General features: G+C 48.9%; 81 protein-coding genes, 2 pseudogenes and 1 riboswitch. Of the genes and pseudogenes, 56 read left to right on the top strand and 27 right to left on the bottom strand.

The window, feature by feature from the left end:
* Window positions 1-681: pseudogene (locus tag B5E53_RS11375) on the bottom strand (nucleoside recognition domain-containing protein); the annotation flags it as partial.
* An 8-nt stretch (window positions 682-689) separates the two neighbouring features.
* Entirely contained in the window at window positions 690-1,940 is a 1,251-nt protein-coding gene (locus B5E53_RS11370) for a recombinase family protein (RefSeq protein ID WP_242963647.1), read from the bottom strand.
* Between the two features lie 104 nt (window positions 1,941-2,044).
* Between B5E53_RS11370 and B5E53_RS11365 the strand changes: the two genes are divergently transcribed.
* From B5E53_RS11365 to B5E53_RS11355, 3 genes are all read left to right on the top strand, one after another.
* Window positions 2,045-2,275 carry a hypothetical protein gene (locus B5E53_RS11365; protein ID WP_087315092.1) on the top strand — a complete coding sequence of 77 codons (231 nt, stop codon included), beginning with the start codon at window positions 2,045-2,047 and terminating at the stop codon, window positions 2,273-2,275.
* 136 nt (window positions 2,276-2,411) lie between these two features.
* Window positions 2,412-2,630: a holin gene (locus B5E53_RS11360; protein ID WP_087315090.1), complete on the top strand. Its 219-nt coding sequence runs from the start codon at window positions 2,412-2,414 to the stop codon at window positions 2,628-2,630.
* The gene (locus B5E53_RS11355) at window positions 2,623-3,537 is read left to right on the top strand and encodes a GH25 family lysozyme (protein WP_087315088.1); all 915 of its coding nucleotides are present in this window, start codon (window positions 2,623-2,625) and stop codon (window positions 3,535-3,537) included. The genes B5E53_RS11360 and B5E53_RS11355 overlap by 8 nt, the downstream gene beginning before the upstream one ends.
* On the opposite strand, the gene B5E53_RS11350 is transcribed toward B5E53_RS11355, so the two are convergent.
* Window positions 3,491-4,888 (bottom strand): ferrous iron transporter B, encoded by a 1,398-nt coding sequence (locus B5E53_RS11350; RefSeq protein WP_087315086.1) that lies wholly within the window; start codon window positions 4,886-4,888, stop codon window positions 3,491-3,493. The genes B5E53_RS11355 and B5E53_RS11350 overlap by 47 nt on opposite strands.
* A gap of 3 nt (window positions 4,889-4,891) precedes the next feature.
* Window positions 4,892-5,233: a FeoA family protein gene (locus B5E53_RS11345; RefSeq protein WP_087315118.1), complete on the bottom strand. Its 342-nt coding sequence runs from the start codon at window positions 5,231-5,233 to the stop codon at window positions 4,892-4,894.
* A 337-nt stretch (window positions 5,234-5,570) separates the two neighbouring features.
* Here B5E53_RS11345 and B5E53_RS11340 point away from each other — a divergent pair, with 337 nt between their 5' ends.
* A complete protein-coding gene (locus B5E53_RS11340) occupies window positions 5,571-6,041 on the top strand; it encodes a methylglyoxal synthase (protein ID WP_087315116.1) in 471 nt (156 codons plus the stop codon).
* A gap of 101 nt (window positions 6,042-6,142) precedes the next feature.
* Here B5E53_RS11340 and B5E53_RS11335 read toward each other — a convergent pair whose 3' ends face one another.
* The 4 genes from B5E53_RS11335 to B5E53_RS11320 form a co-directional block, all read right to left on the bottom strand.
* On the bottom strand, window positions 6,143-7,153 hold the full coding sequence (locus B5E53_RS11335; RefSeq protein WP_087315084.1) for a DUF4097 family beta strand repeat-containing protein: 1,011 nt from the start codon (window positions 7,151-7,153) through the stop codon (window positions 6,143-6,145).
* The gene (locus B5E53_RS11330; protein WP_087315082.1) at window positions 7,146-7,811 is read right to left on the bottom strand and encodes a DUF1700 domain-containing protein; all 666 of its coding nucleotides are present in this window, start codon (window positions 7,809-7,811) and stop codon (window positions 7,146-7,148) included. Before B5E53_RS11330 ends, B5E53_RS11335 begins: the two co-directional genes overlap by 8 nt.
* Window positions 7,808-8,125 carry a PadR family transcriptional regulator gene (locus B5E53_RS11325; protein WP_087315080.1) on the bottom strand — a complete coding sequence of 106 codons (318 nt, stop codon included), beginning with the start codon at window positions 8,123-8,125 and terminating at the stop codon, window positions 7,808-7,810. The genes B5E53_RS11330 and B5E53_RS11325 overlap by 4 nt, the downstream gene beginning before the upstream one ends.
* 268 nt (window positions 8,126-8,393) lie before the next feature.
* Window positions 8,394-9,110, bottom strand: a complete 717-nt coding sequence (locus B5E53_RS11320) for a PepSY domain-containing protein (protein ID WP_087315078.1) — start codon at window positions 9,108-9,110, stop codon at window positions 8,394-8,396.
* Window positions 9,111-9,434: 324 nt separating this feature from the next.
* Here B5E53_RS11320 and B5E53_RS11315 point away from each other — a divergent pair, with 324 nt between their 5' ends.
* From B5E53_RS11315 to B5E53_RS11290, 6 genes are all read left to right on the top strand, one after another.
* The gene (locus B5E53_RS11315; RefSeq protein WP_087315114.1) at window positions 9,435-10,151 is read left to right on the top strand and encodes a DNA alkylation repair protein; all 717 of its coding nucleotides are present in this window, start codon (window positions 9,435-9,437) and stop codon (window positions 10,149-10,151) included.
* Window positions 10,152-10,242: 91 nt separating this feature from the next.
* Window positions 10,243-10,623, top strand: coding sequence for a GntR family transcriptional regulator (locus tag B5E53_RS11310; protein ID WP_087315077.1), 381 nt, complete (start codon window positions 10,243-10,245; stop codon window positions 10,621-10,623).
* Window positions 10,610-11,509 (top strand): ABC transporter ATP-binding protein, encoded by a 900-nt coding sequence (locus B5E53_RS11305; RefSeq protein WP_087315075.1) that lies wholly within the window; start codon window positions 10,610-10,612, stop codon window positions 11,507-11,509. The genes B5E53_RS11310 and B5E53_RS11305 overlap by 14 nt, the downstream gene beginning before the upstream one ends.
* Window positions 11,484-13,544, top strand: a complete 2,061-nt coding sequence (locus B5E53_RS11300; RefSeq protein WP_087315073.1) for a DUF6449 domain-containing protein — start codon at window positions 11,484-11,486, stop codon at window positions 13,542-13,544. Before B5E53_RS11305 ends, B5E53_RS11300 begins: the two co-directional genes overlap by 26 nt.
* Window positions 13,545-13,686: 142 nt before the next feature.
* Window positions 13,687-14,127, top strand: a complete 441-nt coding sequence (locus tag B5E53_RS11295) for a DUF4869 domain-containing protein (RefSeq protein ID WP_087315071.1) — start codon at window positions 13,687-13,689, stop codon at window positions 14,125-14,127.
* Between the two features lie 175 nt (window positions 14,128-14,302).
* Entirely contained in the window at window positions 14,303-15,100 is a 798-nt protein-coding gene (locus B5E53_RS11290; protein WP_343215641.1) for a translation initiation factor 2, read from the top strand.
* A 77-nt stretch (window positions 15,101-15,177) separates the two neighbouring features.
* Here B5E53_RS11290 and B5E53_RS11285 read toward each other — a convergent pair whose 3' ends face one another.
* Entirely contained in the window at window positions 15,178-15,792 is a 615-nt protein-coding gene (locus B5E53_RS11285; protein WP_087315067.1) for a DUF1349 domain-containing protein, read from the bottom strand.
* A gap of 38 nt (window positions 15,793-15,830) precedes the next feature.
* Entirely contained in the window at window positions 15,831-16,856 is a 1,026-nt protein-coding gene (locus B5E53_RS11280) for an ROK family protein (RefSeq protein ID WP_087315065.1), read from the bottom strand.
* Window positions 16,857-17,112: 256 nt separating this feature from the next.
* On the opposite strand from B5E53_RS11280, the gene B5E53_RS11275 reads away from it, so the two are divergent.
* On the top strand, window positions 17,113-17,682 hold the full coding sequence (locus B5E53_RS11275; RefSeq protein WP_087315063.1) for a hypothetical protein: 570 nt from the start codon (window positions 17,113-17,115) through the stop codon (window positions 17,680-17,682).
* Window positions 17,683-17,721: 39 nt separating this feature from the next.
* On the opposite strand, the gene B5E53_RS11270 is transcribed toward B5E53_RS11275, so the two are convergent.
* The 5 genes from B5E53_RS11270 to B5E53_RS11250 form a co-directional block, all read right to left on the bottom strand.
* Complete coding sequence (locus B5E53_RS11270; RefSeq protein WP_087315060.1) at window positions 17,722-18,096, bottom strand: DUF3592 domain-containing protein; 375 nt, start codon at window positions 18,094-18,096, stop codon at window positions 17,722-17,724.
* A gap of 197 nt (window positions 18,097-18,293) precedes the next feature.
* Window positions 18,294-18,674 (bottom strand): DUF3592 domain-containing protein, encoded by a 381-nt coding sequence (locus B5E53_RS11265; protein ID WP_087315058.1) that lies wholly within the window; start codon window positions 18,672-18,674, stop codon window positions 18,294-18,296.
* Window positions 18,675-18,792: 118 nt separating this feature from the next.
* A complete protein-coding gene (locus tag B5E53_RS11260; RefSeq protein WP_087315056.1) occupies window positions 18,793-19,437 on the bottom strand; it encodes an ABC-2 transporter permease in 645 nt (214 codons plus the stop codon).
* A 14-nt stretch (window positions 19,438-19,451) separates the two neighbouring features.
* Window positions 19,452-20,081 carry an ATP-binding cassette domain-containing protein gene (locus tag B5E53_RS11255; RefSeq protein WP_343215640.1) on the bottom strand — a complete coding sequence of 210 codons (630 nt, stop codon included), beginning with the start codon at window positions 20,079-20,081 and terminating at the stop codon, window positions 19,452-19,454.
* Complete coding sequence (locus B5E53_RS11250; RefSeq protein ID WP_087315054.1) at window positions 20,068-20,442, bottom strand: GntR family transcriptional regulator; 375 nt, start codon at window positions 20,440-20,442, stop codon at window positions 20,068-20,070. Before B5E53_RS11250 ends, B5E53_RS11255 begins: the two co-directional genes overlap by 14 nt.
* Before the next feature lie 245 nt (window positions 20,443-20,687).
* On the opposite strand from B5E53_RS11250, the gene yaaA reads away from it, so the two are divergent.
* From yaaA to B5E53_RS11210, 7 genes are all read left to right on the top strand, one after another.
* Complete coding sequence (gene yaaA, locus B5E53_RS11245; protein ID WP_087315052.1) at window positions 20,688-21,431, top strand: peroxide stress protein YaaA; 744 nt, start codon at window positions 20,688-20,690, stop codon at window positions 21,429-21,431.
* A gap of 112 nt (window positions 21,432-21,543) precedes the next feature.
* Window positions 21,544-22,194, top strand: coding sequence for a DUF1003 domain-containing protein (locus B5E53_RS11240; RefSeq protein ID WP_242963645.1), 651 nt, complete (start codon window positions 21,544-21,546; stop codon window positions 22,192-22,194).
* Window positions 22,195-22,299: 105 nt separating this feature from the next.
* Window positions 22,300-23,262 (top strand): DMT family transporter, encoded by a 963-nt coding sequence (locus B5E53_RS11235; protein ID WP_087315050.1) that lies wholly within the window; start codon window positions 22,300-22,302, stop codon window positions 23,260-23,262.
* A 96-nt stretch (window positions 23,263-23,358) separates the two neighbouring features.
* Complete coding sequence (gene nth / locus B5E53_RS11230; protein ID WP_087315048.1) at window positions 23,359-24,033, top strand: endonuclease III; 675 nt, start codon at window positions 23,359-23,361, stop codon at window positions 24,031-24,033.
* A gap of 215 nt (window positions 24,034-24,248) precedes the next feature.
* Window positions 24,249-25,124: a phosphoribosylaminoimidazolesuccinocarboxamide synthase gene (locus B5E53_RS11225; RefSeq protein ID WP_087315108.1), complete on the top strand. Its 876-nt coding sequence runs from the start codon at window positions 24,249-24,251 to the stop codon at window positions 25,122-25,124.
* A gap of 482 nt (window positions 25,125-25,606) precedes the next feature.
* Window positions 25,607-27,508 carry a C69 family dipeptidase gene (locus B5E53_RS11215; RefSeq protein WP_087315044.1) on the top strand — a complete coding sequence of 634 codons (1,902 nt, stop codon included), beginning with the start codon at window positions 25,607-25,609 and terminating at the stop codon, window positions 27,506-27,508.
* A gap of 237 nt (window positions 27,509-27,745) precedes the next feature.
* Window positions 27,746-28,165, top strand: a complete 420-nt coding sequence (locus B5E53_RS11210) for a GtrA family protein (RefSeq protein ID WP_087315042.1) — start codon at window positions 27,746-27,748, stop codon at window positions 28,163-28,165.
* A 647-nt stretch (window positions 28,166-28,812) separates the two neighbouring features.
* On the opposite strand, the gene tsaA is transcribed toward B5E53_RS11210, so the two are convergent.
* Window positions 28,813-29,532 (bottom strand): tRNA (N6-threonylcarbamoyladenosine(37)-N6)-methyltransferase TrmO, encoded by a 720-nt coding sequence (gene tsaA, locus B5E53_RS11205; protein WP_087315040.1) that lies wholly within the window; start codon window positions 29,530-29,532, stop codon window positions 28,813-28,815.
* Between the two features lie 166 nt (window positions 29,533-29,698).
* On the opposite strand from tsaA, the gene B5E53_RS11200 reads away from it, so the two are divergent.
* From B5E53_RS11200 to spoVAC, 15 genes are all read left to right on the top strand, one after another.
* Complete coding sequence (locus tag B5E53_RS11200; protein WP_087315106.1) at window positions 29,699-30,634, top strand: tRNA-dihydrouridine synthase family protein; 936 nt, start codon at window positions 29,699-29,701, stop codon at window positions 30,632-30,634.
* A gap of 48 nt (window positions 30,635-30,682) precedes the next feature.
* Window positions 30,683-32,875: a S8 family serine peptidase gene (locus B5E53_RS11195; RefSeq protein WP_087315038.1), complete on the top strand. Its 2,193-nt coding sequence runs from the start codon at window positions 30,683-30,685 to the stop codon at window positions 32,873-32,875.
* A 52-nt stretch (window positions 32,876-32,927) separates the two neighbouring features.
* Entirely contained in the window at window positions 32,928-36,428 is a 3,501-nt protein-coding gene (locus B5E53_RS11190; RefSeq protein WP_087315036.1) for a DUF5717 family protein, read from the top strand.
* Window positions 36,429-36,479: 51 nt separating this feature from the next.
* Window positions 36,480-37,583 (top strand): DUF5716 family protein, encoded by a 1,104-nt coding sequence (locus B5E53_RS11185; RefSeq protein ID WP_087315034.1) that lies wholly within the window; start codon window positions 36,480-36,482, stop codon window positions 37,581-37,583.
* A 15-nt stretch (window positions 37,584-37,598) separates the two neighbouring features.
* Window positions 37,599-38,471, top strand: a complete 873-nt coding sequence (locus B5E53_RS11180; protein ID WP_087315032.1) for a hypothetical protein — start codon at window positions 37,599-37,601, stop codon at window positions 38,469-38,471.
* Between the two features lie 232 nt (window positions 38,472-38,703).
* The gene (locus tag B5E53_RS11175; protein ID WP_087315030.1) at window positions 38,704-41,346 is read left to right on the top strand and encodes a valine--tRNA ligase; all 2,643 of its coding nucleotides are present in this window, start codon (window positions 38,704-38,706) and stop codon (window positions 41,344-41,346) included.
* 71 nt (window positions 41,347-41,417) lie between these two features.
* The gene (locus B5E53_RS11170; RefSeq protein WP_087315028.1) at window positions 41,418-42,788 is read left to right on the top strand and encodes a folylpolyglutamate synthase/dihydrofolate synthase family protein; all 1,371 of its coding nucleotides are present in this window, start codon (window positions 41,418-41,420) and stop codon (window positions 42,786-42,788) included.
* Window positions 42,781-42,933 carry a hypothetical protein gene (locus B5E53_RS19295; protein ID WP_162611901.1) on the top strand — a complete coding sequence of 51 codons (153 nt, stop codon included), beginning with the start codon at window positions 42,781-42,783 and terminating at the stop codon, window positions 42,931-42,933. Before B5E53_RS11170 ends, B5E53_RS19295 begins: the two co-directional genes overlap by 8 nt.
* Before the next feature lie 47 nt (window positions 42,934-42,980).
* A complete protein-coding gene (locus tag B5E53_RS11165; protein WP_087315026.1) occupies window positions 42,981-44,621 on the top strand; it encodes a tetratricopeptide repeat protein in 1,641 nt (546 codons plus the stop codon).
* Window positions 44,622-44,805: 184 nt separating this feature from the next.
* Complete coding sequence (locus B5E53_RS11160) at window positions 44,806-45,141, top strand: anti-sigma factor antagonist (RefSeq protein ID WP_162611900.1); 336 nt, start codon at window positions 44,806-44,808, stop codon at window positions 45,139-45,141.
* The gene (spoIIAB, locus tag B5E53_RS11155; protein WP_087315022.1) at window positions 45,138-45,599 is read left to right on the top strand and encodes an anti-sigma F factor; all 462 of its coding nucleotides are present in this window, start codon (window positions 45,138-45,140) and stop codon (window positions 45,597-45,599) included. Before B5E53_RS11160 ends, spoIIAB begins: the two co-directional genes overlap by 4 nt.
* Window positions 45,578-46,288, top strand: coding sequence for a SigB/SigF/SigG family RNA polymerase sigma factor (locus B5E53_RS11150; protein ID WP_087315020.1), 711 nt, complete (start codon window positions 45,578-45,580; stop codon window positions 46,286-46,288). The genes spoIIAB and B5E53_RS11150 overlap by 22 nt, the downstream gene beginning before the upstream one ends.
* 154 nt (window positions 46,289-46,442) lie before the next feature.
* A complete protein-coding gene (locus B5E53_RS11145; RefSeq protein WP_087315018.1) occupies window positions 46,443-47,084 on the top strand; it encodes a stage V sporulation protein AA in 642 nt (213 codons plus the stop codon).
* Window positions 47,065-47,499, top strand: a complete 435-nt coding sequence (locus B5E53_RS11140) for a stage V sporulation protein AB (protein WP_087315016.1) — start codon at window positions 47,065-47,067, stop codon at window positions 47,497-47,499. Before B5E53_RS11145 ends, B5E53_RS11140 begins: the two co-directional genes overlap by 20 nt.
* Before the next feature lie 13 nt (window positions 47,500-47,512).
* Window positions 47,513-47,974 carry a stage V sporulation protein AC gene (gene spoVAC / locus B5E53_RS11135; protein WP_087315014.1) on the top strand — a complete coding sequence of 154 codons (462 nt, stop codon included), beginning with the start codon at window positions 47,513-47,515 and terminating at the stop codon, window positions 47,972-47,974.
* On the opposite strand, the gene B5E53_RS19290 is transcribed toward spoVAC, so the two are convergent.
* Window positions 47,941-48,303 (bottom strand): hypothetical protein, encoded by a 363-nt coding sequence (locus B5E53_RS19290; protein ID WP_162611899.1) that lies wholly within the window; start codon window positions 48,301-48,303, stop codon window positions 47,941-47,943. The genes spoVAC and B5E53_RS19290 overlap by 34 nt on opposite strands.
* 108 nt (window positions 48,304-48,411) lie before the next feature.
* On the opposite strand from B5E53_RS19290, the gene B5E53_RS11130 reads away from it, so the two are divergent.
* The 5 genes from B5E53_RS11130 (at window position 48,412) to nagA (ending at window position 52,512) form a co-directional block, all read left to right on the top strand.
* Complete coding sequence (locus B5E53_RS11130; RefSeq protein WP_087315013.1) at window positions 48,412-48,834, top strand: hypothetical protein; 423 nt, start codon at window positions 48,412-48,414, stop codon at window positions 48,832-48,834.
* Window positions 48,835-48,852: 18 nt separating this feature from the next.
* Entirely contained in the window at window positions 48,853-49,356 is a 504-nt protein-coding gene (locus B5E53_RS11125; RefSeq protein ID WP_087315011.1) for a sigma-70 family RNA polymerase sigma factor, read from the top strand.
* Entirely contained in the window at window positions 49,328-50,323 is a 996-nt protein-coding gene (locus B5E53_RS11120) for a hypothetical protein (protein WP_087315009.1), read from the top strand. The genes B5E53_RS11125 and B5E53_RS11120 overlap by 29 nt, the downstream gene beginning before the upstream one ends.
* Before the next feature lie 141 nt (window positions 50,324-50,464).
* The gene (gene nagB, locus B5E53_RS11115) at window positions 50,465-51,193 is read left to right on the top strand and encodes a glucosamine-6-phosphate deaminase (protein ID WP_087315104.1); all 729 of its coding nucleotides are present in this window, start codon (window positions 50,465-50,467) and stop codon (window positions 51,191-51,193) included.
* Window positions 51,194-51,261: 68 nt separating this feature from the next.
* Entirely contained in the window at window positions 51,262-52,512 is a 1,251-nt protein-coding gene (gene nagA, locus B5E53_RS11110; protein ID WP_343215639.1) for an N-acetylglucosamine-6-phosphate deacetylase, read from the top strand.
* A 154-nt stretch (window positions 52,513-52,666) separates the two neighbouring features.
* On the opposite strand, the gene B5E53_RS11105 is transcribed toward nagA, so the two are convergent.
* Window positions 52,667-53,569 (bottom strand): hypothetical protein, encoded by a 903-nt coding sequence (locus B5E53_RS11105; protein WP_087315005.1) that lies wholly within the window; start codon window positions 53,567-53,569, stop codon window positions 52,667-52,669.
* 406 nt (window positions 53,570-53,975) lie between these two features.
* Here B5E53_RS11105 and truA point away from each other — a divergent pair, with 406 nt between their 5' ends.
* From truA to spoVAE, 4 genes are all read left to right on the top strand, one after another.
* The gene (gene truA, locus B5E53_RS11100) at window positions 53,976-54,713 is read left to right on the top strand and encodes a tRNA pseudouridine(38-40) synthase TruA (RefSeq protein ID WP_087315003.1); all 738 of its coding nucleotides are present in this window, start codon (window positions 53,976-53,978) and stop codon (window positions 54,711-54,713) included.
* 383 nt (window positions 54,714-55,096) lie between these two features.
* Window positions 55,097-57,715, top strand: coding sequence for a cation-translocating P-type ATPase (locus B5E53_RS11095; RefSeq protein ID WP_087315002.1), 2,619 nt, complete (start codon window positions 55,097-55,099; stop codon window positions 57,713-57,715).
* A gap of 260 nt (window positions 57,716-57,975) precedes the next feature.
* Window positions 57,976-59,001 (top strand): stage V sporulation protein AD, encoded by a 1,026-nt coding sequence (locus B5E53_RS11090; RefSeq protein ID WP_087315102.1) that lies wholly within the window; start codon window positions 57,976-57,978, stop codon window positions 58,999-59,001.
* A gap of 20 nt (window positions 59,002-59,021) precedes the next feature.
* Window positions 59,022-59,378, top strand: a complete 357-nt coding sequence (spoVAE, locus tag B5E53_RS11085) for a stage V sporulation protein AE (RefSeq protein ID WP_087315000.1) — start codon at window positions 59,022-59,024, stop codon at window positions 59,376-59,378.
* Between the two features lie 87 nt (window positions 59,379-59,465).
* Here spoVAE and B5E53_RS11080 read toward each other — a convergent pair whose 3' ends face one another.
* The 3 genes from B5E53_RS11080 to B5E53_RS19975 form a co-directional block, all read right to left on the bottom strand.
* Complete coding sequence (locus B5E53_RS11080) at window positions 59,466-62,180, bottom strand: PBP1A family penicillin-binding protein (RefSeq protein ID WP_087314998.1); 2,715 nt, start codon at window positions 62,178-62,180, stop codon at window positions 59,466-59,468.
* A gap of 36 nt (window positions 62,181-62,216) precedes the next feature.
* The gene (locus tag B5E53_RS11075) at window positions 62,217-62,582 is read right to left on the bottom strand and encodes a VOC family protein (protein ID WP_087314996.1); all 366 of its coding nucleotides are present in this window, start codon (window positions 62,580-62,582) and stop codon (window positions 62,217-62,219) included.
* Window positions 62,583-62,715: 133 nt separating this feature from the next.
* Window positions 62,716-62,844 carry a hypothetical protein gene (locus tag B5E53_RS19975; protein ID WP_275532679.1) on the bottom strand — a complete coding sequence of 43 codons (129 nt, stop codon included), beginning with the start codon at window positions 62,842-62,844 and terminating at the stop codon, window positions 62,716-62,718.
* 149 nt (window positions 62,845-62,993) lie between these two features.
* On the opposite strand from B5E53_RS19975, the gene B5E53_RS11070 reads away from it, so the two are divergent.
* The 5 genes from B5E53_RS11070 (at window position 62,994) to B5E53_RS11050 (ending at window position 68,973) form a co-directional block, all read left to right on the top strand.
* Complete coding sequence (locus B5E53_RS11070; protein ID WP_140401487.1) at window positions 62,994-63,833, top strand: L,D-transpeptidase family protein; 840 nt, start codon at window positions 62,994-62,996, stop codon at window positions 63,831-63,833.
* Between the two features lie 68 nt (window positions 63,834-63,901).
* Complete coding sequence (gene leuS, locus B5E53_RS11065; protein WP_087314992.1) at window positions 63,902-66,313, top strand: leucine--tRNA ligase; 2,412 nt, start codon at window positions 63,902-63,904, stop codon at window positions 66,311-66,313.
* A 158-nt stretch (window positions 66,314-66,471) separates the two neighbouring features.
* On the top strand, window positions 66,472-67,776 hold the full coding sequence (locus B5E53_RS11060; RefSeq protein ID WP_140401486.1) for an AAA family ATPase: 1,305 nt from the start codon (window positions 66,472-66,474) through the stop codon (window positions 67,774-67,776).
* Between the two features lie 4 nt (window positions 67,777-67,780).
* On the top strand, window positions 67,781-68,440 hold the full coding sequence (locus B5E53_RS11055) for a hypothetical protein (RefSeq protein ID WP_087314989.1): 660 nt from the start codon (window positions 67,781-67,783) through the stop codon (window positions 68,438-68,440).
* Window positions 68,437-68,973 carry a hypothetical protein gene (locus B5E53_RS11050; protein WP_087314987.1) on the top strand — a complete coding sequence of 179 codons (537 nt, stop codon included), beginning with the start codon at window positions 68,437-68,439 and terminating at the stop codon, window positions 68,971-68,973. Before B5E53_RS11055 ends, B5E53_RS11050 begins: the two co-directional genes overlap by 4 nt.
* A 574-nt stretch (window positions 68,974-69,547) precedes the next feature.
* On the opposite strand, the gene B5E53_RS11045 is transcribed toward B5E53_RS11050, so the two are convergent.
* Genes B5E53_RS11045 through B5E53_RS11030 form a run of 4 tightly spaced genes read right to left on the bottom strand, consistent with a single transcriptional unit; the run spans window position 69,548 to window position 72,549 of the window.
* Complete coding sequence (locus tag B5E53_RS11045; protein WP_087314985.1) at window positions 69,548-70,477, bottom strand: thiamine pyrophosphate-dependent enzyme; 930 nt, start codon at window positions 70,475-70,477, stop codon at window positions 69,548-69,550.
* A gap of 11 nt (window positions 70,478-70,488) precedes the next feature.
* Window positions 70,489-71,670: a pyruvate ferredoxin oxidoreductase gene (gene porA, locus B5E53_RS11040; protein WP_087314983.1), complete on the bottom strand. Its 1,182-nt coding sequence runs from the start codon at window positions 71,668-71,670 to the stop codon at window positions 70,489-70,491.
* Window position 71,671: 1 nt separating this feature from the next.
* On the bottom strand, window positions 71,672-71,977 hold the full coding sequence (locus B5E53_RS11035; protein ID WP_087314981.1) for a 4Fe-4S binding protein: 306 nt from the start codon (window positions 71,975-71,977) through the stop codon (window positions 71,672-71,674).
* Window positions 71,977-72,549: a 2-oxoacid:acceptor oxidoreductase family protein gene (locus B5E53_RS11030; RefSeq protein WP_087314979.1), complete on the bottom strand. Its 573-nt coding sequence runs from the start codon at window positions 72,547-72,549 to the stop codon at window positions 71,977-71,979. Before B5E53_RS11030 ends, B5E53_RS11035 begins: the two co-directional genes overlap by 1 nt.
* Window positions 72,550-72,854: 305 nt before the next feature.
* Window positions 72,855-72,940, top strand: a riboswitch (cyclic di-GMP riboswitch).
* A 360-nt stretch (window positions 72,941-73,300) separates the two neighbouring features.
* On the opposite strand from B5E53_RS11030, the gene B5E53_RS19760 reads away from it, so the two are divergent.
* From B5E53_RS19760 to B5E53_RS11000, 5 genes and pseudogenes are all read left to right on the top strand, one after another.
* On the top strand, window positions 73,301-74,293 hold the full coding sequence (locus B5E53_RS19760; protein WP_242963643.1) for a hypothetical protein: 993 nt from the start codon (window positions 73,301-73,303) through the stop codon (window positions 74,291-74,293).
* A gap of 232 nt (window positions 74,294-74,525) precedes the next feature.
* Window positions 74,526-75,380 (top strand): annotated as a pseudogene (gene aroE / locus B5E53_RS19755) (shikimate dehydrogenase); the annotation flags it as partial.
* Window positions 75,381-75,503: 123 nt separating this feature from the next.
* The gene (locus B5E53_RS19750; protein WP_087315098.1) at window positions 75,504-75,968 is read left to right on the top strand and encodes an HD domain-containing protein; all 465 of its coding nucleotides are present in this window, start codon (window positions 75,504-75,506) and stop codon (window positions 75,966-75,968) included.
* 77 nt (window positions 75,969-76,045) lie between these two features.
* Entirely contained in the window at window positions 76,046-76,750 is a 705-nt protein-coding gene (locus B5E53_RS11005) for a 2-C-methyl-D-erythritol 4-phosphate cytidylyltransferase (RefSeq protein WP_087314977.1), read from the top strand.
* Window positions 76,751-76,752: 2 nt separating this feature from the next.
* A complete protein-coding gene (locus B5E53_RS11000) occupies window positions 76,753-77,778 on the top strand; it encodes a ribitol-5-phosphate dehydrogenase (protein ID WP_087314975.1) in 1,026 nt (341 codons plus the stop codon).
* 438 nt (window positions 77,779-78,216) lie between these two features.
* On the opposite strand, the gene B5E53_RS19285 is transcribed toward B5E53_RS11000, so the two are convergent.
* On the bottom strand, window positions 78,217-78,423 hold the full coding sequence (locus B5E53_RS19285; RefSeq protein WP_087314973.1) for a hypothetical protein: 207 nt from the start codon (window positions 78,421-78,423) through the stop codon (window positions 78,217-78,219).
* 64 nt (window positions 78,424-78,487) lie between these two features.
* Between B5E53_RS19285 and B5E53_RS10990 the strand changes: the two genes are divergently transcribed.
* Window positions 78,488-79,921: a sodium:alanine symporter family protein gene (locus B5E53_RS10990; protein ID WP_087314971.1), complete on the top strand. Its 1,434-nt coding sequence runs from the start codon at window positions 78,488-78,490 to the stop codon at window positions 79,919-79,921.
* Between the two features lie 262 nt (window positions 79,922-80,183).
* On the opposite strand, the gene B5E53_RS10985 is transcribed toward B5E53_RS10990, so the two are convergent.
* Entirely contained in the window at window positions 80,184-81,092 is a 909-nt protein-coding gene (locus B5E53_RS10985) for a S1 RNA-binding domain-containing protein (RefSeq protein ID WP_087314969.1), read from the bottom strand.
* Window positions 81,093-81,364: 272 nt separating this feature from the next.
* Here B5E53_RS10985 and B5E53_RS10980 point away from each other — a divergent pair, with 272 nt between their 5' ends.
* The 3 genes from B5E53_RS10980 to ligA all read left to right on the top strand — a co-directional run.
* Window positions 81,365-81,757 (top strand): thioesterase family protein, encoded by a 393-nt coding sequence (locus tag B5E53_RS10980; RefSeq protein ID WP_087314967.1) that lies wholly within the window; start codon window positions 81,365-81,367, stop codon window positions 81,755-81,757.
* A gap of 45 nt (window positions 81,758-81,802) precedes the next feature.
* A complete protein-coding gene (locus tag B5E53_RS10975) occupies window positions 81,803-82,633 on the top strand; it encodes a pseudouridine synthase (RefSeq protein ID WP_087314965.1) in 831 nt (276 codons plus the stop codon).
* Window positions 82,594-84,191: NAD-dependent DNA ligase LigA (gene ligA / locus B5E53_RS10970; protein ID WP_087315096.1), on the top strand; the 1,598-nt coding region annotated here is incomplete at its 3' end. The genes B5E53_RS10975 and ligA, both read left to right, overlap by 40 nt.

The raw sequence follows: 84,191 nt of genomic DNA, 5'->3' as shown, positions 1-84,191 counted from the left end.
GCAGAGGGCGGTGGTCGCTGTCCATCCATGGGCGGTGAAGAGTGCTTTCATCTCCATGAGGCTGCCTGTGTCGGCGATGCTTCCTTCCGCCAGATAGGCCATGACGATGATCGGAAGAACGATCTCATTGGCCGGAAATCCCAGCACAAAGGCCAGCAGGATCACTCCGTCAAGGCCCATCAGCCGGGCAAAAGGATCGAGAAATCCGGAGCAGATGGCCAGGAGGCTGGTTCCGCCGACGGTGACGTTTGCCATGATCCAGAGGAGCATGCCGGCCGGCGCCGCTACCGCCGCCGCTCTGCCGAGGACAAAGAGTGTTCGTTCCATGACAGAGCGGATGATGACTTTTCCAATCTGCGGACGCCGGTACGGCGGCAGCTCCAGAGTAAAAGAAGAAGGAACGCCCTTTAAGATAGTAGCGGATAAAAAGCGGGTGGTCAGGAAGGTGACCGCGACGCCAAGCACGATCACTCCGGTTAACAGGACGGCCGACAGTACCGAGTCGAAAAAAGTTCCTCCTGTCCCCACAAAAAACATGGTGATCAGAGCGATCAGAGTCGGAAAACGCCCGTTGCACGGAACAAAACTATTGGTCAGAACTGCCAGCAGACGCTCCCGGGGCGAATCAATGATCCGGCAGCCAACTACTCCGGCGGCATTGCAGCCGAAGCCCATGCACATGGGCTTTTTCAGAATACATTTTTGAGGATGATGGTGATCTCTTCCCCGTCCAGATATATTTTTTCTATGAGTTTGGTCAGACAGGCCCGGCGGCGGGGAAGAGACCGGGGATTGGTGCCGCTTAGCAGATGAAAGAGCAGCTCGCCGGAAGAAGGATCAGGGGTTTCCCGGGCGTCTGCAGGAGAAGTGTCCGGCGGCTGATGGCCCGGCAGAGGCTCCAGCTGCAGGCGGCAGACCGCGTTGATGATGAGAATATCCAGTTCGGCGATTTTCCATTTGCGGTTCCGGCAGGCCGGATCTTTGATATATTTTCTGGAACCTTTGGTGCGGCTGTAGCAGGAATAATTGCCGTGCTCGCCGTGAAACCGGGCACCGCAGCGGCCGCAGTAAAGGAGACCTGAGAGCAGGGTTCTGGGAGTGAAGGGAGCTTTCCGGGAACTGCTGCCGGAAGAAAAATCTTTCTGGCTGCGGTCCTGAAGAAGTTTTTGGACCTCCCGGAACAGCTCTTCTCTGATGATGGGCCTGTGATTTCCGGGATAAGACTGCTGGTTAAATTTTACTTTTCCGATGTATACCTCGTTGCGCAGTACATTTCTCACCAGAGTTTCACTGTTCCATCCGCCGTATTTTGTGTGATAGCGGGACTTCATATACTGCCAGCAGTCATGGATGGAATGTCCCTGACGGAAGCGCTCATAGAGCTCCTGTACCTGACGGGCTTCCTCTTCATTGATCACCAGGCGGCCGTCCACGTAATCATAGCCGGTGGGCGCCGTGGAGCCGCCGTGATAATAGCCGTTTTTGGCCCGGGCGATGCGGCCCATGGTGAATCGCTCTGTGATCTGGTCCTTTTCCAGCTGGGCGAAGACCGACAGCATGCCGATCATGGCGCGGCCAAGAGGTGTTGAGGTGTCAAAATTCTCACAGACAGAGATGAAATCCACCTTGCTGGCAAGGAAATAATCTTCGATCAGCAGGAGCGTATCTTTCTGGCTGCGGGACAGACGGTCCAGTTTATAGACGATCACCACATCATACTCTTTCAAATGTGATAACATTTCCCGGAGGGCCGGGCGGTTTAAGTTGCCGCCGGAATATCCTCCGTCCGTATATATTTTTCCAATGGTAATATCTTTGGCCTGACAGAATGCCTGCAGGCGGGACGTCTGTTCGCTGATGCTGTAATTTTCCCTCTGATGGTCTGTGGAGACTCTCACGTAACAGGCGGCGGTGGGCATGGCGGATTCCCCCTTTTTCAAGGCAGCTGTTTGTCATAAATTATGATTTTTTCTGTAAGAAGATGCCTGTTTTTCGGAAACAGGGACATCTCCTTTCGCATAAATATACAGGAAGGAGGAGTTTTATGGTCAGGATCATCATGAAGAATCCGGATGGCGTCTGCTGCGGCCGGCCGGAGGACATTTTCATAAAAAGAAATGGACAAAGCGAATCCTTTTACAGAATGCTGGAGGAAGAAGGTAAATTGTGTGCAGCAGCAAAGACAGAGCCTTCCGGCCGGGAGCGGCAAAACGCAGGAATGCCTTCGCCGGGAAAGAAGGAATTTTGTCGGAAAATGAGGAACCAAAACGGATGATCGCAATATTATGATAGTACAGAGACCGCCGGGCACAGGGCGTGATGTAAGAGACGATCCCGCGCCACGGGACATGGTGCGGAAAACAGCCAGCAGCCGGCGCGGTGGTCTTCTGTGAATATGGAGGAGGATCAATATGAAAATAAGCAGTAAAACAAAAAAATGGCTGAAATGTGCCGGAATCCGCGCGGCCCGGACTGTAGCGCAGACGGCGGTGGCAGCCATAGGGACGGCGACGGTATTTGCTCAGGTGGATACCGTTATGACCATATCGACGGCACTGCTGGCCGGAGTTGTATCACTGCTGACATCCATTGCGGGACTTCCGGAGTGTAAGGAGGAGTCAGATGAGTAAATATTATCCGGATATTTCCCACCACCATACGGTGGCGGACTGGAATAAAGTGGCAAAGAACTGCCCGTTTTTGATCACGAAGGCGACGCAGGGGACCTCTTTTGTAGACAGCGCCATGGCAGGCGTTGTGAAACAGTGTGAAAAGAGAGGAATCCCCTATTGGCTGTACGTGTACCTGAATAAGGGAGACGAATTGGCACAGGCGAAATTCCTGGTGAAAACCTGCAAAGATAAAATCGGAGAATATTTCATGGGATATGTTCTGGATGTGGAAGCGGGCAATCCTGCATCCGGCGTGCAGAAGGCCATGGATTATCTGAAAACGCTGGATTACAAGATGATGGTTTACACCATGTACGCGCAATATGACAAATATAAGAATATACTGGCTGCCCGTCCGGGAAAATGTGCCTGGTGGGAAGCCAGATATGGATTAAACAACGGAAAATATGATGCGGCGTATCCCTGCCATGCGGGGGCGGACCTCCATCAGTATACGTCAGAAGGCACCTGCCCGGGCTTTGACGAGAAGATTGATCTGAACCGGATCACCGGTCAGGGAAAAAAAGAAAAATGGTTTGTGACGCCAAAGCAGAAGGACGGGGATTCCGGAGCAGAAACAGAAACCAAACCGGAAGGCGGCACGGGAGACGATCAGGGAAATACAGGGCAGGAAGGAGAGAGCAGTGTGAAATATTTCAGCACTATAAAAAATAAGACGGTCAGCAATATCACGGAGTTTTTGCACAACCGGGGGCTGGGTGCCGGCGAGAAAAATATGTCAAAGATCGCGGCGGCCAACTGTCAGTCCAGGGAAGTGCGGAAAGCGCTGTTTTCCCTGGCGGAACAGGGAAAACTCATCAAGCCGTCCGGATTGAACAAGTGGGAGGAATCCAATAAAGACTAAAAAACAGATCAAATCCATACGGAGGATATGCAGACAAAAAGCCCATGCACATGGTCAGTGCCTGTTTGCCGCAGGCACGGCAGCACTGGAAGGGTTTATCCAGATTGTAGGCGATGCGGGGCAGGTATCCGGCGTCTTCCAGCAGCGTAAAGAGCGGGAAAAAGATGGCCATGGGCGGAAGCATCACCGATACGACCCAGGCCAGCACCCGGTAAAGTCCCAGCACCAGCAGGCCGTGGAGCCAGGAGGGGGCGTGGAGCCAGTGAAAAAGGCCGGTCAGCCGGTCCTGAATAAAGAACAGTCCGTCAGAGAGCAGGGCAGAAGGATAGTTGGCGCCGTAAATGGTGATCCAGAATATGACGGCCAGCAGCAGGAGCATCAGCGGAAATCCTGTCAGACGGCTGGTGAACAGCCGGTCGATGGCAAAATCCAGTTTACGGTATGAGGAATTTTCATAAGAGACCACGTCCCGGCACAACTTTTCTGCTGTGGATACAATGGCGCCGGCGACGGCGTCGTTCCACTGTTCCGGACTGGAAATCTCTCTTTTCAGCTGCTTCCTTGCCAGGGTAATGCCCCGGAGCAGCTCCGGGTCCCGCAGGAAATCTTCTCCCAGATGGCCCGATAGTTCCCGAAGCAGGGAGCAGTCCTGGTGGAGAAGACGGAGACTGAGCCAGCGGCTGTTTAAACGGCCGCCGGTTTTTTCTTCTATGAGCGGCTCGATCATGCGGATGGCGTGTTCGATGCAGTCCGGATAGCGGACTTTCGCGGGAAAAGCGGTGAAGGTGGGGGCGGTCACCTGGTCAAGGGCGTGAAGGAGCGGTTCCAGAGTACTTTTTTTCCGGGCGGAAGTGCCAACCACAGGGACGCCCAGACGGCGGGACAGCAGCGGCAGATTCAGATGAATCTTTTTGCGTCCGGCCTCGTCCATCAGATTGACGCAGACGATCACCCGGGAAGAGATTTCCATGGTCTGCAGAACCAGATTCAGATTCCGTTCAAGACAGGTGGCGTCGCAGACCACCACCACGGCGTCCGGTTCTCCGAAACAGATAAAATTCCGGGCAATTTCCTCCTCAGCGGAATGCGCCATCAGCGAATAAGTGCCGGGAATATCCACAAGTACATAAGAATTTTTCTCAGACTGGCAGAAGCCCTGAGCGTTGGATACAGTTTTTCCCGGCCAGTTTCCGGTATGTTGGTTCATGCCCGTAAGAGCATTGAAAATGGTGCTCTTTCCCACATTGGGGTTGCCGGCCAGCGCGATTACTTTATCTTCGGGAGTGCGTCTGGTGATGGTGAGAGCGGAGTCCAGTGCGTTGATTCCCACAGAATGATTGGTCAGACCCATGATTTATTCCTCCCGTGCCTCGTTTTGTATCAGAACTTCTGTGCCGGCAGCCGGCAGATGCTCCTGTCGGGGTTCCTCGATCAGGATATCCCGGCAGTCCCCCTTTCGCAGAGCGATGACCGCGCCCCGGATGAGAAAGGCGGACGGGTCGCCCAGAGGGCTTTTCCCCAGACATTCCACCCGTGTACCGGGCGTCAGACCTATATCCAGAAGACGGCGGCGCATGCCGCCGGAGGCAAGAAGCGCGGAGACGATGGCATGACAGCCGGGAGCAAGGTCACCGAGGGTCCGGCTTTTGGAACCGGTGCGGCCCGTGAGATCCGAATCGGCACAGTCCGCTGCCATGGAATCAAATATTTTGATGCAGCTCATTGTATGCAAACAGGCCCTGCCTGTGTCACAGTTTCTGTCATTGCGGCAGAAAGAAAGATACATATTGATACCTCCCCATAGGAGTTTCCTATTCTATGGTATTCAAAAGCAGGGAGGGAAGTGCGGGAAAACACAGATTTCTCCCGGAATGTTGACAATTTCCTCACAAAAAACGGATAAACTGCTGCCAGGACAGCTTACATTTCCGGTTTTTTCAGGTATAATGATTTTATACGGGCATGGTGGAACCTGCCGCAGTGCAGCGGGAGAGAGGCTTTGCCGGAAACAGCACAGGAAAGGGGTTTTATGTATGGCACAGGAAACGATCACTTTGACCATCGAGAAACAGAAGAATATCGCGCTGATCGCGCACGATAACAAGAAGGAAGAATTGATTCAGTGGTGTGACAAAAATCAGGACATTTTAAAGAAGCATTTTCTATGTGGGACCGGAACCACAGCGCGGCTGATCACGGAGAGAACCTCTCTGCCGGTGAAGGGATATAACAGCGGTCCTCTGGGCGGCGACCAGCAGATTGGAGCCAAGATTGTGGAAGGAAAAGTGGATTTCCTCATTTTCTTTTCTGACCCGCTGACGGCGCAGCCGCATGATCCGGATGTGAAGGCTTTGCTGCGGATTGCTCAGGTCTATGATATACCGATCGCCAACAACAAGGCGACAGCAGATTTTATGATCCATTCCACGCTCATGGACCAGACCTACGATCATGAAGTTATGAATTTTAAGAAAAATGTGGAGAAGAGAGCCAGCGAATTTTAGAAAGAAAACCAAAAATAACGCCGTGCCGGGCATAGACGCCTGGCGCGGCGTTTATCGTTCTTCTCCCGCGCCGTTTTCCGGCGGAGAGAAGGAAGAAAGGGTTATCTGATGGAAATGTCACCGTCGGCGCAATAAACCGATACTTTTCCGGCATCTGCGCTTCCGGTTTTCCGGTAGCTTTTGGTATCCTCGTCCTCATACTGGGTATAGGAGCTGTTCGGAAGGTCCTCCGCAACGGAAATATCTCCGTAATCCGTTTTGAGGTCCATGGACAGAGTCTCTTTCTGGCTGTCATCAAGCCGGAAGCTGACGCTGCCGTAAGAAAGATCAAAGGAGCAGTTCCCGGTATAGGCAGTGTTTTCGCTGGTGAAGTCCCCGTCGCTGGACTGGAAGGTAACGGTTCCCAGAGAACAATGATTGACGGAAACATCCCCGTAGGAAGTATCAAAATCCATTTGTCTGGTGGTAACGGTATCCATCTGTGCGTCACCGTCTCCCAGGGATAGACTGCCGGATTTGGCGTTGACGTCAGACATGATAAGATCGCCGTAGGAGGATTCCAGAGTGAGCTGTTCTGTCTGAAGTCCACGCAAAATGATATCGCCGTCGCCTCCGGAGATGGCAGCGTAATCCAGATATTTGTCTTTCGGCAGATACAGTGTCAGGTTGTCAGAGACATTATCCGGGGCATCTGTGACGACGCGGCCGGTAAACAGCCGGGCCAGAAAACTGTAATCAATACCCACAAAGAACTGGGATTCAGCGGAAAGATCTTCCTTCAAAGTCAGAGTGCCGTCTTGAATCGTATATTGAAATGGGTTCTCTGCGCCGCTGCCGGTGATCTGGTAAGAGAGGTAACAGGAATCATCCTCGGAAGGAAGGATGGAGATATCCATGTAAGTGATATCTGCTTCCAGGCGGGAGAAATCATCCAGTTTGGTCTTATCCATCTCATAAAGTTTTCTGGAAGAATTCGGCGAGCCTATGGTGCTTAAATCAGCGGTAGCCAGAAAACGCATACCTCCGAGCCCTGTGCCGACGGCAAAAAGGATACCTCCGGCGATGCAGAGTCCCGCGGCTGCCAATAATGTACGTCTTGCAAGTTTATTCATCTTTTTTCACCCTCCTTTTATGAAGCATTCGCTGAATCAGCCGTGCCAGCGCCAGTACCAGCCATTTGCAGAAGAAGATACCGGCGATGAAAAGGAGAACGCCCAGGCCGACGGAAAGCAGGCTGCCGCCGAATATCACGAGAAATCCGGGAACGGAGGCTGCGGCAAAGGCAGCTCCTTTGATCAGCGAAAAGACACCGATGATGACAAAGGATACGCTGCATACAAAAACACAAAAAACAGCAAATAATATGAGGATAACGCCCACCAGCAACAGCACAAACGCTGTCAGAGCCAGCGGCGCTGCGATGGGAGCAGCCAGGATGGACAGGCAGACAATGAGCAGGATGGAAAGAGGAGAACCCTTGCTGTCCGGCTCCGGAACAGAGTCGCCCCTGCGGTATCTTCTGCCTCTCTGGCCGGTTTCTCCGCTGGAAAATGTGGTGACTGACAGGGAATCTCCGGTCTTTTTATCCAGCAGCGCGGTTAAAAGTTCTGAAGCGGCCTCCCGGGGGTTCCCCAGTTCCCGGATGGCTTCCTCGTCATTTCCGGCGTCATCGAAATATTCTGTAAAATATTCCATGGCATTTTCATAATCATCTTTTGGCAGACGCTTTAAATATTTGCGCAGCTCTTTTAAATATTGTTCACGGTTCATTTCTTCAACCTCCCTTCAATGATCCCGTCGATGGTCTCCTTGTAAATCTTCCATTCTTCTTTCAGATAAAGCAGCTGTTCCTTTCCTTTTTCTGTGATGGAATAGTATTTCCGGTTTCTTCCCTGAAACTCCTGATTATAGGTGGAAAGGTAGCCGTTCTGTTCCAGCTTCCGGAGAATCGGATAGAGAGAAGACTCCTTGATGCTGGCGGCCAGCTTGACTGTCTGACTGATTTCGTAGCCATAGGAATCGCTGCTGGCCACAATGGAAAGGATCAGACATTCAATCAGAACCGATGAAACAGGATAGTACATATGGACACTCCTTTCTTTGTTTTTTTGTATATATAAAATTTTTATATATCAAATATTACAGCATATATATATTTTTGTCAATACATTTTCCGATGATTTTTTGGAATTGTAACAGGTCAGCGATGCTGTCCTGGAAACTCTCTGTGGCGCATTCCCGGCCAGTTACCCGGATTCCTGTGGGAAACAGACAAAAAAATCTCCCGGATTCCCAAAGGGAAATCCGGGAGACTGGTTAAAGATATGAAAATGTATGAAAAGGAAAGAGAGATCAATCGTAAATGGACTCGCTGCTCCATTCAATGATATCGCCGGTCTGGGCGTCGATTTCGAATTCATATTCCATCTCGTTGTAGAAGATGGATCCTTCATAAATATCTCTGCCGTCGTCGTTATCTCTGTGGATGCGCAGATCGGATTCTGTGGCGCCTTCTACCTGACCTAAAGCGATGTTTTTGGCTTTTTTCTCAGAAATCAGATTGCCGTTACCGCTGTTCTGGGTGTTGTTCCAGTTATCATCATCTCTTTCGCTGCTCCAGTCAATGATAGCACCGGTCTGAGCGTCAATCTCGAAATCATATTCGGTGTTATCGTGATAGATGGAACCTTCGTAAATGTTTCTGCCGTCATCGGTATCCTTGTAGATCCGTAACTCATCTGCGGTGGCTCCGTCTACTTCCGCCAGAGCGATGGAAGAAGCTTCTTCCTCGGTGATGTAACCGCCGCTGGCATCGGCAGTCTGTGTGGATGCCGCCGTTGTGCCGGCATTGTCACCGGTATTATCGGTGATCCCGGAACCAACCACAGTGTTTACGCTGCTGCCGGCCGCGTCGTCGGCGCTGTTATCGGATACATTCTGGGTATCCGCCTGGGATACGGCGTTATTGCCGTTGTCAGACTGTGTATTTCCGGAATTGCCGGAACATCCGGTCATGATTCCCAGAGAGAGAATAGATGCGGTTAATAAAAACATGATTTTCTTTGTCATATGAATACCTCCTTGTTTTTAAGCGATTATTTTTATTTTTTCTCTTGTGTTGTCTATGGCTATATACTAACAGCTATTTTTAAATTTAAAATAAACAGAATTTATGTTTTTTGAAAATTTTTTCTCTATAAATTTTATGATACCCGGTATTTCAAAAAGAATTCTTTTGAAAAAAGAAGACAGAGTCCATATAATAGTGGGTACAGTACAGGAGAAAACCTGTTCCCCGGGCAAGGCAGGATGATCTCCGGAAAAAGCAGGAAAGTATTCGGGAGGACAAGAAACATGAAAAGCGATGAAAGAACTGAGGAAAGAAACAAAAAGATGGAAGGAGAGCACACCGGCTGCGGCCAAGAGACGGAAAAAATGGTAAGAGAAGCGCTGTTTTCCATGCAGGATACCGGCTACAAAACATTTCATGAGAAATTGATACCGACGGTGGAACCAGACAGGATCATCGGTGTCCGGACGCCGGAGCTTCGGAAATATGCCAGGAAGTTTGCAAAGACGCCGGAGGCGGAGGAATATCTGCACATACTTCCTCATTATTATTATGAAGAAAATAATCTTCACGCCTTTGTCATTGAAACCATAAAAGATTATGAGAAAGCCATGGAGGAGACCGAACGCTTCTTTCCTTACGTGGATAACTGGGCTACCTGTGACAGTTTTTCACCGAAGATATTTAAGCGGTATCCGGAGCAGGTCTATGAAAAGGCAAAACGAATGATTGCCAGCGGGCAGACCTACACGATCCGGTATGGTGTCGGGTTATTGATGACCAATTTCCTCGATGAGGAATTCCGGCCGGAGATGCCGCAGCTGGTGGCGGATATCGTCTCGGAAGAATATTATGTCAACATGATGTGCGCCTGGTATATGGCCACGGCGCTGGCCAAACAGGAAGAGAGCATCCTGCCGTATCTCACGGAAAACCGGCTTCCTGTCTGGGTACATAATAAGACCATTCAGAAAGCGGTGGAGAGCCGCCGCATTTCCCCGGAAATGAAAAAATATCTCCGGACCCTCAGAAGAAAATAAAAAAGCATTGACAGAGCACGGGATGCTGTGTATACTAAGTGTACTAATAGTATTAGTACACTTAGTTATTTTTTTATAAGGAGGCGAACATGTGATCATCCTCGATTATAATGATAAACGGCCGATTTATGAGCAGATTGTGGATAAGATGCAGACACTCATTGCGGGCGGTGCGCTGGAACCGGACGAGAAGCTTCCTTCGGTGCGCTCGCTGGCGGTGGAACTGTCCATCAATCCCAATACCATACAGCGGGCGTACAGTGAACTGGAGAGAAGCGGATTCATTTATTCCGTAAAGGGCCGCGGCAATTTTGTCCGGGCCGATGAACATTTGAAGGAAAAGCAGCAGAGGAAGCTGCTGTCTGCGCTGGAGAAACAGTTGATATCCTGCAAAGAGCAGGGGATAACCAGAGAAAATATCCTGGCCAGTGTGGATAAGGTCTATGAGGAGGTGTCAAATGATCGAGATTAAGAACGTCAGCAAGAGCTTTGGAGATATTGAGGCGGTTTCCGGGGTCAGCCTGACATGGAAAGAGGAGAATGTTTTCGGTCTGCTGGGAACCAACGGTGCGGGAAAGAGTACTCTGCTCCGGATGATAGCGGGCGTGCTGAAGCCGGACGAAGGAGAGATTCTCATTGACGGAGACAATGTTTGGGATAATCCCCGGGCTAAGAGTAAGATTTTTTACATTTCCGATGAACAGTTTTTCTATCCCAACACCACGGCGGAAAAGATGGCAGAGATTTATAAAGTGTACTATCCGGATTTTGACCAGAGGCGGTTCCGGAAGTTTCTGCTGCGGTTCGGCCTCGAGGGAGAGCGGAAGGTTCAGACCTATTCCAAGGGCATGAAGAAACAGCTTTCGCTGCTTTTGGGACTTTGTTCCAATGTATCTTATCTGCTCTGTGATGAGACTTTCGACGGGCTGGACCCGGTGATGCGCCAGGGAATCAAAGGAATCTTTGCCAGAGAGATTGATGAGAAGGGACTGACGCCGGTGATCGCTTCCCATAATCTGCGGGAGCTGGAAGATATCTGCGATCATATTGGACTTCTTCATAAAGGCGGTGTGCTGTTGTCCAGGGATCTGGGAGATCTGAAATTAAATCTTCATAAAATCCAGTGTGTGCTGCCGGAAGAGGCGGAGGAACATTTGAGAGAGTCTCTGGAGATCCTGACCATGAACCGAAGGGGAAAACTTCTCACTCTCACGGTGCGGGGCAGCGAGGAAGACATATTGAAGAGAATCGGGGAGCTGAAGCCGGTATTTATGGAAGTACTCCCGCTTTCTCTGGAAGAAATCTTTATCAGCGAAACGGAGGTAGTCGGCTATGACATCAAGAATATCATTTTCTAAATTAATGAAAGAAAATATGCGGCATCGTCTGGCCATGAATGTGGTGACACTGATTTATTTTCTGTTTACGCTGCTGTATTTCGTGATTGAAATTCAGAATGCCATGGTCTGGGACGAAAATGTATATGAAACGATATTGTCTGCCACGGGACCGAGCAGCCTCGTGATTTTGTGCGCAGCGCTGGGAGCGGTGACCGCGCTTTGTGGATTTGCCTATTTACATTCCAGAACGAAGACAGATTTTTATCACTCTCTGCCGGTGAGAAAAAAGAGCATTTTCTGGTCAATAACAGCCAATAGTTTTCTGGTGTTTGCGGTGCTGCTCATCGCCGCATCGGTGATAGACGCCGTGATCACCCTCGTCCTGGGTTATTTTACCCTGGAAGTGCTGGCGCATCTGCTGCTGGGGATGCTCTGCAGTCTGCTGGCCTTTGGAGCGGCGTTTTTTACGGCGGCTCTGGCCATGATCATGACCGGCCATATCGTGGTGGGAATCCTCGGAACGGCAGTGTTTATCACCTGGGCGCCGGTGCTCATAAAATTTATGTTTATCGAATTACAGCAGAACTTTTTTGCGGCTTATGTGGAACCGTCAAAGGTCTTTCAGCTTTTTGATTACGGCTCTCCCGTCTATCTGGCGGTTCGCCTGCGGCCGCTGGCGGAAGGTTGGAAGTGGTCTCAAAAAGCGCCGCTGATGCTGGCTGTCTGTGTCTGGATCGTGATTCTGGCTTTGCTTTGCCAGTTCCTGTTTGACCGCCGGCCGTCGGAGACTGCCGGCAGGTCCATGGCGTTTCCAAAGATCAATCCGGTCATCCGGGTGCTTCTGGTCATCCCGGCGGCGGTATTTACCGGTTCTTATCTTTACAGTATGACACTGGGTACTTCAAGAATCTGGGTGTTCATCGGCGTGATCATCGGAACCGTGCTTTTCCACGGGATCATCGAATGCATTTATCAGTTCGATATCCGCGGCATGTGGAGCCATAAAAAACAGATGGTGCTGACTCTTGCAGCGGTGCTCTGTCTCACGGCGTCCTTTTATCTGGATCTGTACGGTTATGACCGTTTTGTTCCTGCAGCAGGTGCAGTGGAAAGTGTGATGCTTAAAGATGATGTGGTAAGCGTCAGGGAGAGTTATTTCTGGGGAAAAGAGAAGAACGAAATCACTGGAAGTGAGAAGGAAGAGATTCTTTCCATGTTAAAGACGGCGGTACAGAAAGAAGGCAGCGATGCTGACGGCGCCGCGGAGAAAGGATCCGGCGATTATACCGGTTTTTATGACAGTGTGACCGGACGCAGGCTTTCGGAGGAAGGAAAGAAAGGCATCCAGGTAATTTATCATATGAAGAACGGAAGCGAAATAAAGAGGAATTTCGATCTGCCGGAAGATACGGCCAATGAAATTATGGAGACCGCTTACGGTATGGAAAGTTTCCGTGAGAGCATATACTCCCTTTATACCGCCGACTGGAATCAGATTACGGATATATCCTGCAATAATAAGATGGATGAACAGACCCTGCGGCTGACAGAAGACGAACAAAAGGAATTCCTCACCACCTATCTGGAGGAACTCAGTACCCTGACCAACGAGGAAATGCGGACGGTGATTCCAGTGGCAGAACTTTCTGTCGAGCACAAAACAGACGGAGGCGATGATTATTCGACAGATTTTTATTACGTTTACCCGTCCTTCACAAAGACCCTTGCCTTCCTCAGCAGCAAAGGATACGATATCAATAAGACTCTTGCTGATGTCGACATATCTGACATCGAGATCAGCCGGTACAGCGACGAGGATGGAGAAAATTACTGGAAGGTGACAGAACCGGCAGTGATCCAGTCCGTGAAAGAGAAACTGATTCTTGACTGCAATAACTTTGCTTTCTATGCGACAGGGTATGAGGGAGAGAGTACGCCGCTGAACTGCGATGTGGTTGTACATTTCAACGACGGTTACGGAGAGAAAACTGTCTATGTGTGGACCGATGAAGCAACATTAAAAACACTCATGGGCGGCGAATCGGGGCAATAAGCAATAATGCGTCGTCAAAAACATTCTGGCAGATATCGAATGGATATCTGCCAGAAAATTTTTTCGCAGATATCCATGGCGAAGTGCCGCCCATTGTGCTACACTGTAAGGCAGTACACAAAAAAGAGGAGGGGGTGTGCCTGTGCTGAGTATATATTTGGGAAAAATGGAAGAAGCCATTTATTATCCTCCGGTTTATTTTGACAATCAGTATGAAGATCAGTGGATTATAGAAGAACTGTCTGTTGCGATGATACGCGATGTGGATAAATCAGAAGTGATCGGCCCGCATTTAATTGAGAGTCCGGTTCTCGGACCAATATCTGTAAAGGAAATATCAGGCGGAGTAAAAACGTTGATTTTGATGGCATTTGACCGCTCGGGTGAAGTGTTCAACGCCTCCGCTTGTGGAGATAACTGTGCAAAATGGATTTTAAAAATCGGACAGGAAAAAGATTTGACGATCAATCTTCGGCATATTATGGATTTTGGGGAAGAAGAATTTGAAGCGAAAATTTTAAATACGGGGGAAATGGTTCATAATATGCTGGAATTTGTCCGTATTGCAGGAAAATATGTATAGGTGAGGATATATGAAAGGGAAGCATAAAGTTATAATCCAGAATAACCGATTACATTATGAATTTGAAATAAAAAGAAATATTACGATTATTCAGGGAGACAGCGCGACGGGCAAAACTACACTGATCAACATGCTTCGCCAGGCAGAAAATATGGGAAGATCAAGCGGTATTGATGTGCAGTGTGATGTGCCATGCAGAGTTTTGGAAGGCGCTAACTGGAAATTAATCGTAGAAAATGTGTCGGGGAGTATCTTTTTTACAGATGAAGAAAATACATTTATTAATACAGAAGAGTTTGCAGCGGCCGTCCGCGGTTCAGATAATTACTTTGTATTGATCACAAGAGAAAATCTTTATAATCTTCCCTACAGTGTGGAAGAAATATACGGTTTGTATGCCTCCGGAAAATATCAGAATACAAAGAAAGTGTATCAGCAATTGTATAGAATCTACACGAATACCCATAACCTGCCTGTGAAGCCTGAAAAAATGATTGTGGAAGATTCCAATGCGGGATATGATTTTTTTGACGCAGTCGGAAAAGAATCCGGGGTATTATGTGAAAGTGCTGGTGGAAAATCCAATATTTTTTCAAAATTAGAGAGTGTTAAAAATGAAGAAATCTGTGTGATTGCTGATGGAGCGGCAATTGGCCCTGAGATGAGCCGTTTGTTTCAGATAGCGGAAAGAATGGAGAATATTAATTTATATTTACCAGAGTCCTTTGAATGGATTATTTTGTCCTCCGGATTAATCGGCGGAAAACAGATAGATGAGATATTAAAAAAGCCGGAAGAATATATTGATGGAAAGGAATTTTTTAGCTGGGAAAGATATTTCACCAGATTGTTGATACAAGAGACAAAAGATACTTATCTTAGTTACACGAAATCCAGACTAAATAAAACTTATTTACATCCAAGAAACAAGGAAATCATTTTAAAAAGCATAAGAGGAATCATTTTTAAATAGAACATACCATGTAAGCTGCCGCAGACCCGCGGCAGCTTTTATCATAGAGGTTTGTTTTTGTTGGCTGCTTTGGCAGCTTAGATTTCTTCATCTGGCTGCTGGCCGTCATGCGCCAGCCACTTGCATTCCGTCAGTTCCATGTTTGTGAAAACGGCGCGGAAGGAAGAATCCTCCGGGCTGCAGGCATAGATACCGAAACGGACGGTGCCCGCTGCCTCGTGCATATGGCAGACACGCATCTGATGGAACACGGAGCCGTCCTCGGAACATTCGATACAGAAATCATCCTCCCGGCGGCTCAGGCGATACCACATGGATTTGACATTGGCAGGAATCTCTGTGGTTGCCCAGTCGGAATAACCATGATTGGTGACCACGCTGCCCAGATGCTGAAATTGTTCGTTTTCATATTCGATGGAGCCTTTGAGCCAGTTTTCACTGTCCAGATACAGAACCACGCCGCACTGATCAAAGCGGTGGTGACTTTCGGAAAATTCTGTTTTTACCACAAAGGAGAAGAACTTCTCATCTGAAGACATCTGGAGAACCGGGGCATTGTCATTGCGGAAATGATAATAGGTCCTCTGCCACAGGTCGGTATGGGGTTTGGTCACGATCTCAATGCGGTCCTGGGAGATCGTGTAGTCTTCCGGTTGTCTTGTCCATTGTAAATTGTTCACATCAAATTTCATTCTTTCTTCCTCCAATATTTTTTATTATTTTCTGATGTTCACAGTTTCCCCGCTGCATTTTTGGGGCTGTATGATGCTGTCTCATCTTTTATGTCCATGGCTTTCCAATACATTCCCATAAGATAATACTGGTCTGTGCTGGGGATAAACGCAAAGTCCGGCATGTATTCTTCCGGGATACAGGTCCGGCAGGCCGCGCGGATCCGTTCCAGATCGCTTTCCAGCAAAAGATCGCCGGTAAAAAGCAGAAGATGAGGATTCAGGATGGAGATTAATGCGATGGAAGCCTGAATGATCAGAGGTTCCGCCGCAGGACGGTGCAGCATTTGTATCTGCTGTTCAAGACTCATCCCGTAATCCAGAAAGCCAACCATGCCGGCGAACAGATTCCGTCCGGTCAGTAACGTACCTTTATGTACTGTGGCTGTCCCCGGCAGCACGCCGGAGGGATAGTTGACCAGCGTGACGATCTTGTCGGAAATTTGTTCCTGGCGATAATAACCGTACACCTTATAGTGCATATCATTGGCGAGGAAGACCGGGCGCCGGAATTTAGTTTCCAGCATTGTTTTCAGCGGAACATTTTCCAGTTCCGGAATATCGCTGTGGCGAATCACGCCGTTTTCTGCAATGCTGGGAGTCCCCACGATGACCTGGCTGATATTGGGAAAAAGACGGAAAGCAGCGGCAGATTCCTGCTCAATGGCAGCGGCATCCAGGGGATCAAATCGGCGCACCTGTTGGTGAAGGATCCGGCCGGTTGGAGACAAAACGGCGGCCGTCACAGATTTGACACCCTGGATCAACGCAAAATAGAGACAGAGGATGCTTTCAAAATCTTCATTCAGCGTATAAACCATGGCATTGCGCCCCACTTCATGGAGTTTTTGCTTTTCTCCTGTTACCTCACCCGTTGTCTCCATCTCATTTAGATAGGTGTTGCAGCTGGCCACGCTCAGCCCGGTCTGCAGGGCGATCTGCTGTTTGGTGTAAGACTTCCCGCTGCGAAGCAGCCTGCGGATCTGGATTTTATTTTCTCTTTTCAAGGCAGCAGAATCTTTCATGATAAGCTCCTCCCACTATTTTTATTTTAATTATTATAACTATTATAATAATTGAAGTCAAGAAAAATCAGAGCCGATATTCAGGAAAGGAACAAGCAGCCGATAATCTTTTGTCAGGAAATTTTTCGAAGATACCCATGGCGAAATGTATGTCATTGTGCTACACTGTAAGGCAGCGTACATCTGTAAAACAGCATGTACTATGCATATATCTGTAAAATGGCATGTATTATATGGAAAGGGAGGCATTTGTACTATGGATAGATTAGATGATTTTATTCGTATTCTGACCGGTCATTTTGATAACCGGGAGCAATTTGAAGAATTGAAAAAGGAGAACGAGAAGTTCCCGTATGCCGAGCATGTCAATACCATCTGTAATGATAAGATCCGCAGTCTTCCGGAAGACTTTGCCGGATATTTCATGGTGGAAGAGAGCTATTATACCATCGGCGGAAATACCCACGGTTCCCCGCATCTGTTTTTATTTACGGAGGAGGAAGAGGGAGTCAGGCTGACTTCTTATGATATGCCGGAAGGGTATGATAAGTCGTCCTTTACTTATGAGAGTATCACGGAGCTTGACTATCATGTATTGAAACCGTCGGAAAAGTTTGTTCCGGCCCTTTATGTGGAAAAAGATGGCGTCTGGGAGGGCGGCAGTGTGAGCATGTTCTCCCCGGTATTAAAATTTACCTTGTTTGAGCGCTTTTCTGAGGACTGCCTGGAGGTGACAGAAACCATGGAAGTCAATGGAAAGAGAACCTTTGGATATGATGTGCCGATCCTCTATCGCAGAGTGCAGGGGGCGCCGGAACGATCATAAAAAGCAAAAGCTGCCGTTTATGTGACGGCAGCTTTTCGTTTATAACACTGTTCCCGCCACGGCGCACACCACGGCCACGGCCAGAGCTATGGTGATCTGAAGCCAGGAAAATTTATAAATTTTATCCGGGAATTCCGTATCATAGCGGACGGTGACTTTTGTGCCGATCTCCGCAGTGTCAGGAATCTGCACCAGATCCTGGGAAATGTATTTTTTTCCTTTTACTTTATACTGGACTTTGCCCCATTTCGAGTGCGGCCGGGCTCTTTTGGTGCTGTTTAAAGAGATGGAATATACTGTGCCTTCGGTGGCGGCCAGACGGCCGTGTTTGATGAAAAAACCGAAAAGATGTCCGGCGGTATAAGCCAGAGCCAGAAGTGCGGCAATGTAAAATAAAACTGAAATACTGTTCATATCTTTCGTACCTCCTGTGCAAAATACCGGGACAAAAGAGATTCCTCTGTCTTATGCCAGATAGTTCTTTTGTCCCGCCTTATTTTTATAAGTTAGCACCGGAAGGGCCAGAAGTCAATGAAATGTTATCTCTGTGATATCATTACAATTCTTTCGTCAGTACAGCATAATATCTTACTATGCTGCGCTGCACATTATCAGTATACCAGCAGCCCGGCGGCCAGGCTGACCGCTGCGACTGCCAGGGCAATCCCGATTTTTTTCCAGGAAAAGCTGTAGAGCATATCCGGATGAAGAGCGTCGTAGCGGACGGTGACCTTTGTGCCGGCTTCTGCACTCATAGGAACCTGAATGCGGTTATAGGAAATGTATTGTTTTCCACCGGCTTTGTAGGCGATCTTTGCCCATTTGGAATTGCGGAACCGTGTGTTTTCAGGCCCCGGCATCCAGATGGAGTACACTGTGCCTTCCGTGAGGGTGCTTCTGGTGCGTTTCAGAAAGAAGCCATAGGCGCTGCCCATGGCATAGACCAGAGCCAGCACGGCGATAACAAAGAGAAAAATTCTGTCGTTGTTCATATGAAAACCTCCCAATATAGTATTGATTTTGAAATGACCATGGCGAAACTGACGTAAATCTGCGGAGGAATCTGTCGTAAACCTGCCAGAGAGCCATGAGGGATCTGCCAACGGCAGATCAAACTAAATCTTTCCGGTCATAAATCCGGACAGAAACCAGCGCTGACAGGGCAAAAATCAAGATCCCTGCGAGAAAGATTCCTGCTCCGGCAAGATTTGGAGAAGTGCCCATAAACAGCCGGGATATTGAGTTCGTGATATTGAACTTCATCATAGACGGCAGCAGATATGATAGTCCCAGCACGATGATCACATAGACAAACTTCGTTTTGTCATATCCGAAATAATAGCAAATGGGCAGATATATTCCGCAAAGCAGAGCAATGAGCAAAAATGCTCCTCCTGCCAGTGGCAGCGACAATCCGCCAAGCTGAGGCAGAAACAATGTCTCCAACCGGAACATAAGAGCGCAGAAGAGATAGACAATGAGGCAGAAAAAATATTTGGACAGCACCAGATACTTCCGTGGATAAGGCGTGGTACACAGATAGGCAGACGCCTTTTCACACTGATATTCTGCCAGACAGATATAAGATAACATGATAAATGTCCCATAAATTACAGAAAAGACAAAACCCAGATAATTGGCATACTGTGGGAGCCTCCAAAGTATAAAAAGTGGTATGAGTATGACCAGTCCGATCATCCAGAGGGTCTGTTTTTGTATGACGACAAATTCTTTCTTAATTAAATGCAGTAACATAGAGTTCCCTCCTTTTAAAATGTATCATGCGGGCCTGTCACAGCGGCGGTTTTGCACCGCTTCGCTGCCGGTGCATTTTTTCCGATGGCGTCCAGCATGATATCTTCGATCAGCGGGCGTTCCATGACAGCGTCCGGCATGAGCGCGCGTACCTGATCCGGCTGTCCGGTGAGACCGGTAAAACCAAAAGCTGTCTCTGTGATGCTGGAAAAAAGAGACCGGGCTTTTTCGGTAAGCCACCGGGCGCTGCCTTTCACCATTCGGTGAGAATCCAGCAGAATGTCCTTCTCTTCTTCAAAGAGAATGGAACCGTGGTCAATGAGCACAAGAACATCGGCGATCTTGTCCAGATCCGAAGTGATGTGCGTGGAAAAGAAAACGCCTTTTCCGCTGCTGTCCATACCGGCCAGTCCTAAAATAGTATTGATCGTTGTGGTCTTTCCGGCGCCGTTGGCGCCGATAAACCCGGTGATGCATCCTTCCGGCAGGGAAAAGGAAACATTTTGCAGAGAAAAATCCTTGTAAGATTTATTGAGATTACGCACTTCCAAAATCGGGTTGAAAACTGTATCCATAGAAACCTCCGTTCTGTATCGGTTCTTGATATATTGTCCGGCAGAGTGTCCGGCGCTATTCTTCTTCATATAAAATGTCCATCATTGCCATCAGTTCTTCTTTTGTGATGGAAAGGGACTTCGCTGTGTGAATCATGTCCTGCATCTTTTCTTCCACCAGCCGCCTCCGGGAATCCCGCAGCAAGTCCAGGTTCCCTGCGGAGACAAAGGTGCCGATACCCACCTGGCTGGTGACAAACCCTTCCTTCTCCAGCTCTTCATAAACCCGTCGGATGGTAAGGACGCTCACCTTCAGGTCGTTGGCAAAACTGCGGATGGAAGGGAGCATATCGCCTTCTTTCAGTTCTTCCCGGAGTATGGCGTCCTTGATCTGATCCTTGATCTGCTGATAAAGTGGAAGGTCTGATGCGTTGGATATCAGGATATTCAAATCCTCGCCTCCTTCAATGTGATGTTGATATATATACACTATACACTATAAGCACGGTGGCGTCAAGAGAGTTCCATCTCTTTATTGACTCCTCCTGTTCGATTGTTTAGAATTACAGTACATATTCTGCCGGGAGTGAATAGCTGGGGCGGCAGAATGTGCCTGTCGGGAGAAGGGCGGTGACAAAATGGCGGGAACGCCTGGCATCGGCATACAGGATTATGAGAAGGAGAGGAAGAAAATATATGTTAAAAATTATTATTTCTCCGGCAAAGAAGATGAACGAACAGGACATTCTGCCTCCGGAGAACCTGCCGGTTTTCCTGGAAAAGACAGAATTTCTGCTGGAGCAGATGAGGGAAATGTCCCTGTCCGGACTGCGGGATATGTGGAAATGTAATGATAAAATTGCCATGGAAAATTATGAGCGGATCGCATCCATGAATCTTCGGGAACGGCTGACGCCGGCGATTCTCGCCTACGAGGGCATCCAGTATAAATATATGGCTCCGGCAGTTTTTGACGAGAGCGCTTATGCCTATCTGCAAGATCATCTGTACATCTTATCGGGTTTTTACGGGGCGCTGCGGCCCTTTGACGGCGTCACGCCCTACCGTCTGGAAATGCAGGCCCGTTTTCATCAGGAGAAGCTGGATTCCCTGTATGATTTCTGGGGCGGGGCCATCGCAGGAAAGGTGTTAGAAGACTGCAGCCTTCTGGTCAATCTGGCATCCAGAGAATACAGCCGGGCGGTGCTTAAATATCTGCCTGGGAATCTTCCCTGCGTCACCTGTGTGTTTGGGGAGCTTATCTGTGGCAAAGTAAAAGAAAAGGGAACCTATGCTAAGATGGCCAGAGGAGAGATGGTTCGCTTTATGGCCGAGCAAAAGGCGGAAGACGCGGCAGGACTGAAAGCCTTTGACCGTCTGGGATACCATTTCGCGGAAATGTACTCCGACGAACAAAATCTGGTGTTCTTAAAGGAGTGACCGGGGCGCCGGACATAATTGGGACGTCAGGAAAGCGCCGGGCAGAACGAAAATTGATTGAAAATAAATAAACCGGGCATACTATCTCAAAACCGTGCAGGAGGATGACAGTATGTCAAAAGGAAAAAATACAAAAAAAGCAGGCAGACAGGGAACGCGTGATGCCGCGCCGGACAATGCGGCGATGACACCATCGAAAAGTTCCGGCGCGCCGGACAATCCGGTGGAGACACTTCCGAAAAGTTCCGGCGCCCCGGCGGAGAAGTCCCTCACTACCGATGAGAAGCTGGATTTGGTCCGGGTGCTGGTGGATAATGTGGCGGAGGATTTCAATGAGGAGGATATTCTCCATATGATGCTGGAAAAGAAAGTGTCGGTGGATCTGGAGCGAAGTCTCCATGCGGCCAGCACATTCGGGCAGCGGACGGCGGATAAAATTGCAAAGTTTGCCGGAAGCTGGGGATTTATTTTTTCTTTCACAGCTCTGCTCCTGTTCTGGATGTTCGGCAATAATATGATGAAAGACCATGCCTTTGACGCCTATCCGTACATTTTGTTGAATCTGGTTTTATCCTGTGTGGCAGCCGTCCAGGCGCCGCTCATCATGATGAGCCAGAACCGCCGGGAAGAAAGAGACCGGGAACAGGCGGAAAACGCCTACAAAGTGAATCTGAAGTCAGAATTTATTCTGGAAGACCTTCATAAGAAAATGGATCGGATTCTTGAAAATCAGGCGAAACTGCTGGAGAAGGAGCCGCATTAAAGAGCGGCTTTTCCCGTTTTTCGGGTACATTTTCTCTGAAATATATTAAAAAATCCCGCGGGTTGTGTTATACTATCCCACAGATTAAAAAAAGAGGAGAAAAATATGACACAGAAGAAGAGACAGATCAGGGGAGTCATCCTCACATTGACTGGCGGCACTGCCTGGGGATTTTCCGGTACCTGCGGCCAGTATATTTTTGCCAACAGCCAGATGGAATCCGGGATGCTGGCGGCCATCCGGATGCTGGGCGCCGGCGTTATTCTGCTGTTATTTACGCTTCTGACCAAAAAGAAAGAGACCTTTGGCGTCTGGAAGAATCCGGCGGAGGCAGTGCGTCTGGTAGTTTTCGCCATCGGCGGTCTGATGTTTTCACAATTTGCATATCTCACGGCCATCAGTTATTCCAATTCAGGAACGGCCACTGTCTTTCAGAATACCGGTATCATTATGGTAATGATCGTATCCTGTATCTTTGCCCGGCGTCTGCCAAAAGGGAAAGAGGTGACGGCGGCTGTTCTGACATTGATCGGCGTGGTGCTTCTTGCCACCCACGGTCGTCTGGACGGTCTGGTGATTTCCGGAGACGCCCTTCTCTGGGGCGGTCTGGCAGCGGTGGCGCTGACCACCTATACGCTGCTGCCCGGCAATCTTCTTAAAAAATGGGGAACTCCGCTGATCAGCGGTTTTGCCATGCTCATCGGAGGAGTGGTCATGGCCGTGGCTTTCCGTATCTGGGAAAAGTCCTGGAATTTCGAGATACATATCGTGCTGGCGCTGCTGGTCATGGTGGTGTTCGGCACTGTGATTTCTTTTTCCTTTTATCTGCAGGGCGTGTCCGATATCGGCCCGGTCAAGGCCAGTATGCTTGCATGCATAGAGCCGGTGGTAGCCACGATCGTGTCAGCTCTTTGGCTGGGAACGGAATTTGCGCCCCTGGATTTGCTGGGTTTTGCCCTCGTGATCGGCGCATGTCTTTTGGTATCATTGAGCGGAAATGACCCTGAGACGCAGGAAAAGACAGAAATGATGCCGCATCGGAATGCGGGCCAGGGTGAAGGCTTGTGAGACAGGAACCGAAAATCTTTACAGAAGAAAATGAAGCAATATAAAATGGCCCGGGAAAAACGGGGCAGCCAATTTGCACCATTGGGAGGTATACATATGACAAAGAAAGAAAGAGCCGCCATCGCCATCGAGCGGCTGAAAAAAGAATATCCGGATGCAGGATGCACTCTGGATTATAATGAAGCGTGGAAGCTTCTGGTCAGCGTCCGGCTGGCCGCTCAGTGTACGGACGAGAGAGTCAATGTGATCGTAAAAGATTTATTTGCCAAATATCCGGGAGTGGAGGCGCTGGCGGCAGCGGAACCGGAGGACATTGAGGCCATTGTTCGTCCCTGCGGTCTTGGAAAAAGCAAAGCCAGGGATATCAGCAAATGTATGCGGATGCTCCGGGATGAGTTTGGCGGCCGGGTGCCGGATAATTTTGATGATTTGATGAAGCTTCCCGGCGTGGGAAGAAAAAGCGCTAATCTCATCATGGGCGATGTGTTCGGCAAGCCTGCCATCGTTACAGATACCCATTGCATCCGGCTGTGCAACCGCATCGGCCTGGTGGACGATATCAAAGAGCCGAAGAAGGTGGAGATGGCTCTCTGGAAGATCATTCCGCCGGAAGAAGGCAGCGATTTCTGCCACCGGCTGGTGTTCCACGGAAGAGATGTCTGTACCGCCCGCACAACGCCTCACTGTGAGCGCTGCTGCTTAAAAGATATCTGCAAGGCCTACCCGGAATATAAGAAACAGGCGGAAGAAATAGCGGCAAAGAAAAAATAATAGCTGTACATTTGCAGACATAAGGTTTAAGAAAACAGCGAAAACTGAAAATCAGGACAGAAAAAAAGAGAAAAGGAATTGTTTTCCGGAAAAGATTGTAGTACAATTACTCGGTAAAACAAGAAATGAGCAGACGGACGATGAAAATGCCTGCCTGCGAAGAGGAATGCGTACGCATATCCTGTAAGCATTATGGAAAGAAAAGGATGAGTGCAATGAAAGAATTTAAACCGATGAAGGAAGGAAAAGTACGGGAAATTTATGACAACGGCGACAGCCTGATCATGGTGGCCACCGACAGAATTTCCGCATTTGACGTGATCTTAAAGAACAAAATTACCGACAAAGGCGCTGTATTGACCCAGATGTCCAAATTCTGGTTTGACTATACAGAGGATGTTGTACCGAACCATATGATTTCCGTCGATACCAAGGACATGCCGGAATTCTTCCAGCAGGAGCAGTTCAAAGGCAAATGTATGATGTGCAAGAAGCTTGAGATGCTTCCGATTGAGTGTATCGTCCGCGGATATATCACCGGAAGCGGCTGGGCAAGCTATCAGGAGAATGGTACAGTCTGCGGCATCAAACTGCCGGAAGGACTGAAAGAATCCCAGCAGCTGCCTGAACCGATCTATACTCCATCTACCAAGGCAGAGATCGGCGATCATGATGAGAACATTTCCTATGAGAAATCTGTGGAGATTCTCGAGAAAGTTTACCCGGGCAAAGGTGAGTTCTACGCCAATGAACTGAAAGAAAAAACCATCGCCCTGTACAAAAAATGTGCAGAGTACGCCCTGAGCAAAGGTATCATCATCGCAGACACCAAGTTTGAATTCGGACTGGACGAGAACGGCAATGTGATCCTCGGCGATGAGATGCTCACACCAGACAGTTCCCGTTTCTGGCCAAAAGAAGGCTACGAACCGGGCAAAGGACAGCCATCCTACGACAAACAGTTTGTCAGAGACTGGCTCAAAGCTAATCCGGACAGCGACTATAATCTGCCGCAGGATGTCATCGACAAGACCATCGCTAAATACAAAGAAGCTTACGAGCTGCTGACCGGCAAGCCACTCTCCATCTAAGAGTTCACCGGAACCTTCCGGGGCCGGCAGGACGCATCAAAATAAAACTATAAAAATCATGCAGGAAAAGCGTTGTTTTCTTTCGCAGAAAACAGCGCTTTTCTTTTTGACCACAGCCATTCCTTCCCCCGGACGACCATTTCTGCCGCAATGAAAGCAAAAGATCAAATGAATAATCCTGCTGATAAAAAGATAATAAAAATCAATAAACACAAGACATATGTAAATAAAATGCAAATAAATCGACATAAAATGCATAAATATGTAAAAATTCATTGACGCCATGTAAAGAAAGTATTATAATGGCATCATTGCGGCAGGATAAAAATGACAGAAAACCTGTTGCCATTTCGGAAAAACCCTGCATTTCTACGGACAAAGATGAGAATGACTTGTCATGGACGAAATCATTCATATTGCGAGTCCTGCACAGAAAAGAAGGATTCTCCGGATAAATCTGCAAAACACAGGAGGAGAGAGAAGTGAAAAAAGTATTATTAACCATGCTGGCAGCTGTCGGCCTCACCGCCCTGGCAGCCGTTCCGGCAAAAGCCTGTACATCCTACTACGTAGGTTCCGACCTGACAGAAGACGGATCCACACTGTTCGGAAGGACGGAGGATATTGGAGCTAGGTACGATAAGGTATTTCAGGTGATTCCATCAAAAGAAATACAGGAAGGTGAAAAATGGAAAGATGAAAGTGGGTATACTCAGTTTCAAGGCGATTACAAAGATGGTTTAACGAAAACTTATCGTTATACAGCTTGTCGGGATAGTAAAGAAGCAAACGATGGTCTTTTCGGTGAAGTTGGCGTTAACGAAAAAGGTGTCTCTATGTCAGCGACTACTACTGCCGGAAACAGTGCAGAGGCAAAAAAGGCAGATCCATTTGTAGGTAATTCTACAGGTATATCAGAAGAAAACTATGTGGACTATGTCTTATGTCAGGCATCAAATGCAAGAGAAGGGGTAGAAATTCTGGCAGATGCTATTGATAAAAATGGTGTGTGGAAAGCAGCAGATGGTGTATTTATTGCCGATAAAAATGAAGTATGGTATTTTGAAATTCTTTCAGGACATCAGTATTGTGCAATAAAGATGCCTGAAGATAAAGCAGCGATTATCCCAAACTGTCTGGTTATTGGTGATGTGGATTTGGATGATAAAGAAAATGTATATGCATCTGATGAAGTAAAGACACTGGCAGAAGCAAAGGAAATTTTTGTAGGTCCACAGACGGATATGGAAGGGGCAGATATTAATATCAAACTGACTTATGGCGGTAAGGGGTATGACTCTGGTAATGCCGACCGTATTCGTGCTGGACAGTATATTTTGACTGGTGAAGATAACACAGATATTTATACAGAAAATTACCAGGATATTTTCTTTGATATTCCTTCAAGAGATGTTACGGTTGAAAAGTTATATCAGCTGGCCGGAAGTCAGTATGAAGAATTTGAAGATTTTTCAGGGGGAAGACCAAGTGGTTTAGGAAGTATTAGATATATTGGAGTAGCAAGTTCCGCGGAATGTCATATCATGCAGATCCGCTCCGATATGCCTGCAGAACTGGCGACAGTGGAGTGGTTAAGTTTAAGTAGTGCGGCTTATTCGCCAATGGTTCCGTTCTATGGAGCACTGTTAACAGATGTACCGGAATCTTATAAAGAGGAAGCATATGAGCACAGTGATACGTCTGCATATTGGACATTCCAGGATTTAGATGCCTATGCAAGAAAGAATGTAAACACTGTAGGAGAAAAGATAAAGGCTTTCTACAAGGGTTATGTAAACAAACTGGAAGCTGACCAGAAAACTGTTGATGCTCAAATGATGGACGTTTATAATAGCAACCCATCTCAGCTGGAGCAGAAGGCAACAGATTTGGGTATTTCCATTGGAACTCAGACAGTTAATATGGCGAAGAAATTAAATGCGGAAGTGATGTCAGAAGACTACACCCTTGACTTTACCACCGACTACAACGACATCAACTATTCTCTGACCGCGAAACCGGCGGAGCCAGAAACCCCATCCACCCAGCAGCCGCAGGCCACCGAGCCGCAGGCACAGACAGTTTCCGCTCCGGCTAAAACAGTCATCAAGAAACTGAAAAACCGCAAAGGTAAAAAGCTTCAGGTGAAGTTCAAAAAGGTTTCCGGTGCTGACGGATATGAGATTGCATATTCTAAAGGTGTAAACTTCGGTAAGAAGAAAACCACAGTGAAATCTTACAATGCGGCTAAGAATGTCCGCACCATCAAGAAGCTCAAAAAGGGCAAACGCTACTTTGTGAAAGTCCGTGCTTACAAGATGAACGGAACCCAGAAGGTTTACGGTAAATGGAGCCAGGTAAAAGTAGTAAAGATTAAAAAATAGTGATAAAAGAATTGAAAGACAGAGATTGTCGGAAATCAGGGCAGCGGGAGACCGTTGCCCTGTAGTTTTTTCGGAAAATAAGAATATCATCCATATAGTATGAAAAAATGACTGTTTCCAACAGCATGTATGCACAGATTTTTCTATTGATTTTTGTAAGATTTCGTTCTAGTATATTCTACGTGCTTTTCTGCACGCAACTCAATGATTTTATAAAGTTAATAACAGGAGCAGACAATGTTTACGAAATTAATGGAAATGTATCGCAGATACAAAGAACTTATCCTTTATGTGTTTTTCGGAGCGCTGTGTACTGTAGTCAGCATCGGTTCTTTTGCCTGGTGTGACGTGATCATGCACATGGACCCGCTCATAGCTAACATAATCTCATGGATTCTGGCGGTGACCTTTGCTTATGTCACTAACAGTCTGTGGGTGTTTGAGGCAAAGCCTCACGGAATAAAAGAAATGTTCCGTCAGGCGACGGCGTTCTATGGCGGCAGACTGCTGACTCTCGCCATGGAAGAATTGATTCTTTTTATCTTTATCAATGGCCTTGGTCTGCCGAGCGTTGCTGTGAAAGTCGCTGCCCAGGTGGCTGTTCTCATCGCCAACTATATCATCAGCAAATGTATTGTGTTCAGGGAGAAGAAATAAAATTGGGATTTGTAAAGGTGGCAACAGTTTTTCGATTAAACAGACAATGACGCAAGGGCACATACGGATTCGCCCGTCTCGGCCCTCAGTCGGACTGACCGGGAGTATCATTGTAAAATGACTATATCAGTCCTCCCTCACAGCTCGCGGTCGAAAGCCGTATGTGTCCAAAACGTCATCTGCCTGTTGAAAAGCCTTTGTTTCACCTTTACAAACATCCTGTGCTACATTGACAAAACAGCAGGTTATAGCTACAGACGAATAGCTGATGCCAAAATTTACAGTCGTATCTGTCTGGCATGTATGAACCTGTAGGGCAAGCCACACAGGTAGCTTTCCTGTCGGTTTGAATCAGGTATTTTTGCTATAATCCGGGTGATGCAGGAGACAGGGATTTGCGGTATATGTAATCATGATAGAAAAACGGATCAGGGAAGATCGACGACGACTGTGAGCGCAGGCGTCGATGACAGTCATAGAAAGAGAAGAACCTGCCAGCCTGCCGAAGTGGAGGAGGAGACTTCCTTGACTCCGTTTTTCTATGATACATATCAAGCCGCAAATTCCGTCTGTTCTTCTTTACCGGGATCATTTCAAAACCTATAGATTCAAAGCGACAAATCTCCATTTCAGCCGCTTCTGCGGCATTATTTTTTATTCTGGATAATTTCCCTCACATATAATTCCATCCCATCCACACAGAATCGCACACAATAGTTTCCAAAATCCATCCCGTAAATCCGTTCCGGGTCATCGTGGTAGGCCGGGCGGGGATCCAGGGCGAGAACTTCCAGCAGCGCCTGGCGTTTGTCCGGCGTGACGGCGGAGAGCAGCTCGTAATCGCAGTGAACCGTCAGACGGTGGCTGCGGGCGGTGTCGGAAAAGGAGCCGAGGGCGTCCGGGTGATGATCGGAAACCGGGACATAAGGTTTGATATCATAGATGGGTGTGCCGTCCATCAGGTCGGCGCCGGAGATATAGAGGATGCAGCCGCCTTCCTTCAGCGAAATCCCTTCCAGACGCACAGAAGAAAGTCCCAGGGGATTGGGGCGAAACGGCGAGCGGGAAGCGAATACGCCGGTGTGTACATTTCCGCCCAGCCGCGGCGGACGGACGGTCGGTGACCAGCCCCTGCCCTGATTTTCTGAGAAACCCCAGATGAGCCAGAGGTGCGTGAATCGTTCGATGCCCCGGAAGCAGTCTGGGTTCTGGAATTCTTTTTCAAAGGTGATATATGCCTGCAGGGAAGGCACCAGTCCGCTTTGACGCGGGATGCCGAATTTTTCCGGAAAGTCTGTGTGAATATGTCCGATGGGCCGGATGGTCAGGGTATCGGAAGAAACAGAAGATGCAGGATTCTTTTTCATAATATTTGTCCTCCATGAAGATAATGTAAATTTACTTTAGAGCGTTTCTGTGGTAATGTAATAAATGGTGTATTCCGGGGCGCTGATGGCGGACGGTTGGATTCCGTCCGGAGGAAACGATCCGGGATTACATACGTTTCATCATTATTATAAGAAGGAGAATTCCATGAAAATTTACGCTGCGCCCATGGAAGGCGTCACCGGTTATGTGTACCGGAACGCCCACAGGCATTATTTCCAGGGAATTGATAAATATTATACACCATTTCTGACCCCCAAAAAAGGGAAAGGATGGACCTCCAGAGAAAAGAACGATATTGCACCGGAACATAACAGAAATATGACGGTGGTGCCGCAGATCCTCGCCAATCAGGCGGAGGATTTTGTGCGGATGGCAGAGAAACTGGCCGACTGCGGGTATGAAGAGATTAATCTGAATCTGGGCTGCCCTTCCGGCACCGTGGTATCCAAAGGGAAAGGCTGCGGATTTCTGGCGGACCGGGAAAAGCTTCTGCGTTTTTTTGAGGAAGTATTCGATAAAGTCACCGTCCGGGTATCGGTAAAGACCCGGCTGGGCCTGGACAGCCCGGAGGAGATCATACCTCTCATGGAGATTTACAATCAGTTTCCCCTGTCGGAAGTGATTATCCATGCGCGGATACACAAAGACTTCTACAAAAGGCCGGTGAACAGGGAGGCCTTTCGAAAAGGTTTCTTGCTGTGCAGGCATCCCGTGTGCTACAATGGAGATATCTTTGCGGAAAAAGATTTCCAAAAATTTCAGGAAGAATTTCCCGGGGTAGACCGGGTGATGCTGGGCCGGGGCCTTATCGCCAATCCGCAGCTGGCGGAGATGCTGATACAGGGCGGACAGCCGGAGAAACAGCGGTGGAAAGCATTTCACGACGAGGTGTGCCTGGGTTATGAGGAGATCATGTCCGGTGAGAGAAATGTTCTCTTTAAGATGAAGGAACTTTGGGCTTATATGCTTCCTATGTTTGAAGACGGGGAGAAGATTGGAAAGAAGATCAAAAAGGCCGGACGGCTTCAGGAATATAAGGAACTGGTGGATACACTGTTCCGGGAGAAAAATTTCAAATAGATCCGGTGATATCCGGATACCTCTGAAAAATGGGAAAGGGGCAGGAAAATGATGAAAAAACAATGGAATGACAGACCGGGGGGATGGAGAAAGAGCGGCCTTGCTGTTGCCATGAGTTTGCTGCTGGGCGCAGGAAGCCTTCTGGGAAATGTATCGGCAGCACCGGTTTTGGCGGCGTCCGTGGACGAGGCGCAGACAGCTGAAACAGATGGCGCCGGGACTTCTTCCACAGTTTCTTCCGGTGAGAGCTCCGCGGACAGTGGGGATATGTCCGTTGATGTCCAGGAGATCACAGACAGTCAGGAAATGTCAGAGATCATCTCAGATACCTGGGATGAGGATTATTTTGGCTCCATGGTGGTGGATACAGAAGCCGGAGAAGTAAAGATTGACGGAGAAACGGAGACGCTGCCGGACGGCGCCCCGGGAGAGACCGATAACACGCAGGCAGAGAGCAATACGGAAGAAGACGGAGACCAGGAGACTGCGAAGGAATCAGAGCAGATCCTGGAAGATTATATGGATACCCTTCCGGAGGATAATATCTATGATGTGGAGGAGACCGATGACGGGCAGTATGAGATCACGGCTCCGTTTCAGACAAAACGACTGATCGTGGAAACATCGGAACTTCAGGAAGACTACGGCGCGGAGGATATTTATTATAATACGGAGCTGGGAGAGACCATCCTGCAGTTTGAGACCGAGGAAGAGACCAAAGCGGCTTTTGAGGCTCTCTGTGAACAGTATGGGGAAGAAAAATGCTACCCGGATCAGGTGTATTATGTGGATGACATCCTGACCGATGACGCCGCTTTATCCAGCGGCGCCTGCTATTCCTGGGGCGTAGCTTATATGGGGATGAACACGCTGAAAGCACAGGCGGAGGGAAAATACGGGGCTGTCACCGTCGCCATTCTGGATACGGGTATTGACAAGTCAAACTTCATGTTCCAGTCCAGAAACATTTCATCCAAGAGTTATAACTTCATTGATAATAATAAAAATGTCACGGATAATCACGGGCACGGCACACATGTGGCCGGGATCATCGCTGACGCGACGCCGTCCAATGTCCGTTTCCTGATATTGAAGATTTCAAACAGCAGCGGATATTCCTCTCTGCTGACCATTAAGACGGCGCTGCAGTATGCGGTGAATCAGAATGTCTCTGTGGTCAACATGAGCCTGGGATTTGTGGCGGCAAACGCTATGTCCGTTACATATCTGAATTCGCTGATCAACAAGGCGTACCGCAAGGGGATTGCCATCTGTACGGCAGCCGGCAATAACGGTGTGGATGTGTCATTCTGTTATCCGGCCTGCAACAGCAAGACCCTGGCAGTTGCGGCTTTTGGTCCCAATGAACGCGCGGCATCTTATTCCAATCACGGCAGCCGGATTGACTTTTCAGCTCCGGGCAGCGAGGTGGTGAGCGCCGCGGCGGGAGGACTTCTGGTGGGAATGTCGGGAACGTCCATGTCCGCACCGCACATCACGGCGGCAGTGGCTTATCTTAAAATGTTGCAGCCGAATCTCTCGGTGCAGGGAGTTTATAATGAGCTGCGGGCCCGGAGCAAAGATTTGGGAGCGGCCGGAAAAGATATCTATTTTGGCTGGGGATGCCCGATTCTTACCAATCTTTTGACCACAGGAATCCTTGACAGAACCAACGTGGTGTCAACGGGAAACAGCCTGCAGGCGCCGGTGTTAAAGAAGGTGAAAAATGTCAGCGGGGGAATCCGGATAGCATGGAAAAAAGTGAAAAAGGCCGATAAATACATCATTTACCGCAAAAAAGGCAATGGTTCCTTTAAGAAGATCAAAACCGTATCCGGCAAGAAAAAGTCCTGGACAGATACCAGTGTGACCCAGGGCAGGAAATATACGTATGCTGTGAAGGCGGTCAGAAATAAAAAGACCAGCAGCAGAAGCAGCAGCAAGACGGCCGTATGGCTCCGGCAGCCAAAGAAGGTAAAAGTGCGCAGTAAAAAGGGCGGACGGTTGATCGTGACCTGGGCAAAACAGTCCGGAGTGTCCGGATACCAGATTCGTTATTCAAGGACCAAAAACATGAAAAATGCCGTGACAGTGACCGTGTCTGGCAAAAAAGCCCGGGCAGTGCTTCGGGGACTGAAAAAGAAAAAAGTTTACTACTGCAGGATCCGTGCCGTCAGAACGGCAGGGGGAACCCGGTATGCTTCATCCTGGTCAGCAGTGAAAAAGATAAAAATAAAATAGCGGTTTTTCCCTTTTGGGGAAAAGCCGCCTGAACGATTGGTGGGTACATGCATTGAAAGAAAAGAAAGATATAGTAGAAGAGAGAACAGACAAAAGAGAGCTGCCGGTTCTGCGCATTTCCGTAACCAACCTTGAAATCACCGTAGAAGAAGGCAGAGTATACCACAGCTCTTTTGTCATTGAAAGTGAAAATAAAGTACCGGTACAAGGGATCGTCCGTTCGACCAACGACAAAATCGGCCTGGAGAAGGCGGACTTTGCCGGGACACATATAGAGATTCCTTATTATTTTAAAGGGAAACTGGCAACCGCAGGCAATGAATTTGAAGGAGATTTTCTGCTGATCACCAACGCGGGAGAGTACAACATCCCTTACCGGGTAGTGGTGACGCCGGTGATGGCGGAGACTTCCATTGGCCGCATCTGCCAGATGGAAGATTTCGTGAAGCTTTACCATGAGAACCGGCAGGAGGCCATGGAGCTGTTTTTCCTCCCGAATTTTTCGTCTATTTTCCTCAAACATCTGCCGGAACAGGACGCCATGTATCACAGCCTGATGAAGAGCCGTTCCAGAAATATGATCGTGGAAGAATTCCTGTCGGCAGCGGGATGGAAAGAACCGGCGGCCCTTGCCATAGAAGAAAAACAGGTGGTGCTTGACGCGGGAAAGGACCGGGGGGAGATCACGCTGATCCTGACGGCAGACGGCTATGTGGAGGGAACCATTTCTTCGGAGAAAGGTCAGGTGCAGATCTCTGCCGGGCGTTTTACCAGCGCGGATTTTAAAGATGGCAGGATGAAGCTCTCTATTGAGAAAAATCACAGCTACGCCGTGGGCAGCGACCGGATCCGGATCCGCACGGTGCGTCAGGAAATATCCGTCCCGGTGGAATGGTGGGGAACCCTGCCGCCGGCTTCCAGAGAACGGGAGGTCAGAAGCCGCGTTAAAAAACAAAAGGCGGAGCTGATGCATAATTATCTGTTTTTCCGCACAGGAAGCATTGGTTTTGAAGATTTCGCCGAGGAATCCGACCATGTTCTGGATGAGCTGTATCATCTGACCAGGGGTACGGAATGGCGGTTGTATAAGATCCATCTGCTGATCATGGAAGAACATCAGGAAGAAGCGGAAGAATTATTCCATAAGATCGAAGACGAACAGCAGGACAAGGACATGGAGCCTCTGCTGGAGAATTATTTTCTGTATTTAAAGGCGATGCTATACCGGACGCCGGAGACGATATCCGGAGCGGTGCTTTCCATCCGGGATTTTTACGAAGTATCCCCGTATAAAGCGGAGGCGCTGTGGATGCTCATTTATCTTGACAGAGAGTATGTTTATAATAAGCGCCTGCAGTACGATACCATTCGTCAGCTCTTCCAGGAGGGCAAAAACAGCAGCCTTTTATTTTTTGAGGCCTGCGAGATCCTAAACGAGAATCCGAATTTCATGGAAGAGCTGGGAAGTTTTGAAGTCAGCATTTTCCGCTGGGGCGTCCGCTACGGATACATTTCCATGTCGCTGGCTTATCAGTTCGCGAGACTGGCCCTGCGGATGAAATATTACAGCAATGCGATTTTCCATATCGCGAAGAAGTTATATGAGATCGAGCCGGATGAGCGGTTCCTTCAGGTGATCTGTTCCCTTTTGATCAAGGGCAACCGGTACGGAGAAGAGTATCACGAATATTTCCGGAAGGCAGTCAACGCCAACCTGAAGATTGTGGGACTCAACGAATTCTTTATCCGGAGTATGGATTTTGGCAGTTTTGAGGTGATTCCGCACCGGGTTCTCATTTACTTTACATACAGCAACAGCCTGGATTCGCTGGAAAAGGCATATCTTTATTCCAATGTGCTGGAAAATAAAGAGGCCTGCGACGAGGTGTTCGGCGCTTACTATTCCAAGATGATCCCGTTTGTGGAAGAGCAGCTGCTGAAGGGGCGGATGAATGAACATCTGGCGTACCTGTATCACTATTTCCAGAAAGAGATCCTGGAGAAACCAGCCAACACGAAGGCGGTCTGCGATATATTATTTTACCGGAAGATCATCTGCCATAATCGGAATATGATCGGCGTGTATGTCTCCCGGCCGGAAACCGGAGAGGAAATATATTATCCGCTGTCGGGCGGATTCTGCTATGCGGAGATACCGACCAGCCGGGCACGGCTGTATTTTGTGGACAGCAATGAACAGCGCTATGTGACAGGCATCCCTTATGAGGAAGAGCCGTTTTTGTTCCCGGAACAGTTTCCGAAGGAATGGATTCAGAAAAATATGGCCAATAAGCGGATCCTTCTCTCCCTCTCCGATAAAATTGACGGGGAGCTGAAAGGGGAGGACATGCCGATCCTCCAGAAGATCGCTTTCCATGAGGATTATCAGCCGTGGATCAAATGCCGTGCTGTGGAGCGGATGCTTCTGTATTATCAGCAGCATCAGGAAAAAGAATCCCTGGCCAGATGGCTGGACCGGGTGGATTATTCCAATGTGACGCCGGAGTTCCGAAAGACACTCATGGACTTTTACATGGAAGTGGGCATGACGGAAAATGCCTTTTTCGGCATTGAATTATACGGCTGCAATATTATGGGAGCTGCAAAGCGTTTGCGGCTGGCCTCCTTTGGGGTAAACTATAATGAGAGCAAGATGGATGAGACGACCCTGTATCTTGCGTACTCTGCCTTTGTCAGCAAAAAATATAACAGGGATACCCTCTCGTATCTCATGAAACATTTTGAGGGAGAACTGGAAGACCTGCTGCTGATCTGGGAGAGAAGCAGAAAGTTTGCTCTGGAGACGACGGAGCTTGAAAAGCGGATGCTCAGACAGAGCATGTTTACCGGGAATGACGCCGACGGCCTGTTCACCGTATTTGAGGAATACTACAGCAAAAACCGGGAAGACGCGGTGGCAGGGGAATACCTGCAATACGCATCGGACAGAGAGAGACGTGGAATTCTGGAACTGCCGGAATCTGTCCATGGCATCATCGGTGAGGAAATCCTCGCGGGAAGAATCCGCGACCGGCAGACCATGGTGCATTTTCTCTATTATTTTGCGCCGCGGGAAGCGTGGATGGAGAAAGTCAAAGATGCCGCTAAGTTTATTATTGAGAAGTTTCTCAAAGAAGAATACTATCTTCCGGTATATTACGCCTACCGGGAATGGCTGACCCTTCCGGTGGAATATCTGGAGAGAACTTTCCTTACCTACCATGGAAGCGGCGGCAGTAATGTGGTACTTTACTATCAGGTGGAAGGAGAGAATACCGGTGTCCATAAAAAGCGCCTGAAAGAGATCCTTCCGGGCATGTACACCTGTACCATGTATTTTTATCACAATGACCATGTCAACTACCGTCTGGAGGATGACGGAGAAGTGGTCAGCGATGAAGCGGTGATTCGTTTTGAAACCTTTGAATCAGAGGGAGAGGAGAGCCGGCTCTTTGCGCTCAACGATCTGAGCGCGGAAAGCTGTGCGCCGGAGGAGCTGAACCGATATCTGCTGCAGACATATTTCACAGATACGATGATGAAGCTCTTATGATTTTTAGATAAATAAATCTGCCTTTGAAAGAAGGCGGAATGGAGAGTGTTTATGGGAGAACTTGAGACAAGAAAATTTGCCGGGATAGACCTGGGAAAAACTGCGGTGCAGTTCAGCGTATATGACGAGGCAGCGGCAGAGACCACAGAGGAAAGCTTTCCTCTGCCCCGGGAGGAGCAGGAGGACTATGTGGCAAACGGGCTGTTTTACGTCCGGCGTTATCTGGAAGCCAATCATATAAGCTGGGACATGTATCACGGCGTATATTTTACCATGGCGGACACCTCGCAGCAGTGCAGGAAACATCTGGAAGAACTGCTGGACGAGGATTTTAAAAAGCGGCATTCTGTGAAGATCATCACACATTTCCGGGCCTTTGTGGAATATGTATTTCATCAGGAAAGGGCGGTCTGGGACAGAAATACGCTGCTCCTTGATTATTCAGAAAATGTACTGCGCTATATTCTGGTGGAGCAGATCCGTCCGTCCAGACAGAAGGCTTACCGGGCCGTGTTAAAGGAGATGAATCTGGAGGAGCAGGGCATTTACGAAAATGACGAGAACCGGGATTATCATTTCAGCCGGCTGATGAAACAGTTTCTGGTGAAGAATCCGGCCCATATCATCTTTCTGACCGGAAATGGATTCGAGGGCAACTGGATGAAAAAGACCCTCACCTATCTCTGTGCCGGACGCCGGGTTTTCATGGGACAGAATCTGTACGCCAACGGTGCCTGCCTTCTGGGACTGGGACCGGTGCAGCTGATGGAGGACGGCATGCTGTTGATGCAGGGACCGGATATGGTGTATCACACCATCGGTATCCTCACGCAGGAATCCGGAAAGCCAAGGTATGTGCCCGTCACTTCCATCGGACGGGAATGGTACAATACCGGAGGTACCATTGATATTATTCTGGATAAAAGCCAGAAGGTGGAGTTTTTTTATCATAATACGAAGGAAAATGAGATGGAGAGCGCTGTCTGTGAGATCAAAGATCTGCCGGCAAGGCCGCCGAAAACCACAAGAATCCGTATCAGAGTGCAGTTTACCTCCCAGACGGAAGGTGTGATTCTGCTGAAAGATATGGGATTTGGTGACATGTTCCCGGCCACAGGCAAGGTGACAGTCTTTCCATTTTCGCTGATATCATAAAAGGGAGGAAAAGTTATGCGGGAATCCATCGTCTGTGTCGGACGGACCGGAACGAAGCCGTATCGTTTTCCGGAGACGGGCGTGCCGGTTTATTCCTATGAAGAACTATGCTATTATCTGAGCAGCCATATGATCTGCTATCTGTATACACTCCCGGAGGAAGATCTCCTGGTGTATATCCGGGATGAGCTGGGACTGGAGAAATTGTACCGGCAGCTTTCCAGGCTGACGGACCCGGACAGGGATCAGATGAAATATTTCTCCGCGCTCTTCCGGGAGGGACATTACTTTTCCGAAGACGAAATCCGGGAGATTCTGGATGAATACCGGGATTTAAAAAATACGCCGTATCCCCTGCAGTGCAAATGGATGGGGGATATGTTTCTTGGCGCCGGCCGCGCGGCCATGGCGATCCATTATTACCGGGAAGCGCTGAAACCGGAGACCATGGGCCGGGTGGAGACCGGAGCGGCCTACCATAACATGGCCATTGCCCAGTCACGGCTCTTCCGTTTTGAAGATGCCAAGATTGATTTTGTGAAAGCCTATCAGTATGCGGGCGACGAGGAATCGCTCTTTTATTATTACTGTCTCATCGCCTTTACGGAGAATCTGGAAAGGGCCGGGGAAGAGATGGAGGCGTTTAAAGTGTCAGAACTGTCGCTGGAATCCTTCGAGAACCGTTTTGCCGGCATTGCCGACGCCTTCGACTGCAGCGAAAAGGCAGAAAAACAGAAAAAAATCACCTATCTGCTGGAACGGGACAAAGAAGAAGAGGCAGAGAAGATTTATGAGAAATTTGTGCGGGATCTGCAGCGGGAGTTCCGCCCGGAGATCGAGATGGAAGATAATCTGCTGAGCACCGGGCTGCCGGTGCGGAAAGAATAGATAAAAAGGTACACACAAGGCTGGAAACTTGTGGTATAATAATTGCGCTTCGCGCAATCAAAAGCGATTTCATCGCTTTTTCCTGCTGCGCAGGGGTATACCAGCGGGCCACGGTTTGAAAAGTAAATGCTGCGGGCAGCGCTTCCTTTTCTGCGCGCGTGGTATAATAATTGCGCTTCGCGCAGGCATTTTTATAACATGACAACTTATTATTCCAGGAGGACATAGATTTATGGCAACAGAGATGAATAAAAATTACAATCCGGCGGAGATTGAGGACAGACTCTATCAGAAATGGCTGGATAAAAAATATTTCCATGCGGAAGTGGACCGCAGTAAAAAACCATTTACCATCGTGATGCCGCCGCCAAATATCACCGGTCAGCTTCACATGGGACACGCCCTTGACAATACCCTGCAGGACATCCTGATTCGTTTTAAGAGGATGCAGGGTTACAACGCCCTCTGGCAGCCGGGTACCGACCATGCCAGTATCGCCACGGAGGTAAAGGTCATCAATGCCCTGAAAGAGGAGGGGATTGAGAAAGAGGATCTCGGAAGAGAAGGATTCTTAAAGAGGACCTGGGAGTGGAAGAAAGAGTACGGCGGACGGATTGTCAGCCAGCTGAAAAAGCTCGGCTCTTCCGCAGACTGGGACAGAGAGCGTTTTACTCTTGATGAAGGCTGTTCCAGAGCAGTACAGGAAGTTTTCATTCGTTTATATGAAAAAGGATATATTTACAGAGGTTCCAGAATCATTAACTGGTGTCCGGTCTGCCAGACATCCATCTCCGATGCGGAGGTTGTGTATGAGGATCAGGCAGGATTTTTCTGGCACATCAATTATCCGATCGTGGGAACGGACCAGTGCATCGAGATCGCGACCACCCGTCCGGAGACCATGCTGGGCGATACAGCCATTGCCGTACATCCGGATGATGAGAGATATAAAGATCTGATCGGAAAGATGGTGCTGCTTCCGATCGTGAACCGGGAGATCCCGATCGTGGCGGACACTTATGTGGATAAAGAATTTGGTACAGGTGCCGTTAAGATCACGCCGGCCCATGACCCTAACGATTTTGAGGTGGGACTGCGTCATAACCTGGAAGAGATCAATATCCTCAATGATGATGGCACCATCAATGAAAATGGCGGCAGATTTGCTGGCATGGACCGTTATGAGGCCAGAAAGGCCATTGTAAAAGAACTGGAAGAAGAAGGATATCTGGTAAAGGTAGAACCACATGACCATAACGTAGGTACCCATGACCGCTGTCATACCACCGTGGAGCCGATGGTGAAAAAACAGTGGTTTGTGCGCATGGATGAGCTGGCAAAACCGGCCATTGAGGCTGTAAAGAACGGCGATCTGCGCTTTGTGCCGGAACATTTCGACCGGACATATCTGCACTGGCTGGAGAATATCCGCGACTGGTGTATTTCCAGACAGCTCTGGTGGGGACACCGGATTCCGGCGTACTACTGTGATGAATGCGGGGAGATCGTGGTTTCCAGAACCCAGCCGGATGTATGTCCGAAATGCGGATGCAGACATCTGACACAGGATGAGGATACTCTGGACACCTGGTTCAGTTCTGCTCTGTGGCCGTTCTCCACTCTGGGATGGCCGGAACAGACTGAAGACCTGGATTATTTCTATCCGACCGATGTATTGGTGACCGGTTATGATATTATTTTCTTCTGGGTTATCCGTATGGTATTCTCCGGTTATGAGCACACTGGAAAATGTCCGTTCCACGACGTATTCATCCACGGACTGGTCCGGGATGAGCAGGGCCGGAAGATGAGCAAGTCTCTGGGCAACGGTATTGATCCTCTGGAGGTTATCGATCAGTATGGCGCCGACGCCCTGCGTCTTACCCTGGTGACAGGAAACGCGCCGGGCAATGACATGCGTTTCTCCGAGAAGAAGATCATCGCCAGCCGTAACTTTGCCAATAAAGTATGGAACGCTTCCCGTTTCATGCTCATGAATATAGAAAAAGCAGATTTAAGTCAGGTGACTCCAGGTGATCTGACGCCGGCGGACAAGTGGATTCTTTCCAAAGCGAACACGCTGGTGAAAGAAGTTACCGATAACATGGAGAATTATGAACTGGGTATCGCTGTGGCGAAGCTTCACGACTTTATCTGGGAAGAATTCTGTGACTGGTATATCGAGATGGTAAAACCGAGATTATATAATGATGAGGATGCCACCAAGGCAGCGGCGCTCTATACCTTAAAGAGTGTGCTGACCATTGCCCTCAAGCTGCTTCATCCGTATATGCCTTTCATTACCGAGGAAATCTTCTGCAGCATGCAGGATGAGGAAGAATCCATCATGGTATCCGACTGGCCGGTATTTAAGGAAGAGCTTGACTTCAAGGCAGAAGAAAATGAAGTGGAGATCATCAAAAATGCAGTCCGCAATATCCGTAATCTGCGGGCCGATATGAACGTGCCGCCGAGCAAAAAAGCGACCGTTTACGTGGTATCAGAAAAAGAAGAGATCCGCGATGTGTTTGAGAACTCCCGCGTTTTCTTTGCGACCCTGGCATATGCCAGTGAAGTTATTGTGCAGGCAGATAAAGCCGGCATTGCCGATGACGCGGTATCCACAGTGATTCCGGATGCAGTTATCTACATTCCGTTTGCGGAACTGGTGGACGTGGAGAAAGAGATCGCCCGTCTGGAAAAAGAAGCGAAACGTCTGGCCGGCGAGATCAAACGTGCCAGCGGTATGCTGAACAATGAGAAGTTTATCAGCAAGGCTCCGGCAGCCAAGGTGGAAGAAGAGAAGAAGAAGTTAGAGAAATATACAGCCATGGAGGCGCAGGTAAAAGAGCGGCTTTCTCAGCTGAAAAAATAAAGCATCGTCTTTCAGGCGATGAAGAGAACGGATTCCGGCTGTGCCGGAAAACAGGAGGCAGATATAGCAATATGACCATCGACGAGCTGGAACAGGAAATATCGTCGGTTCCCCGGTTTGGCACCGGGGGAGGCCTCGATAATTTAAAAAAATATCTGGACATTTTAGGACACCCGGAGGAATCACTCCGGGTTATCCACGTGGCGGGAACCAATGGAAAGGGTTCTGTCTGCGCTTTTCTGGAGTCCATTCTGCGGACCGCCGGATACCGTACCGCTCTGTTTACTTCACCGCATCTGGTGCATATGAACGAACGGTTCCGTGTTAATTTTGAAATGTGTTCCGACGAAGAACTCATAGAAGCCTGGGAGCAGGTGAAGGCGCTGCTGCCGGGGAACACGAGGCAGAGTGCGGCTGTCGGCAGCGGCCGGCTGCCAGGCTGCAGTGCGGAAACGACAGAGTATTGTGAGACATCCGGGGATCGGCAGCCGCTCACCTATTTTGAGATACTGTTTCTCATGAGCCTGCTGATTTTCTCCCAAAAAGATGTGGATTACTGCATCATGGAGACAGGACTTGGCGGACGGCTGGATGCCACGGTGCTGACCCATCCGGTGATTTCCGTGATCACATCCATCAGCCTCGACCATACGGAGCTGCTGGGCAACACCATCGGGGAGATCGCCGCTGAGAAGGCGGGAATCATAAAAGAAGGGGTTCCGGTGGTGGTTCTGGACGAGGACAACGGCGCTTTTTCTGTAATCAGAAAGAAAGCTGAAAGAAAAAATTCTCATATTTACAGAATTCGTTCTGAAAGAATAACATTTTTAAAAAAAACAGAGAATAACATTGATTTTTCCATCAATAGTAGTTATTATAAGAATAGTTCGCTGCGTATTACGGACACAGCGGATTATCAGATATATAACGCCGCGTTGGCTGTTGTCACAGCCAGAGTGCTTCTGCCCGGCCTTTCGAGGGAGATGATTCAGAAAGGGCTTCTGGCAATGCAGTGGGAGGGACGGATGGAACAGGTTCTTCCCGGTGTGTACGTGGACGGTGCTCACAATCCTGGCGCGGTGGAACAGCTTTGCCGGACGATCACCCGGAAGGGAGGACAATGGCGTCTGCTGTTTGCTGTGTGCGGTGATAAGGATTACGATAGTATGATCCGGCTGCTGGGAGAGATTGCCTGGCAGAAGATTTATATTACCCGGGTGGAAGGCACAAGAGGTGCCGGCACCGAGAAGATCCTTGAGTGTTTCCGTCAGGTGACGGATGCGCCCTGTGAGGTATTTGATAGGACGGAGCAGGCGTTTGACGCTGCTTTGCATGATGAAGATAAGGAAGGACGCCTTTTATGTCTCGGATCCCTTTATCTGGTGGGAGAGATCAAGAGGCGCAAGACATACATTTTGGAAAGTGAGGATTCCCATGATTGATTTTAATCTTGAGCTTAAAAAGTTTAAACCGGCTGTAGGCGTGGAAGTAGGAGAGGATAATCTGTTCGACGACGATATCAAGGATATCACCGATCTGGTGGAGGAAATGGTAAAAGAACAGCGCAGCAATAAAAACGAGAAATAGTTTTCCCGTCAGTTCACAATAGTTTACAGTGTGTAGGAGGAAGTCACATGAAATGTGTAAAATGCGGCCGTACGGTGGGGGCTGATGGGTTCTGTACCAGCTGCGGTTTTGATAATAAGCATGTTGCGAAGGCGTGTAATACAGCCAATTATTACTATAATATAGGTTTGGAAAAGGTGGAGATGCGTGATCTGAGCGGTGCGGTGACACAGCTTAAGAAGGCGCTCACCTACAATAAAGAGCATAAGGACGCCCGGAACCTGCTGGGTCTTGTTTATTATGAGATGGGCGAGGGCGGAAAAGCATATATCCAGTGGAAGATCAGCGCAAAACTGAATTCTGTGGAGGAGAATGCCGCCAACAAGTACATCAAACAGATGGAAGAACACCCGGCGGTGTTTGAGGAGATCAACGAGACGGCCAAGAAGTTTAATCAGGCATTGGTTTACGCCAAGCAGGGCAGCGATGATCTGGCGATGATCCAGATTAAGAAGGTGTTGAGCATTACGCCGAACTTTGTCCGCGGTCATCTTTTATTTGCGCTGCTTCACATGCGGGCAGGCGATAACGCAGCTGCCAAGGTAGATCTGAACAATGCCCTGGCAGTGGATAATTATAATACTACGGCTAGACGGTTCCTCATGGAGATCGGGGAGAATCCGATGGCGGCAGCAGAGACTGTGCCGGCGGAGAATCTGAAGCCGGATAATGAGAATCTTAAGAATGTCCGTCCGGTTGATCACTATGAAGATCCAAGTAAAGAGACCTGGAAGCAGTTTGTTTACATGCTCATCGGACTGGCGATCGGCGTGGTAGCCATGTTTGTTCTGGTCATCCCGAGTGTCCGTGCCGGCGTCAGTGTGGATTATAACAATCTCAAGAAAGAGTACAATGAGACTGTCTCCCAGAAAGACGGCGAGATCAGCCAGCTGCAGAGCGACAAGGATTCTCTGGAGAGCGATAACGAAGATCTGACCGAGCGTCTCAGCGTCTATGAGGGCAGCGACGGCGAGGACAGCATGTATGATTCTCTGATCAAGGCAAGCCAGGCTTACTCAGATAATGACTATGTGGAATGTGCAGAGGAACTTTCCAATATCAAGGAGAGTGCTCTTCCATCTAAAACAGCGAAGGATCTGTATAATTCCATGAAGGAAGATGCATATTCACAGGCTTCCAGCCAGCTGTATGCAAGCGGGGAGAATTTATATAATACGTATAAATATGACGAGGCGCTGGATGATTTGAAGGCAGCCTATAAATACAGCGATAACGATTATGAGATCCTTTATCGTCTGGCCATGTGCTATAAGCAGCTTGACAAAATGGATAAGGCAAAACCATACTTTTATGATATCATCAATAATTCCGGTGATGACAGTTTGATCCGTGATGCGGCGAATAAAGGTTTGGACATGCTGGTGGATGAAGCTAAGAAAGCTGCCGCAGAATATGCCAAGAAGAATGGTGACGACACCGAAGATGCCGATGAGACATCAACAGAGTCTGAGAAGAATACCGGCAGCAAGAGCAGTTCTGATGATGCTGATGACGAGACTACAGAGGATGAGGACAGCAGCACGACGAAGAAGAACAGTACCAGCAGCACGACGAAGAAGAGCAGTACCAGCAGCACAACAAAGAAGAGCAGCACTACTCAGAGCAGCGATGACGAAGAGAATGACTAAATATCTGTAATGGACAAAAAGGATCCGTAATTTACAGAGAAGAATAATAGAATATTTTACAAAGAATAAAAATAAGTTCGACAGGATTTGTCGGACTTATTTTTTTGTTTTCGTTATGATGTCTGAGAAAGGGGATTTCTGCCACGGCAGAAAAACTGAAAATCAGAGGAACAGGAGTGAGAGAATGAAATATTGTCATGTAAAGAACCAGTGTCTGGTGATTCGTCTCCCGGGAGAGATCGATCACTGTCAGGCGGAAGATATCCGGCAGGAATGCGAGATGATGTTTCTGAAGGCCTGCGTGCGGGACGTGATTTTTGATTTCACCGGCACCAATTTTATGGACAGCTCCGGCATCGGGCTGATTCTCGGGCGGCTTCGTCAGGTACAGCCCATGGAAGGGAGAGTCTTTCTGTTCGGAGGCAGTCCATCTATGGAGAAAATGTGGAAAATGTCCGGTATTCTCGGAAAAGTGACAGTATTAAATACCATTGAAGAAATGAAGGAGGTCTATGAATGAAAGAGAGCATAAACGGCACCAACCGGGTGGAGATGACATTTCAGAATTTTCCCGAGAATGAGAGGATTGGCAGAACATTGGCGGCGGCTTTTGCGGCAGTGCTGAATCCGACCATGGAAGAACTGTCAGATTTTAAGACAGCGGTATCGGAGGCGGTCACCAACGCCATTATTCACGCTTATCCGGAGTCCCGGGGAGACATCGTTATGGTCATGGAGCGTGTGGAAAATACGGTGACCGTACATATCCGGGATTTCGGGGTGGGGATCGAGGATGTGGAGAAATCCATGGAGCCCCTTTACACGACGCTGAAAAACGGGGAGCGTTCCGGGATGGGATTTACCTTTATGGAGGCTTTCACCGATCACGTGGAAGTGGAAAGTGAACCGGGGAAGGGAACCAGTGTTTCATTGACGAAAAAAATGGGAGGAGAGAAGTGGAACATACCTGTGAATTGATCAGACAGGCAAAAGAAGGAAATATGGAAGCACGTTCCCGGCTGGTGGAAGAAAATGTCGGGCTGATCTGGAGCGTTGTCCGGCGGTTCCAGGGGAGAGGCTGTGACAGCGAAGACTTATTTCAGATTGGCAGCATCGGTCTGCTGAAATGCATTGATCATTTCGATCTCAGCAGAGAAGTGAAGTTTTCCACCTATGCGGTTCCCCTGATCATGGGAGAGATTAAACGGTTTCTGAGGGACGACGGCATGGTGAAGGTCAGCCGCAGTTTAAAGGAAATCAATTATAAAGTAAAAAAAGAAACGGAAATATACCAGAAAGAACATCACCGGGAGCCAACCCTGGAGGAGATTTCCGTGACCCTGCAGATTGACGAGGCGGATATTTTGATGGCCATGGAGTCCGGGCAGGAAATCAGTTCCCTTCATCAGGTCATCTATCAGAGCGATGGCGATGAGATTCATCTGGAGGATAAAATTGAACAGCAGAACGACGAAATTGAGGAGGCAGTCAACCGGATGTACATTTCCCAGCTGCTCAATCATCTGGAAGAAAAGGAGAAGACGCTCATTGAGCTGCGGTATTTTGAGAATAAGACCCAGTCGGCCGTGGCGGAGATTCTCGGCATCTCCCAGGTGCAGGTGTCCCGGCTGGAAAAAAAGATACTGGAAAAGCTCCGGAATGTATGATCCGGAACATGCAGAGAAGCTGGCGGAACAAATGCAGTCCATGCGTTATGATGTATAATTTCCGTCGTCCGGCACATACTTTTCCTGTCTCAAAAAACCAGTATGATCCATTTTAACCGGATGATACCCAGGAAGCAGAAACAGGAGGGAAAAGATGGAAAGACCGGTCATTTATCTGCATGCGGAGCAGAGTTATTTTCTCAATGACCCGAAGGTGAGGATCAAGGATGTCTGTTCCGTATACTGCAAAGACAGCAATCTTCAGAATAAAATCAATTGTATCGAAGTATATAAATTTAAAGAAAAGGAGGATGGGAGAGCGTTTATGTCCATCCTTGTTTTGGTACAGGCCATTTCTGAGGAAATCCCGGACGGAGAAATCAAAAATATGGGAGAGGAGGACTTTGTCATCTACTACAGGAATCCGCAGAAGCAGCCGTCCCGCTGGCTGCAGAGAGGGAAAATTGCCCTGATCTGTGTCACCTGTTTTCTCGGTATGGGAATTTCGATTATGGGGTATAACAATGATGTGGATATGAGTCGGGTATTTTCCCAGCTGTATGAAACATTTCTGGGAACCAGACCAACGGGCGCGACTTTTATAGAACTTTTTTATTCCATCGGGCTGACGCTGGGCGTCTTTTTGTTCTTTAATCACACGCCCGGCAAGAAAGTGACCAACGAGCCGACGCCCATTCAGGTGCAGATGCGTCTGTACGAGCGGGATGTGAACCAGACATTTCTTCTGGGAGCGTCCAGAAAAGGAGAAGAACTGGATGTCAGCAATAATGATTAAAGGGATTTTGGCGTGGATCGCCCTGGCAGCGGGATTTGCCACCGCAGGAGGTTTTGTGGCTTTTATCAGTCTCATAGGAATCGTTCCGAGGCTTTCCGCCATTACCAAAACCGCGTCTCATATTCCTCTCTATGAGACGAGCCTGGCTCTGGGCCTGATATCTATGAATCTGATTTCTCTGTATGCGGTGGACCTGTCCTGGCTTCCCCATGTGATAGCTTCGGTCATTGTGGATGCGGGAGGACTGTTCACAGGGATTTTTGTGGGATGTCTGGCCGGCGCTCTGGCGGAAGTGATCAATATCGTGCCGATCTTGTCCAGAAGGACCCGGCTGCGAAAAGGATTCCCTTATTTTATCAAGGCGGCGGCCATCGGAAAATGCGTGGGCAGCTTCCTGCAATTTTACATTTTCTGAAAGGAGAGACAAAATGAAAAAAGAACCAACGACACAGGAATACGCAGATCAGGTCAAACAGATGACCCCAAAATTCAGTTCCTTTACCAACTGCTGGCATGCTTTTGTGTCAGGGGGAGCCATCTGCCTGCTGGGGGAAATCATCCATCAGGTGACCGTGCGCCAGTTTCACATGAGTCAGGAGAATGCGTTGATCACTGTCAGCGTCAGTCTTATCCTGCTCAGCGTCCTATTGACCGGACTGCAGTGGTTCGCGCCATTGGCCAAATGGTGCGGGGCAGGAACTCTGGTCCCGATCACCGGCTTTGCCAACTCAGTGGCGTCTCCGGCTATTGAATACCAGTCAGAAGGACAGGTCTTCGGTATCGGCGTCAAAATCTTTACGATCGCCGGACCTGTGATATTGTACGGGATCTTTTCCAGCTGGATTGTGGGATTCATTTACTGGCTTTGCAAATGCGCCGGATGGCTGTGAAACCGCGGCGCCGCCGAGCGATGACGGAATGCGGGCAGCGAGACTGGAAAACCGATGACGAAATGCGAGCAGCGAGGCTGGAAAACCGATGACGGAATAGGCGCAGTGTAGATGAGAGAAACTGTAAATAATGACAGCGGCGGTATCGCCGGGATATATAAAGTGAGGACGGGAAAATGGGAATCTGGCTGTGGCTGCTCATGAAGCTGCTGGAAAAAGAGTATGAGAGAGAACGGATGCGGTATTGCAGGCTTTGAAGGCTGAAAACGCGCAGGGACAGTTGACAGCAAAAGTGCGGCAAAATATAATAAAAAAAGATCCGGCTTCATGCTGAAAATTTTTTGCGGATTTTTTTATTTTTTTGAAAGGATTTCTCTGCCTCAGTCGTATTAATAGTGAAACGGAAAATCACGACATCAGGACAGGAGGTAAAAGAAATGAAAAAAATAGCAGTTGGAGTTCTGGGAGCAGCAGTATTATTGACAATGGGAACGGCAGCGACGCTCAACGCAGGTACAGTGCAGACAGGAGAGGTGGCGCAGAGTACAGTACAGCAGGGCACGGCGCCGTCGGCGGACCGGTCATATTTCAGGCGCAATAACACCTGTAATTATGCGGGAACCTTCCATAATTATTATGATTGTACCGGCGGCTGCCGTAATTATGTGGATGAGGATCAGGACGGAGTCTGCGATAATTACGAGGCCGGCGGATATCGCCAGAGGAGAAATCAGAACACACAGGATACACAAAGTACACAGAGCGCATCTTCCGCGTCATATGGTTATGGCCGGCATCATGGAGAAACAGAAGGACATCACGGAAATGGTTATGGACACCGTGGAGGATGCAGAAGATAGCAACGGGAGTTTTTGACGATGCGGAGCGAACAAGAGGTGAATAGAGCTATCGAGCGGCATGCCGATACTGTTCGAAGGCTCTGCATGATACATTTAAAAAATTATGCAGATACCGAGGACATATTTCAGACGGTCTTTTTGAAATATGTCCTTAGTTCTGTTTCTTTTGAAAATGAAGAGCACGAGAGGGCATGGTTCATCCGTGTGACGATCAATGCCTGTAAAGATCTGTTGAAGAATTTTTTTCGCAGTCATACGGTGTCCATCGATGAAGTACTGGAACAGCCGGCGGAAATACAGGAAGATAACAGAGAGGTGCTTGAGGCGGTGCTTTCACTGCCGGCCAGATACCGGGATGTGGTGTATCTTTATTATTATGAAGAGTATACCGCCCCGGAGATTGGTAAAATTCTCGGTAAAAATGTAAACACGATCTATACTCTGTTAAATCGCGCCAAAAAGATACTTCGGAAAAAGCTGGGAGGTGATGCGGATGAAAACCAGAATAAAAAAAGCCTTTGATGAAGTCCGGGCGGAAGAACAACTGAAGGATAGGACCAGGGAGTTTCTTCTCCGTGAAATGCAGGCGCAGGAGGCAAAAATGCAGGTTGCGGGTGCGCAGACGCAGGAACCGAAGGCGAAAAACCATACCCCGGCGGCAAAGTCACAGGATTTGGAGCCGAGAGCATCGGCTTCTGAAAAAGCGCGCGGCCGCCGGATGTACGGAAAATGGCTCTCAGCCGCCGCCTGCCTTTTTTTCATCGTACTGGCTGCGGCAGGATATCGGTTTTATTTTTCAGCGACGGCGGTGATCAGCATCGACGTCAATCCGTCCATTGAATTAAACATCAACAGATTTGACACGGTAATCTCTGTGAAGGCGTATAATGAGGACGGGCAGAAGCTGGCAGACCAGCTGCATGTCCGGTTTATGAAATATATGGACGCCTTTCGGGCCATTGTGGACAGTGAGGATTTTGCGGATTACCGGTCAGAGGAAGATTTTGTGTCCATCGCAGTGGCCGGTTATGATGAAGATCAGCAGAAGAAAATCCTTTCAGATATGGAATCCTGTACGGCGCAGGAGAAAAACATGCATTGTTATCATGCCGATGAGGAAGAGATAACGGCCGCCCATGAGGAGGGGCTTTCCTGCGGAAAATACAGGGCGTATCTCGAGCTTAAGAAGCTGGATCCGGATGTGACAGTGGATGAAGTACGGGGGATGACCATGAGAGAGATCCGTGAGCGGATAGAAACGCTGTCGCCGGGACAGGCTGATCCGTCGGAGGGCAGTACCGCAGAGCAGGAAGATGCGGACGGCACAGCCGGCGGATGGAGATATCAGGGAGGAGAAGACGACAGAGAACACGGCGGCGGCCGGGAACAGCATCACAGCGGCGGACAGGGAAGTGGACGGCAGAGCGGTGGACAGCAAAACCGGGGACAAAATCAGGGACATCACAGCGGAAGCCATCATGACGAATAAATATAAAAAGAAAAAATGCAGCTATGATTAAGAAAATAAAATAATAAAGATTGTCTGGTTAATTTAATTAAAAAATAGATGGAATATAAAAAAGAACTGTTGTATAATGGACGGAAGAAAAAGCAGAAAGGAAGAGTTATGATGGTTATTTATGAGGCGAAGGATTATAAGGATTTAAGCAGAAAAGCGGCGAATATTGTTTCTGCTCAGGTGATCATGAAACCGAACTGTGTCCTGGGACTGGCAACAGGATCCAGCCCGGAGGGAATGTATGCGCAGCTGGTGGACTGGTATAACAAAGGGGATGTGGATTTCTCCAGAGTGAAGAGCGTCAACCTGGACGAGTACAGAGGACTTTCCAGAGAGAATGAGCAGAGCTACTACTATTTTATGCACAAACATCTTTTTGATAAGGTAAACATTGATGCGAACAATACTTACCTGCCAAATGGTCTGGCAGAGGATCCGGATGAAGAGTGCCGCAGATATGACGCTCTGATCGAATCTCTGAACGGGGTGGATCTGCAGCTCCTTGGTATGGGACATAACGGACATATCGGTTTCAATGAGCCGGGCGATTGTTTTGACAAAGGGACTCACTGCGTTGACCTGCAGCCTAGCACCATTGAAGCGAATAAAAGGTTTTTCGCTTCCGAGGATGATGTGCCGAGACAGGCGTATACCATGGGAATCGGTACGATCATGAAAGCCAAAAAGATCCTTGTGATCGTCAGCGGAGCTGACAAGGCGGAGATCCTCAAAAAAGCATTATACGGACCGATCACACCGCAGGTGCCGGCTTCTGTTTTACAGATGCATTCTGATGTGATCGTGATCGCCGATGAGGCTGCTTTATCAGCAATCAAATAGATAAAGGGATACAGACAGTATTTGACTTTTGCTGCCGCCTGTGACAATGGACTGTCACAGGCGGCAGAATGGAGATTACAATGATTATTTATAATGTAAGTGTATTTACGGAAGAAGAGAAGTTCGTTCCCGGCGCCGTACTGCTTCGGGACGACAGAATCGAGCAGGTATTTACCGGAAGAGAGATTCCAAAAGAGATCCTCGGAGCGGAAGAGGAACAGATTGATGGACAGGGATGTTATTGTTTTCCGGGAATGATCGATCTGCATTTTCACGGATGCAAAGGATATGATTTCTGTGACGGGACCAGGGAGGCGGTGGAGGAGATCGCCCGTTATGAGGCGTCCATCGGCGTGACGGCCATCGCGCCGGCAACCATGACTCTCCCGGTGGAAGAGCTGGTGCAGATCCTCGGGAACGGCGCCGCCTTTAAAAAAGAGGAAGAGCGGAGAAAAAGCGAGGCGGACGGGGAAGCCGATCCGGAACTTCGTGCCCGCAGGCGGACAGAAGCGGCGTCTCTGGCCGATCTGCTGGGGGTCAACATGGAAGGTCCGTTCATCAGTCCGGTGAAAAAAGGCGCCCAGGACGCGCAGTATATCCTGGCCTGCGACGCGGATATCTGCAGAAGGTTCCAGAAGGCCGCCAACGGTCTGGTGAAGTTCATCGGTCTTGCTCCGGAGGAAGTATCAAGAGAGCAGGCGGAGCAGTTTATTCAGGATGTCAGCGATGAGATGTCAGTTTCCCTGGCTCATACCAACGCGGATTATGATTCGGCCCTTTCCGCCTTTGACGCGGGAGCCAATCATCTGGTCCATATGTATAACGCCATGCCTCCGTTCACTCACCGGGCGCCGGGCGTCATAGGAGCGGCGGCGGACAGCAGTCATGTGATGGCAGAGATCATCTGCGACGGCGTGCACATCCATCCGTCGGCAGTTCGCGGAGCATTCTCCCTCATGGGGAAAGAGCGCATGATTTTTATCAGTGACAGTATGCGGGCAGCGGGAATGCCGGATGGCATTTACACCCTCGGCGGTCAGGACGTGCAGGTACGCGGCAATCATGCCACACTGGTATCCGATGGTTCGCTGGCAGGCTCTGTGACAACTCTTCCGGATTGCGTGCGGACCGCGGTGAAAACGATGGATATTCCTCTGGAGACGGCCATCGCCTGTGCCACGATCCATCCGGCAAAAAGTCTCGGGGAGGAAGCAGATTACGGCTCCCTGACGCCGGGAAAGAAAGCGGATCTGGTACTTTGGAATGATGAGCTGGAACTTCAGATGGTTATAAAAGACGGCTGTGTTATCAGACGTTAAGAGCATAAGAGTGTTTTTGTCAGATAAGAGAGACGGACGGACAGAGAATAACAGGAAAATATCTGACAGAATATAAAAGGACATAAAAAAGACCCTCGAAAGAGGGTCTTTTTTATGTATTTCACTGACTTGTAATATGATCTGTAAAATGTTATTATGCTGGGAAACAAGCATTTACAACGAAGGTCATGATAAAGATTGCACATGCAGGACCATCGATGTGGGAATCGGTACCGGAGTTAATAAGGTTAGTCTCAACGTCACAAATAACTGCGGAAATGGTACCGAAGATAATAGCCATGATCAGAGCCATCCAAACATTTCCTGTGTTGTTGTAGCACTGTACTGCTGTCTCAGCAGCGATGATAACGATATGGTGGCATCCGAAGAATGGCTGTCCGATCTCAGCAAAGATTAAGCCAACTGCTGCCATACCGAAGATCAATACGTGGTAAAGTCCACCGAATGTCTCAATCGGAACAACTTCAAGACCTGCAAAGTACACACCAGCAACTACTAAGCTGTAGCAGATACCGATCACGATCGTGTTACCGAACGCACCGCCCTGGCTGGCAACTTTGTCGCCTGTTCTGAGCTTGCCGCCGAATACCAGACGAACTAAGATAGCGGAACAGAATACTGTGATTCCAGGTGCGTCTGTTACGAGACGTGGGGAAATGGTTCCTGCAAAGAGGTTCATAACAACCAGCTCTTTGAATAAGAAACCGATAACACCAAATACACCACCGACGATCAGAACGTCAGGAGCATTGAAGCCTGCACATGCTGTAGCGATATCAGCACCGTTCTCGCTGACACCTTTTTTCTTAGCGTATGCTGCAGCTGCAACACCACCGGCGAATGCGATGTGTGGTCCGAAGAAAGAACCAAATGCGAAATAGTTAACAAGGATGTTGGAAGCATCGCCTGCTCCACACATACCAGCAACGGCACCAACAACAGCGAACACACCAGTCATGATAAATGCTGGCAGAGCACCGATTGATGCAGCAAATGCGCCACCGCCAAAAGCAGCGATCAAGTTGATAATACTCATAACAATCTCCTCCTTATACATGTATGAATATGTTTGTTATCAAGCACTGTTTCCCTCTGCTTGATGATAAGGATATTGTAACATTTGAAAGAAATTTGTAAAAACAACAAGAATTCATCATTATCACAACTATAAGTTGTGAATATCCAAAAAACGGCATAAATAAGCTACATTATGATGAGAAAAGACCGCGAAAAAAAGAAAAAAATTATGCAATTTTGACATGACAAAACAGAAAACGACAGATTTTTGACGTCAATCCGGCGGAAAGTGTGGTATCATAGTAAAACAGGAGGGATTATACAAAGAGAAGTATCTTGTGAAAACGTACTTTTTCAACAAAACAGCGCAGGTTCTTCCGAAACGGCGCGTGTTTTCATAAAAATAAATCAGAACGGAGAATATCATGAAGAAAAATTATAAGATGATCATTTGTTATGACGGAAGCCGTTACTATGGCTGGGAACATCAGCCGGACAGAGACACGATCCAGGGTAAATTGGAAAATGTGCTGTCCAGGATGTGCGGAGAGGAGATTGATGTGATCGGAGCGGGACGGACAGACGCCGGCGTACACGCGAAAGCAATGACCGCCAACGCGGTGATGGATACCCGCCTGTCTCCGGAAGAAATCCGGGATTATATGAACCGCTATCTGCCCGATGACATTGCGGTGAAAGAAGTGAGGGAGGCGGCGGAGCGGTTCCACGCCAGATACAAAGCGGTGGGCAAACTTTACTGTTATACCTGTTTTGACGGACCGGTGAAACCGGTTTTTCAGCGCAAGTATGTCACGGTCCTTGATTACCACCCGGATGTGGAGAGGATGCGGCGCGCGGCCGCCTATCTGGAGGGGAAGCATGATTATAAAAGCTTCTGCGGCAATCCCAGGATGAAAAAGTCCACAGTGCGCGTGGTCGATAAAATTGAAATTATCCGCAAGGGAGGCTTCATTTATTTTAATTTCCACGGCACCGGATTTCTCCAGAATATGGTGCGCATCCTCACCGGCACGCTGTTGGAAGTGGGCAGAGGAAAGATGGAGCCGGAGCAGATGCCGGAGATTCTGGAAGCCAGGAACCGCCAGCTGGCAGGGCCGACGGCGCCTCCGGGCGGTCTCTGCCTCATGAAAGTGGATTACTGAGAGGCGGGTATGTTTAGGATCTGTCAGATGTCCCGGTGGATATTTCCGGGAATGGCCGGAAATATCTTCCCCGGATTTCCCGGCAATTTCCACAAAAGCGGCGAAAAACAGGAAAAAAATGAAAAGAATTATTGACAGCGGGGATTTTTTGAATAAAATAAGGTATGAAACAACACAATAGACCGAAAAGAGCAAAAAGGGAGTAGTTGCATGTCCGGGACAGGACATGTCATAGTGTTTCGTCAGTACGATTACAGAAGTAATCCGGAATCTATGCAGCATTTACGATGTTGAATCAGACTTTTTGTGTATACTTGTTATACACGAAAAGTCTTTTTTGTTCTATGGAGGAAAATTGCAAAACAAAACTAGGAGGTTTTCTGATGAAAGAAACGTACCAGATGCATCAGGATGAATTACTGAAGCAGATGCAGGCGCAGCCAGGCGGCCTTTCTTCGGAAGAGGCGGCGCGGCGCTTACAGGAGTATGGAGAAAATGCTCTGGAAGAACAGGCGAGAAAAAAAGGATATCAGGTATTTCTGGAACAGTTTACGGATTTCCTTGTTATCATTTTGATCATTGCGGCGATCATTTCCTTAATATCAGGAAATGTGGAGAGTACCATTGTTATCATTGCCGTGCTGATCCTCAATGCCGTACTGGGAACCGTACAGTATCTGAAGGCGGAGAAGTCTCTGGCGGCTTTAAAACAGCTTTCTTCCCCTCATGCGAAAGTATTGCGTGACGGAAAGACCACGGAGGTTCCTTCTTCCCAGGTGGTGCCGGGAGATATTCTTCTTCTGGAAGCCGGAGATATGACGGCGGCAGACGGAAGAATCCTTAACTGCTATTCTCTGCAGGTCAATGAGAGTGCTCTGACCGGAGAATCCGCCAGTGTTGACAAGACCGATGCGGATATCGAGGGAGAGGCAGTGCTGGCAGACCGTCTGAATATGGTTTATTCCGGAACATTGGTTACTTACGGCCGGGCGGAAGTTCTGGTCACTGGAACAGGTATGAATACGGAGATTGGTAAGATCGCCGGCCTGATGAATGATACCAAAGAAAAGAAGACGCCGCTTCAGGTGAGTCTGGATGAGTTCAGCAAGAAGCTGGCGGCTGTCATTATGGTTATCTGTGTCATTGTCTTTTTCCTGAGCATGTACAGAGATATGCCGATTCTGGATTCCCTGCTGTTTGCAGTGGCGCTGGCTGTTGCGGCCATTCCTGAGGCGCTGGGATCCATCGTTACCATCGTACAGGCCATGGGAACCGGCAAGATGGCGGCGGAGAATGCCATCATGAAAGAATTAAAGGCAGTGGAAAGTCTGGGAAGCGTTTCTGTCATCTGTTCAGATAAAACAGGAACTCTCACACAGAATAAAATGACCGTTACCGACGTATATACCGGCGGCAGATGCATGAAGCCGGAGGAGATGGACCTTCATCTGGCGCTGCACCGGTATTTCCTCTATACAGCAGTGCTCAACAACGACTCTTCCAACCACGATGGAAAAGAGATCGGTGATCCGACGGAATACAGCCTGCTTGTCATGGCAAGAAGAGCCGGCCTCAATGATGCGCACATCACGGAGGAAGATATCCGAAGCATGATGCCTCGTATGGAAGAGATTCCATTTGACTCTGACCGGAAGCTGATGAGTACCAAATACCGGATTCACGGCGTTCCGACCATCCTTACCAAAGGAGCCCTCGATGTGCTCCTGGACAGAACCCGTTATATCATGACCGAGACAGAGACCCGGGAAATGACCGAGGACGACCGGGAAGAGATTCTCAGACAGAATCAGGCATTTTCCGAAAATGGTCTTCGTGTCCTGGCTTTTGCCATCAAAGAGGTGGAGGAAGACGATACCCTCTCCCTGGATGATGAGAATGATTTCACATTCATCGGTCTTACAGCCATGATGGACCCGCCGAGAGAAGAGTCCAAAAAAGCGGTGGCAGACGCAGCCAGCGCCGGCATTAAGACAGTGATGATCACCGGTGACCATAAGGTGACCGCAGCGGCCATCGCCCGCCAGATCGGTATTTTCCACGACGGAGATGTGGCTCTGACCGGACAGGAAGTTGATGCCATGTCCGATGAAGAACTTGATAATGTTTTAGAGAAAGTATCTGTCTATGCCCGTGTTTCACCGGAGAACAAGATCCGTATCGTGGACGCATGGCAGAGAAAGGGCAGAATCACTGCCATGACCGGTGACGGTGTCAACGATGCTCCGGCTCTCAAGAAGGCGGATATCGGTGTTGCCATGGGTATCACCGGAACGGAGGTATCCAAAGACGCGGCGGCTATGATTCTTGCCGATGATAACTTTGCGACAATCATTAAAGCAGTATCTTTCGGAAGAAACGTATACCGGAACATCCGGAATGCCATTCAGTTCCTGCTTTCCGGTAATATGGCGGGTATCCTGGTGGTATTGTACTGCTCCCTGATGGGGCTGCCGACTCCTCTGGCACCGGTGCAGCTGCTGTTTATCAACCTGCTGACCGACTCCCTGCCGGCACTGGCCATCGGTATGGAGCCAGTGGATGAGAGCCTTCTTAAAGAACCGCCTCGTGATCCGAACGAAGGAATCCTCACCAAAGATTTCCTGCTGAAGCTTGGATATTACGGCCTGCTGATCGGTATCGCAACCATGTCCGCATTCTATTTCGGATTATCAACATCCACGCAGACTGCGGTCACCATGGCATTTGCCACACTGACACTGGCGCGTCTGTTCCACGGCTTTAACTGCCGCGGCAAGGCGTCCATCTTCAAGCTGGGTCTGACTTCGAACAAGTGGACCATCGCGGCATTCTTCGCCGGCGTGGTTCTTCTGGCCATCGTTCTTCTGGTTCCGGTTATGGAACGTCTCTTTGAGACTGTGGCACTGACCGGCGTACAGCTGGGTATGATCGTTCTGTTCGCTTTCGCCCCGACTCTGATCATCCAGATCGTGAAAGTGATTCTCGACGCCAGAAGAAAATAAAAACAAGAATCATATTAAAAATTATATATGGTATCAGTATCCTCTGTCATATGGAAACATGTGGCAGGGGATTTTTTTATAGGAAATTGCATTCCTATGAAATAAAAAACGCTCCGCAAGGATCGCACTGCGCCTGGCAATGCAGATATGGCGCCTGTGAGATTCTTTTTACTGTCATCTGATTGCTGCCAGGCATATTTCTGCGAAAAAATGTAAATGCTATCTTTCAGCAGATAAAAAAGAGAAAGGTGGTAGTGTCCATGAATCAGATGGCAGGAAAACAGAGTGTGCGTTTTCGCGAACCGGTCAGGATTATCAGTCATGCCTGTACGGGAGGCAGTAAGGAGGGAGAAGGACCGCTGGGAAAAAACATAGATCTCATTGTGGAGGATCCTCTGTTCGGGCAGGATAACTGGGAGGAGAGCGAAAGCCAGTTTATCAGGTCTGCCTGCGAGATTGCCTTAAAAAAGGCCGGAAGGAAGAAGGAGGATGTGCGGATGGCTTTCAGCGGAGACCTGCTGGGACAGCTGATCGCATCTTCATTTGGAATCAAGCAGCTGAACATTCCCTATTACGGGGTGTACGGCGCCTGCTCCAGCGCTGGTGTGACTCTGTCCATGGCGGCCATGGCAGTCAACGGCGGTTTTGCCGATCTGGCGCTGGCGGCCTGTTCCAGCCATTTTGCCAGCGCAGAGAAAGAGTTCCGGTTCCCGTTGGGATATGGAAATCAGCGCCCCTACAGCGCCACGTGGACGGTGACGGGAGCCGGAGCCTTTTTGCTGGGAAATGCAGCCGGTCAGCCGGGACAGGGCGGCGTTGTCATCCGCGGCATCACCACGGGAAAAATCAAAGACTACGGAGTGCAGGACCCTTTTAATATGGGAGCGTGTATGGCTCCGGCGGCCGCCGATACCATTTATCAGAGTCTGGAAGATTTTCAGATGAAGGTTTCGGATTTTGATCATATTGTCACCGGAGATCTGGGAGCTGTGGGACAGAAACTTCTGTTTTCTCTTCTGGGGGAAAACGGAATGGATATTACGGCCAATCATATGGACTGCGGTATGCAGATTTATGATGAAGAACAGCAGGATACCCATGCCGGCGGTTCCGGCTGTGCCTGTTCCGCAGTGGTCCTGTCCGGCATGATCCTTCCGAAGCTGTTTTCCGGGGAATGGAACAGGGTGCTGTTTGTGCCGACGGGAGCGCTGCTGTCGCAGGTATCTTCCAATGAGGGAAGGACGATTCCGTCAATTGCTCACGGGGTCTGGCTGGAACATGTATAAAATATGAAGGGAGATATGACATGGTTTATCTGAAAGCATTTATTGTGGGAGGACTGATCTGTATGCTGGTGCAGATTTTTTTGGATCATACGAAACTGATGCCGGGAAGGGTCCTGGTGCTGCTGGTGATCGCCGGAGTGATTCTGGGAGCCGTCGGAATCTATGAGCCCCTTCAGCAGTGGGCCGGGTGCGGGGCCAGCGTGCCGCTGTCCGGCTTTGGATATAATCTTTCCAAAGGCGTGATGGAGGCAGTCAACGATGAGGGCTTCATCGGACTGTTCAAGGGCGGATTTAAGGCGGCGGCAGCGGGAACCAGCGCCGCTTTGGTATTTTCCTATCTGGCTTCGCTGATTTTCAAGCCGAAAATGAAAAAGTAAAAGAGACAAAAAAACAGGCTTCCTTCCGGGCAGACACATGTGCTGTGTTCTGTTTTCCGAAAGGAAGCCTGTTTTACATATCTGAAATTAACGGAACATATCCAGTATGGAATTGGCGATGTCGTCAAGTCCCGGAGGACTCTGTCCGGAAGAGGAAGAGTCTCCGGAGGCGCTCTCCAGGACCTCCTCGGACTCAGTGCTTCCGGGAGCGGCCGGAGCCAGCTGTTCCTGCTGCTGCCGAAGCCGTTCCTGTTCTTCATACCATTGTCTGGTGTGAATATTGCATTTATAAGAATCAATATTGAAGTTCAGGCAGTACGGGGTATCTTCCGTCACTCCGCTGGAGCCATCCGGCCGGATGCGGAAGACTCTCTGATACAGAAGATCATCCGGACAGAAACGTCTGGCTACCCGGTTGGATTCAGAACAGAAGGTGACCACGATGTGGCTGCTGCAGCTTTCTTTCGGTTCTGTTCCCGCTTCAAAATATTCAATACGTTCCATGTTTTTCTCCGGATCCTGTGAGCAGACGCCGCTGACAGGAAGCTTTCCGGATTTGGCGCAGATGGTAGCTGTGCGAATACCTTCACAGGCGTCGAAATCGCGGATTTGCTGCTGCTGCGCGTCAATGATCTGATCCATGATCTTTGCCCAGATAACTTTATGATAATCGTCCTCGTTTTCGAAAGAGGTATTATAATCATAGCCGGTCCATATGGACGCCGTGTAGTACGGTGTGTAACCGCAGAACCAGAAATCAAAGTTATTGGAAGTGGTTCCTGTCTTGCCGGCAACAGCCATGTCGGAGGAAAGCTGGGCCTCCACGCCGCTTCCCTCGGAGACCACATCCTTCATGGCATCGGTCAGCAGCCAGGCGGTGGTTTCCTTCATCACCTGTTTTGGGGAAGACTCATGCTGAAGGAGAACGTTGCCGTGGCTGTCCTCCACGCTGGTATAAAGAATCGGTGTATTATAATATCCGTGGTTGGCGATGGCCGCATAGGCGGCGGTCAGTTCCACGTTGGTGACACCGTCTGTGATACCGCCCAGAGAAAGCGCCTGGTTTACATCCGTTTCCGTGCCGCCGCTGGCGGTCTGCCGGTTATTGACCAGGGTGGTGAATCCCAGTTTCAGAAGGAAATCATAGCCCACCTGCGGCGTAAGCTGAGTCAGCGCTTTTACCGCCACGATATTGTTGGAGTCAATGATGGCGTCCCGGATGGTGATGAGTCCCCGGTATTCATCCGGATTATAGTTGGTCACTTCGTCGCCGTTTTCGTAAGTGTACGGCGCATCGTCGAAAACGGTGGCCAGAGTCATGCCGCCGGTATCGAGAGCCGGGGCGTACGTGGACAGAATCTTGAAGGTGGAACCTGGCTGTCTGGTAAACGCGGTGGCACGGTTTAAAGCCAGATCGTCTTTCTTTTCTCCGCGTCCGCCCACCAGAACCTTCACCTGGCCGGTGGCCTGGTCGATGAGCGAGTAGGAAATCTGCGGTTCCAGGGCAAAGCGGATGGTTTCCGAAAGAATCTCGTCAGTATCAGACAGGGTGTTCTTCTTGAAAGTCCGGATCGCCTTCTTCATGGCCTTTTTGGTAGGATATATGGTCCGGTAATCAGTATCGCCGGCATTGCGGAAATAATCCCGGATATCCCGCTCTGTGTATGTGACGGTATCACCGTTTTCCAGAGTGACATGCAGGTCATATTCCAGAGAGTAATCGGTGTTCACCGGATAATTACTCTTGTCATTGATGACGGTGTCCGCAATATCCTGCATCTGGGTGGACTGGGTGGAATGGATCCGAAGTCCGCCCCGGTATACCAGGTTATAGGCCTGGGACTGGGTATATCCGTATTCGTTTTGCAGGTCCTCTACGATCTGCGTGATCAGCGCATCGGTGAAGTAAGAGTACACCGACTGCCGGGAGCTGGCCTGAGTTTTGGAAATACGGGAATATACATCGTCAGAGAGAGCTGTCTCATATTCTTCACTGGAAATGTAATTGAGCTCGTACATTTTCTTGAGAACAATATCCCGCCGTTCTTTGTTATCCTCCGGGTGATCGATGGGATTCAGCCGGGTGGGATTCTTTGTGATGCTTGCCAGCACGGCACATTCCGACAAAGTGAGCTGGTCAACCGATTTATCAAAATAATAGTTGGCAGCGGACTCCACGCCCAGGGTTCCCTTGCCCAGATTGATGGTATTCAGGTAATCGGTGAGAATTTCTTTCTTGGAAGTGGTTTTCTCTACCTGGATGGCCAGATATTGTTCCTGGATCTTCCGTTTGACCTTCGCGAGAAAATTCGTCTCGCCGCCGATCTCAAATACATTATTCTTGATGAGCTGCTGTGTGATGGTGCTGGCGCCCTGGGTGGCGCCCCCATTCTGGATGGCAGTGATACCGGCGCGGATCACGCCTTTTAAATCCACACCGTTATGCTCATAGAACCGTTCGTCCTCAATGGCGATAAATGCATTTCTCAGGTTGGCAGGAATCTGGTCATAGTTGACGATGATACGGTTGGAAGAATAGTCGCTTAGAAATTCCACCTGCTGTCCGCTGTCATCGTAAATGATCGTTGCTGAATACTTCGGCTTCAGATTGTAGTCAGTGGGAGTCGTCTCGATGATTCCCTGCACGGAGCCGAAAATCAATCCGCCGCCTCCGGCGATGATCACCAGGAGCAGCAGCAGAAAGACTTTAAATATCACAATGGAAAGAGAACTGTGGATTCTCTTTTTCCTGGAATGGAGCTGCTTTCTTCTCTTTTGTATGGATGATTTATTGTAACGCATAAAAATTCCTTTTAAGAGAATTGTCCGGGGAAACCCCTATCTCACCGGAACGATCTCAATCCAGTATCCATCCGGGTCATTGATAAAATAAATACCCATGGAAGGATTTTCAAAACAGATGCAGCCCATTTCTTCATGTCTCTTGTGGAAGGCATCGTATTCGTCGGTTTTGAAAGCCAGGTGGAACTCCTCGTCTCCCAGGTCATAAGGTTCTTTGCGGTCGCGCATCCAGGTGAGTTCCAGAGAGAATCCGGTACGTCCGTCTCCCAGATAAACGATCTTGTAGCTGCCGTCCGATGCGTTCTTTTCGCGGACAACGGAAAGATCAAGTGCTTCCTTATAAAATGCGATGCTTTTTTCCAGATCCAGAACGTTAAAGTTAAAATGGTTAAATTCAATCATGATTACGCCTCCTCGTTCATTGCATTCATTTTTACTTTAAAAATTCCGCCGGGGAAACAGGCGGATGAAACGCCGCGTCAGCCCCTTTGGATTTTTTTAAAATAAAAATGTTCGATTTGTCCCGTTTACTATATCACATTTTGAAGAAGAGGGCAATAAATGAGGTTTTTTGAGGGTTTACAGGCACTTTTTCAACAACTTTTTCTTTACAAACGGGAGAAAAATTATATAATAATACCTGGTGTAGTGTCTCATTTCCCATTTGGCAAATCTTCTGTCGGGAAGAAATGTGCTGCTGCACAGAGTCATATTATTCAGAAAATGTGTTGAGCAATATGCCGCAGGAAGAATATCCGCGGAATATTGAGAGTCAGAGCCGCGGCGGCGCGGCAGAAGGAAAGGGAGAGATTCATGAAAATACGACGATCTGTCATGGCGGCGGTGCTGCTGTTGTTTGCGGCGGCGTTTGTGTACGGACACGGGATGGACGCGGAGGCGGCCAGCCGGTATACAATTTACGTCAACCGGAAGACCAACATTGTCAATGTGGTCGATGCAAAGAGCGGCAAAGTGGTGCGGGCCATGTACTGTTCCACAGGAAGAAATTATTCCACTATACGGGGAACTTATACCACGGTGAGCAAGATGCGCTGGCACGCGCTTTACGGCGGCGTATACGGACAGTATTGTATGAGGATACACGGACCGTATCTGTTCCACTCAGTGCCGTATTACAGGACCAGCAAGAATCAGCTGGAAACAAAGGAATACAATAAGCTGGGGACTCAGGCGTCCGACGGTTGTATCCGTCTGGCGGTGGTTGATGCCAAGTGGCTGTATGATAACTGCGGTGTGGGAACCAAAGTGGTGATCGGCGATACCAGGAAGCTGCAGAAACCGGACAGAAAGAAGCTGAAGATTTCCACGGCCAGCAGGACGGGATGGGACCCGACGGATCCGGATCCGGCGAACCCGTATTATCCGAAGCTTAAGCTTAAGAAGTCCGCTTCCACGAAGCTCGCTTACGGGAGCAAAGCCAGCAAAAAGTTTTTGAAGAAGCTGATCAAAGTGACATCCCGGACCACATCGACGGCGGATCTGCTGGAGAATGTAAAGGTCAGGGGAAAGGTCGACACAGCAAAGCCGGGCAAATATAAAGTGACCTATACGGTCACTGATCCAAAGACACTACTGACAAAGTCTTTGAAAGTTACATTTACCGTAAAGAAAAATGTACTGGCGGCAGAATAAGAAATGAGATAAAATCAGTAAAGAATGACAAAACAGAATGACAAATAGTGATGCAGGAGGAAAGAAGAATGGCAACACCTTATAACCATAGAGCCATTGAGCAGAAATGGCGTAAAAACTGGGAGGAACATCCCGTTAATGTCAACGACGGCAAGAAGCCGAAATATTATTGTCTTGATATGTTCCCGTATCCTTCAGGAAGCGGTCTTCACGTGGGACACTGGAGAGGATATGTGATCAGTGATGTATGGAGCCGTTATAAGATGCTTCAGGGCTATTATCTGATTCATCCGATGGGATGGGATGCATTCGGTCTGCCGGCTGAGAACTATGCCATCAAGATGGGAACCCATCCGAAAATTACCACAGAACAGAATATCAAAAACATCAAGCGCCAGATCAATGAGATTGCGGCCATTTATGACTGGGATATGGAAGTCAATACCACGGATCCAAGCTTCTACAAATGGACCCAGTGGATCTTTGTAAAAATGTTCAAAGCCGGACTGGCTTATGAAAAAGAGATGCCGATCAACTGGTGTCCGTCCTGTAAGACCGGTCTTGCCAACGAGGAAGTTGTGGACGGCTGCTGCGAGCGCTGCGGTTCCCCGGTTACCAAGAAGAACTTAAAACAGTGGATGCTCCGCATCACCAAATATGCAGATCGTCTGTTAAATGACCTGGACAAGCTGGACTGGCCGGAAAAGGTGAAAAAGATGCAGACTGACTGGATCGGCAAGAGCTATGGCGCTGAGGTGGATTTCCAGGTAGACGGAAGAGAAGATAAGATCACCGTATATACCACGAGACCGGATACTCTTTACGGCGCAACCTTCATGGTCCTGGCTCCGGAACATGCGCTGGCCAAAGAGCTGGCCACCGATGAGACCAGAGAAGCGGTGGAAAAATACATTTTTGATTCCAGCATGAAGTCCAATGTGGATCGTCTGCAGGATAAGGAAAAGACCGGTGTGTTCACAGGTTCTTATGCCATCAATCCGTTAAACGGCGCCAAGATTCCAATCTGGCTGGCCGACTATGTACTGGCAGATTACGGTACAGGAGCCATCATGTGCGTGCCTGCCCATGATGACCGTGACTTTGAGTTTGCGAAGAAGTTCAATATTCCGATCATTCAGGTTATCGCCAAGGACGGAAAAGAGATTGAGAACATGACAGAGGCTTACACTGACGCTGTGGGAACCATGATCAATTCCGGCGAGTGGAACGGCATGGAATCCGCTGTGTTGAAAAAAGAAGCGCCTGCCATGATCGAGGAGAGAGGCATCGGTAAGAAGAAAGTGAACTATAAGCTTCGTGACTGGGTATTCTCCCGTCAGCGTTACTGGGGCGAGCCGATCCCGATCGTACACTGCCCGAAATGCGGCGCTGTACCTGTACCGGAAGAAGAGCTGCCGCTGCTGCTTCCGGAAGTAGAGAAATATCAGCCGACCGGAACCGGAGAATCTCCGCTGGCAGACATTCCGGAATGGGTGAACACCACCTGTCCGTGCTGCGGCGCTCCGGCGAAGAGAGAGACCAACACCATGCCGCAGTGGGCCGGTTCTTCCTGGTACTTCCTGCGTTATGTGGATAACAAGAATGATAAAGAGCTGGTAAGCAAGGAAAAAGCAGACAAATATCTGCCGGTTGATATGTATATCGGCGGTGTGGAACACGCGGTGCTCCATCTGTTATATTCCAGATTCTATACGAAGTTCTTATATGATATCGGAGTGATCGACTTCGACGAGCCGTTCAAGAAGCTCTTCAACCAGGGTATGATCACCGGAAAGAACGGTATCAAGATGAGTAAGTCCAAAGGAAATGTAGTTTCCCCGGACGACCTGGTAAGAGATTACGGCTGTGACTCCCTGCGTCTTTACGAGCTGTTCGTGGGACCGCCAGAGCTGGATTCCGAGTGGGATGACAAGGGAATCGACGGCGTATACCGTTTCCTGAACCGTTTCTGGAAGATGGCCATGGACAACAAGGATAAAGATGTGGCAGAGACCGATGAGCTGGTGAAAGTACGTCACAAACTGGTATATGATATCACCACCCGTCTCAATTCCTTCAGCTTAAATACTGTTGTCAGCGGTTTCATGGAATACAACAACAAGCTCATTGAGCTGAGCAAAAAAGGCGGCGTGGATAAGACCACCCTGGAAACTTACACCATTCTTCTCGCACCATTCGCTCCGCACATCGCAGAGGAGCTGTGGGAGCAGTTTGGCCACACTGACTCCGTATTCGACCAGACATGGCCGGAATACGACGAGGATGCCATGAAGGACGACGAGATCGAGATTCCTGTACAGGTCAACGGAAAGACCCGCTGCACCATCTTCATCCCGGCAGACGCCGATAAAGATGACGTTCTCGCCAAGGCAAAAGATGCCCTCGGCAAGAAACTGACCGGAACCATCCGTAAAGAAATCTACGTGCCGGGCAGAATCGTAAATATTGTGGCGAAATAATCATTAATGACAAATGAGGATAACGCAGATGGCGGAAAGTTGTCTGCGTTATTTTTCCCATATGGGAATTTTTCTGACAGAGTCTGTAAGGGTTGGTATTGTTAAGGAGAAAAAATTATTATATAATTTTGATAAATATAGTATGTTTTGTCAGAAGAATGTTAGATGGAGATCGTATCGGAGGTGGTTATGTGTATTTGACGGATGTGGAAATAAAGAATTTTAAAGGCATTGAAAACATGAGACTGGAGTTACAGCCGGGATTTAATCTGATAAAAGGAGAAAATGGGAAAGGAAAAACTTCTATTCTTGAAGCTCTGGCGGTTGGGCTGGGAGGATTTATTGCAGGGATAGACGGAGTATCCACCAGACATTTTACAAAAGATGAAATCAGGAAACAGTATACCGCTGTGGGAGATGCTTCCTGCAGTTATAAATATTGTGTGCCAGTTGAGGTTGCTGTGAATGCATGTTTTAAAGAAACAGGGGAAATTTTTTCCTGGGTAAGGACAAGAAATAGCGTTCAGGCTTCCAGGAGTACATTGTCACCGAGAAATATTGCAAAAATGGCTGAAGAACTTTCCAATAATGAGGAAAGTGAGCTTCCGGTTTTGTGCTATCAGGCGGCCAGCAGAGTATGGTCTCAGAAAAGAGAAAAATCTGAAAATATTTTTCATAAAAAATATGTCAGAACTGTAGGTTATACAGATACTTTGCAGGAAGCCTCCAATATAAAATTATTACTGAACTGGTGTGTAAAAATGGAACAGGTCGCATGGCAAAAAGAGAAACCTGTTGCAGAATACGAGGCAGTAAAGAAAACCGTTTCCAATTTTATGAGACAGATGAATTATGGCAAAGAATGCCGGATTTTTTATGATAAGCAGATGGAAGAGCTGATGTATCAGGAAAATGAATTGATTTTACCGGTGATGGATTTAAGCGCAGGTTTTCAGTCATTGATATGGATGGTATTTGATATTGCCTACAGAATGGCTGTTTTAAATCCGTTCCTGGGGGAGAAGATTGCTGATACCAATGGAGTTGTCCTGATTGATGAGCTGGATATGCATTTGCATCCCAAATGGCAGTGGGAAGTCATTGATGCCCTTAGAAAAGTATTTCCCAATGTGCAATTTATTGCGACGACACATGCGCCCATTTTGTTTGCTTCCGCAAAAAATGTGTGGATTATTGATATAGAAAACGGAGAACCTGAGTATGGATATTCGCATTATGGGATTGATGTGAATACTTCAATTAATTATTTTCAGAAAACAAATGAAGTACCAGAAGAGATACAGAAGGTGATAGATCTATTCTGTGATGAGATGGATGAAGAAAATTATTCACAGGCACGGAAAATATTAGATGATCTGGAAAAACTCACAGCGCCACAGAATCCCATCCTCGCAAAGTTGAGGACACGCTATGAAATAGAAACCGCAGCTTTGGAGGAGTAATTCTATGCTTTATATAAAAAAAGGAAAAGAACCCTCATCTCTTACATCATATAAAAAAGGAAAGTTTGCTTATTTTGACGGATGTAATAAAGAAGATATTCGAAAACATCTTTTAGATGAGCAGGGAAAATTGTGTGCGTATTGTATGAGAAGAATTGATGAAAATCATATGAAAATCGAGCATTGGTATCCTGAAGACGGACTGACAGAGAGTCAAAAGCTGGATTACAAAAATATGTTTGGGGTCTGCGAAGGACATATTGACGGGCAGAAAGGGAAATGGGATACTTGCGATACGCATAAAGGAAATCAGATTCTTACAATTAATCCCCAAAATATACAGCAAATCAGAGAAATAAAGTACAGAACAAAATCTGGAGAAATTTATTCAGATAATCCAGCCATCAACAGAGACCTCAATGAGACGCTGAATTTAAACAGTGAGGGCCATTTGCTGAAACAAAATCGCAAAGCAGTGCTTGATAGTGTGATTGTGGCTCTTGGTCATGAAAAGCAGAAAGGAAATTGGAATTATAAAATGCTTCAGACTATGAAACAAAAATATTCCCGGCGTGATACAGAAGGAAAGAAACGAGAGTATGCAGGGATTGTTCTCTGGTATCTGGATAAAAAAATCAACAGCATAGAGGGGAAAAGAAAATGAACATCATGACATGCACAGGCCTTTTTATGGATCCGCTGGACCCAAAACCAGAGCAGGTGCGTATGGAAGATATCGCCCACGCTCTGTCCATGATCTGCCGGGCCAACGGACATTTTCCGGAGGTACATACGGTGGCGCAGCACTGTTTGGAGTGTGTGGAAGAAGCCAGAACAAGAAAGCTGCCCCGTCAGATCCAGCTGTTCTGCCTGCTCCACGATGGAGCGGAGGCCTATCTGGGGGATTTTATCCAGCCGGTCAAAGCCCGCATGGAAGGCTACCGGGAGGCGGAGGATTATCTTTTGGATATGATCTACCGGAAATTTGCCGGGCGAACGCCCACAGCAGCGGAAGAAAAGATTATAAAAGAAATCGATAAAACTCTTTTGTATTATGAGTTTCTTCATTATATGAATGTCGGCTGCGGAGAGCCGGGAACGGGTCTAAAAAGTAAGCCGCTGTTTCAGGAAATGCCGCGAAAGGAAGTGGAAGAAAAATATCTGGCGGCGTATGAAGAATTGCGTGGGGATTTGTAAATCTCTTGCCGCACACAGAGAGTTGCTTTTCAGAAGACAAGTCATTGATAAAAGTTTTCCTCCTCCACTTCGGCAGGCTGATAACTATCCCATTGTATAATCTGTCACACGACGCCTGCGCTCACAGTCGTCGTCAAACCATATTAATGACTTGTCTTCTCCAAATGCAGTCTATGTGCATAGAGATTTATAAAAAGCCTGCCCTATGTTGGTCCAACAACTTGATTGTGGCCACATATGGTCCAGCTAATGCTAAAATTTATAGTCATACCTACTGAAGTAACAAGGACCTGTAGAGTAAGCCCCCAGGCAGCTTCGCGGTCAGTTTGAATCATCCGGATTATACATAATATAGGATTTTTGTAAAGGTGGAACAAGGTGATTTTGCAATAGACAAATGACGTTTTGGACCCATACGGCTTTCGACCGCGAGCTGTGAAGGCGGACTGGCACAGCCATATCATAATGATATCCTTGGGCAGTCCGCCTGAGGGTCGAGCCGGGCGAATCCGTATGGGTCCTTACGTCACTGTCTGTTTGATTAAAAAACTGCTGGCACCTGTACAAAAAATAATTACTTCGCCCGCTTCAAAAGCTCATCCCAGCGGCGGTCAACCTCGGTCTGAATGTCAGCGATGAGGTGTTCTTTGCCCGGTTTGAACAGATGTTTAAAACGGCCCTGCGGGCGGAGAAAATCTTCGATCGGAAGTTTTTTCTTCGGTTCGTAGTTGAGGATCCATTCGCCGTCGATGACTTCGAAGAGCGGCCAGAAACAGGTATCCACGGCCAGCTGACAGATTTCGAGAATGTCAGACATTTCATAACGCCAGCCACGAGGACATGGTGCCAGTACATTTAAGAAGGCTGCGCCTGGTGTGTAGATGGCCTTCTCGGATTTTACGTGGATGTCCTTGAAGTTTTTCACAAAAGTTGTCTGGGCCACGTAAGGAATGTTGTGGGCGGCGATGACCTGAGCCAGATCCTTGCGGTTCTGAGTCTTTCCTTCGGAGTCAGTTCCCACCGGAGTGGTGGTGGTGTCCGCGTACATCGGAGTGGCGGAGGAACGCTGGATACCGGTGTTCATGTAAGCTTCGTTATCGTAGCAGACATAGACCATGTCGTGGTTACGTTCCATGGCGCCGGAAAGGGACTGGAATCCGATATCATAGGTACCGCCATCTCCGCCGAAGGCGATGAATTTATGAGTGTTTTTGACTTTGCCTTTTTTCTTTAAGGCGCGGTAGGCAGTTTCCACGCCGCTGCAGGTAGCGCCTGCGTTTTCGAAGGCGTCGTGAATGAAAGAATCCTTCCATGCAGTGTATGGATACATGAAAGAGGAGACTTCCAGACAGCTGGTGGCGCAGGTGATGACAGCCTCATCACCGTCGTGCAGACCCCGCAGTACATTTCTTACGGCAATGGTAGCGCCGCAGCCGGCACACATTCTGTGGCCGGGAGATAATCTTTCTTCTTTATTTAAAGTCTGTTTTAAATTATAAGCCATGACCTTTCCTCCTATTCTCTGACAGATAAATACCGGTAAGTCTCGCCGGTTTCACCAGTTTTTTCGATCTGCATCAGATCTTCAAACACGGATGTGAGGCTTTCCACAGTCACATCGCGGCCGCCGAGACCGTAACAGTAGTTGATGACTGCCGGATGGAGATTTTTATTATAAAGAGCGGATTTGATCTCTGCGCCCAGAGGTCCGCAGTTGGTGTTAAAGTCTTCGGTCCTGTCCATGATGGCCAGATATTTCACATGGGAGAGCGCGTTGGCGATCTCTTCTGCCGGGAACGGACGGAACAGACGGATTTTCAGGATGCCGGCTTTGATCCCCTGCTCTCTGAGCTGATCGACGGTGTCCTTAGCAGTTCCTGCTGCGGAGCCGATCAGTACCATGGCGTAGTCGGCGTCGTCCAGTCTGTATTCTTCAAATAAACCGTACTTTCTGCCGGAAATGGCGGCAAATTCTTCTGCCACATCGAGAGCCACCCGTTTGGCATTGCGCAGTCCCTGCATCTGTGCCCGGCGGGCCTCCATGACATAGTTGGTTACGGCGTATGGACCGTAGGCGATGGCTTCGCCGTCCTTTAAAAGATAATGCTCCGGCGCGTATTCACCAACGAAGTTTTTCACCACATCATCTTCCAGAAGTTCAATGTTTTCCACTGCATGGCTGGTGATAAAACCGTCCTGGCAGACCATGATCGGGAGCATGACGTCTTTATGTTCCGCGATGCGGTAAGCCTGGATCATGTTGTCGTAAGCTTCCTGGTTATTTTCTGCGAAGATCTGGATCCAGCCGGTATTCCTGGCGCCCATGGCGTCGGAGTGGTCACAATTGATGTTGATCGGGCCGGAGAGCGCACGGTTTACGAGGGCGAGGCAGATCGGAAGCCGGTCGGAAGCTGCCACATTTAAAACTTCCCACATGAGGGCAAGACCGCAGGAGGAAGTGGCGGTGATGGTTCTCGCGCCGGCGGCCTCGGAACCGATGCAGGCGCTCATGGCGCTGTGTTCACTTTCCACCGGGATAAATTCTGTGTCTACCTGACCATTGGCCACAAAACTGGTGAAATACTGCGGAATCTCCGTGGAAGGAGTGATCGGATACGCAGGCATAACGTCCGGGTTGATCTGACGCATGGCGGTGGCTACCGCCTCATTTCCTGATAAACGTTCTTTAATACCCATGTTATCTTACCCCCTTCAGCATGACGATGGCATCGAATGGACAGGCTTTCTCGCAGATGCCGCATCCTTTGCAATGGTCAAAATCAAAATCGGCCCGCTTGCCGTCCACGATCGGGATAGCGCTGTCCGGACAGGCCGGCGCGCACAGCAGGCATTGTTTACATTTTTCTTCGATGAATTTTGGAGTGTCGGTCCGCCATTCTCCGGTGTGGAATTCGGCGGCGGTGCAGCTTCCCACTACGGTGCATCCCAGAGTGAGATCCTGCCATTTTACATCCAATCCTAATTTACTGATATCTGATGTCATTACTGTACCTCCTGTAAAGCCAGAGAAAGGGCATTCATATTGCCTTCGATGACCTCCGGCTTTGATGCGAATTTATGAGCGTAGGACTTGCGCATTTCTTCCAGAAAACGTTCTTCTTCCATGATCCCGCTGACCTTCACGATGGCGGCAAGCATCGGGGAGTTCGGAAAATAACGGCCCAGAGTTTCCATGGAAATCCGGCGGGCGTCAATGGTATAGACTTTTCCTTCATAGCCCTTAAGTTTTGGAATGATTTCTTCTTTTGGACGTGCAGTGTTGATGACGATGGCACCGTCCTTTTTCAGACCGTCGGTGACGTGGACGGAGTCCAGAAGAGTCTCATCCACAACGACAACGTAGTCCGGATCATAGATATTGGAATGCACCCGGATGATATTGGAACTTAAACGGTTATAGGCGGTGATCGGCGCACCCATACGTTCCGGGCCGTATTCCGGAAAACCCTGTACATGCATTCCCGTACTGAAAGCAACATCGGCAAGAAGCAAAGCGGCGGTCTTCGCGCCCTGGCCGCCCCGGCCGTGCCACCGGATTTCAATTAAATCTTTCATGGTATCCTCCATTCTGTTAAAAGGTTGTCATTATATGTAAAAATGATGGGTGTTTGTAACAGAAACACCAATGTCCGTGCTGGACGGATAAAATTGACGAAAAAAAAGAGCCCCGCTCGCGGAAGCTCTCCCACTGCCTGTCAAATGCAGAGGTTCTGTTCTTCTTCGTGCAGGATTTACCTGATGAAAATTCACAACGTCCTTGATTATATCATCATTCCTTGTTTTTGTGAAGAGAAAATATTCAAAAAGGGGAGAAAAGCCGGTTGACAAAAAGAAAGCCGCATATTATACTTAATTTATAAAAGTTTAAAAGGCAAACCTGCCGAAAGACAGGGACGCAAAGCCAAGGGTCTAAGGTCCGTATGGACTATGACAGCCGGTTGCCGCATTTATTTGGGATGTGTATCAGAGATTCAGATGATTCCGTAATTTGGCGACCGCTTATATAACTGATATAAGCGGTTTTATTATTTTATTTCATAGGAAATTGCATTCCTATGAAATAAAAAACGCTCCGCGAAGATCGCACTGCGGCGGAGAGGAAGATGTCGCTTTCGCGACCCGCCGCAGGCGGAGAATCCTGCTTTGCAGGATTCTTTCCTGTAGTAATGCATCTGGCAGAGCAGAAGCAGTGTTGAAAGTTTACTTTGTCATGGCTGAACGGTTACATTTCATATTAAGGAATCGGTATCCGGATGAGATTTTTTTGTGTGATATTCTGATACTGCCAGTCAGGGGGGATGTGTATATGAGAAAAGATATGAATAATAGTGAAACCAGTATGAATGCTCCTAAGAAGAATAAGAAGCGGACCGGGGGACTTGCCGGTAAGATCGCGATTTTGTGCACAGTGGTGCTGATTGCCGGAGGAGGCGTGTATACATATCGTCAGGCAACTTCCAATGTGCCGGAACTGACCACTTTTGTCGATCATGAGGAGACGATCATCATTGACAGTAACGGACAGGAAGTGCCGTTGACGCCAGGAGAGCCGAAGGTGACCACCAAGACCCGGACATCCAGGAAGACGGTGATGCTCAAAAAGCCGGCCAGGAAGACCCGCACTAAGAAGAAGACCAGGACGAAAGAGTCCACGGATACCCAGAGGAACGGTTCCAACGATATTGTGACAAAGACCACGGTGGTAACGGTAAAGAGACAGAAGTTTAAAAAGAATTCCAGAAAGAAGATTGTCATTACGAAGGTGACCACCACGACGGAAGTCAGCGTACAGGCAGCGGGCAGTGTGCAGGCGCAGGCGGCGAACAATACAGAGTCCGCCAAAACCGTGGATATCAAGACACTGGCGCCGAAGCTTAACAGCGCAGTGATGAACGCTTACACCACACTGGGCTTTACAGTGACCATTGATCCTTCCGTATCCTATTCAGGATATTTTAATGCAAGAAACCAGGCTATCATCCTTCAGAAAGCAGGAGATACCGTTTATCATGAGATGGGACATTTCCTTGCCTTTGTGGCAGGCAATGTGGATAAGAAGGCAGATTTTACCGCCATCTATAATGAAGAGAAAGGGAAATATACAGGAACCAATAAGAATTACGTGACACAGAATGCATCAGAGTATTTCGCGGAGTCGTTCAAGGATTACACATTGAATCCTTCTGCTCTGCAGAAGAGCCGTCCGAAGACTTACCAGGCGGTTGTCAATGCGCTGGGCAATGTCACCACACAGCAGATTAATAAGCTGAAGCTGGCTTACGGACCAATCTGGAAATAAGTTTTGGCCGGAGAGACAGAGGGATGATCAATTTTACAAATGAAGAGCATATAAGGGGACTGCGGCAGCGGTTCCCTTTTTCTATGTCCGGGGCGCTTCCTTCGGTAGAAAACATTGACTTTCCCAGGGAGCTTTCAGTATAATAAACGGGAATATGATCCATGACAGCACAGGAAAAGAAAGATAAGACATCAGAAGCTGCAAAAGAGCGGCGGATGGGAGGCATATAATTATGGAAAAAAATTACAGATCGGAGCTGACATGCCTGTTTGGTGATCCGGTGGAAGAGAATCCCACCGGTGTGATGATGGAGGCCGGCTATCGGGCCCAGGGACTGAATTACCGGTACCTTACGCTGCAGGTGAAAAAAGGAGAATTGCAGAAGGCCATGGAGGCTGTTCGTTTCTTTGGAATCAAAGGCGTCAATCTGACGGTTCCCCACAAGGTGGATGTGATTCCTTTTCTGGATGAGTTATCTTTATCGGCGGAGATCATCGGAGCGGTGAATTCCGTATGCAACCGGGACGGCGTTCTGGTGGGAGAAAACACCGACGGCAAAGGTTTTGTCACCTCTTTAATGGAGGCCGGCGTCTCTTTATCCGGAAAAGTACTGACCATTCTCGGAGCCGGCGGCGCGGCCAGAGCGGTGGCTGTGGAGTGCGCAGTGTCAGGAGCAGGAAAGATTTATATCATCAATCGGAATGCGGAGCGCGGACGGGAACTGGCGGAGCTGATCAGAAACCGTACTGACGCGGAAGCAGAGTACATTTCCTGGGAAGGACAGGCAAAAATACCGGAGGATACGGAAGTTTTAGTCAACGCCACCAGTATCGGTATGGCGGAGAATAGAGGATTGTCCGGGGCTTCGGACGATTTGGCACCGGATATTCATTATGAAGAGATACGGAAAGAGATGGTCGTCTGCGATGTTGTATTTAATCCGCCGGAGACGGAGTTTTTAAAGAGGGCGAAGGCCCGGGGCGCAAAAACTGTAAATGGCCTTGGGATGCTTGTGAATCAGGCAGTGCTCAATTATAGTCTCTGGACAGAACATATCGCACCGGCAAAGGTACTCTATGATGCCCTGCGCCGGGAGATTCTGACGGAAGAGTCACAGACCGGAGGAAAAGCGCAGAATCTGGGAGAAGCCGGCGCCAAAGCGGTATGTGACACCGATGCGGACGCGGCAGACCGGAATCTCATTGAGCATATGGTGGCATATTATGCAGGAGATCCAAAACGGATACAGCATTTCCTGAAAGTGTATGAATTTGCCAGATGTATCGGAGAGGCGGAAAAGATACCGGAGGAGGAGCTGTTCATTTTGAGAACGGCGGCCATTGTCCATGATATCGGTATCAAGGTCAGCGAGGAGAAATACGGCAATTCTTCCGGAAAATATCAGGAAAAAGAAGGACCGGCAGTGGCGGAACCGATGCTGCAGTCTCTGGGGTATGAGGAAGATATCATTGACAGGGTACTCTTTCTCATTGCAAACCATCACACTTATGATAAAATAGAAGGAGCTGATTATCAGATCCTGGTGGAAGCAGATTTTCTGGTCAATCTTTATGAAGACGGATGCAGCCGGAAGACGGCCGAAAATGTAAAGAAAAACATTTTCCGGACAAAGACGGGGCTCTGGTATCTGGAGCAGCTGTATCTGCGGCAGTGAAGGAGAATTTCTGCCAGTCAGAGTATCTGAATGAATGATTAAACCGTCCCGTTTTTGGGACAAGCAAGGAGGAAACCATGATATTTGGAGTAATTTTGGCCGGGGGTATCGGCAGCAGAATGGGAAATGTGGAGAAACCGAAACAGTTTCTGACCATCGGCGACAAACCGATCATCATCCACACCATTGAGAAGTTCTATGTTAACAGCAGGTTCGAGAAGATTATCGTGCTCTGCCCGAATCAGTGGATTAACCATACAAAGAATCTGATCAAGAAAGATTTCAAGAATACAGAGCGTATTGTGGTCATCGAAGGCGGAGAGACGAGAAATGAAACCATCATGAATTCCATCCGTTACATTGAGAAGGAGTACGGACTGGATGATGATACCATCATTGTGACCCATGATTCGGTACGCCCGTTCCTGACACACCGTATCATTGAAGATAATATCAATTACGCTATCCAGTACGGCGCCTGCGATACGGTAATCCCGGCATCAGACACCATCGTGGAGAGCAAGGGACATGAGGTGATCAGCAATATTCCGGATCGTTCCATCATGTATCAGGGGCAGACCCCGCAGTCTTTTAAGGCAAAACGTTTGAAAGAGCTTTATGAATCACTGACACCGGAGGAGAAGAAGATCCTCACCGATGCCTGCAAGATCTGCGTTATGAAGGGAGAAAAGGTTTATCTGGTGGAAGGCGAAGTATTTAATATCAAGATCACCTATCCATATGACTTGAGAGTTGCTGAGACATTGATAAAAGGAGAATAAACATGTTAAATACAGTATACCGGCTGGTCGCTCCCCGAAGATTTGAGGTGGCGTTTAATGATATTGATTTAAACGGAGAACAGATTGTGGTCCGCCCGACCCATCTGTCTATCTGCCACGCGGACCAGCGTTATTATCAGGGAAGCCGTCCGGCGGAGATTCTTGCCAAAAAGCTTCCTATGGCACTGATACACGAAGGCATTGGCGATGTGGTTTACGACCCGCTGGGCGAATTCAAACCGGGCGAGCTGGTGGTCATGATTCCTAACACTCCGGTGGAAAAAGACGATATCATTGGAGAAAATTATCTGAGAAGTTCCAAGTTCCGCGCCAGCGGTTTCGATGGATTCATGCAGGACAATGTGGCTCTGGACAGAGACCGGGTGCTGCGTCTCCCGCCGGACATCGACAGGACAGTGGCGGCTTTTACGGAGATCGTGACCGTGAGCGTCCAGGCTCTCCGCCGTTTCGACCGTTTTGCCCATGCCCGCAGAAATGTGGTGGGTATCTGGGGTGACGGAAACCTTGGTTATATCACATCCCTCTTTTTCCGTTATATGTATCCGGATACCAAGCTCATTGTGTTTGGTACAGATAAGGAAAAACTGAGCAGCTTTTCTTTCGTGGATGAGACATATCTGGTGTGGGATGTGCCGGAAACACTGGAGATCGATCACGCCTTTGAATGTGTGGGCGGTGATGCTTCTCAGAAGGCCATCAACCAGATCATTGATTTGATCCACCCGGAAGGGACTATTTCACTTCTGGGCGTATCGGAGTATCCGATTCCGATCAACACCCGCATGGTGCTGGAAAAGGGCCTGCGCCTTTTCGGCAGCAGCCGGAGCTCCAGAGAAGACTTCGAGAAAACAGTGGAAATGTATCAGGAACATCCGGAGATTCTCGGATACCTGAGCAACATCGTCGGAGCCCAGGTGGAGATCAACTCCATCGCAGATATGAACAAGGCATTCGAGCTGGATATTCATAAGATGATGGGTAAGACCGTCATGATCTGGAAGAAATAATAATTTGCTGGTTTGAAGCCGCAGATTCTGGAATTATCCGGGTACGGATGAACAGACAGGATTTGCGGCTTTATATTTGTCATAAAAAAACGCAGTCAGGGAAGTCTCCTCCTCCACTTCGCCAGGCTGGTAACCGGTCCGTTTTTATAACTGCTAACAACGCCTGCGCTCACAGTCGTCGTCGATCTTCCCCGATCCGTTTTTCTATCATGATTCCACCATGCCACAAATCCCTGCCGCCTGCATCACCCGGATTATAGAAAAGTCACTGGATTCAAACCGACAAAAGAGCTATCTGGATGGCTTGCTCTGCGGTTTCTCACTACCTGAGGATACCCTGACGATACATTTTATAAATAGCCTGCCCATATATTGTCGCAACCTACGTGACACCATACCCTGCTGTTTCGCCACAGTAGCCAGGATTCTTGTAAATCTCTATGCACGCAGCCTGCATTTAGAGAAGACAAGGCATTGATAGGGTTTGACGACGACTGTGAGCGCAGGCGTCTGCATTATATTGATGAAATACAGCCAGGTAACAGCCTGCCGAAGTGGAGGAGGAGAACTTTTATCAATACCTTGTCTTCTTTCAAGTAGACCGCCGTGTATTGCAAAGAGATTTACAAATCCCAATTTCTGCATACAATCCCCCTCTGTTTCATACAATAGAATACAAAAGCGCTGTTCAGGCGGAAGGAGTGCGTCCATGGATTATCTGGCGGAAGTGATCACGGCGGTGGATCATGTGGTATGGGGGCCTGTTATGCTTATGCTGCTGGTGGGAACCGGCGTGGTGCTGACGGTGCGCTGCCGGTTTCTGACCTGGAGGAATCTGCCATGGGCTGTCAGGGTGACCTTGAGCAGGGAATCCAGAGAAAAAGGAAAGGGGAGCGGAGACGTCTCGCCTTTTTCTGCGCTTACCACGGCTCTGGCGGCAACCATTGGCACGGGTAATATTGTGGGAGTCGCCACGGCCATGGCGGCCGGCGGGCCGGGGGCTTTGGTGTGGATGTGGATTTCTGCCTGTTTTGGTCTTTCTTCTAAGTTTGCGGAATGTATGCTGGCAGTAAAATACCGGGAAAAAGATGAGAGGGGAGAAATGTGCGGCGGGCCCATGTATACCATGAAGAATGCCTGGAAATCGGAACATCCGGGATTTGGCGCCGCTTTGGGGTGGTGTTTTGCTTTTTTTGCAGTTCTGGCCTCTTTTGGTATCGGAAACATGACCCAGGGGAATTCCATTACTGCATCCCTTCATGCGGCCTTTGGTCTGCCGGCAAAGCCGGTGGCGGTGGTCCTTATGGTGCTGTCTTTTTTGATCATTATGGGTGGGATCCGCAGCATCGCGAAGGTTTCTTCGGTGGTGGTGCCGTTCATGGCGATCTTTTATGTAATCTGTGGATTGTTTGTCATTGTGGGGAATCTGAATCATCTTCCCGCCGGAATCTGTATGATTCTGAAAATGGCCTTCAGTCCTGAAGCGGCCGGCGGCGCTCTCTGTGGGAATATGACATCCTCCGTATTTGCAGCCGTGCGATTTGGAGTGGCAAGAGGTATTTTTTCCAATGAGGCGGGCATGGGTTCCGCGGCTATCACGGCAGCGGCCGCCACGACCGACCATCCGGTGCGTCAGGGATATGTCAATATGACCGGAACATTCTGGGATACGCTGGTGGTCTGCACGATCACCGGTCTGGTCATTGCCTGTTCCGGCGTTCTGGGTCAGGTGAATCCGGATACAGGCGCAGTCTATGAGGGAGCGGCACTGACCATCGCCGCATTTTCCACGATATTTGGAGAGGCCGGCGGCGGCCTGGTGACCATCGGCATTGTACTGTTTGCTTTCTCAACCATTCTCGGATGGGAGTATCAGGGAGAGAAAGCTTTTGAGTACCTGGCGGGAAGCCGCCGGTACAACCGGATGTACCGACTCCTTTTCTCCCTGATGGTCTATGTGGGAGCCACCCAGAGCCTGGAACTGGTCTGGAGTTTTTCCGATATTGCCAACGCCCTGATGGCGCTGCCTAATCTGATCAGCCTTCTGCTCCTCAGCAAAGAGGTGGGCAGGGATGTGCAGGAATACCAGAGAACCATCCGGAGAGAACAACGGCAGGCAGCAATCCGCCACGGCCGACAGTGAGGGCCGACACTGTCACTGCAGCGGAACCTGGTAGAAGTTTGCTTCTGTCGGCGTCTCGCCTTCATCCACGTAAGATTTCACAAATAAAAGAGAATCCACATTTTACTAATTGTGTGATATTCATGGTTTTCTCCTTTCTGTTCATTAGACGGAGGGGAGGAAAGAAATGTTTCATTTTTTTGTTTCATAGAAACGCAGTTTCCCGTGAAAGAAAAAAATCCCCCGGGGGAATCATCCGCCCGGAGGGATCAAATATCTGTTTTTAGTTGTCCAGTTTGATGCCTGCCAGCAGTGCGCCCAGTCCGGTGGAAGCGCTGCCTTCATCTTTATAGGATACGGAAGGTTTCTCCTCCGGTGCATCCTGCGGTTCTTCATCCTGCGCTGCTTTGATACTCAGGCTGATCTTGCCGTTTTCCACTTTGAGGACTTTGACCTTGACTTCCTGTCCGGTCTTTAAAACCTCGCCAGGAGATTCGATTCGTTTATTGGCAATCTGGGAAATGTGCACCAGACCGGAAAGTCCGTCGCCCAGATCCACGAAAGCGCCGTAAGGCATCAGAGACTCTACTTTGCCGCTCAATACGGTGCCTGGGACGATGGCGTTGATCTTTCTTTCTTTTTCTTCACGGCGGCGGTCATAAAGTACTTCCTTCACCGATAAAACGAGACGGTTTTTCTCCTCATCGGCGGTGATGACCTTGGCTTCCACGGTCTTGCCCAGATATGGGTTCGTGTCTTCCACGTAGCCGATAGCCAGGTGAGAAGCCGGGATAAAGCCGCGAAGACCTTCCACGTAGACAATCACGCCTTTATTGACAATGCCGCCTACTTTTAAAGTGAGGACGGTTCCTTCTTCCATGTATTTCTTTACAGTCTCCCATGCCATGGCCCTGGATGCCTCTTTGACAGAAAGAGATACATTTCCTTCTCCGTCGTCATCGGATAAAACCACAGCCTTCACAGTGTCGCCCACCGGAACATTCTGCAGGGAGAAGGAAGGATCATCGCTGTAATCTTCTTTTTTGACGATGCCCTGGGCATGATAATTGATGTCCAGGTAAACTGCGTTGTCGTCAACTCCTGTGATGACGCCTTCTACCACATCGCCTTCATTGAGCTTCCGGAAGGAAGCTTCCAGTTCTTTGTCAAAATCTGCCATTGTTTCACTCATGTCTGCATTCCTCTTTTCTTTTCTGAATTCTGTGAATTGTTCAGTACAGCTTTCGTAAATGCTGTGTCCGGTACTGTCAGATCTTTCGTGCTGCGCACAGCAGCTGTCCGGGCCTTTATTAAAGAGTGTAACACATTTTTCGGGCTCTTCGCAATGGATAAATGAAAAAGAAGGACATAAAATAGAATCTTCCCGGTGGAAAAACGCGGAAAACTTTGCTATACTAAGTCAATGACCATAACAAAGGAATCATACGACCGGGAGGAATGAAAATGGATTTAAATACAGGAATGAAAATGACATTAACAGATACAGTGACGATGGACAACGCCGCTAAGACTTTGGGCAGCGGCAGTCTGCTGGTGTACGGAACTCCGGCCATGCTGCTTTTGGTGGAGAAGACGGCCGTAGCTCTTCTGGACGGTTATCTGGATGAGGGGATGACCACTGTAGGCACCAATCTAAATGTGGATCATGTGTCTGCCACACCGCTGAATGCGGAAGTAAGCTGCCAGGTGGAGCTTACGGAGATTGACAGAAAGAGACTGGTATTCTCCGTGGAAGTGAAGGATGCCGCCGGAATCATCGGAAAGGGAACCCATGAGAGATTTATCGTGCAGGCGGAGAAGTTCCAGCAGAAGGCTGACAGCAAGTTTCAGGCGTAAGAGTGCCGGCGCGGTATGAACAGGAAATGGGATTGAATCACAAGTATGAGAGAAGAAAGAAATGAGAAAAATAAAGAGACGGCGTCCGCACCGGTCCGTCTGAATAAATATTTAAGCGACGCCGGCGTCTGTTCCAGGCGGCAGGCCGACCGTTTTGTGGAGGCAGGCCGCATTACCATTGACGGCCGTGCGGCGGAGCTTGGGCAGAAGGTACTGCCGGGTCAGCAGGTGTGCGTGGACGGCCGCCCGGTGGGCGATGAAGGCGGCGTCAGCCGGAGAAGAATCGTGCTGGCGGTGAACAAGCCGAAGGGAATCGTCTGCACCACTTCCCGGAAGGAAAAGGATAATATTGTGGATTTCATCAGTTATCCGGAACGGGTGTATCCCGTGGGAAGGCTGGACAAAGACTCGGAAGGGCTTATCCTCATGACCAACGACGGGGAGCTGATGGATGAGATTTTGCGGGCGAGAAACGGTCACGAGAAGGAATACGAGGTACAGGTGAACCGCCCGGTCAGCGAGCGGTTTTTAAAAGAAATGGCGGGCGGAGTCCCGATTCTTGACACCGTCACCCGTCCCTGCCGGATCCGTAAGACCGGAACGTTTTCCTTCCGCATTATCCTCACCCAGGGACTGAACAGGCAGATCCGCCGTATGTGCGAAGCTCTGGGTTACCGGGTGCGGGCGTTAAAACGGATCCGTGTGATGAATATTCATCTGGGAGACCTGCCGGAAGGAGAGTACCGGGAACTGACGGAGGCGGAAATATTTGAATTGATGCGGCTGACCGGAAGAACTGACCCGGTCCGCGGAAACAGAATGACGAAAGGGAGATCATCGTGGAAAAACAACAACGAATCAAAGAGCTCGTTTTAAAACTGAACGAGGCGTCCAGAGCTTATTATCAGGAAGACCGGGAGATCATGTCCAACCGGGAGTACGATGCGCTCTACGATGAGCTGGCTGCCCTGGAAAAAGAGACAGGTATTGTGCTGGCCGGAAGTCCCACGCAGCATGTGGGCTATGAGGTACTGAGTGAGCTGGAAAAGGTACCCCACGAATCGCCGATGCTGTCTCTGGACAAGACCAAGAGCCCGGAGGCGCTCCGGGACTGGCTGGGAGACCGGAAAGGAATGCTTTCCTGGAAAATGGACGGTCTTACGGTGGTGCTTACTTACCGGGGCGGCAGTCTGTCTCAGGCCGTGACCAGGGGAAATGGAATCATCGGTGAGGTGATCACCAATAACGCCCGGGTATTTAAGAATCTGCCGGCGAAGATTCCTTTTGACGGGGAGCTGGTGCTGCGGGGCGAGGCGGTCATCCGCTATTCAGATTTCCGGAAAATCAATGAGAGCATAGAGAACGTCGACGCCAGATATAAGAACCCCCGGAACCTCTGCAGCGGTTCCGTCCGTCAGCTCAATAATGAAGTGACTGCCCGGAGAAATGTATTCTTCTTTGCGTTTACTCTGGTGAGCGCCCAGGGAAAGGAGCTGAGCAACTCCGTGGAGGAGAACATGTTGTGGCTGTCTGAACTGGGATTTGAGATCGTGCCGTATAAGATGGTGGACGGAGATACGATCCTTGACGCCATTGCGGAATTTGCAGGAAAGATCACGGAAAATGACTTCCCGTCCGACGGTCTGGTGCTCATTTACGATGATATTGCCTACGGCAATTCCCTGGGGACCACAGCTAAGTTTCCACGGAATTCCATCGCTTTCAAATGGGCCGATGAGGAGGCGGAGACGGTGCTGGAGAGTATCGAGTGGAGTCCGTCAAGGACCGGACTCATCAATCCCATTGCCATCTTTGATCCGGTGGAGCTGGAGGGAACCACGGTGAGCCGTGCCAGCCTTCACAACCTGAGTATCATGGACAGTCTGAAACTGGGCGTGGGCGACCATATCAAAGTGTACAAGGCCAACATGATCATCCCCCAGGTGTCGGAAAACCTGACGGGAAGCGGCTCCTATGAGGTGCCGGAGCACTGCCCGGCCTGCGGCGGCAGAACGGAGATCCGCATGGAAAACGATGTGAAATCCCTGTACTGCCCGAATCCATTCTGCAGTGCCAAGAAAGTGAAGCTGTTTAGCCATTATGTGAGCCGGGACGCCATGAATATTGACGGGCTGTCTGAGGCGACCCTCACGAAAATGATCGACAAAGGTTTTCTGTCGGAGCTTTATGATTTATATGAACTGAAACAGTATCAGAGTGCGATCGTGGAGATGGAAGGCTTTGGAGAAAAGTCCTGCGCCAACCTGCTGCACTCCATCGAGACTTCCAGGAACACCACCCTGCCGCGGTTTGTGTACGGTCTGGGGATCCTCAATATCGGGGCTGCCAACGCGAAGCTTCTCTGTAAGCATTTTGGCTATGACCTCACGGCTCTGATGGAGGCTTCCGTGGAAGATATGGTGGAGATCGAGGG

It is taken from the genome of Eubacterium sp. An11, assembly GCF_002161065.1.
GTDB lineage: Bacteria > Bacillota > Clostridia > Lachnospirales > Lachnospiraceae > Anaerobutyricum > Anaerobutyricum faecale.
Note: the sequence above shows the minus strand (reverse complement) of the source record. Positions and strands in the feature narration are given on the sequence as shown.

Bases quoted from the DNA above. Each gene is read 5' to 3' on its own strand.
- B5E53_RS11365 (WP_087315092.1), top strand. From the start codon at position 2,045: ATGGTCAGGATCATCATGAAGAATCCGGATGGCGTCTGCTGCGGCCGG.
- B5E53_RS11360 (WP_087315090.1), top strand. From the start codon at position 2,412: ATGAAAATAAGCAGTAAAACAAAAAAATGGCTGAAATGTGCCGGAATC.
- B5E53_RS11355 (WP_087315088.1), top strand. From the start codon at position 2,623: ATGAGTAAATATTATCCGGATATTTCCCACCACCATACGGTGGCGGAC.
- B5E53_RS11350 (WP_087315086.1), bottom strand. From the start codon at position 4,888: ATGGGTCTGACCAATCATTCTGTGGGAATCAACGCACTGGACTCCGCT.
- B5E53_RS11345 (WP_087315118.1), bottom strand. From the start codon at position 5,233: ATGGCAGCGGACTGTGCCGATTCGGATCTCACGGGCCGCACCGGTTCC.
- B5E53_RS11340 (WP_087315116.1), top strand. From the start codon at position 5,571: ATGGCACAGGAAACGATCACTTTGACCATCGAGAAACAGAAGAATATC.
- B5E53_RS11335 (WP_087315084.1), bottom strand. From the start codon at position 7,153: ATGAATAAACTTGCAAGACGTACATTATTGGCAGCCGCGGGACTCTGC.
- B5E53_RS11330 (WP_087315082.1), bottom strand. From the start codon at position 7,811: ATGAACCGTGAACAATATTTAAAAGAGCTGCGCAAATATTTAAAGCGT.
- B5E53_RS11325 (WP_087315080.1), bottom strand. From the start codon at position 8,125: ATGTACTATCCTGTTTCATCGGTTCTGATTGAATGTCTGATCCTTTCC.
- B5E53_RS11320 (WP_087315078.1), bottom strand. From the start codon at position 9,110: ATGACAAAGAAAATCATGTTTTTATTAACCGCATCTATTCTCTCTCTG.
- B5E53_RS11315 (WP_087315114.1), top strand. From the start codon at position 9,435: ATGGAAGGAGAGCACACCGGCTGCGGCCAAGAGACGGAAAAAATGGTA.
- B5E53_RS11305 (WP_087315075.1), top strand. From the start codon at position 10,610: ATGATCGAGATTAAGAACGTCAGCAAGAGCTTTGGAGATATTGAGGCG.
- B5E53_RS11300 (WP_087315073.1), top strand. From the start codon at position 11,484: ATGACATCAAGAATATCATTTTCTAAATTAATGAAAGAAAATATGCGG.
- B5E53_RS11285 (WP_087315067.1), bottom strand. From the start codon at position 15,792: ATGAAATTTGATGTGAACAATTTACAATGGACAAGACAACCGGAAGAC.
- B5E53_RS11280 (WP_087315065.1), bottom strand. From the start codon at position 16,856: ATGAAAGATTCTGCTGCCTTGAAAAGAGAAAATAAAATCCAGATCCGC.
- B5E53_RS11275 (WP_087315063.1), top strand. From the start codon at position 17,113: ATGGATAGATTAGATGATTTTATTCGTATTCTGACCGGTCATTTTGAT.
- B5E53_RS11270 (WP_087315060.1), bottom strand. From the start codon at position 18,096: ATGAACAGTATTTCAGTTTTATTTTACATTGCCGCACTTCTGGCTCTG.
- B5E53_RS11265 (WP_087315058.1), bottom strand. From the start codon at position 18,674: ATGAACAACGACAGAATTTTTCTCTTTGTTATCGCCGTGCTGGCTCTG.
- B5E53_RS11260 (WP_087315056.1), bottom strand. From the start codon at position 19,437: ATGTTACTGCATTTAATTAAGAAAGAATTTGTCGTCATACAAAAACAG.
- B5E53_RS11255 (WP_343215640.1), bottom strand. From the start codon at position 20,081: ATGAAGAAGAATAGCGCCGGACACTCTGCCGGACAATATATCAAGAAC.
- yaaA (WP_087315052.1), top strand. From the start codon at position 20,688: ATGTTAAAAATTATTATTTCTCCGGCAAAGAAGATGAACGAACAGGAC.
- B5E53_RS11240 (WP_242963645.1), top strand. From the start codon at position 21,544: ATGTCAAAAGGAAAAAATACAAAAAAAGCAGGCAGACAGGGAACGCGT.
- B5E53_RS11235 (WP_087315050.1), top strand. From the start codon at position 22,300: ATGACACAGAAGAAGAGACAGATCAGGGGAGTCATCCTCACATTGACT.
- nth (WP_087315048.1), top strand. From the start codon at position 23,359: ATGACAAAGAAAGAAAGAGCCGCCATCGCCATCGAGCGGCTGAAAAAA.
- B5E53_RS11225 (WP_087315108.1), top strand. From the start codon at position 24,249: ATGAAAGAATTTAAACCGATGAAGGAAGGAAAAGTACGGGAAATTTAT.
- B5E53_RS11210 (WP_087315042.1), top strand. From the start codon at position 27,746: ATGTTTACGAAATTAATGGAAATGTATCGCAGATACAAAGAACTTATC.
- tsaA (WP_087315040.1), bottom strand. From the start codon at position 29,532: ATGAAAAAGAATCCTGCATCTTCTGTTTCTTCCGATACCCTGACCATC.
- B5E53_RS11200 (WP_087315106.1), top strand. From the start codon at position 29,699: ATGAAAATTTACGCTGCGCCCATGGAAGGCGTCACCGGTTATGTGTAC.
- B5E53_RS11195 (WP_087315038.1), top strand. From the start codon at position 30,683: ATGATGAAAAAACAATGGAATGACAGACCGGGGGGATGGAGAAAGAGC.
- B5E53_RS11185 (WP_087315034.1), top strand. From the start codon at position 36,480: ATGGGAGAACTTGAGACAAGAAAATTTGCCGGGATAGACCTGGGAAAA.
- B5E53_RS11180 (WP_087315032.1), top strand. From the start codon at position 37,599: ATGCGGGAATCCATCGTCTGTGTCGGACGGACCGGAACGAAGCCGTAT.
- B5E53_RS11175 (WP_087315030.1), top strand. From the start codon at position 38,704: ATGGCAACAGAGATGAATAAAAATTACAATCCGGCGGAGATTGAGGAC.
- B5E53_RS11170 (WP_087315028.1), top strand. From the start codon at position 41,418: ATGACCATCGACGAGCTGGAACAGGAAATATCGTCGGTTCCCCGGTTT.
- B5E53_RS19295 (WP_162611901.1), top strand. From the start codon at position 42,781: ATGATTGATTTTAATCTTGAGCTTAAAAAGTTTAAACCGGCTGTAGGC.
- B5E53_RS11165 (WP_087315026.1), top strand. From the start codon at position 42,981: ATGAAATGTGTAAAATGCGGCCGTACGGTGGGGGCTGATGGGTTCTGT.
- B5E53_RS11160 (WP_162611900.1), top strand. From the start codon at position 44,806: ATGAAATATTGTCATGTAAAGAACCAGTGTCTGGTGATTCGTCTCCCG.
- spoIIAB (WP_087315022.1), top strand. From the start codon at position 45,138: ATGAAAGAGAGCATAAACGGCACCAACCGGGTGGAGATGACATTTCAG.
- B5E53_RS11145 (WP_087315018.1), top strand. From the start codon at position 46,443: ATGGAAAGACCGGTCATTTATCTGCATGCGGAGCAGAGTTATTTTCTC.
- B5E53_RS11140 (WP_087315016.1), top strand. From the start codon at position 47,065: ATGTCAGCAATAATGATTAAAGGGATTTTGGCGTGGATCGCCCTGGCA.
- spoVAC (WP_087315014.1), top strand. From the start codon at position 47,513: ATGAAAAAAGAACCAACGACACAGGAATACGCAGATCAGGTCAAACAG.
- B5E53_RS19290 (WP_162611899.1), bottom strand. From the start codon at position 48,303: ATGAAGCCGGATCTTTTTTTATTATATTTTGCCGCACTTTTGCTGTCA.
- B5E53_RS11130 (WP_087315013.1), top strand. From the start codon at position 48,412: ATGAAAAAAATAGCAGTTGGAGTTCTGGGAGCAGCAGTATTATTGACA.
- B5E53_RS11125 (WP_087315011.1), top strand. From the start codon at position 48,853: ATGCGGAGCGAACAAGAGGTGAATAGAGCTATCGAGCGGCATGCCGAT.
- B5E53_RS11120 (WP_087315009.1), top strand. From the start codon at position 49,328: ATGAAAACCAGAATAAAAAAAGCCTTTGATGAAGTCCGGGCGGAAGAA.
- nagB (WP_087315104.1), top strand. From the start codon at position 50,465: ATGGTTATTTATGAGGCGAAGGATTATAAGGATTTAAGCAGAAAAGCG.
- nagA (WP_343215639.1), top strand. From the start codon at position 51,262: ATGGAGATTACAATGATTATTTATAATGTAAGTGTATTTACGGAAGAA.
- B5E53_RS11105 (WP_087315005.1), bottom strand. From the start codon at position 53,569: ATGAGTATTATCAACTTGATCGCTGCTTTTGGCGGTGGCGCATTTGCT.
- truA (WP_087315003.1), top strand. From the start codon at position 53,976: ATGAAGAAAAATTATAAGATGATCATTTGTTATGACGGAAGCCGTTAC.
- B5E53_RS11095 (WP_087315002.1), top strand. From the start codon at position 55,097: ATGAAAGAAACGTACCAGATGCATCAGGATGAATTACTGAAGCAGATG.
- B5E53_RS11090 (WP_087315102.1), top strand. From the start codon at position 57,976: ATGAATCAGATGGCAGGAAAACAGAGTGTGCGTTTTCGCGAACCGGTC.
- spoVAE (WP_087315000.1), top strand. From the start codon at position 59,022: ATGGTTTATCTGAAAGCATTTATTGTGGGAGGACTGATCTGTATGCTG.
- B5E53_RS11080 (WP_087314998.1), bottom strand. From the start codon at position 62,180: ATGCGTTACAATAAATCATCCATACAAAAGAGAAGAAAGCAGCTCCAT.
- B5E53_RS11075 (WP_087314996.1), bottom strand. From the start codon at position 62,582: ATGATTGAATTTAACCATTTTAACTTTAACGTTCTGGATCTGGAAAAA.
- B5E53_RS19975 (WP_275532679.1), bottom strand. From the start codon at position 62,844: ATGGGAAATGAGACACTACACCAGGTATTATTATATAATTTTTCTCCC.
- B5E53_RS11070 (WP_140401487.1), top strand. From the start codon at position 62,994: ATGAAAATACGACGATCTGTCATGGCGGCGGTGCTGCTGTTGTTTGCG.
- leuS (WP_087314992.1), top strand. From the start codon at position 63,902: ATGGCAACACCTTATAACCATAGAGCCATTGAGCAGAAATGGCGTAAA.
- B5E53_RS11060 (WP_140401486.1), top strand. From the start codon at position 66,472: ATGTTAGATGGAGATCGTATCGGAGGTGGTTATGTGTATTTGACGGAT.
- B5E53_RS11055 (WP_087314989.1), top strand. From the start codon at position 67,781: ATGCTTTATATAAAAAAAGGAAAAGAACCCTCATCTCTTACATCATAT.
- B5E53_RS11050 (WP_087314987.1), top strand. From the start codon at position 68,437: ATGAACATCATGACATGCACAGGCCTTTTTATGGATCCGCTGGACCCA.
- B5E53_RS11045 (WP_087314985.1), bottom strand. From the start codon at position 70,477: ATGGCTTATAATTTAAAACAGACTTTAAATAAAGAAGAAAGATTATCT.
- porA (WP_087314983.1), bottom strand. From the start codon at position 71,670: ATGGGTATTAAAGAACGTTTATCAGGAAATGAGGCGGTAGCCACCGCC.
- B5E53_RS11035 (WP_087314981.1), bottom strand. From the start codon at position 71,977: ATGACATCAGATATCAGTAAATTAGGATTGGATGTAAAATGGCAGGAT.
- B5E53_RS11030 (WP_087314979.1), bottom strand. From the start codon at position 72,549: ATGAAAGATTTAATTGAAATCCGGTGGCACGGCCGGGGCGGCCAGGGC.
- B5E53_RS19760 (WP_242963643.1), top strand. From the start codon at position 73,301: ATGAGAAAAGATATGAATAATAGTGAAACCAGTATGAATGCTCCTAAG.
- B5E53_RS19750 (WP_087315098.1), top strand. From the start codon at position 75,504: ATGGTGGCATATTATGCAGGAGATCCAAAACGGATACAGCATTTCCTG.
- B5E53_RS11005 (WP_087314977.1), top strand. From the start codon at position 76,046: ATGATATTTGGAGTAATTTTGGCCGGGGGTATCGGCAGCAGAATGGGA.
- B5E53_RS11000 (WP_087314975.1), top strand. From the start codon at position 76,753: ATGTTAAATACAGTATACCGGCTGGTCGCTCCCCGAAGATTTGAGGTG.
- B5E53_RS19285 (WP_087314973.1), bottom strand. From the start codon at position 78,423: ATGCAGAAATTGGGATTTGTAAATCTCTTTGCAATACACGGCGGTCTA.
- B5E53_RS10990 (WP_087314971.1), top strand. From the start codon at position 78,488: ATGGATTATCTGGCGGAAGTGATCACGGCGGTGGATCATGTGGTATGG.
- B5E53_RS10985 (WP_087314969.1), bottom strand. From the start codon at position 81,092: ATGAGTGAAACAATGGCAGATTTTGACAAAGAACTGGAAGCTTCCTTC.
- B5E53_RS10980 (WP_087314967.1), top strand. From the start codon at position 81,365: ATGGATTTAAATACAGGAATGAAAATGACATTAACAGATACAGTGACG.
- B5E53_RS10975 (WP_087314965.1), top strand. From the start codon at position 81,803: ATGAGAGAAGAAAGAAATGAGAAAAATAAAGAGACGGCGTCCGCACCG.